General features: G+C 53.5%; 103 protein-coding genes and 1 CRISPR repeat array (1 of these 104 only partly in view). Of the genes, 47 read left to right on the forward strand and 56 right to left on the reverse strand.

Annotated elements, in window-relative coordinates; genetic code table 11:
- On the reverse strand, positions 1–1002 hold the 5' portion of the coding sequence (locus RHK62_RS11525; protein ID WP_310453748.1) for a serine/threonine phosphatase. The gene continues 858 nt to the left of window position 1, outside the view; 1002 of the gene's 1860 nt are visible here — the first part of the coding sequence; the start codon lies at positions 1000–1002; the stop codon falls past the left edge of the window.
- A gap of 119 nt (positions 1003–1121) precedes the next feature.
- Positions 1122–2045: an acetyl-CoA carboxylase, carboxyltransferase subunit beta gene (gene accD / locus RHK62_RS11530; RefSeq protein ID WP_206200021.1), complete on the reverse strand. Its 924-nt coding sequence runs from the start codon at positions 2043–2045 to the stop codon at positions 1122–1124.
- A gap of 235 nt (positions 2046–2280) precedes the next feature.
- Here accD and rseP point away from each other — a divergent pair, with 235 nt between their 5' ends.
- From rseP to RHK62_RS11555, 5 genes are all read left to right on the forward strand, one after another.
- Entirely contained in the window at positions 2281–3387 is a 1107-nt protein-coding gene (rseP, locus tag RHK62_RS11535; protein WP_286627016.1) for an RIP metalloprotease RseP, read from the forward strand.
- Positions 3388–3395: 8 nt separating this feature from the next.
- On the forward strand, positions 3396–4064 hold the full coding sequence (gene nth, locus RHK62_RS11540) for an endonuclease III (protein ID WP_149819035.1): 669 nt from the start codon (positions 3396–3398) through the stop codon (positions 4062–4064).
- Between the two features lie 10 nt (positions 4065–4074).
- On the forward strand, positions 4075–4704 hold the full coding sequence (locus RHK62_RS11545; protein ID WP_310453749.1) for a Uma2 family endonuclease: 630 nt from the start codon (positions 4075–4077) through the stop codon (positions 4702–4704).
- Positions 4701–5459: a hydroxyacylglutathione hydrolase gene (gene gloB / locus RHK62_RS11550; RefSeq protein WP_286627163.1), complete on the forward strand. Its 759-nt coding sequence runs from the start codon at positions 4701–4703 to the stop codon at positions 5457–5459. Before RHK62_RS11545 ends, gloB begins: the two co-directional genes overlap by 4 nt.
- 62 nt (positions 5460–5521) lie before the next feature.
- Complete coding sequence (locus RHK62_RS11555; RefSeq protein WP_310453750.1) at positions 5522–6814, forward strand: hypothetical protein; 1293 nt, start codon at positions 5522–5524, stop codon at positions 6812–6814.
- Here the strand turns inward: RHK62_RS11555 and RHK62_RS11560 are convergent.
- The 4 genes from RHK62_RS11560 to RHK62_RS11575 are packed head-to-tail and all read right to left on the reverse strand — an operon-like array spanning position 6811 to position 10410.
- Positions 6811–8379, reverse strand: a complete 1569-nt coding sequence (locus tag RHK62_RS11560) for a serine protease (protein WP_190278256.1) — start codon at positions 8377–8379, stop codon at positions 6811–6813. The two genes, RHK62_RS11555 and RHK62_RS11560, sit on opposite strands and share 4 nt — an antisense overlap.
- Positions 8380–8432: 53 nt before the next feature.
- Positions 8433–9314 carry a 3'(2'),5'-bisphosphate nucleotidase CysQ gene (locus RHK62_RS11565; protein WP_286627022.1) on the reverse strand — a complete coding sequence of 294 codons (882 nt, stop codon included), beginning with the start codon at positions 9312–9314 and terminating at the stop codon, positions 8433–8435.
- Positions 9311–9844 carry a GIY-YIG nuclease family protein gene (locus tag RHK62_RS11570; protein ID WP_149819042.1) on the reverse strand — a complete coding sequence of 178 codons (534 nt, stop codon included), beginning with the start codon at positions 9842–9844 and terminating at the stop codon, positions 9311–9313. The genes RHK62_RS11565 and RHK62_RS11570 overlap by 4 nt, the downstream gene beginning before the upstream one ends.
- Complete coding sequence (locus RHK62_RS11575; protein WP_149819044.1) at positions 9841–10410, reverse strand: HAMP domain-containing protein; 570 nt, start codon at positions 10408–10410, stop codon at positions 9841–9843. The genes RHK62_RS11570 and RHK62_RS11575 overlap by 4 nt, the downstream gene beginning before the upstream one ends.
- A gap of 78 nt (positions 10411–10488) precedes the next feature.
- Between RHK62_RS11575 and rodA the strand changes: the two genes are divergently transcribed.
- From rodA to RHK62_RS11595, 4 genes are all read left to right on the forward strand, one after another.
- Positions 10489–11763 (forward strand): rod shape-determining protein RodA, encoded by a 1275-nt coding sequence (gene rodA / locus RHK62_RS11580; RefSeq protein WP_310453751.1) that lies wholly within the window; start codon positions 10489–10491, stop codon positions 11761–11763.
- 54 nt (positions 11764–11817) lie between these two features.
- The gene (locus tag RHK62_RS11585; protein ID WP_149819048.1) at positions 11818–11985 is read left to right on the forward strand and encodes a DUF3285 domain-containing protein; all 168 of its coding nucleotides are present in this window, start codon (positions 11818–11820) and stop codon (positions 11983–11985) included.
- Between the two features lie 20 nt (positions 11986–12005).
- Positions 12006–12494, forward strand: coding sequence for an rRNA maturation RNase YbeY (gene ybeY / locus RHK62_RS11590; protein ID WP_286627029.1), 489 nt, complete (start codon positions 12006–12008; stop codon positions 12492–12494).
- Between the two features lie 128 nt (positions 12495–12622).
- Positions 12623–13075 (forward strand): diacylglycerol kinase family protein, encoded by a 453-nt coding sequence (locus RHK62_RS11595; RefSeq protein WP_286627031.1) that lies wholly within the window; start codon positions 12623–12625, stop codon positions 13073–13075.
- A 23-nt stretch (positions 13076–13098) separates the two neighbouring features.
- Here the strand turns inward: RHK62_RS11595 and ychF are convergent, their stop codons facing one another.
- The 5 genes from ychF to RHK62_RS11620 all read right to left on the reverse strand — a co-directional run bounded on the left by ychF (position 13099) and on the right by RHK62_RS11620 (position 19111).
- Complete coding sequence (ychF, locus tag RHK62_RS11600) at positions 13099–14190, reverse strand: redox-regulated ATPase YchF (RefSeq protein WP_302680005.1); 1092 nt, start codon at positions 14188–14190, stop codon at positions 13099–13101.
- 235 nt (positions 14191–14425) lie between these two features.
- On the reverse strand, positions 14426–15841 hold the full coding sequence (gene glnA, locus RHK62_RS11605) for a type I glutamate--ammonia ligase (protein WP_310453752.1): 1416 nt from the start codon (positions 15839–15841) through the stop codon (positions 14426–14428).
- 109 nt (positions 15842–15950) lie between these two features.
- Positions 15951–16448, reverse strand: coding sequence for a DUF2085 domain-containing protein (locus RHK62_RS11610; RefSeq protein ID WP_206200036.1), 498 nt, complete (start codon positions 16446–16448; stop codon positions 15951–15953).
- 168 nt (positions 16449–16616) lie between these two features.
- Positions 16617–17975, reverse strand: coding sequence for a glycosyltransferase family 1 protein (locus RHK62_RS11615; RefSeq protein WP_206200037.1), 1359 nt, complete (start codon positions 17973–17975; stop codon positions 16617–16619).
- Between the two features lie 59 nt (positions 17976–18034).
- Positions 18035–19111, reverse strand: a complete 1077-nt coding sequence (locus RHK62_RS11620; RefSeq protein ID WP_149819063.1) for a glycosyltransferase family 4 protein — start codon at positions 19109–19111, stop codon at positions 18035–18037.
- Between the two features lie 343 nt (positions 19112–19454).
- Between RHK62_RS11620 and RHK62_RS11625 the strand changes: the two genes are divergently transcribed.
- The 7 genes from RHK62_RS11625 to RHK62_RS11655 are packed head-to-tail and all read left to right on the forward strand — an operon-like array spanning position 19455 to position 22687.
- A complete protein-coding gene (locus RHK62_RS11625) occupies positions 19455–20324 on the forward strand; it encodes a branched-chain amino acid ABC transporter permease (protein WP_206200038.1) in 870 nt (289 codons plus the stop codon).
- The gene (gene rfaE2, locus RHK62_RS11630) at positions 20308–20853 is read left to right on the forward strand and encodes a D-glycero-beta-D-manno-heptose 1-phosphate adenylyltransferase (protein ID WP_302678201.1); all 546 of its coding nucleotides are present in this window, start codon (positions 20308–20310) and stop codon (positions 20851–20853) included. Before RHK62_RS11625 ends, rfaE2 begins: the two co-directional genes overlap by 17 nt.
- Entirely contained in the window at positions 20829–21536 is a 708-nt protein-coding gene (locus RHK62_RS11635; RefSeq protein ID WP_206200039.1) for a GUN4 domain-containing protein, read from the forward strand. Before rfaE2 ends, RHK62_RS11635 begins: the two co-directional genes overlap by 25 nt.
- Positions 21537–21581: 45 nt before the next feature.
- The gene (locus tag RHK62_RS11640; protein ID WP_206200040.1) at positions 21582–21977 is read left to right on the forward strand and encodes a Spy/CpxP family protein refolding chaperone; all 396 of its coding nucleotides are present in this window, start codon (positions 21582–21584) and stop codon (positions 21975–21977) included.
- Between the two features lie 4 nt (positions 21978–21981).
- Positions 21982–22140 (forward strand): hypothetical protein, encoded by a 159-nt coding sequence (locus RHK62_RS11645; protein ID WP_310453753.1) that lies wholly within the window; start codon positions 21982–21984, stop codon positions 22138–22140.
- Positions 22133–22261: a hypothetical protein gene (locus RHK62_RS11650; protein WP_255521451.1), complete on the forward strand. Its 129-nt coding sequence runs from the start codon at positions 22133–22135 to the stop codon at positions 22259–22261. Before RHK62_RS11645 ends, RHK62_RS11650 begins: the two co-directional genes overlap by 8 nt.
- Entirely contained in the window at positions 22262–22687 is a 426-nt protein-coding gene (locus RHK62_RS11655; protein ID WP_206200042.1) for a hypothetical protein, read from the forward strand.
- Here RHK62_RS11655 and RHK62_RS11660 read toward each other — a convergent pair.
- A complete protein-coding gene (locus RHK62_RS11660) occupies positions 22605–22907 on the reverse strand; it encodes a carbon dioxide-concentrating mechanism protein CcmK (RefSeq protein ID WP_310453768.1) in 303 nt (100 codons plus the stop codon). The genes RHK62_RS11655 and RHK62_RS11660 overlap by 83 nt on opposite strands.
- 96 nt (positions 22908–23003) lie before the next feature.
- On the opposite strand from RHK62_RS11660, the gene cofH reads away from it, so the two are divergent.
- From cofH to RHK62_RS11685, 5 genes are all read left to right on the forward strand, one after another.
- Positions 23004–24185 (forward strand): 7,8-didemethyl-8-hydroxy-5-deazariboflavin synthase subunit CofH, encoded by a 1182-nt coding sequence (gene cofH / locus RHK62_RS11665; protein ID WP_302677695.1) that lies wholly within the window; start codon positions 23004–23006, stop codon positions 24183–24185.
- Positions 24182–25810: a DUF3352 domain-containing protein gene (locus RHK62_RS11670; RefSeq protein WP_310438119.1), complete on the forward strand. Its 1629-nt coding sequence runs from the start codon at positions 24182–24184 to the stop codon at positions 25808–25810. Before cofH ends, RHK62_RS11670 begins: the two co-directional genes overlap by 4 nt.
- Positions 25811–25868: 58 nt before the next feature.
- Complete coding sequence (locus tag RHK62_RS11675; protein ID WP_302677693.1) at positions 25869–26783, forward strand: pentapeptide repeat-containing protein; 915 nt, start codon at positions 25869–25871, stop codon at positions 26781–26783.
- Between the two features lie 57 nt (positions 26784–26840).
- Entirely contained in the window at positions 26841–27926 is a 1086-nt protein-coding gene (gene leuB, locus RHK62_RS11680; RefSeq protein WP_310453754.1) for a 3-isopropylmalate dehydrogenase, read from the forward strand.
- Between the two features lie 126 nt (positions 27927–28052).
- Positions 28053–28583 carry a YqhA family protein gene (locus tag RHK62_RS11685; protein WP_149819084.1) on the forward strand — a complete coding sequence of 177 codons (531 nt, stop codon included), beginning with the start codon at positions 28053–28055 and terminating at the stop codon, positions 28581–28583.
- Between the two features lie 29 nt (positions 28584–28612).
- Here RHK62_RS11685 and RHK62_RS11690 read toward each other — a convergent pair whose 3' ends face one another.
- The 3 genes from RHK62_RS11690 to RHK62_RS11700 form a co-directional block, all read right to left on the reverse strand.
- Positions 28613–30751: an EAL domain-containing protein gene (locus RHK62_RS11690; RefSeq protein ID WP_310453755.1), complete on the reverse strand. Its 2139-nt coding sequence runs from the start codon at positions 30749–30751 to the stop codon at positions 28613–28615.
- Between the two features lie 145 nt (positions 30752–30896).
- Positions 30897–31211 (reverse strand): hypothetical protein, encoded by a 315-nt coding sequence (locus tag RHK62_RS11695; protein ID WP_310453756.1) that lies wholly within the window; start codon positions 31209–31211, stop codon positions 30897–30899.
- Between the two features lie 307 nt (positions 31212–31518).
- Positions 31519–31650, reverse strand: a complete 132-nt coding sequence (locus RHK62_RS11700; RefSeq protein WP_302677689.1) for a hypothetical protein — start codon at positions 31648–31650, stop codon at positions 31519–31521.
- A 119-nt stretch (positions 31651–31769) separates the two neighbouring features.
- Here RHK62_RS11700 and nrdR point away from each other — a divergent pair, with 119 nt between their 5' ends.
- On the forward strand, positions 31770–32258 hold the full coding sequence (nrdR, locus tag RHK62_RS11705; RefSeq protein WP_206200049.1) for a transcriptional regulator NrdR: 489 nt from the start codon (positions 31770–31772) through the stop codon (positions 32256–32258).
- Here nrdR and RHK62_RS11710 read toward each other — a convergent pair.
- Genes RHK62_RS11710 through RHK62_RS11725 form a run of 4 tightly spaced genes read right to left on the reverse strand, consistent with a single transcriptional unit; the run spans position 32255 to position 35062 of the window.
- On the reverse strand, positions 32255–33451 hold the full coding sequence (locus RHK62_RS11710) for a GNAT family N-acetyltransferase (protein WP_310453757.1): 1197 nt from the start codon (positions 33449–33451) through the stop codon (positions 32255–32257). The genes nrdR and RHK62_RS11710 overlap by 4 nt on opposite strands.
- 44 nt (positions 33452–33495) lie before the next feature.
- Complete coding sequence (locus tag RHK62_RS11715) at positions 33496–34488, reverse strand: pentapeptide repeat-containing protein (protein ID WP_206200051.1); 993 nt, start codon at positions 34486–34488, stop codon at positions 33496–33498.
- A gap of 48 nt (positions 34489–34536) precedes the next feature.
- A complete protein-coding gene (locus RHK62_RS11720; protein ID WP_206200052.1) occupies positions 34537–34788 on the reverse strand; it encodes a hypothetical protein in 252 nt (83 codons plus the stop codon).
- Positions 34781–35062, reverse strand: a complete 282-nt coding sequence (locus RHK62_RS11725) for a helix-turn-helix transcriptional regulator (protein WP_011057702.1) — start codon at positions 35060–35062, stop codon at positions 34781–34783. The genes RHK62_RS11720 and RHK62_RS11725 overlap by 8 nt, the downstream gene beginning before the upstream one ends.
- A 43-nt stretch (positions 35063–35105) precedes the next feature.
- Between RHK62_RS11725 and RHK62_RS11730 the strand changes: the two genes are divergently transcribed.
- Complete coding sequence (locus RHK62_RS11730) at positions 35106–36503, forward strand: aminotransferase class I/II-fold pyridoxal phosphate-dependent enzyme (RefSeq protein WP_310453758.1); 1398 nt, start codon at positions 35106–35108, stop codon at positions 36501–36503.
- Here RHK62_RS11730 and RHK62_RS11735 read toward each other — a convergent pair.
- The 6 genes from RHK62_RS11735 to acpP all read right to left on the reverse strand — a co-directional run bounded on the left by RHK62_RS11735 (position 36500) and on the right by acpP (position 41713).
- On the reverse strand, positions 36500–37045 hold the full coding sequence (locus RHK62_RS11735; protein ID WP_302677684.1) for a DUF3727 domain-containing protein: 546 nt from the start codon (positions 37043–37045) through the stop codon (positions 36500–36502). The genes RHK62_RS11730 and RHK62_RS11735 overlap by 4 nt on opposite strands.
- Positions 37046–37225: 180 nt before the next feature.
- Positions 37226–37636, reverse strand: a complete 411-nt coding sequence (locus RHK62_RS11740; RefSeq protein WP_190278265.1) for a hypothetical protein — start codon at positions 37634–37636, stop codon at positions 37226–37228.
- 4 nt (positions 37637–37640) lie between these two features.
- Entirely contained in the window at positions 37641–38063 is a 423-nt protein-coding gene (locus RHK62_RS11745) for a hypothetical protein (RefSeq protein ID WP_302677682.1), read from the reverse strand.
- 107 nt (positions 38064–38170) lie between these two features.
- Positions 38171–40165: a transketolase gene (tkt, locus tag RHK62_RS11750; RefSeq protein ID WP_206200056.1), complete on the reverse strand. Its 1995-nt coding sequence runs from the start codon at positions 40163–40165 to the stop codon at positions 38171–38173.
- A gap of 35 nt (positions 40166–40200) precedes the next feature.
- Entirely contained in the window at positions 40201–41463 is a 1263-nt protein-coding gene (gene fabF, locus RHK62_RS11755; protein ID WP_206200057.1) for a beta-ketoacyl-ACP synthase II, read from the reverse strand.
- A 4-nt stretch (positions 41464–41467) separates the two neighbouring features.
- The gene (gene acpP / locus RHK62_RS11760; protein ID WP_149819108.1) at positions 41468–41713 is read right to left on the reverse strand and encodes an acyl carrier protein; all 246 of its coding nucleotides are present in this window, start codon (positions 41711–41713) and stop codon (positions 41468–41470) included.
- 221 nt (positions 41714–41934) lie between these two features.
- Between acpP and RHK62_RS11765 the strand changes: the two genes are divergently transcribed.
- The 7 genes from RHK62_RS11765 to RHK62_RS11795 all read left to right on the forward strand — a co-directional run bounded on the left by RHK62_RS11765 (position 41935) and on the right by RHK62_RS11795 (position 49286).
- Complete coding sequence (locus tag RHK62_RS11765; protein ID WP_310438411.1) at positions 41935–44199, forward strand: ribonuclease R; 2265 nt, start codon at positions 41935–41937, stop codon at positions 44197–44199.
- Between the two features lie 36 nt (positions 44200–44235).
- Positions 44236–45231: a methionyl-tRNA formyltransferase gene (gene fmt / locus RHK62_RS11770; protein ID WP_302678209.1), complete on the forward strand. Its 996-nt coding sequence runs from the start codon at positions 44236–44238 to the stop codon at positions 45229–45231.
- A gap of 132 nt (positions 45232–45363) precedes the next feature.
- Positions 45364–45687 carry a ribbon-helix-helix domain-containing protein gene (locus RHK62_RS11775; protein WP_206200060.1) on the forward strand — a complete coding sequence of 108 codons (324 nt, stop codon included), beginning with the start codon at positions 45364–45366 and terminating at the stop codon, positions 45685–45687.
- A gap of 44 nt (positions 45688–45731) precedes the next feature.
- Complete coding sequence (locus RHK62_RS11780) at positions 45732–47261, forward strand: AAA family ATPase (RefSeq protein ID WP_206201683.1); 1530 nt, start codon at positions 45732–45734, stop codon at positions 47259–47261.
- Between the two features lie 120 nt (positions 47262–47381).
- Positions 47382–47735: a DUF1257 domain-containing protein gene (locus tag RHK62_RS11785; RefSeq protein WP_149819118.1), complete on the forward strand. Its 354-nt coding sequence runs from the start codon at positions 47382–47384 to the stop codon at positions 47733–47735.
- A 247-nt stretch (positions 47736–47982) separates the two neighbouring features.
- Complete coding sequence (locus tag RHK62_RS11790) at positions 47983–48807, forward strand: site-specific DNA-methyltransferase (protein ID WP_206201684.1); 825 nt, start codon at positions 47983–47985, stop codon at positions 48805–48807.
- The gene (locus RHK62_RS11795; RefSeq protein ID WP_302678210.1) at positions 48795–49286 is read left to right on the forward strand and encodes a hypothetical protein; all 492 of its coding nucleotides are present in this window, start codon (positions 48795–48797) and stop codon (positions 49284–49286) included. The genes RHK62_RS11790 and RHK62_RS11795 overlap by 13 nt, the downstream gene beginning before the upstream one ends.
- On the opposite strand, the gene RHK62_RS13140 is transcribed toward RHK62_RS11795, so the two are convergent.
- The 4 genes from RHK62_RS13140 to RHK62_RS11810 all read right to left on the reverse strand — a co-directional run bounded on the left by RHK62_RS13140 (position 49178) and on the right by RHK62_RS11810 (position 54040).
- The gene (locus RHK62_RS13140; RefSeq protein ID WP_310743748.1) at positions 49178–49564 is read right to left on the reverse strand and encodes an IS630 transposase-related protein; all 387 of its coding nucleotides are present in this window, start codon (positions 49562–49564) and stop codon (positions 49178–49180) included. The genes RHK62_RS11795 and RHK62_RS13140 overlap by 109 nt on opposite strands.
- Positions 49565–49706: 142 nt before the next feature.
- Positions 49707–51917, reverse strand: a complete 2211-nt coding sequence (locus RHK62_RS11800) for a glycosyltransferase (RefSeq protein WP_310453759.1) — start codon at positions 51915–51917, stop codon at positions 49707–49709.
- A 31-nt stretch (positions 51918–51948) separates the two neighbouring features.
- Positions 51949–53028, reverse strand: coding sequence for a PIN/TRAM domain-containing protein (locus tag RHK62_RS11805; protein WP_149819124.1), 1080 nt, complete (start codon positions 53026–53028; stop codon positions 51949–51951).
- Between the two features lie 49 nt (positions 53029–53077).
- Positions 53078–54040: an HMA2 domain-containing protein gene (locus RHK62_RS11810; RefSeq protein WP_206200065.1), complete on the reverse strand. Its 963-nt coding sequence runs from the start codon at positions 54038–54040 to the stop codon at positions 53078–53080.
- Between the two features lie 105 nt (positions 54041–54145).
- Here RHK62_RS11810 and RHK62_RS11815 point away from each other — a divergent pair, with 105 nt between their 5' ends.
- Genes RHK62_RS11815 through RHK62_RS11825 form a run of 3 tightly spaced genes read left to right on the forward strand, consistent with a single transcriptional unit; the run spans position 54146 to position 56721 of the window.
- A complete protein-coding gene (locus tag RHK62_RS11815; protein WP_310438110.1) occupies positions 54146–55168 on the forward strand; it encodes an ATP-binding cassette domain-containing protein in 1023 nt (340 codons plus the stop codon).
- A complete protein-coding gene (locus tag RHK62_RS11820) occupies positions 55168–55578 on the forward strand; it encodes a hypothetical protein (protein WP_302677676.1) in 411 nt (136 codons plus the stop codon). The genes RHK62_RS11815 and RHK62_RS11820 overlap by 1 nt, the downstream gene beginning before the upstream one ends.
- Before the next feature lie 3 nt (positions 55579–55581).
- Positions 55582–56721, forward strand: coding sequence for an LptF/LptG family permease (locus tag RHK62_RS11825; protein ID WP_302678213.1), 1140 nt, complete (start codon positions 55582–55584; stop codon positions 56719–56721).
- On the opposite strand, the gene RHK62_RS11830 is transcribed toward RHK62_RS11825, so the two are convergent.
- The 5 genes from RHK62_RS11830 to ndhO all read right to left on the reverse strand — a co-directional run bounded on the left by RHK62_RS11830 (position 56718) and on the right by ndhO (position 61562).
- Positions 56718–57899, reverse strand: a complete 1182-nt coding sequence (locus RHK62_RS11830) for a M20 family metallopeptidase (RefSeq protein ID WP_302677674.1) — start codon at positions 57897–57899, stop codon at positions 56718–56720. The two genes, RHK62_RS11825 and RHK62_RS11830, sit on opposite strands and share 4 nt — an antisense overlap.
- 38 nt (positions 57900–57937) lie before the next feature.
- Positions 57938–58420: a CYTH domain-containing protein gene (locus RHK62_RS11835; RefSeq protein ID WP_206200070.1), complete on the reverse strand. Its 483-nt coding sequence runs from the start codon at positions 58418–58420 to the stop codon at positions 57938–57940.
- A gap of 3 nt (positions 58421–58423) precedes the next feature.
- Positions 58424–59887, reverse strand: a complete 1464-nt coding sequence (locus tag RHK62_RS11840; protein ID WP_310438109.1) for a carotenoid oxygenase family protein — start codon at positions 59885–59887, stop codon at positions 58424–58426.
- Positions 59884–61239: a folate/biopterin family MFS transporter gene (locus RHK62_RS11845; protein ID WP_310438108.1), complete on the reverse strand. Its 1356-nt coding sequence runs from the start codon at positions 61237–61239 to the stop codon at positions 59884–59886. Before RHK62_RS11845 ends, RHK62_RS11840 begins: the two co-directional genes overlap by 4 nt.
- Before the next feature lie 110 nt (positions 61240–61349).
- On the reverse strand, positions 61350–61562 hold the full coding sequence (gene ndhO / locus RHK62_RS11850) for a photosynthetic/respiratory NAD(P)H-quinone oxidoreductase subunit O (RefSeq protein WP_181494778.1): 213 nt from the start codon (positions 61560–61562) through the stop codon (positions 61350–61352).
- A gap of 257 nt (positions 61563–61819) precedes the next feature.
- On the opposite strand from ndhO, the gene RHK62_RS11855 reads away from it, so the two are divergent.
- A complete protein-coding gene (locus tag RHK62_RS11855; protein WP_302678215.1) occupies positions 61820–63250 on the forward strand; it encodes a mannose-1-phosphate guanylyltransferase/mannose-6-phosphate isomerase in 1431 nt (476 codons plus the stop codon).
- Positions 63251–63265: 15 nt separating this feature from the next.
- Here the strand turns inward: RHK62_RS11855 and RHK62_RS11860 are convergent, their stop codons facing one another.
- The 8 genes from RHK62_RS11860 to RHK62_RS11895 all read right to left on the reverse strand — a co-directional run bounded on the left by RHK62_RS11860 (position 63266) and on the right by RHK62_RS11895 (position 67956).
- Positions 63266–63715, reverse strand: a complete 450-nt coding sequence (locus tag RHK62_RS11860; protein WP_149819142.1) for a divergent PAP2 family protein — start codon at positions 63713–63715, stop codon at positions 63266–63268.
- Between the two features lie 51 nt (positions 63716–63766).
- Positions 63767–64690, reverse strand: coding sequence for a geranylgeranyl diphosphate synthase CrtE (crtE, locus tag RHK62_RS11865; protein WP_149819144.1), 924 nt, complete (start codon positions 64688–64690; stop codon positions 63767–63769).
- Between the two features lie 10 nt (positions 64691–64700).
- Positions 64701–65621 (reverse strand): bifunctional methylenetetrahydrofolate dehydrogenase/methenyltetrahydrofolate cyclohydrolase FolD, encoded by a 921-nt coding sequence (gene folD / locus RHK62_RS11870; protein ID WP_302678216.1) that lies wholly within the window; start codon positions 65619–65621, stop codon positions 64701–64703.
- A 203-nt stretch (positions 65622–65824) separates the two neighbouring features.
- Positions 65825–66160 (reverse strand): hypothetical protein, encoded by a 336-nt coding sequence (locus tag RHK62_RS11875; RefSeq protein ID WP_149819148.1) that lies wholly within the window; start codon positions 66158–66160, stop codon positions 65825–65827.
- Complete coding sequence (locus tag RHK62_RS11880; protein WP_302678217.1) at positions 66157–66354, reverse strand: DUF454 family protein; 198 nt, start codon at positions 66352–66354, stop codon at positions 66157–66159. The genes RHK62_RS11875 and RHK62_RS11880 overlap by 4 nt, the downstream gene beginning before the upstream one ends.
- Before the next feature lie 77 nt (positions 66355–66431).
- Complete coding sequence (locus RHK62_RS11885) at positions 66432–67076, reverse strand: pentapeptide repeat-containing protein (RefSeq protein WP_302678218.1); 645 nt, start codon at positions 67074–67076, stop codon at positions 66432–66434.
- A gap of 5 nt (positions 67077–67081) precedes the next feature.
- Entirely contained in the window at positions 67082–67543 is a 462-nt protein-coding gene (locus RHK62_RS11890) for a Fur family transcriptional regulator (RefSeq protein WP_302678219.1), read from the reverse strand.
- A 134-nt stretch (positions 67544–67677) separates the two neighbouring features.
- Positions 67678–67956 (reverse strand): TMEM165/GDT1 family protein, encoded by a 279-nt coding sequence (locus tag RHK62_RS11895; protein ID WP_302677666.1) that lies wholly within the window; start codon positions 67954–67956, stop codon positions 67678–67680.
- Positions 67957–68139: 183 nt separating this feature from the next.
- Between RHK62_RS11895 and RHK62_RS11900 the strand changes: the two genes are divergently transcribed.
- From RHK62_RS11900 to RHK62_RS11910, 3 genes are all read left to right on the forward strand, one after another.
- A complete protein-coding gene (locus RHK62_RS11900) occupies positions 68140–69120 on the forward strand; it encodes a hypothetical protein (RefSeq protein ID WP_206201685.1) in 981 nt (326 codons plus the stop codon).
- The gene (locus RHK62_RS11905) at positions 69117–69443 is read left to right on the forward strand and encodes a hypothetical protein (protein WP_149819160.1); all 327 of its coding nucleotides are present in this window, start codon (positions 69117–69119) and stop codon (positions 69441–69443) included. The genes RHK62_RS11900 and RHK62_RS11905 overlap by 4 nt, the downstream gene beginning before the upstream one ends.
- 104 nt (positions 69444–69547) lie before the next feature.
- A complete protein-coding gene (locus tag RHK62_RS11910) occupies positions 69548–70690 on the forward strand; it encodes a histidine kinase (protein ID WP_302677664.1) in 1143 nt (380 codons plus the stop codon).
- Here the strand turns inward: RHK62_RS11910 and RHK62_RS11915 are convergent.
- Both RHK62_RS11915 and lpxD read right to left on the reverse strand, forming a co-directional pair.
- The gene (locus RHK62_RS11915; RefSeq protein WP_302678222.1) at positions 70687–71646 is read right to left on the reverse strand and encodes a hypothetical protein; all 960 of its coding nucleotides are present in this window, start codon (positions 71644–71646) and stop codon (positions 70687–70689) included. The two genes, RHK62_RS11910 and RHK62_RS11915, sit on opposite strands and share 4 nt — an antisense overlap.
- 113 nt (positions 71647–71759) lie before the next feature.
- Positions 71760–72776, reverse strand: coding sequence for a UDP-3-O-(3-hydroxymyristoyl)glucosamine N-acyltransferase (gene lpxD, locus RHK62_RS11920; protein ID WP_310453760.1), 1017 nt, complete (start codon positions 72774–72776; stop codon positions 71760–71762).
- 204 nt (positions 72777–72980) lie between these two features.
- Here lpxD and RHK62_RS11925 point away from each other — a divergent pair, with 204 nt between their 5' ends.
- Positions 72981–73166 carry an NblA/ycf18 family protein gene (locus RHK62_RS11925; protein ID WP_024125509.1) on the forward strand — a complete coding sequence of 62 codons (186 nt, stop codon included), beginning with the start codon at positions 72981–72983 and terminating at the stop codon, positions 73164–73166.
- 71 nt (positions 73167–73237) lie between these two features.
- Here RHK62_RS11925 and RHK62_RS11930 read toward each other — a convergent pair whose 3' ends face one another.
- Complete coding sequence (locus RHK62_RS11930) at positions 73238–73921, reverse strand: hypothetical protein (RefSeq protein WP_302677661.1); 684 nt, start codon at positions 73919–73921, stop codon at positions 73238–73240.
- Positions 73922–74154: 233 nt separating this feature from the next.
- Between RHK62_RS11930 and RHK62_RS11935 the strand changes: the two genes are divergently transcribed.
- On the forward strand, positions 74155–74436 hold the full coding sequence (locus tag RHK62_RS11935; RefSeq protein ID WP_302677660.1) for a hypothetical protein: 282 nt from the start codon (positions 74155–74157) through the stop codon (positions 74434–74436).
- A 46-nt stretch (positions 74437–74482) separates the two neighbouring features.
- The gene (locus RHK62_RS11940) at positions 74483–75205 is read left to right on the forward strand and encodes a superoxide dismutase (RefSeq protein ID WP_206200084.1); all 723 of its coding nucleotides are present in this window, start codon (positions 74483–74485) and stop codon (positions 75203–75205) included.
- On the opposite strand, the gene RHK62_RS11945 is transcribed toward RHK62_RS11940, so the two are convergent.
- The 4 genes from RHK62_RS11945 to rpsP are packed head-to-tail and all read right to left on the reverse strand — an operon-like array spanning position 75150 to position 76967.
- Positions 75150–76172, reverse strand: coding sequence for a PhoH family protein (locus RHK62_RS11945; protein WP_149819174.1), 1023 nt, complete (start codon positions 76170–76172; stop codon positions 75150–75152). The two genes, RHK62_RS11940 and RHK62_RS11945, sit on opposite strands and share 56 nt — an antisense overlap.
- A 9-nt stretch (positions 76173–76181) precedes the next feature.
- Positions 76182–76355, reverse strand: a complete 174-nt coding sequence (gene rpsU / locus RHK62_RS11950; protein WP_015126245.1) for a 30S ribosomal protein S21 — start codon at positions 76353–76355, stop codon at positions 76182–76184.
- Positions 76356–76358: 3 nt separating this feature from the next.
- Entirely contained in the window at positions 76359–76712 is a 354-nt protein-coding gene (locus RHK62_RS11955) for a KH domain-containing protein (protein WP_181494762.1), read from the reverse strand.
- 3 nt (positions 76713–76715) lie between these two features.
- Positions 76716–76967: a 30S ribosomal protein S16 gene (gene rpsP / locus RHK62_RS11960; RefSeq protein WP_149819178.1), complete on the reverse strand. Its 252-nt coding sequence runs from the start codon at positions 76965–76967 to the stop codon at positions 76716–76718.
- Positions 76968–77073: 106 nt separating this feature from the next.
- Here rpsP and fabD point away from each other — a divergent pair, with 106 nt between their 5' ends.
- Positions 77074–77964 carry an ACP S-malonyltransferase gene (gene fabD / locus RHK62_RS11965; RefSeq protein WP_206200085.1) on the forward strand — a complete coding sequence of 297 codons (891 nt, stop codon included), beginning with the start codon at positions 77074–77076 and terminating at the stop codon, positions 77962–77964.
- Positions 77961–78596 carry a 1-acyl-sn-glycerol-3-phosphate acyltransferase gene (locus RHK62_RS11970; protein WP_149819182.1) on the forward strand — a complete coding sequence of 212 codons (636 nt, stop codon included), beginning with the start codon at positions 77961–77963 and terminating at the stop codon, positions 78594–78596. Before fabD ends, RHK62_RS11970 begins: the two co-directional genes overlap by 4 nt.
- Here RHK62_RS11970 and gap read toward each other — a convergent pair.
- From gap to RHK62_RS12005, 7 genes are all read right to left on the reverse strand, one after another.
- Positions 78593–79615 (reverse strand): type I glyceraldehyde-3-phosphate dehydrogenase, encoded by a 1023-nt coding sequence (gene gap / locus RHK62_RS11975; RefSeq protein WP_310453761.1) that lies wholly within the window; start codon positions 79613–79615, stop codon positions 78593–78595. The two genes, RHK62_RS11970 and gap, sit on opposite strands and share 4 nt — an antisense overlap.
- A gap of 23 nt (positions 79616–79638) precedes the next feature.
- Positions 79639–79974, reverse strand: coding sequence for a rhodanese-like domain-containing protein (locus tag RHK62_RS11980; RefSeq protein ID WP_302678226.1), 336 nt, complete (start codon positions 79972–79974; stop codon positions 79639–79641).
- A 52-nt stretch (positions 79975–80026) separates the two neighbouring features.
- Positions 80027–81574, reverse strand: coding sequence for an NAD(P)H-quinone oxidoreductase subunit N (locus tag RHK62_RS11985; protein ID WP_206200089.1), 1548 nt, complete (start codon positions 81572–81574; stop codon positions 80027–80029).
- 145 nt (positions 81575–81719) lie between these two features.
- The gene (locus RHK62_RS11990; protein WP_206200090.1) at positions 81720–82616 is read right to left on the reverse strand and encodes an LD-carboxypeptidase; all 897 of its coding nucleotides are present in this window, start codon (positions 82614–82616) and stop codon (positions 81720–81722) included.
- A 1-nt stretch (position 82617) separates the two neighbouring features.
- Positions 82618–83154 (reverse strand): DUF2808 domain-containing protein, encoded by a 537-nt coding sequence (locus RHK62_RS11995; RefSeq protein ID WP_310453762.1) that lies wholly within the window; start codon positions 83152–83154, stop codon positions 82618–82620.
- A 3-nt stretch (positions 83155–83157) separates the two neighbouring features.
- A complete protein-coding gene (locus tag RHK62_RS12000; protein WP_206200092.1) occupies positions 83158–83679 on the reverse strand; it encodes a transcriptional repressor in 522 nt (173 codons plus the stop codon).
- Positions 83680–83882: 203 nt separating this feature from the next.
- Positions 83883–85814: a transglycosylase domain-containing protein gene (locus RHK62_RS12005; RefSeq protein ID WP_399372871.1), complete on the reverse strand. Its 1932-nt coding sequence runs from the start codon at positions 85812–85814 to the stop codon at positions 83883–83885.
- A gap of 175 nt (positions 85815–85989) precedes the next feature.
- Between RHK62_RS12005 and tyrS the strand changes: the two genes are divergently transcribed.
- From tyrS to RHK62_RS12030, 5 genes are all read left to right on the forward strand, one after another.
- A complete protein-coding gene (tyrS, locus tag RHK62_RS12010) occupies positions 85990–87216 on the forward strand; it encodes a tyrosine--tRNA ligase (RefSeq protein WP_206201686.1) in 1227 nt (408 codons plus the stop codon).
- Positions 87217–87273: 57 nt separating this feature from the next.
- Positions 87274–87603 carry a hypothetical protein gene (locus RHK62_RS12015; RefSeq protein WP_310453763.1) on the forward strand — a complete coding sequence of 110 codons (330 nt, stop codon included), beginning with the start codon at positions 87274–87276 and terminating at the stop codon, positions 87601–87603.
- Positions 87604–87611: 8 nt separating this feature from the next.
- On the forward strand, positions 87612–90350 hold the full coding sequence (locus tag RHK62_RS12020; RefSeq protein WP_310453764.1) for a pitrilysin family protein: 2739 nt from the start codon (positions 87612–87614) through the stop codon (positions 90348–90350).
- Between the two features lie 4 nt (positions 90351–90354).
- Positions 90355–91077 (forward strand): cytochrome c biogenesis protein CcdA, encoded by a 723-nt coding sequence (locus RHK62_RS12025; RefSeq protein WP_310453765.1) that lies wholly within the window; start codon positions 90355–90357, stop codon positions 91075–91077.
- A 295-nt stretch (positions 91078–91372) separates the two neighbouring features.
- Positions 91373–93473: direct repeats of the CRISPR family, unit length 35 nt; unit sequence GTGCTGGGATTCTTTCCCAGCCGAATTAATGGAAA.
- 51 nt (positions 93474–93524) lie between these two features.
- Positions 93525–93731, forward strand: a 207-nt coding sequence (locus RHK62_RS12030) for a hypothetical protein (RefSeq protein WP_310453766.1), incomplete at its 3' end; no start/stop codon positions are given.

The raw sequence follows: 93731 nt of genomic DNA on the forward strand, positions 1-93731 counted from the left end.
CTCAATAGCGGTATGGTCCTCTTCTGGTGATTCTGATGAGAGGGTGATGTCTGGCAGTTCATTAATCAAGTCACCCGTACTTTCACCTGTCTCCTCCTCAAAGTCTGGCAGGGGTTCACTGCGCAGGGTGGAGGCGAGAGAGTCGAGCAACATCTGAATTTCTGAGATTTTCTCCAGAGGAGCCGTGCTCAAGGAGACCAAGAGCGGCATAAAAACGGCTTGACGACGACTAGAGGCATGGCGAAATAACTCTTCCCAAACAGTAACGAGGCTGGGGGGTGGCGTGGGTCGCTCAAAGGTTTTCACTAAGGGAAAGGTGAAGTCCAGTTGATGCAGCCGCAATTGATCGTCAGGGTTGACGGCTAAATTCCTAACTGTGAGCAAGGAATAATGGCAGTGCCACGGTTCTAGAGTCTTCCACAGCTCAATCATGTCCTCTAGGTACTGGAAAATTTGCTCATCGGAAATGTTGTCGTCTTGCCAGACATCTTGCAGAGGGCGCGCTGTGTGATTGTAGTCGAGAATAATGCCGTGGCAGTAGTTGGCCGGTAAGTTGCTTGTGGAAACGGTATCTAGCCACGCATCGTGAATGGCTGGAATGGTTTCGGGATAGACAAGGTGCAAGGCAAGGTAGGCGATCGCCACCGCACTGAGGTCAGGGTATTGAGCTTGCAAATGGGGAATGACCACACTGGGGTCGAGAATGTTTAACCCCTGTGCCCAATCCTGAGCCGTTTCGCGGAGGGCTTCTAAGAGCGTCGGTTTCTCAGGCTGTAGATCCTGCACCAGTTGGGGCAAATCACAGGCGTAACGGTGATCCCAGCGTTGGTAGCGGTGCTGGGGGTCAAAAAAGACAGCGGCATTGGGAGGATTGGTGTCCTGCTCAAACACAGTTCCCTCAGAGTTACGGTTGGGGACAGCCAAAATGGGGTGATCGGTATAGGCAGGATAGAGAACGCCCCACCAAAGTTTGAGGTTTTGATCAGTTTGAGCGGTAGGCATTAGAGCAGGTGAGCCAGCAAAGACAGCACAGTGACGACCACCCCTTGCGGTGTGGGAGCGGTATCCCCTATTGTATAGCGATCGCCCTAGGACAACCCTTGATCTGGGGGTTGCTGCTGTTATTCCTCAGCCATTGCCATCACAGGAAATGATTTGGGCAGCAGGGTCGAGGAAACATGACGCGTCACCGGTTGATGTAAACGAATTAACTGTGCCAAAGTTGACTTCAGGTGAGTCCGCGGCACAATCACATCCACAAAGCCGCATTTCTGGACAAATTCGGCGGTTTGGAAGTCATCGGGAAGTTTTTCCCGCAGCGTTTGCTCAATAACCCGCCGCCCCGCAAAGGCGATCGTTGCTTTTGGCTCGGCAATAATAATATCCCCTAACATGGCAAAGCTAGCCGTCACGCCCCCAGCAGTGGGATGGGTCAAGACGGGGATATAAAGCAGACCTGCACTGCGATGCCGTTCGAGGGCAGCAGCCGTTTTCGCCATTTGCACCAAGCTGAGCATCCCTTCTTGCATGCGGGCACCGCCAGAGGCACAGACAATCACAAGGGGAATCTGCTCCCAAGTGGCCCGTTCAATCAGGCGGGTGATTTTCTCGCCGACCACGCTGCCCATGCTACCGCCCATGAAGGCAAAGTCCATCACCCCTAAGGCAACCGGCAGCCCCTCCAGTTGGCCGAGGCCGGTTTGTACGGCATCCTTGAGACCGGTTTTCTCTTGATACTCCCGCAGGCGATCGCTATAGGGCTTGCGATCCTTAAATTGCAAGGGGTCACAACTGACCAAATTTTCATCGAGGGGGCGCCATGTGTGGGGGTCAATCAGTTGTTGGATACGCTCACTACTGCTGACGCGATGGTGATGGCCGCACTCTGGGCACACCAGTTGATGGCTATGCAGATCTTTGCTGTAGATCATGACGCCACAGGCTTCGCACTTTGTCCAAAGACCATCAGCGATCTCCCGCTCTGGCTGCATGGGGGTCAAGGCGGTTTCTTTACGGCGATTTGCAAACCAATCAAATAAAGACATTGTAGAAAATTCCCTTTAACGTTGAGGTCTCAAATAGCACGTTTGTATGGGTCTCTCTCAGGAGCGTCCACTAAGAATAATTACTTATCATGCCACTTTGTTGCATTTTTGCAATATATCGCACAAGTTTGAGAAATTATGCAAGGGGCTGTGGCGAAATCACCGATCCAAGGGGAAGTTCGGTGTCACAATAAAAGGGAGTTAACAATTCGCAGCGTAGCACTGGGTTGAATCTATGTCCATGGTTGCAGTCGTGGTGGCGATCGCCATCTTGGGAATCTTGATTTTTGTCCATGAGTGGGGGCACTTTATCGCTGCCCGCAGCCAAGGCATTCATGTCAACCGCTTTTCTATTGGGTTTGGCCCGATCCTCTGGAAGTTTCAAGGCAAGGATACCGAGTATGCCCTGCGCCTGATTCCCCTAGGGGGCTATGTGGGGTTCCCAGACGATGACCCCAATAGCAGCGTTCCCGCCAACGATCCCAATCTCCTGAGCAACCGGCCGATTTTGGATCGCGCCATTGTCATCAGCGCGGGGGTGATTGCCAACTTGGTCTTTGCCTATTTGCTATTGCTGGTGCAAGTGGGCGTCATGGGCATTAGTCAGGCCACCTACTATGAGGGTGTCCTCATTCCCGCCCTTGTCCCGGAAAGTAGCCTTGTGGCCACCAGAGCGGGCATTCAGCCGGGGGACTTGGTTTTAGCCGTGGATGGCCAACCCTTGGGTGCCGATGCCAATAGCTTGCCAAATCTGATGCGAGCCATTCAGCAGCATCCGCAGCAACCCCTGACACTGACGATTCAACGTCAAGGGCACATCCAAGAGATTACCGTCACGCCAGAAGTGAGTGAGGATGGTCAAGCCCGGATTGGCGTTCAATTAGCCCCCCATGCCGACATTTACCGCGAACACACCTTAAACCCGATTAAATTAGTCACGGCGGCCGCGGCGGAGTTTCAGCGGGTGGTTGTGCTGACCCTAGAGGGGTTTCGCGAACTTTTCCAGCATTTTGATCAAGCGGCTCAACAGGTCTCAGGACCGGTGGCGATCGTAGCGATGGGCGCGGATATTGCCCGCTCCAATGCTGAACAGCTCTTTACCTTTACCGCCTTGATCAGTATTAACCTTGCAATTATCAATATTCTGCCCTTTCCAGCCCTTGACGGCGGTCAACTGCTCTTCTTACTGGTGGAAGCGCTGCGGGGTCGTCCCTTACCCAATCGCATTCAAGAGGGCGTCATGCAAACGGGGCTGGTGTTGCTCCTTGGACTGGGGATGTTCCTCATCGTGCGGGACACCGTGAACCTCACGGGCTTGGGCTGGGTACAGCAACTCTTTTAAGGGCTTCTATGGCGATTACCCGTCGTCTTGCGGCCAAGCAACAGCGAGCCTTGGAAATTCTCACCCGCCTCAAGCGCCTCTATCCGGATGCCACCTGTAGCCTCAACTTTGCCAATCCGCTGCAACTGCTGGTAGCCACAATTCTCTCTGCCCAATGCACGGATGAGCGGGTGAATCAAGTCACCCCGGCACTGTTTGCTCGCTATCGTGATGCCGAGGACTTTGCCATGGCTGATTTGGCTGAGCTAGAACAGTACATCAAGTCCACTGGTTTTTATCGCAATAAAGCCCGCCATATTCAAGGCGCCTGCCGCCGCATTGTCGAAGTCTATGGGGGTCAGGTGCCCAAGGTGATGGAAGATTTGCTTTCACTGCCGGGGGTAGCTCGCAAAACAGCCAATGTGGTTCTTGCCCATGGCTACGGCATTTTGGGGGGAGTGACGGTGGATACCCATGTCAAGCGGCTGAGTCGGCGGTTGGGGCTGACCCAAGAAACGGATCCCGTGAAAATTGAGCGGGACTTAATGCGCCTGATCCCCCAGCCCGATTGGGAAAACTGGTCAATTCGCTTGATTTACCATGGCCGCGCCGTTTGCCAAGCGCGCCAACCCCAGTGCGAAGGCTGTGAACTCATTGACTTGTGTGCCACAGGTAGGAAGCTGATACCAAAGTCATAGGGGATTTGCCATGAAAACCCTAACCACAACTACGGGCGAACAGCGTGTCACGCTCCACGGCCTCACTTGGCAGCAGTACCAACAGATTCTCAATGCTCTGCCGCAAACCCGTGCTGCCCACTTGATATTTGATTGTGGAACCCTTGAAATTACGATGCCCCTCGAAGAGCATGAGTTTGCCAGTGAGCTGATCGGTCTATTTTTGCGCATTCTGGTGGTGGAAACAGGACTGCGGCTGCGATCGCTGCGCTCAACAACCCTGTGGCGACCGGATCTGAAGCGAGGAGCAGAACCAGATAATGCCTATTACATCTACCATCAACCACAGGTGGCTGGCCGCAGCATTGATCTGAGCATTGATCCACCGCCTGATTTAGTGATTGAGGTGGACATGACCCATACCGATATCGATAAAAACCAGCTGTATGCGGCCTTGGGGGTACCGGAGCTATGGCGGTACAATGGTCGGGAATGGCAAATTTTCCAGTTGTGGGACGGATGCTATCAAGGGTGCGATCGCTCCCCTTTATTTCCATGGGTGCCCAAGGAATGCCTTTATCGCTTCTTGGCAGAGGCCAAAAGGGATGAGGTAGAGGCAGAGAAAAATTGGCGACGCTGGGTACAGGAACAACGGCCATGATGATTTATCGCCTCAATGCCCTTACAGATAACTACATTTTTTTGCTCCATGATCCGCAAACGGGGACAGCGGCAGTGGTGGATCCGGCAGAGCCAGAACCTGTTCTTGCCAAATTAGCGGAATTGAGAGCAACACTGACGGCGATCTTCAATACCCACCACCACTGGGATCATGTGGGTGCCAATCGTGCCCTGCGATCGCGCTTCCCCAATATCGAAGTCTATGGCAGCCGCGAAGATCAAGGCCGCATTCCAGAGCAAACGGTTTTTCTTAGTGCCGGCGATCGCGTGCCCTTTGGCGAACATGCTTTTGAGGTGCTGTTTGTTCCCGGCCATACCCGCGGTCACATTGCCTACTATGAGCCAGCAACGGGCGATCTGTTTTGCGGTGATACCCTCTTTGGCGGTGGCTGTGGTCGTCTTTTTGAGGGGACACCGGCACAGATGTTGGAGTCTTTGAATCGACTGCGGCAATTGCCGGAGCAAACGCGGGTCTGGTGCGCCCACGAATATACCCAAAAGAACCTCAGCTTTGCCCTGACAGTGGATGCCAATAATCCTGCCCTGCAAGAGCGCTATGCTCAAGTCTGTCGCGATCGCGCCCAAGGAAAAAGCACGATTCCCAGTACGATTGGCGTTGAAAAGGCAACGAATCCTTTTTTACGCTGTGAAGTCAGCACCATTCAAGCAGCAGTGGAGGCAACCACCCCCCTCCAAACCTTTACACGGTTGCGGGGTAAACGGGATCAATACTAGGTGCCTATTGAGCACATCAGAACGGTAATCTAGTTTTATATTCCTCTACCCCCAAAGCTGCGATGGCAGTTTCCTATCAGAGTCGCTTCTTGAGCTTTTGGCAACAGCAATGGCACCGTTGGCGGCAACACTGGCAACGCCAACTATGGCAAATTGAAAGCAGCCTCAGTGGCACGCTGCAGGTGATTGGCGCCATTCTGGCACAGGTTTGGCAGCGGGGACTCCCCCAACTCATGGGCAGCGTCTCTCGAATGCGTCAACGCCTCCTAGCGCAACCCACAGCGGCACCCCCTGCCGATGAAGCACTGCTAACTGTGATGTCTGCCCTCTCCCTGACGAAAGGGGAGGATGACTCTTGGGTGGTGGCGATCGCCCCCATTGCCCGTCCATTGACTTGGTGGCAGCGCTGGTTTCAACCCCCGTCCAAGACGTTACCACCACAGGATGCACCTTTGGCACAGCGGCAACCCTTTTACCTTGCCTGCGATCGCGCCGCAAAATCCCTATTGCTTGTGGATGAGGCTGCCCGTCCCTTGAAAATCTTCACCGCCACAGAACAGCGGCAAATTGAGCAACGCATTGCCTATGCCTTGGCAGTGTACTATCAGCACCTTCGGCAGTGGTATCGGCGACGGCATCACTGGCTCTGGGGTTGGCAGCAGCGATCGCTCAAAGCAGGCTCTAACCCACCGTCCTGTTTGGTGGGCAATTTTCTAGGGCAACTTCAGTTAACAGGTGCTAGTGAAGGGGATTTAGTCCTACCCACGGTGTCTCCCCTAACCGCTGCCCTCCGCTGGTTGCGATCGCGCCTTCCCTTCGGCCGCAAAAATATGCTGTCCCAAGGGCGGGTACAGGGGATTGCCACCCTTCTAGAAACCCAGCAGATGGTGCTCATCGGCACCGATAACGAGATTCTTTATACCCTCACCCCTGCCCAACAGGCGCAAGTTCTGGCTTGGATTGAACGCCATCTCAATCCCTTCAAGCTGCCCTTCCCAAACTGGCTGAGTCAACTCTCCTATTGGCTAGGGGGATTCCAACCCCCAGTGGTGGCAGCCGTAAATTCACCGCTATTGGCGGCTACGGATCCTCTGCCCGTCTTTTCTCCCGTGGAGACCCTGCTTAGCCTAGGCAGTCGCTCTGATTCCCTAGCCCATTCGCCACCCTCAGAAACTGCGGCCACCAGTGTCCCTCCAAATCCAGAGCAGTTAATTCTTGATGTGGATGCTGCCCTGATTGGCTATGAACTCCACTGGTTTGAACGGCTGCTGCTGTGGTGCGATCGCCTGTTTCTCTGGATTGAAGAACACCTGATTCGTTTGGGTCGTTGGCTCTTGCAGCAGTGGCAACGCTAGCGGTTCTCAATCTGACGAATTGCGTCCATCATTTCGTTGTAGGACTGCATATTCCCCTGTTGGCGATAGAGTTCAGCGGCTTGGCGCAGATCCGGTAGGCTCGCTTTGGAGTTCTGTTCAAGGAGATACGTTACACCCCGCACCGCAAAGGGGATGGGATCTTTGGGGGTGAGTTGCGTCAAGGCCGTCCAACTGGGGCGACTGAGGGCATAATCTCCCATGAGAAAAGCCGCAATTCCCCGCAGCAAATGATAGTCGGTGCTCTTGGGATTGGCGGCAATGAGACGATCAAACACGGGGATACTGCGGCGAAAATCGCCACTGAGAAACAGCGCCAAGGATTGAATCATCTGTAGATCGCTGTTGTTGGGACTGAGGGCAAGGGCGCGATCGCTATCCGCAACGGCAGTACCAAAGTTGCCGAGGAGCAAATTCAAAAAGCTACGGATGCCATAGGCTTCGGTGTACTGGGGATTGAGGGCGATCGCCTTGGCAATGTCCTGCTGAATCGTGCCGGGGCGTTCAGCCATATTGCGGACAAACGTATCCAGCATCGGGGTGGGCGGGTTGGGGGGAAAGGCATCCTTGAGAATAGGGTTACCTTGGGTCAGACGACTCAGGTACTTGGTTCCCAGTTCTTCACCGAGCTGATTAAAGTCTTGGTGAGGCACAAGGGCAAACATTTGCGCTACGGCCCGTCCCAGATAGGCTTCACTGTAGTTGGGATTGAGGGCGATCGCCTGGGTATAGTTGTCAATGGCGGCGGCAAAATTCTTGCGTTGGAAGTGCTCCTCAGCGGCGAGGAAATAGTCCGCTGCCTTCAGGGGGGTCGGGGCAGGCAGAACCGTGGTTTCCCGCGACGGTGTGGCCAAACTCAAGTAGGTATTGATGGGAATGCCGAGATTAAAGCCGCGTTTCACAAAGACAGTACTGGAGCCACTGCCCTCCTGCACAAGGGTAGAAGCAATATCGGCACTGCCATGAACCCCAATTAAACGGCCATTTTCATCGAGGACAGGGCCGCCACTCATCCCCGGCAAGGTGGGATTGCTATAGACCAAGGCATAGCCATCTTGAATCGGACGCGAGGCATTGGCCGTCAACCGCCCCTCGGTAAATTGATAAATGCCCCCCAGAACCGAGGCCTCCTGAGCAGGAAAACCAGCCACAAAAACGGGCATGCCCTCCACTGCCTCTACGGAGTTTCCCAGTGTGGCAAGGGTGTAATCGCGGTTGCTTTCAATTTCCAGCGTGGCCAGATCAACGCCGGGCAAGCGACGAATGGAATTGGGTCGCATGGCATAGCGCTGACCATCAACCGTTTTCACCGTGTACTGGCCGGCCTTTTCAACCACATGGTAGGCGGTGAGGATAACGTAGGTACTGCCCTTGCGCTGCAGTAGGATACCTGAGCCGTGGCTGTTGGCACCTTCAATGAGCACGGTGATATTTTTGGCAATGCGGGCAACTTCTGTAACGCTCACCCCTTGAGCCGGAAAAGGCTGAGCAATATGGACGGTGGCGATCGCCATTCCTACCAATGACCAACTGTGCCAGCGCCCCATCGGGATGCCTCCAAGCAGACTCTAGCCCCACGATAGCCTATTTCTCAGGGATTCTAGGTAGAGCCAAGGGACAGTTGAACGGCGGTAATCGCCTCCACCAAGGGCGATCGCAAGGCAGCGATATACTCTGGCCAGCCAATGAGAATTGGTTGCTGATGGGCAAGGGTCTGTCCCTGTAACCCCGTAGCATCAAAGCGCAAGGGATTTCCCTGCAAGTCGGTGCACACCAAACCTGCTGCCGTTGCTAAAGCCAAGGGGGCGGTGGTGTCCCAGAGCTTCACCCGCTGATTTAAGTAAAGGTAGAGTCCCGCCCGTCCCAAAATCACTTCAATCACCTTGAGGCCAAAACTGCCCAGAAAGCGAAATTCCACTTGGGGCAACACCTGATGAATTGCATCGCCGTAGGTGCGGTAGTCGCGATAGCCAATCATGATCGGGCAATGGTCTTCATTAGGAGAGGGCGGGCAAACGGGTAAGAGGGGGACAGGGGGGCCACCACTGCTCATCTGAAAGAGTCCCCAATCTTTACCGCCATAGTAGAGGTGATCCAGATTGGGAGCATAGATCCAACCCGCCACTGGACTGTAGTGCGCCAGCAGGCCCACCATGAGGGCGTAACCTTGGCGATGGTGAATCAGATCATCCGTGCCATCGAGGGGATCAATCAGCCAGTAGCGATTTTTCGGTTCTTGAAAGATCGCTTGGGAGTCAGCATTTTCTTCGCTGATGATGCCATCCTCAGGAAACCAAGCGCGAAATTTCTGACTTAGCAGCCGATCCAAGAAGCGATCAATACTGGTGGCAAAGTCTTGGCGTCCCTTTTCAATGACCTCAAAGGGTTGCTGTGCCAGTTGCCGTGCCCGCTGCCCCGCTTGGCGCAGAAGTTGATTGATCTGCCAGATTTGGCTAGAGGTCAGGGGGGGAGAAGTCATCATTTGAGGTCCAGCCGTCCACTTTCCTTCAGTTTGGCGTTAAAGACCAGCGGCTCCTGTAGCGATCGCTGCTTTAGCTGTTCTAGAATTGCTGCTTCAACCCGCCGCGCCACCTGTTTTAGCAGTTTCGGTTGCGTCAATGGATCGGCACTTGCCCATGCAGTGCGTTCGGCCTCGGTCATTTGCTCCCTGACATCAATGGCATTTTCCCACTGGGGGCGATCGCGATCGTTGCCGAGGGGGACGGTTCCCAATTCCGCTAGCCACTGTTGTTTTACAGCTTCTAGCCACGGGCGATCGGGACGTTCGATGGCGATCGCCTTATAGCCACGACACTGCTGGGGACAACGCACAAGGTGTTGCAGCAAACTCAGTCGCATATCCCGCGAATAGCCAATATACTGTACGCTGCCAGTGGCATCAAAAATGGCATAGAGACCGATCGCCCCCTTAAGATCCGGTGCTACCCGGCCTGAATCATCAATGTAGGGATGGAAGGGCAATTCAGCCAAAGTCGGCGCAGGAAAGCTCATGTTGGCAGGGGTGGCTCATCTTTGCGTGCTTCACCCTCAGTATGCCCTATCTGTGGATGTGTGGCAGGAGTGGGAGATTTGGTATGGGCCCGTTGGCGCAATTGTTGTGCCCGTTGGTGCAGTTTTTGAAAGTAGTCGGTGCTGGTAATTTCGGCAACGGATTTCTTTCGCTTTTCTTGGTCAATTTCGATTTTTAGTTCACTCAGTTCCTCCTCCAGTTGATCTTGGCGCTGCTCTACCGCCTGTGCCATGTCCAAAAAGACTTGGGCAAGTTCTGCCATGTCATCACTCCCTTGAGCATAGTGCCTGAGAACTCTGGGATCAAGCTGGTTAAACTGATCATGCTTGAGGGCGTGGGCAGCACTGACAAGGGTACGAATCGGCTTAGTAATCGAAGGAGCCACAATCAGGGAAATGAGAATGACCCCAACACAGACATTGCTTTCAGTTTGGTTGTAGAGCACCACCATCCCCATCGGTAATAGGGAAATCAGCAGCATCACCAGCAGCAGCCGCCCCGAAATTGACCACAAAAGCCTTGACCAACCCTGTTGCCACCGAAGCATAGATCCACTCAGGGTAGAATGGGAATCTTGATCAAACCACCACTGTTCCAGCCTAGTGCGAACGAAGGATATTGGGCGATGTTTTGGACAACTCGGCTATGGCAACGCCGCTGGTCTGCTTGGCTCCACCCTTGGCGGGGGATGGATTGGCTCCTTTTAATTGCCGTATGGCTGATTACGCTGTTGGGGGCAGTGGCGATTCACAGTGCCGAGCTGCACATTGGCGAAAAGGATGGCTTCCAACATCTGGCGATCGCGGGCGTGGGGACGATTTTGCTTTTCCTACTGGCACGGGTGCCGACATCGGTCTTTATCTCAGTCCATTGGTGGGTCTATGGTATCAGTTGTGCCCTTCTACTGGCTGTGAGCTTATTTGGTGTGGAAGCTAACGGTGCCCAAAGTTGGCTGCCCATTGCGGGCTTTAACCTCCAGCCTTCAGAATTTGCCAAAATCTCGATCATCCTCACCCAAGCTGCCCTTCTCCAGCGGGTGCCTGCCAATGGCCTCAGGGGTATTCTACGGGTGTTTGCGGCAACGGTCTTGCCCCTAGGGTTGATTTTATCCGAACCTGATTTGGGGACCTCCCTTGTCTTTGGCGCCATCACCTTGGGCATGCTCTATTGGGCCAATGCCCGTTTGGGCTGGATTGTGCTGATGCTCTCTCCTTTGGTGGCGGCCATTCTCTTTGCCCTACCGCTGCCCTATGCACTCAATCTGGTGCTGTGGTTCCTGTGGACATTAGGGATGGGGGTTGTGGCATGGCAAAACCTGCCCTTGGGGTGGATTGGGGCGATCGGCGGCATTGTTCTGAACCTTTCAGGGGCAGGACTGGGTCAATTGCTGTGGAGTGTTCTCAAGGACTACCAAAAAGACCGCCTCTTAATGTTTTTAGATCCCGATAAGGATCCCTTGGGGGCGGGCTATCACCTGATCCAATCCCGCATTGCCATTGGTGCGGGTGGACTGTGGGGGCGAGGGCTGTTTCACGGCACGCAGACACAATTGGGGTTTATCCCTGAGCAGCACACGGACTTTATTTTCTCCGCCATCGGTGAGGAATTAGGCTTTTTGGGGGGGCTGCTGGTTTTAGGACTGTTTTGGTTGATTGGCCTGCGGCTATTGCAAATTGCCAATAGCGCCCGCAATGATTTTGGCTCGCTCCTAGCCATTGGTCTCTTTGCAATGCTGATGTTCCAAGCGGTGGTCAATATCGGCATGACCATGAACCTATTTCCTGTGACGGGTATTCCCTTGCCCTTCCTCAGCTATGGCCGTTCTGCCCTTTTGGCAACCTATATTGGTTTGGGGCTAGTGCAATCGGTGGCCAATCATTGCCTGCGATCGCGCTACTGAAGTCAAGCACCCTTTGTTAAAATTCATGAAGATTGCCCATAGCAGTGAAATCCCATGAGCGAGTCCCCAGAACCCACGCCCTCCCCTGTCGAGCAGCCCAGTTATGTCAAATTGGCCATGCGGAACATGGTACGCAAGGGGGGCAAATCTCTGACCCATTTTGCCCTCACCAGTATCGGTCTGTTGGCGTTGTTGGTGGGCTTGTCCTACCTCACCCGCTAGTGAGAACACAGCAAAAACAAATGACGGTTACCGTCTATCTAGAACTTCACGATCCTTCCCTGAGCAATGAGGTGGCAGAACTTCCTTGGCAAGTGTGGTTTCGCACGTGGATTGCCATGGTTGAACCAAACCAAGGTAAGGCCTATGAGGTAACACTGCGTTTAACGACGGATGCTGAAATTCAGGTGCTTAATTATCAGTATCGCGATCGCGACACCCCTACGGATGTACTCGCCTTTGCCACCCGTGACTACGGGCTTCCTCTGCCCCCTGCAGAACCAGAGTACCTAGGGGACATTATTATTTCTGGCGACACCGCCCGAAAGCAAGCCAGAGAAGGGGGGTATTCTCTATCCATAGAAGTGACTTGGCTGGCTTGCCATGGCCTCCTCCATCTTTTGGGCTGGGATCATCCCGATGAGACGCAATTGGCGCGCATGCTTGCCCAGCAGGCTGAGTGTCTTAGGGCAGTGGGTCTTGCCCCTCCCTATTCTCCCGATGATCCATAGGAACGAAATCCCAAAGGATGTGCTTAAATGGAAGGCGTTAACAGCCAAATTTTTTGAAAAACTTTTTAAGGTGTATGGAATCCAGCGTCAACACTTAAAGACCAATGTTTGGTGTGATGGGTAACGTTATGACACAAAAAGTTCTTGCCACCTACGCTGAGAAAACATCAGGGATAACCATACTGCGACAGCGCTCCTACCGTGTGGCGCCCTCTTTACTGAATAGTTTCCGTTATGCATGGGCGGGAGTGGTCTATGCCTTTCAAACTCAGCGCAATTTTCGGATTCACACCGCAGTTGGTCTTAGCGCGATCGCCCTCAGTGGTCTGTTAAAACTTCCCCCCGTTGAGGTGGCAGTGATTTTGCTCACGATTGGTGTTGTCATGGGGCTAGAGCTGCTGAATACGGCTCTTGAAGCGGTGGTGGATCTCACCGTTGGTAAGCAATATCATGATCTCGCTCGCATTGCCAAGGATTGTGCCGCTGGTGCGGTTCTGCTCAGCGCGATCGCAGCGGTGGGGGTGGCGATGGCCTTAATTGTGCCGCCCTTGGTTTATCCGATTGTGGGAACGTTGCTATAAACTTGTCATCCAATCAGGAGGGGCTAAACATTAAAGCGGAAGAGCATCACATCCCCCTCCTGCACAACATAATCTTTACCTTCACTGCGGACTAGGCCTTTTTCCTTAGCCACCGTCATGGACTGACAGGCCACTAGGTCTGCGTAGCTCACCGTCTCAGCGCGAATAAAACCCCGCTCAAAGTCACTGTGAATAACGCCTGCGGCTTGGGGGGCTTTGGCACCCGCTGGAATCGTCCAGGCTCGAGTTTCCTTAGGCCCTGTAGTAAAAAAGGTTTGCAGACCCAGCAACTTGTAGGTTGAGCGAATCAGCGATCGCAAGCCCCCTTCAGTGACCCCCAAGCTAGCAAGATATTCAGCGCGATCGCCCTCGGGCAAATCCACAAGTTCAGCCTCCACCTGAGCAGAGACAATCACCACCTCCGCCCCCTCCTGCTGGGCAATCTCCTGAACCGCCGCTGTCCATTCATTGCCAGTGGCCAAATCCTGCTCAGCCACATTAGCGGCATAGATCACGGGCTTACGGGTGAGCAATCCCAGAAAGCGAATGGCGGCTTCTTCGTCCTCCGTCAGTTGACACAGACGAGCAGGCTGTCCCTCATTGAGCACGCCAAGGAGCTTTTCAAGAGCCGTGAGTTCAATCTGTGCCTCTTTTTGCGATCGCGCTGCCTTACGGGTACGTTCAATCCGTTTTTCAATTTGCGCTAAATCCGCAAGGGCAAGTTCTAAGTTAATGACCGCAATATCCTCGACAGGATTGACGCGACCTGCCACGTGGACAATATCCTCATCTTCAAAGCAGCGCACCACGTGCACAATGGCATCCACCTCGCGAATATTGGCCAAGAACTGGTTGCCCAATCCTTCCCCTTTGCTGGCTCCCTTCACCAAACCCGCAATATCCACAAACTCTACCCGTGTCGGCACGATCTGCGCTGATTGGGAAATTTTTGCCAATACCTCCAGCCGTTCATCGGGGACGGCCACCACACCGACATTGGGTTCAATCGTACAAAACGGAAAATTGGCCGCCTCGGCCTTGGCATTGGCCACAAGGGCATTAAACAGCGTTGATTTGCCCACATTCGGTAGGCCGACAATTCCCGCGCGTAACATCAGACCCTACAACCTCATTCTCAAGGGAAGACATTTCCCAGCCATTGCACCCAAAAATGGGAAGGTTAATTTTCAATAACACTCCAACTTATCAGAAATTCCAGCCCTAGGCAACTACGGGCACACTCAAAACCGCTGTCAGAGAAGAATCGGCAACAAAAATAAAAGAGGCAACCCTTGATGAGTGCCTCTAAGTGCTCTGTGCCTAAATGGGAGGCTCTAGGGATTCACTGCCCTAGGCATCAAAGTAGAGGGTGAATTCATAGGGGTGAGGACGCAGGGACATGGGAATCACTTCTGTGTCCAGCTTGTACTGAATCCAGTTGAGGATAAAGTCTTCGCTAAAGACACCGCCCGCTGTGAGGAAGCTATGATCCTTTTGCAGGTTTTCCAGAGCCGCCATGAGTGAACCGGGGGTGGAGGGAATTTTGGCCAGTTCTTCGGGGCTGAGGTCATAGATATCAACATCCAAGGGGCTACCCGGATCAATTTGATTCTTGATGCCATCAATGCCCGCACACAGCATCGCCGCAAAGGCAAGGTAGGGGTTACTGGTGGCATCGGGGCAACGAAACTCTAGGCGCTTCGCTTTGGGATTGGCACCAGTGAGAGGAATCCGCACAGAGGCAGAGCGGTTGCCTTGGGAATAGGCAAGGTTCACGGGGGCTTCAAAGCCGGGAACTAGGCGCTTGTAGGAGTTCGTTGTCGGGTTGGTAAAGGCCAGCAGCGCTGGAGCGTGCTTGAGAAGACCCCCAATGTACCAGAGGGCAATTTGGCTCAAATTGGCGTAGCCCTCGCCCCAGAACAGGGGCTGACCATCTTTCCAAATCGACTGGTGGGTGTGCATCCCCGAACCGTTGTCGTTGAAGACAGGCTTGGGCATAAAGGTTGCCACTTTACCGTGCTTGCGGGCAACGTTCTTGACGCAGTACTTATAGGTCATCAGCCAGTCGGCAGCTTGAATGAGAGTGCCAAAGCGGAAACCCAACTCGCACTGACCTCCTGTGGCCACTTCGTGGTGATGTTTTTCAATGGGCACACCGCACTTGGCCATCGTTAAGAGCATTTCTGTCCGCAGGTCTTGCAGTGTATCCGTCGGCGCAACAGGGAAGTAGCCCTCTTTGCCACGGATTTTGTAGCCAAGGTTGCCCCCTTCTTCTTCGCGGCCAGTGTTCCAAACACCTTCAATACTATCAACGTAGTAGTAGCCAGACTTTTGGTTTTGGTCGTAGCGAACGTCATCGAAAACAAAGAACTCGGCTTCGGGGCCAAAGTAGGCCGTATCACCAATGCCGGTGGCTTTTAGGTACTCAATGGCACGGGTGGCAATGGAGCGCGGGCAGCGATCGTAGAGTTCTCCGGTGCGTGGATCTTTGATGGTGCAAATCATGCTCAGGGTGGGTTCTTTCATGAAGGGGTCTTCCCACGCCGTATCCGGATCCGGCACCATCACCATGTCGGATTCGTTGATCGCTTTCCAACCGCGAATACTGGAGCCGTCGAAGGGCACACCCTCGGTAAATGAACGTTCGTCAATTTGGCTCTTGTGAACCGTCAGGTGTTGCCACGTGCCGGGCATGTCAATAAATTTCAAGTCGATGAGCTCGTACTTGCTGTTGATCAAATTCAAGATTTCTTGGGGCGTTGCCATGTATAGGTTACTCCTTCTGTATTGGGCGCACCACAGCGACAATCTATGGTAGAAAGTTGCCCCAGTTAATTTTTGTATCGGAGGCTACCAAAATTTCGGTGTTTGCTCCCTAGCGGGAGGTAGCAAGGCGCTGTTTGGGATATAACAGGGGCATGATCAGTAATCCCAAGCCCAGTCCCGCGATCGCCCCAAAGGGAAAGACAATCCAATTGGAATAGCCCCAGACGCCATAGTGTTGCAGTGCCCACTCAAGGGGATAAAACAGCATTAACAACACCGCCACTAAAAAGCCCCCCAGACCATACTGCGGCAGCCAGTACCACTCGCGGGCAGTGGTGGAACGCTCAATCCACCAACGGGTGAGGAGAACGCCCAAAAGGGTGCCATAGCAGCGCATGCACACCGCCATTTTCCAAGGGGGAGCGAGCATCAAGCCCATTTCTGGCTGTGGACATACATGATTGCCCATCGTGTAGATAATGTGGGCAATTTTAGGCAAGAAAAGAAAATGACTAGCGGCCAAGAAAGGCGCAAACAAAGGACCTAGAATCAGTGCCGCCAGAATGACATCAGGCCATAGAGGAGAAAGCGATCGCCACCGCACCATTGGATGTTAGAAATGATACAAAATGATAAACAACCCCCTAGAATTTAACAAATTGTTCACAGCAAGGGCAATCAGTAATTGGGCAGAGCGGCGAGATAGAGATGATCCCTCCACACGGGAATGCTGCTTAATCTTGTCCTCAACCACTCTGCCACGTCATTAAGAAGCTTAGGAGGCTAAGGCAGCTTTGGTCACGGTTGTCAGTGGGGCTGTGTTCTTAACCGTCTCTAAGCGCGGTGAATTCCCCATGAGGGAGGCAGCAAAGAGTTGCCGGTACAGTTGCCCCATCTGGAGGGCGATCGCTTCCCAGTTGAAGAGGGCTTGCACCCGCTCGCGGCCATTTTCCCCAAGGGTACGCGCCCAAGCTGGATTAGCCAAGATACGCTGAATGGCCTTGGCCAAGGCAGGAGCATCCTGAGGCGGCACCAGTAGCCCTGTTTTTTCGGGAATCACCGTGAATTGCAGACCCCCAACCGCAGAGGCAATCACCGGCGTGCCACAGGCCATGGCTTCAATGGCCACCAAGCCAAAGGGTTCATAGTAGCTGGGCACAACGCAGACATTGGCAGCACTGTAGTAAACCGCCAAGCGCTCATGGTCAATTTGCCCGACAAAGGTCACGCGATCGCCCAAGTTGTACTCCTGCACTAATCCTTCAATGCGCCGCCGTTCGGCACCATCACTGCGCTGCGGATCACTCCCCCCCACAAGCAGTAACCGCCCTTGGGGTACCTGAGCCATCGCTGCCACCAGCGTTTCAATCCCTTTGCGGCGATCAAAGCGACCCACATAGAGCACAATCGGCTCATCGGCAGGCAAATTCAGTTGGGCACGGGCATCGGCCACGGGGTAAAAGAGATGCAAATTCGTGCCACAGGGAATCAGACGTGTTTGCCCTGCCTTGGAGACCCAACGCCGTAGGTAGGCTTCCTCTTGGGGGCTAGTCACAATCACACAGTCGGCATTTTCAAGGATGGCTTTTTCCACCATGAGGCGGGTTTCATCCCGTTGGGCTTGCTCAGAAGCCACTTGATATTTCACCACCCCCAAGGAATGGTAGGTGTGCAGCCATTGGAAATTCAACTCCTGACGCAACTGCCAACCCACCCAGCCAGAGAGCCAGTAATTGGTGTGGATCAGGGGATAGCCATATTTGGCATGGTAAGCCTTGAAGGCTTCGACAAACTTCGGCAAGGTCTCAAAGAGTTTCTCACGCGGAATATAGGTCAAAGGCCCTGCCTCGAGGCGAATGGTGCGACAGTGGGGACTGTGCTCAATGACATCGGGGTCATCGGGATGGATTTTGCGGGTAAACATATCCACGTGCCACCCGGCTGCCGCGAGGGCTTCCCCCAATTGCCGTACATAGATATTTTGACCACCGGCGGATTCATGGCCGACATCAGCGGCGGGATCCCCATGCACAGAAATCAAGGCAATGGGTTGACGGGCAGGCACCTGCGGTTGGGGCATGGCAAACGCCCGAGGAAGTGTATTTTTTGCTGTACGGGTTGATAATGCTTGCATAAATACACCTTTTGAATAACGGTCAAAAAAACACTTTTGCACAGGGTTCAGGGATACACTTAACTGGCCAGCAGTTCAATCGTCCCCCTACGATGTCCATTATGGACAAAGGTGTCGGCGAGAACGGTATCATAAACTGCTTCATACTCGCTCACCATCCGTTCAACACTGAACCGCTGCCAAACATAGTCTCGACAGGCCATGCGATCCAGTTGCGGCACTTGGGCAACAGCCGCCACACATTCGTCAACGGAGTGACACAGAAAACCGGTTTTGCCGTGCTCAATCACTTCAGGCGCTGCCCCCTTGGCGATCGCCACCACTGGTGTACCGGCTGCCATGGACTCAATCATCACTAGGCCAAAGGGTTCCTGCCACGTAATCGGAAAGAGCATGGCGATCGCTCCACCTAGGAGAGCATTTTTGGTTGGATGATCTGCTTCGCCGATAAATTGGATCAATTCACCATCAATGTGGGGTTCAATCAATTCCTTGAAGTAGTCGCGATCCACCCGATCCACTTTGCCGGCCATCCGCAGGGGGATGCCCACTCGCTTAGCAATTTCAATGGCATGGTGAGGGCCTTTTTCCGGCGAGAGCCGTCCCAAGAAGGCCAAATAGGGTGGATCGCTGGGCTGGGAATAGAAGTGATGGGTTTCCACGGCAATGGCGTTATAGACCGTGGCAATGTAGTTCAAATCCCGTAGTTGCCGCTGGGAATGGGAAATACTGACATAGTTTTGGTTGCGATATTGGCTGAAAATGCGCTCATTATCCGTCGTAAAGCGACCATGGAGCGTGTGAACAACGGGTGTTTTCACCAGGCTGGCGTAGGGTAAAGCCGTATAGCCCACATGGGAATGGATGACATCAAATTCATTGGCGCGACTAAAGACTTCTCCCAGTTGCAGGGCTTCATAGACGGCATATTCCTGCACATTGGGATCGAGGCGAATGGCGTGGGGATAGGTAGAAACCAATTTGGCTTGGGTAATAGAATCGCCACTGGCAAACAGCGTGACCTCGTGCCCTCGTTTGACTAACTCTTCTGTGAGCAGACTCACCACCAACTCCACACCCCCGTAGGCTGGCGGCGGTACCCGTTCCCACAGGGGAGCGATTTGAGCAATGCGCATACAAGCCTCCTCGAACAATACGGTTGGTCACCGCTGCCTTGATGCTAATCGCGCGATTGACTCAGCAGCATGGCTGCCTCAACGGTACGCAATCTCACTGAAAAAGACCAAGGGGGTAAATCCCTACCTGAAACTTCGGGAATCCGTACTATTATTTGTTATTGTCGCTACATTTTGGCAGTATAAATCAAGATATAATCTTGGGTTTGGCTTGAAGCTTTCGAGATAGAACTCACTTTTTCCAGTGAGAGAAAATGCTCTCGTCTAAACACCCCACTGATCGCTATTCTATGAGCAGGTGCTGCCCCTTTCACGTTTTCTCAAATTTTAGTCGCAATCGTTCATGGATATTCAACTGATTCAACTCTTTGTTAACGGATTGGCGGTGGGCAGTATTATTGCCCTCGCAGCAGTGGGTTTGACGCTCACATTTGGGATTTTGCGCCTGCCCAATTTTGCCCACGGCGACTTTATGACGGCGGGAGCCTACCTAACGCTGGTGGCTAATGCAACAGGACTGGATATTTGGCTCTCAATGGCGATCGGTGGCTTGGGAACGGCAGGGTTAATGCTCCTGAGTGAGAAGCTCCTGTGGCAGCCAATGCGCGATCGCCGCGCAACTTCCACAACACTGATTATTATTTCCATTGGTCTGTCGTTTCTGCTGCGCAATGCCGTGATTCTCATCTGGGGCAGTGAAAACCAAACCTATCGGCTGCCAGTGATGCCTGCCCTTGATTTTTGGGGCGTGAAAATTATTTACGCGAAGGTGATTGTCATGATTTTGGCAGTGGTGGCGATCGCTACTGTGCACTTAATCCTGCAACGCACCAAGGTGGGCAAAGCCATGCGAGCGGTGGCAGATGATTTAGATTTAGCGCGGGTTTCGGGGATTGATGTTGAGTGGGTGGTGCTGTGTACTTGGCTGTTGGCGGGGGTGCTCACGGGGGTGGCCGGGGGTCTCTATGGCCTGATTACGGCTGTGCGGCCAACGATGGGCTGGTTTTTGATCTTGCCCCTCTTTGCCAGTGTGATTCTCGGTGGCATTGGCAATCCCTACGGGGCGATCGCTGGCGCCCTGATTATTGGCGTGGCTCAGGAGATGAGTACCCTGATGATTCCTTCTGAATACAAGCTGGCCGTTGCCCTAGTGATCATGATGGCGGTGCTTTTAGTACGTCCCCAAGGGCTATTTCGTGGCACACTCAGTTAGTGTTCTTAGGAGAAGTCCCCTGAACCTTTACACCCTTGAAGCCCTTGTGGCTACGATCAATGCTGCGCCCCAAGACTGGCGCCCCTTGGTGTTTACCAATGGCTGTTTTGACCTGATCCATGCGGGTCATGTGCGCTATCTGGCGGCAGCCCGTGCCCTGGGTAAACGCTTGGTGGTGGGGTTGAATAGCGATCGCTCGGTGGCAACTCTAAAGCCAAAACGGCCAATTATTCCCGAACAGCAGCGGGCAGAGGTGCTTGCTAGTTTACGATCAGTAGATGCGGTGCTGCTATTTAGCGATCGCACTGCCACGACCCTCATCGAGGTTCTCCAACCGGAGATCTACGTCAAGGGGGGCGATTACCAACTGGAGACCCTACCGGAAGCGGCGGCTGTGCAGCGCTATGGTGGTCGCATTGAACTCATTCAAGTAGAGGTTCCCAGTTCGACAACGGCGATCGTCCAACGCATTTTAGAGTTGCATGGGGAGGAGTCACCGGGCGCATGGTTACCACAGAACCAGCCTTAGCCGATTTACGGGAGCAGTTGTACAACGGCAACGAAAAATCCCAACTGGCCGCCATGACCACCCTGAGTACAGCAGGCAGTGACGGCTATCACCTCTTGCAGGAATTCCTCAAAGACAGTGCCACCTTTTCCCCCCCACCCGCCCCTTGGATTCGCGGTCAGGCCTATCGTCTTCTATTCCACAGCCCAGAAGCCTCTGTGCAAGCCTTTTTGCAACAACACTATCCCCAAGGGGTGATCCCGCTGCGCTCCGATCGCGGGGTGGACTATCGAGAACTGGCTGAACTCCTAGTGGCCGAAAAATTTGAAGCCGCCGATCGCCTAACCAGCCAAAAGCTCTGTGAACTGGCAGGCCCGATGGCACAAAAACGCCGCTGGCTGTATTTCACCGAGGTGGAGCAGTTGCCAATTGTGGATTTGCAAACCATTGATCAGCTATGGCTGGCCTTTTCCCTAGGCCGCTTTGGCTATTCGGTGCAACGGCAACTGTGGCTAGGCTGCGGTCAAAACTGGGATCGGCTGTGGGAGAAAATTGGCTGGCGGCAGGGCAAGCGGTGGCCGCGCTATCCGAATGAATTTATCTGGGACTTGAGTGCCCCGCGCGGCCATTTACCCCTGACCAATCAACTGCGGGGTGTACAGGTGATCAACGCTCTTCTCAATCATCCCGCTTGGACAACCTAGAATAGGGGTAGCAACAAGCGTAGCAGCAGTGGTGAGGTGGCAGCGATGAAAAAGAATATTCAGCGATTCATGGTGGCGATCGCCTTGATTATTGGCATCAGTGGCACAGTCATTCCACCTCAGGTGATGGCTCAAACCAGTGGCGGCCTATTGACCGCTGAGCAAATGAAAAAACTCAATCTCAGTGTTGAGCAAAAACAGGCGGTGCTGCGCCTTACCCTGCGCACCAACGATCGCATCCTGAGAATTTTGGATCGTGACCAACAGCGCATCTTTCGCAATGCCATCAAACAGGGGAAATCTACCGGTGAAGCCATGGACGCCGTTTCATTGCGCCCTGATCAAAAGACACAACTCTCGAAGGTGATGCAGGATACCCGCGTCGAAATGCTGACAATTCTCACCCCTGAGCAAGTGAAGCAACTGCAAGGATCCCGCTAGCGTTATGAACGTTTTTGTCCTCTGTACCGGTCGCTGCGGTTCGGTCACGTTTGCCAAAGCTTCCACCTTCATCACCAATTTCAGCAGTGCCCATGAGTCGCGGACATTCCTGCTCGGTGAGGTGCGTTTGGCCTACCCCGATCGCCACATTAGAAGTGGATAATCGCCTTTCTTGGTTTTTGGGACGACTCGATCAAACCTATGGCGATCGCGCCTACGACGTTCACCTGCGGCGGGATGACCTCAGTGTTGCCCGCAGCTACCGCCAGCGCTATGGCATCTAGATGATGAAAGCATACCGCGAGGGCATCTTGCTCAACTTGCCAGCCAATGCTGACCCCTTAGAGGTGTGTTTGGACGATTGCCATACGGTGAATAGCAACATTGAACTCTTTCTGCGGGACAAAACCCACAAAATGACGATTGATTTAGCGGACATTCAAACCGCTTTTCCTCAGTTTTGGGAATGGATTGGTGCTGAAGGGGATCTAGAGGCTGCCCTAGGTTGTTTTCAAACAAAGCATAATGCGGCTTACTTTATTCCAGCTACCGCCATTGATAGCCTAGTACGGTCAGTGCGACGGCTCCTACCTCAGCCGCCCATTCAAAACACCTTAAAAAAACACCTTAAAGTAGAAAATCCTCGGGTGGCTGCTGCGGGACTACAATCGGTAAAACCGGTTCGAGATTGCCATCGGGACGGCCAATAATCTGATGGGAAATGACCTCGTGGCCACTGAGCGATCGCGCTGCTCGAACTGCTGCATTCACGTCCGCCACCTCTCCCCGAATCACCACTGTCCAATAACCCGCACCAATCCCCTCACAACTGACAAGGGTAACCTGAGCCGCTTTGACCAAGGTATCGGCCACAGCAAGGGCTGCCGGGTACCCCAAGACCTGCACCATGCCTACTGCTTTTGCTGCCATTGCCATTCCCCCTTCCACGTCTCCCATATTTTAGAAAAGGGCTGTGCTTAAGCTGAAGAAAGAGTGACCTAATGTCCTAAAGGTGGAGTAGATTCGATGCAGACCATAGGGGCGATCGCTGAGCTAGAGGCGGCTCTTGCTAACAATGGCATTTCTGCCCAACAAGCCCTCACCCTTTTGACAGCCGCTCTTCCCTTAGCCGCAAGCAGTGATCCTCAAGAACCATTGCCCCCCCTCCTCAGGGCACTACAAACCGCGAGCGATCGCCTGCGCCAACAACAGGTAGGCGACACCGTCACCTATGTGATCAACCGCAACATCAACTTCACGAATATCTGCGAGCAACACTGTGGCTTTTGTGCCTTTCGTCGCGATGCCACCGCTGCCGATGCCTACTGGCTCGACATTGACACGATCCTGAGCAAAGTGGCTGATGCAGTTGCCCAAGGGGCGACAGAAATCTGTATGCAGGGGGGACTCAATCCAGCCGCTAAAGAATGTGGCTCCAGTTTGCGCTATTACCAATCCCTCGTGCGGGACATTAAAACGGCCTTTCCTGAAATCCATCTCCACGCCTTTTCGCCCCAAGAAATTCAATTCATTGCCCGCGAGGATGGCCTCTCCTATGCCCAAGTGATTGATGTTCTGCATCAGACTGGGGTGGACTCCATGCCCGGTACCGCTGCGGAGGTGTTGGTGGATCGGGTGCGCTCAAAAATCTGTCCTGAGAAAATGAACACCGCGACATGGCTAGAGATTGTTGAAACCGCCCATCGTTTGGGGGTATGGACAACCAGCACAATGCTCTGCGGTCACATTGAAACGCCAGCGGATCAGGTGGCTCACCTACAACACCTACAGCAACTTCAGCAAAGGGCTTTGGAACACGACTATCCCGCGCGAATTACCGAGTTTATTCTGCTGCCCTATGTGGGGGAACTTGCCCCCAAGGCAATGCGACAATGGGTAGGACACCCGCAACCGCAGTTATTACCCACACTTGTCCTCACGGCAGTGGCACGGTTGTTTTTAGGGCGATGGATTCCGAACCATCAGCCTAGTTGGGTCAAACTGGGTCTTGAGGGGGCAACCATGGCCCTGAATTGGGGCTGTAATGATTTGGGGGGAACACTGATGGAAGAACACATTACCTCAGTGGCTGGAGCGCAGGGGGGCACGGGCGTTAGTCCAGCAGATCTGGTGGCCGCAATTGGCTCCTTAGGGCGAACCCCATGTCAGCGCACCACACTTTACCATCCCGTTGGAGAGTTGCGATGACCACGGAATCTCAGCCTTCGGTTCAGTCTCCCCGTCGGTTCCGCCCTTGGCTGGTGGGGGGTATTGCTGTGGTTATTGTCGGGGCAGCCGCCGCTGCGGGGGTCTTCCTGTGGCAACGGTTTAGTCAACGTCCGATCGCGCCCGGAATGGCGATCGCCCCCAATAGCGCCCTACTGACCCTCACTTTACCCACGGATCCCAAGCCTTGGGAAGCCCTTGCCAAAAGTGGCCTGTTACAAGCCCAACCTTGGTTGAACCCCAGCTATGATCCGCTCTCGCCAGAGGGGGTGAATTTGGCGCAACTGGATTACCTCAAGGATGTGCGCCCGTTTATTGGTGACCAAGCCACAGTGGTCTTGTTGCCCATTACCCCAGAGTCCGTCAGAGAATTGCCGGTACCGCCCCACGTTTGGATTGTGCCGACCCTAAATGTACCGATGGGGGAGCAACTGCTGCAAAGCGTCATTGGCGAGCCGATCACAGAAATCAACGGCGTGAAAATCTTCAAGGCCAAGGGGATTCTCCCTGACCCCGATAGCGGCGCGATCGCCCTTATTACGCATGAGAATCAGGCCTACATCATTTGGAGTCAGCACCAGAGCGCCCTGCAACAAGTCATTGCCACCGCCCAAGCCAACAACGGCATTGGCAGCCAGCCCACCTATCAACAGGCAGTGAAAGGGTTATCGGATCATCGCCCTTTGGTGGAACTTTATTTGAACCTACCCGCCTTTTTAGCCAGTCAGATGGCCGCCCCTGAAGGAAGTCTGCCTGAACCGCCGCGGGAACTGCAAGGGATGGTGCTCACCGCAGACATGACCCCTGAGCAAATTGAACTGGAGGCAGTGACGTGGCGTTCGCAACCGGATCAAGCCCTTGTCAGTGAAGGTGACAGCCGTGAACTGAGCCGTCTGGTGCCAGAGACCACCTTGGCCTTTTACAGTACGGGTTCCTTTCGGAATTTATGGCAGAACACCCCTGTCTTTGTTCAAGAAACAATTGCCAATACGGTTAAAGATCTCACAGGCCTTGATTGGCAACAGGCCTTTGTGCCTTGGATGGATGGTGAATTTGCTGCCGCCTTTGTGCCCGTTCCCGCCCTAGGCAATGCCCCTAGTTTGCTCTTTCTGAGTCAGACCAGCGATCGCCCCCAAGCCAGTCAAACCCTGAGCCAGCTCGATAGCCAAATTCGCGATCGCCTACGGTGGCAAGTACAACAAACCGCCCCTGAACCGCAACCCCTCACCACTTGGCGCATTCCTCCAGGCCTGCCGGTGGGGCAGCATGGCTGGCTAAATGACCAGACCCTCTTTTTGGGACTTGGCCCGTTGACGGATATGCGTACCCCCCCTACGCGCTCCTTGGCTGACTCTCCCCTCTATCGTGCAGTGCTGCCCCATCCCAAGGGCACCCAGTTTTACCTCAATTTGAGTGATTTGGCGCCGTTGCAAAATAACTTGCTGTTGCCACAGTTAGCCCCTGAAATCGCGCGATCGCTCCAACCCTTTGCTGCCCTAGGCATTACCAGTCAGGTGCGAGATAATCAGTTTACCCACTACATGGCTCGAATTCGCCTAAAACCCCTCTCACCACCGGAGGTTCAGCCAACGCCGGGGGAACCCTAAAACTAGACGCAGATTTGCTACTGAAGGACATGACTGAATTACTGTGGAACCAGATGTTTTGCTGAAACGATATAGCGTGGGCGATCGCGACTTTGCCGGGGTACGCTTGCGCCGTGCTAACCTGAGTCGGTGTATTTTGACGGGCATTGATCTTTCCCGTGCCGATCTCACCGATGCTGCCCTACAGAGCACGAACCTGCAAGGGGCTGATTTGCGGGGGGCAATTCTCACTGGCGTGAATCTTAGTCAGGCGGATTTGCGGGGGGCGGATCTGCGGGGCGTGATTTTAATCAGTGCCGATCTCCGCTGGGTGTCGTTGCGCAAGGCCAACCTAACGGGGGCGGATCTCAGCCGTGCCAACCTTGCCAATGCCGATCTCAGTGAAGCCAACCTCACCGGTGCCCAACTGAGTGAAGCGATTTTGCGGGATGCTAATTTGACGCTCACGGATCTTACCCTTGCTGAGCTAGAACGTGCCAACCTCACCCGTGCCAACTTAACGGAAGCCTACCTGCGGGGCGCTGATCTTGCGGATGCCGTCTTGCGGGAAAGTCAACTGGTACAGGCCAATTTGCGCGGTGCCAACCTCAGTGCCACCAATCTGTACCAAGCCAATTTAGAGCGAGCCGTCCTGATTGGGGCGAATCTGCGTCGTGCCCGTCTTGAGGAAGCCCATTTGCGGGAAGTGGCCTTCAAAGAAGCCAACTTACGCCATGCCTGTTTGGACAAAGCCAATCTTGTTGGTGCCGATTTACGGGGAGTGAGCCTTGCCCAAGCACTGTTGCGGGGAGCCGATCTCAGTTCCGCGATTCTCATTGGTGCCAACTTAATGGGGGCGAATCTCAGCGGTGCCGATCTGCGGGGAGCCAATCTCATTGAAGCGATTCTTACCGGTGCCAGCCTCAATGGCGTTGATCTCAGTGCTGTGGATATGAGCGAGGCGATTTTGCCGGATGGCTATCTCTCGGAATAGCCTCAAGGGAAGACCGCTGCTGGTGTAGATTAGAAGATCGGTGATTTTGAGACAGGCATGGCAACCACGTATCGCATTGCTGTTTTGGCCGGGGATGGTATTGGTCCAGAAATTACGGCTGTTGCCCTCGATGTGTTACAGGCGATCGCCCCTCGCTTTGAATTGGCCTTTGACTTTATTCCTGCCCTTGTGGGCGGCTCTGCCATTGATGCTGTGGGGGAACCCTTGCCAGCAGCAACGCTGGAAACCTGTCGGCAAAGTGATGCCGTGCTTTTAGCCGCCATTGGCGGAACGCAGTGGGATAGCTTACCCCGTCATCTGCGCCCGGAAACGGGATTACTTGCCCTTCGCGCTGGTCTGGGTTTATTTGCTAACTTACGCCCCGCCAAGATTTTTCCGCAGCTGCTCCATGCCTCGTCCCTGAAGCCGGAAGTGATTGCCGGCGTGGATCTCATGGTGGTGCGTGAACTGACTGGCGGCATTTACTTTGGTCAACCGCGCGGTATTTTCACCACGGAAACGGGTGAGCAGCGGGGGGTGAATACGATGGCCTACACCGCCACAGAAATTGATCGCATTGGCCGCGTGGCCTTTGAAACGGCTCGCAAACGGCAGGGCAAACTCTGCTCGGTGGATAAAGCCAATGTCCTTGAAGTTTCCCAACTGTGGCGCGATCGCCTGACTGCGCTTAGCGCTGAATATCCCGATGTGGAACTCAGCCACCTCTATGTGGACAATGCCGCAATGCAACTGGTGCGTGCCCCGAAACAGTTTGACACAATTGTCACCAGTAACTTATTTGGTGATATTCTCTCCGATATTGCTGCCATGCTCACGGGCAGTATTGGTATGCTTCCCTCCGCCAGCCTAGGGGAATCCGGGCCGGGTCTGTTTGAACCGGTTCATGGCTCGGCGCCCGACATTGCCGGCCAAGACAAAGCGAATCCCTTGGCAATGGTACTCAGTGCGGCCATGATGCTGCGTTATGGCCTCAACCAACCAGCAGCAGCGCAAGCGATCGAAGAAGCGATTACTGCTGTTTTAGATCAAGGCTACCGCACTGGCGATTTAATGGCTGAGGGCTGTACGCTGGTGGGCTGTCGCGAAATGGGCAACCTCTTGATTAAAGAATTATCCCAATAGGCTCCTACTCCTTTGCTAGTAATCTTCAACTACTAACCCCTAGCTATTACTCCCCCAACATTGCCCACCTTCTTTGATTGGCAGGTGCCTCTGCTAGGATGTTAGGAGCTTTTGGTGCTCTTGGTAATGCGAAGATTATCCCAACTGGAGAGGCTTGTTGAGCCTTTTCTCTGGTATTTCCGTCTTTTTGTCATTATTCCCGTCATTTTTAGCCTACTCAGTACCTTTGCTCTATTTATTCTCGGCAGTCATGAAATTCTTTTAGGGCTGGGCATCCAATTTCGCAATTATGGGGATTCCACAATTTATATCAAAACCCTTGGCTACATCATCACGGGTATTGATTTGTATTTAATTGGCATTATTTTGTTGCTGTTTGCCCTCGGTATCTATGAACTGTTTATTTCTAAAATTGATGCGGGTCTGGCTCGCGATCGCGCCACTGATGTTTCCCTGATGCAGGCTCAGAGCTTAGATCAGCTTAAGGATAAACTGCTAAAAACAATCGTCATGGCTCTAGTGGTGACTTTCTTTAAGCAACTGATTGCCTTCAATGTCAAAACGCCCCTTGACCTACTCTATCTGGCCACCGCAATTCTGATTATTGCCATCAGCACATACTTGATGTACCGCGTCAGTTCAGAAGCCCATCACTAGATGCTTAGGGTTTCCAAGAAATGGTGTTTCTAAGTAGCATGAATCTGTGCCAACAGGGCATCCACCTGCTCAATACTCAGGGGTTGCGAGAAATAATAGCCTTGGGCATAGTCACAGCCCAGTTCCCGCAGTCGCGTCACTTGATAGGGATGCTCCACCCCTTCGGCAATCACTTCGAGTTCTAGCCCCTTGGCAAGGCTGACAATGGCATCAATGACGAGGTGTTTTTGGCTAGTTTCGGTGATCAGCTTCACAAAGCTGCGATCCACTTTGAGGATGTCAATGGGAAGATTGGTCAAGTAGGAAAACGAAGAATAACCCGTGCCAAAGTCATCGAGGCTGAGCTTGATGTCTTGAGCCTTGAGTTTAAGTAATATGTCGCGCACCTGATCGGGCTGATCAATGCCTACACTTTCGGTCATTTCGAGGTGCAGGCAATGGGGGGGAATCTGGGTTTGCGCCAAGGCGGCTGAGATTTGCTCCAAAAGGGCAGGGTACATCAGTTGCCGATTCGATAAATTCACATTCACAGACAACTGACACTGGGGAAATTGCTCGTGCCAGTGCTGAAGATCGCGGCAAGCCCGCCAGATCACCCAATCGCCAATAGGCAAAATCAGTCCCGTTTCCTCAGCAAGGGGAATGAAGCGATCGGGCAGTAATAAACCTTGGGTGGGATGTTGCCAGCGAATCAGGGCTTCAAAACCGTAGAGACGATTATCACTAAGACGATAGATGGGCTGATAAAAGAGGGTAAATTCATCCCGCTCAATGGCTTGGCGCAACCCCACTTCAAGGGAGAGGCGATCGCGCGCCATCAAATGCATTTCTTCACTAAAGACTTGATAGCGATTGCCCCCCGCCAGCTTGGCACGATACATGGCAATATCGGCATTGCGCAAGTAGTTTTCTGCTTTTTCAATGTGGGACGATCGCGTGGCCACGCCGATACTCACCCGCAGCGTAATTGGTTGATCTTTGACCATAAAGGGTTTATCGAGTTCACAGCGAATGCGATCGCACACCCCCAAAGCATCGTTGTTGTCACGAATATCATCCAGCAAAATCACAAACTCATCGCCGCCAATACGAGCCACGGTGTCATCGGGGCGCACAATTCGGGTGAGGCGATTGGCCAATTCAATCAAAATCAAGTCACCGCAACTGTGGCCGAGGCTGTCGTTAATGACCTTGAACCGATCAATGTCAATGAACAAAATGGCAAACTTGTAGTCGGGACGACGCCGACCATGGCGAGCCGCCTGTTCAATGCGGTCAAAGAGGAGCGTGCGATTGGCTAGCCCCGTCAGCGAGTCATGGAGGGGATCATGGAGCAACTGCCTCTCTGCAAAGTAATGCTCAGTCAAGTCGGTTAAAGAACCGGCAAAGCGTATGGCATTGCCATGGGTATCCCGCAGCACCAGCCCCCGTGCCAACGCCCAGCGATAAGAGCCGTTGCGATGTTGAATGCGAAACTCTTGGTGGAAATGGGGGGTTTGGCCGCGCACATGGAGCATTAAATTCAATTTGACCCGCTCAACATCTTGGGGGTGTATCCGCTTGAGCCAATCGTCAATGTGGTTGCCAATTTCGTGATCCTGATAGCCGAGAATATTTTTCCAGCGCGAGGAATAAAACGTCTCATTGGTCGTCAAGTTCCAGTCCCAGATGCCATCATTGATGCCACGGGTGAGCAACGCGTAGCGATCGCTGGTTTCCAGCAACGCTGCTTGGGTTAACTTTATATCCGTGATGTTGTAGCCGCAGATCAGGCCTGCGCCATTGGGAAACCGCACAAAAGCCCAGATCACCTCTCGGACTTGGCCATCTGCACCATGGACAGGTACCTCCTGCCAACCGCTAGGAGCATGAATCATCCAATAGTGAATTTGCCGCTGGGTCTCTGAATCGGGAAAGCATTGACTCAAAAAGTCCTGCGACAGTAAATCTGCTATATCCCATCCCAATTGGGTCGTGACCTCTTGGTTGATGGAGTAAATCTGCCCTTCATTGTCATAGAACAGGATCAGCAGAGGTAAACGGGCACAAACCCCCCGCAGCAACTCGTAGGGGTCTGCACTGGCTGGAAAATCAAATCCATAGCCCGCCTGCCCACCCATGATTGGCCGACCGAATTGAGGAAACAAAAACGAGGCATCATGCTCCATGATGCTATCCTAGCTTGAGTGTTCAGCAAATAACAGAGTGGTTTGACCTAGACCAATAAATAAAAGTGCTAGACACATTGGTACCTCTCCTGAAATTCCTATTATGAAGCGACAAAAATATTGATATCTCTTCAAATTCTTGTGCCTAGGCAGTTACTGACTCTTTGCCCACACCTGATGAGGTATATTTTAATCCCAAAACCCAGAAAATTTGCCGAGTGATTGCCTCATATTGCTCACTAGAGAGGAGGTCTTTTTTCTGATGTAAAAGAAGTAGCCGACTCAACTGTTCGGTGGCGGTTGCCAACTCCTCAGCCTCGGGATAAAGACTCTCCAATACAGCGCCTAGATCCGCTTCTGCCATAGCCACCCCTTCAGCAATCACAGGCTTGAGCATTGGCGCATACTGACGCAGTAGATGCCGTAGGTAATAAATTTGGGAAATGGATAGGTGTAGCATAATTACTTGATGCCTGCTTTGCCAAGGGAACAATAGAAAAATTTTGGCTTCATTCAAAACCTACCACGCACCTCGGGGAAAAGGGGTTGCTTAGGCTACACTATCTTAGGGAATGTTCTAAATTTTTCTTTAATTTCTTGCTGCTTTTTTATTGATTAGACTCGTCCTTTGCTCTTATCTTTATGATTCTTAACATTTTTTTATAGTCAATCCCTAGGGTCTCCTAGGCTTTTTTGCGGCCATTGAGGGGTCGTTGCAACGAAACTCTTTTCAGAACGATAACGGCAAGGCGGTTGGTGTTTTCAGCCTAGTGCGCAAAAAAGCCCACAATCACCAGCGGAATAAAGAGGCTTAGGGCAGCAATGAGGAGTAAATTTTCTGGCTCGACGTTAATGATCGTGGGTTGATTACGTTTCTTTTGGGGGTTTGGATCGGTCATGGCAGGATACCCGATGGATACCCCTAGCCTAACAAACGCTGTCGCAGCCCTTGCGAATGTTAATCGCTCGAAAGAATCGGCTATGATACTCTCAGGTGCCTAAATAAGCGGGGATCCCTATGCAGTGTCCCTATTGCCACCATACGGATAGTCGGGTTCTAGAGTCTCGATCGGCAGAGGGGGGGCAAAGTATTCGGCGGCGTCGAGAGTGCCTCCAATGTAGCCGTCGCTTCACCACCTACGAGCGGATTGAGTACGTTCCTATTACGGTCATTAAACGCAATGGCGATCGCGAGTCCTTTGATCGCTCAAAATTGTTGCGGGGCATCATGACCGCCTGTGGCAAAACCAACATTCCCCAACAAAAAATTGAAGCCCTCGTAGATGATATTGAGGCGGATTTGCAGTTGCGATCGCGCCGCGAAGTCACCAGCGCTGAATTGGGGGAAGCAGCACTCCAACGGCTGCGTCATCTTAGTGAAGTGGCCTATGTTCGTTTTGCTTCGGTCTATCGCCAGTTCCAAGGGATTAGTGATTTTGTTGCCGAATTAGCCCATCTCCAAGAGACCCCTGCTTCACCAGAGTTGGTGACGGCCTCCCAGTCTTAGCGCTGCTTCATCGGTAAGTCGGCATTAATTGTGTCAATGAGCCGCTGCTCCTCGTCATTGATCTGGTCAATGTAGTGATCAAAAATTTGCGCTAACTGCGGTGCATAGAAGCGGTGCAGGCTGTAGTTGGGCGTCGCTGGGAAGCCCCGCCGTTTTTTATGGCGTCCGCCCGCCCCCGGATCAAAGCGCTGAATGCCGTTGGCGATCGCCCATTCAATGGGTTCATAGTAACAGGCATTGAAGTGCAGGCAATCAATCTCCTGGACACTGCCCCAATAGCGACCGTAGAGATTGGCTCCCTTGGTAATACAAAACGACATGGCAATGGGACGCTGACCGCCATTGCTGGGATAGGCAGCAAAGAGCACCACGCGGTGACGATAGCGATCGCTCAGGGCTTCAAAAAACTGCCGTGTTAGATACTTGCTGCCCCACCAGCCAAATTTGTCGCAGGTATCGGCATAGAAATCGTACATCTGTCGCAACAGGCTGCGGCTGACCTCATCCCCCTGATGAACCCGAAACGTGAGATCCGCTTGAGCCACGGCCTTGCGTTCCCGCTTGATGTTGCGGCGTTGGTTGGCATTGAAGTCCGCCAAATAGTCGTCAAAGGTCTGATAGTTGCGATTTTGCCAAATGTAACTGTGGTGGAGCCACGCACGATAACCGTAGGCTTCGGCAGCGGGTTGCCATTGGGGATCGACGTAGAGAAAGTGGCAACTGGAAAAACGGTGACGCTGACAGAGGCGATCAATTTCGTGGAGCATCACCTTGGTCATCAGAGCCACATCCACTCCCTCGGCCATGAGAAAGCGATAGCCCACCGCCGGCGTAAAGGGCGCCATCCCCAGCAGCTTCGGATAATAGCGAATGCCCAACCGCGCCGCCAGCTCTGCCCATTGGTGATCAAAGACAAATTCCCCTTGACTGTGGCCTTTGACATAGAGGGGAGCGGCAGCGACCAGTTCCCGCTGACCTTGGCGATCGCGCCAAACCAAGAGATGATGGGGGAGCCAACCGGTTTGCAGCGTTGCACTGCCAGAGGCTTCAATTTGGTGCAGCCATTCCCATTCAAAGAAGGGGGTTTCTAGGGGCAACGCAAGAGCATCCCACTGCTCCTCGGGAACGCTGGCGATCGCATTCACCCACTGAATCGTTAGCTCCGGTGCCAGTGCCGCTGCAAACTCTGCCATACCCCTCAGGGAAACTGTGTCTCTGTTGTACTATAGCAAGTGCTTTAGATAAAGACACTGCCATCGGGCATTAATGCCTGCTCCAAGCAAGCCTCCAGCAACAGGGCACTACTGAGATCAGCACGTATTAGGTTGGCTTGACGTAAATTGGCACCCTTGAGATTCGTGCGGGCTAGGTAGGCATCAATGAGCCGAGCTTCTTGCAAATCCGCCCTAGTGAGATCCGTACGCCGCAAATCCGCCTTATTCAAAACCGCTTCCCGCAAGTTCACCCCTTGAGCTTGGGCATCATCAAGCCGCGCCTCAGAGAGAATCGCTTGACTTAAATCCGCTTGCGTGAGAATCGCTCCCCGCAGGTCTGCTTGAGCCAGCCGCGACTGCCGTAAGTTGCTTCCCACCAGATTCGCCTCATAGAGAATGGCACGGGTGAGAATCGCCCCCTGAAGATTGGTATTTGCCAAATTGGCTTGGGTCAGGTTGGCGGCATTAAGGTTGGCCTCCTTGAGATTGGCTCCCTTGAGGTTAGCCCGTGATAAATCCGCTCCTGCCAAATTCGTTCCTTGGAGATCGACTTGGCGGAGATCTGCACCCACCAGACTTGCCCCCTCCTGATAGTTCTCTTTGCGAAAGTTAGCACTGCGCAGACAGGAGCCAGCCAAAACCGTATGGCTTAAATTCACCTGTCGCAAGTCACTACTCAGGAAGTTGCAGTCGCGAAAAACCGCCAATGTGAGATCTGCCCCCTGCAAATTGGCGCGATCAAAAACGCAACCATGACATTGGGCATCACGAAAATGGCTATCGTTAAAAACTGCTTGGGTAAAGTTGCATCCTTCCAAGCGTGCTCCCGTCAACAGAGCATAACTAAAATCAGCACGGCCAAAATGACAGAACTGCAAGTGTGCCCCCTGTAAACTAGCACCCCGCAAATCAATGCCGATTAAATCGGCGCCAACCAGATTGAGGCCAGTCAGATTCACAGTTTGAAAATTGGTTTGACCCTTGGCATAGCAGGCGAGCAATTCTGCGGATTCCATCGTTAGTCTCCAGCAGGGAGCAGCATTGGCATTCCAGCAATACCATACCTATAGTGAACCCTGCCAGCCCCCATGCTGCAGTCCATAGTGTTGGAGAATCTCCTCACAGCGTGCTTGCATGTTTGGCGTTGGCGGCCAAGTCACGGCAATGCCTTCAATTTGGCTCAATTCGTAGTCAAAGCGGGAACAGGTTTGGGGCAACAGCCGCACAGAAATCCCATCAAGTAACTGCAAGTGGGCAGCCAGCTCACGATAGACGGCCAGTGGCAGGCGGGGATTGTAGTACACACGTTCACTCATGGGGCTGGGTAGGGGGGGTGGGCAGTGCACAACAATTGACATCATTCAAGCAAACTTTACCCCACGCTAAAGCCCAGCGCACAAGTGCCACACGATTTTCTGATTTTGTTTTCATCAGAATATTACTGATATGGTTATCTACCGTACGCTTGCTGATGTCTAGTTTGGCGGCAATGTCTTGGTTGGTTAGCCCCGCCGCCACAAGCTCCAACACCTGTAGCTCACGCTCCGACAGCAGTGAATACTCCAACCGATCGTCTTGCGGTATAGACATCCCTAAATCCGTATAATTACTTAGACCCTTATACTCATTCTAGTTGACGATTTCTCTCCTTGCTGCTCTTTTAGCCCAAAACCACACGATTCCCTTACACACGCCCGGCCATCAACGGGGTCGAGGCATGGAGCCGCTGTTGCGTGCCCTTTGGGGAACGGCCTTAGCCCAAGATTTAAGTGAGTTGCCCGGCCTTGATAATTTGGCGCAGCCAACAGGAGTCCTAGCAGAGGCACAGGCGGCGGTAGCAGCGACGGTGGGGAGCGATCGCGCTTGGTTTTTGGTGAATGGTGCCACCAGTGGTCTTTTAGCCGCACTTCTAGCCACGGTAGGGCCGGGCGATCGCGTTCTTGTGGGGCGCAATGTCCACCGCTCAGTGATTGCGGGACTGGTGTTAACGGGGGCGAAGCCCGTCTATTTGGGAGTCGCGGTTGATCCCCAGTGGGGGCTGCCGTTGCCCATTACCCGTGATGTGGTTGCCGCCGGCTTGGCTGCCTATCCCGATACCAAGGCGGTTGTGCTTGTCAGTCCCACCTATGAAGGCCTTTGCTCACCCTTGGTCGAGATTGCTCAGTGCGTCCATGACCACGGTTTGCCCCTCATTGTCGATGAAGCCCACGGCAGTCATTTTGCCTATCATCCCGCCTTTCCGGTAGCTGCTTTGGCCGCAGGCGCAGATGTGGTGGTGCAGTCGTGGCACAAAACCCTCGGCACGTTAACCCAAACGGCAGTGCTGCATCTGAAGGGGGAGCGGGTGTCCCCTGAGCGCTTGAGTCAAGCCCTGAACCTCGTGCAAACCACCAGTCCCAGCTATTGGTTTTTGGCAGCCCTTGAGCGGGCGGGGGTGCAGATGGCTGAGCAGGGAGAGCAAATCTATGCCCGACTTCTCCAGTGGGTTAAGACCTCTGAATGGCCTTTGCCGCGCTGGCAGCCCACAGGCATCCCTCAGGATCCGCTGCGCTTGACCCTAGGTACTTGGCCAATTGGACTGACGGGCTTTGAGCTGGATGCGCTGTTGCAACCGCAAATTATGGCCGAGTTGCCCAGTGGGCGATCGCTCACCTTTTGCCTTGGCCTCGGTACCAGCCAAACAATGCTCGAAATCTTGGCCGATCGCCTGAAAAGTGTTTACGCCGAATACGTTCACAATGCGCCTCTGCCGCCACTGGCCATCCCCCCAATCCCTAACCTTGAAGAACCTACGCTCTCACCACGGGACGCCTACTTTTGCCCACAGGTCTCGGTTCCCCTCAAGGCGGCCTGCAATAAGATTAGCGCCGAGACACTCTCCCCCTACCCACCGGGAATTCCCGCTGTTATCGCCGGGGAACGGATCACTGCATCAGTGATTGAAACCTTGCAAACCCTCCAAGAGCTGGGGGCAGAGATCGTGGGGGCTGCCGATCCTACGCTACAAACCCTAAGAATCTGTAGGGTCTAGTCTTCCCAGTCCTCCTCTTCAATGAGATGGCTCACCAAATGCTGTTCCAAGAGGGGTTGCAGGTGTTGAAAATCTTGGGGAGAGAGCAGTTCGGGTTCTTGACCGGGGACAAGACGGGCAACGTACAGGGTCGGACTCAGGGGCGTATAAACGCTGTATTCTCGCGTACCGCAAAAGAAGCTACTGCCGAGGGGTTGATACTCCTCAATGTCATCATCGGCTTCCACCTCAACCGTGAGAATCTCATCTTCATCTAGATCCGGTAGTTCACCCGCTACGGTGAGGGTCAGTGCAGTGCGCTTGAGGGTGAGGTTTTGTTCTTCAAGGATGGCACGGGCTGTATCAAAGACCGCATCAATTTCCTGCTCCTCTAGGGGCACCAAGGTTTCTTCCTCGTCGTTTTCGGCCACGACCGCAAAAATTTCTACGGGATAGTCCACTGGCCGCAGCAGCGCATAGGTTTCCCCTTGCACATTCAGACGAAACTCGATGTAGCAGTCGAGGAAGCGACCGTCATCATCGTAAAGGCGGAGTTGCTCCATCTCCTCCTCGAAGTCTTCCTCCTCCCAGGGCTGCTCATTACTGTTTTGCTGGTTTTGATAGTTTGAACCCATGCTGCTTCGGTAAAAAGATTCCCTATGGCATTGGAGCATACCATGTAGCGGGTCGCCGTGGGGCATTCCCTGTGGCAACCTTGGTTAATTTTCTACAAAAAATTAAAATTAAGGGGGATCTAAGCCGGCAAATAGGGCGGCAACCACCTGTGCTGCCTTCTGATCGAGCTTGTGCCAGTCCACCTCCCCAGCAGGGTCAAAGAGGCTGAGGTCAGCTTGCACCTCCCCCACCTGAAAGTCATGGATGCCGCTGTAGTCGAGTTCTGGGGTGTACTGCTGAAAACAAATTTGGTAGCACAGCTCCCACAGGTTCACCCGCTCTTGGCGATCGCCCTGACGTAAGTGCAGCCAGTAGAGAATTTGTGGTTCGGCTTCACCACAGGGAATCTCAACGGTTTCATAGGTGCCCTGCCAAGGGGAAGTTTCTAGCGATCGCCGCAGATGATCAAGCAGGCGAATCAGTGCCGGTTGAATCAGTTGTGCCGCTGCATACCAAGGATGATCCGTGTTGGCCGTCATGAGACTAAGCGAGGGGTTTTTTGACATTGTAGGCTTCGTGGGAGAGCACACTACGGGGTTCAATGCGATCGCCCGTGTCATAGCAGATGAGGCGATAGTCATAGCTCAGGGGAATACTAATAATTCGGCGATCGTGATTCAGGCGCTTGCCCTTGAACTGGCGATAGTCGGCCCCTGCAAGGAGTTCTGCAATCACTTGGCGGGCTTTGAGGACAATCCACTTGGGCAATCCCTGTAGATCCACCACATCCCTAGCAAAGGAAGCCTCCCATTCCTGCCGTGCCAAGCGTGCTTGTTCCTGTGCCAGTCGTGCCTGTTCCCGTTCTGCTACCTCTAGAGCTTTTGCTTGGATCAACTGAGCGCAGTAGTGGCAAACCTGACCATAGCCTTGGTGGCCGCAGGGAAATTTTTTCCGACGACGTGGCATAGGGCGTTCTCAAAAAAACTCAAAAAAAGCAAAACAGGGCAGAGAGTTATACCCCCCACCCTGAGCATCTATTGATATTTTCCGTCTAAAGGCGTACCACCGGCAACTTAGCCAAGCAGGGCATTGGCCTTGGCCACCACATTGTCCACCGTGAAGCCAAATTTCTCCATGAGGACGTTACCGGGAGCCGAGGCACCAAAGCGCTCGATCGACACCGTTGCATCGGCATAGCGGCACCAACCAAAACTCGAAGCCGCTTCTACAGCAAGGCGTTTTACCCCCGCAGGGAGCACACTGGCTTTGTACTCAGGGGATTGCTCCTCAAACAGTTCCCAAGAGGGCATGGACACGACCCGCACCTTCTTGCCACTGGCCGTCAGGGTTTCAGCAGCCTTGACACAGAGGGAGACTTCTGAACCGGTGCCAATCAGGATCAAATCGGGCGTCCCTGCACAATCTACCAGCGTGTAGGCACCTTTGGCGACATTGGCCGCAGAGGTACCGGCCAAGTTGGGGACATTTTGCCGCGTCAGTGCCAAGAGGGTTGGCTGTTTGCGGCGTTGGACGGCCACTTGGTAGGCACCCGAGGTTTCATTGCCATCGGCAGGACGGATCACCAGTAGGTTGGGAATGGCACGCAATGAGGCCAAGGTTTCCACGGGTTGGTGGGTAGGGCCATCTTCACCAAGAGCAATGGAGTCGTGGGTCATCACATAGATCACCCCCGCTTGGGAGAGGGCTGAGAGGCGCAGGGCAGGCCGCAGGTAATCGGCAAAGACCAAGAAAGTGGCACAGTAGGGAATCAAGCCGGAATTGTGGAGAGCAATGCCGTTGCAGATGGCGGCCATGCCGTGTTCCCGTACGCCAAAGCGAATGTTGCGATTTTGGTACTGGCCTTTTTGGAAGTCACCGGAGCACTTGAGTTCGGTGAGGTTGGAGTGGGTCAAGTCGGCAGAACCGCCAATGAGTTCCGGCAGATTGGGGGCGATCGCGTTCAGGCAAATTTCCGAATGCTTGCGGGTGGCCACAGCCTTATCTTCAGGAGTGTAGCTCGGCAGATTGGCATCCCAGTTGGCGGGCAGCTCACCCCGCAGCAGCCGTTCAAATTCGGCAGCCTCCTCAGGATACTTTTGGCGATAGGTGGCGAGGGTTTGGTTCCACTCCGCTTCATAGCTAGCACCGCGCTCCACGGCTTTGCGGAAGTGGTTGAGGACATCCTCGGGGACAACAAAAGGCTCATAGTTCCAGCCAAGGTTTTCGCGGGTGAGCTTGACTTCCTCAGGCCCAAGAGCAGCGCCGTGCACCCCAGCGGTGTTGGCTTTGTTGGGGGAACCATAGCCAATGGTAGTGGTGACTTTAATGAGTGAAGGTTTATCGGTTACGGCTTTGGCCGCTTCAATGGCTTTGGCAATGCCCGCAAGATCCGTATTGCCATCGGCGACGTGCTGCACGTGCCAACCATAGGCCTCAAAGCGCTTGCAGACATCCTCTGTAAAGGCAATGTCGGTGGAACCGTCAATGGAAATGTGGTTATCGTCGTAGAGGGCAATGAGTTTGCCTAAGCCCCAGTGACCCGCAAGGGAGCAGGCTTCGCCGGAGATGCCCTCCATGTTGCAGCCATCGCCAAGGATAACGTAGGTGTAGTGATCCACTAGTTTGACATCGGGCTTGTTGAAGCGAGCCGCTAAATGGGCTTCCGCCACTGCTAAGCCAACGGCGTTACAAATCCCTTGACCGAGAGGGCCTGTGGTCACCTCCACACCGGGGGTTTCAAAGTTTTCCGGGTGACCGGGTGTGCGCGATCCCCATTGGCGAAACTGTTTAATGTCCTCGATGGTGACGCTGTCGTAGCCCGTGAGGTAGAGCAGGGCATACTGCAACATACAGCCATGACCCGCCGAAAGGACAAAGCGATCGCGATTGAACCACTGCGGATTTTTGGGGTTAAACCGCATGAACTGGTTCCACAGCACATAGGCCATGGGTGCTGCCCCCATGGGTAGGCCGGGGTGCCCGGAGTTGGCCTTTTGCACCGCATCGATCGCTAGGAAACGAATCGCATTAATACAGAGTTCATCAAGGGATTGAGTCACCGCAGGCATTGCTTTCTCTCTCTAATTGGGTTTGCAGCAGACAGTTAACGATCGGGAGTAAATTTGCGGAAGGCCAACGTCACGTTGTGCCCACCAAAGCCAAAGGAGTTGGACAAAGCCACCGTCACCGGACAAGCCCGGCTCTGATGGGGAACATAGTCCAGATCGCAGGCAGGATCCGGTTGCTCCAAGTTAATTGTAGGGGGGATGCGATCGTGGGCAACTGCCATCACCGTTGCGATCGCCTCAATACCCCCTGACCCCCCTAGGAGGTGCCCCGTCATGGATTTTGTCGAACTCACGGGAACGCGACGGGCATTTTCCTCACCAAGGGCACGTTTAATGGCGGCAGTTTCCGTACTGTCGTTGGCGGGGGTGCTTGTACCGTGGGCATTGATATAGCTCACCTGATCCGGGGCAATCTCCCCATCCTTGAGGCAGGCTTCAATGGCACGGGCCGCCCCTTCTCCCCCCGGTGAGGGAGCAGTCATGTGGTAGGCATCACAGGTCAAGCCATAGCCCACCATTTCTGCATAGATGCGTGCCCCCCGGGCAAGGGCAAATTCCAATTCTTCAAGGATCAAGATGCCTGCCCCTTCCCCAAGGACAAAGCCATCGCGGTTGAGGTCAAAGGGACGGCTGGCATGGTGGGGGTCATCATTGCGGGTGGACAGGGCACGGGCTGCCGCAAAACCCGCCACCGATAGGGGAGTAATCGCTGCCTCAGTACCGCCACAGATCATCGCCTTGGCATAACCGTGCTGCACCATGCGGAAGGCATCGCCAATGGCATTGGAACCCGCTGCACAGGCGGTCACGGAACAGGAATTGGGGCCTTTGGCACCGGTGTGAATGGCGGTGAGTCCGGCGGCCATATTGGCAATCATCATCGGGATCATAAAGGGACTACAGCGATCGGGCCCCTTGGTGAGATAGACCTCCTGCTGATCCTCCATCACCTTTAGCCCGCCCACACCCGTACCAATAATGATGCCAATGTCAGTGGCATTGCCCTCGTCAATCGTCAATTGGGCATCTGCAAGGGCTTGCTTACTGGCAGCCACGGCAAATTGAGCAAAGCGATCCATGCGTTTGGCATCTTTGCGATCCATGTAGAGGGTGGGATCAAAGCCACGCACCTCACCCGCAATGCGGCAGTCATGACGACTGGCATCAAAAGCCGTGATGTAATCAATGCCGTTGCGACCGGCCATTAACCCTTCCCAATACTCCGCAAGGGTGTTGCCGAGGGGGGTAATTGCCCCCATCCCCGTGACAACGACCCGTTTTTGGTGCGCCTTTGCCATGGATCTATGCAGCTACCTTATTGTTGATAAAGTCAAGGACATCTTGGACGGTTTTCAGTTTTTCCGCCTCTTCGTCGGGAATTTCCACACCAAACGCTTCCTCAAGTGCCATGATCAACTCCACGGAGTCAAGGGAGTCAGCATTGAGATCCTCGGCAAAACTTGCTTCGGGCACAACTTTTTCTGCATCAACACTGAGTTGATCGGCAACAATGGCTTTTACTTTTTCGAGAATTTCAGACTGATTCATAGATGCCTTAACCGGATGGACAACGATTGAGAACAGTAATTGATGCGGGCGATCGCCATTCCTCAAATCTAGGATGTTTCGTGCCCAGAATCAACGCGCCATAATTATAGGACAGATTGGGGATCCCCTAGGATGCTTCCGCAACTGTGATAAGCTACAGTTTGGATACTTGACACCAACAACGCTACATCCACTATTGCCCTCCCTTCACCGAGTTGCCGATGCATTTTACGATTGCCAGTCTGCTTGCCAACTTTAGCGAAGATAAATTTGTTGCCCCCAAGGTTCTCGAAAAAAAACTCGGCTGTGACGATCCTGAGAGCCAGCGAGAACTGGAAATTGCCCTCGATGCCCTAGAACGCATTGGCCTGCTTATTAAAGAACGGGGCAAGTATCGCCGCGCCAGTGATGATGGCTTGATTGAAGGGCGGCTGCGCTGCTCCAGCAAAGGGTTTTGCTTTGCGATTCAGGATACCGAGGGTGCCGAAGATATTTTTGTGCGCGAGCATCAACTCAGCACTGCTTGGAATGGCGATCGCGTGCTGGTGCGGGTCACCCGTGAAGGCCGCCGCAAGAAATCTCCAGAGGGGGAAGTGAAACTGATCCTTGAGCGGGGAAACCCCTCGGTGATTGCCCGGGTGAAACAGACCGAAGATGGGTTTCGGGCCACACCCCTCGACGATCGCCTGCTCTTTGAAATTGCCCTTGAACCCAATGACCTCGTCCCCGATCTATCCACGGTGGTGGATCAACTGGTGCATGTGAACATTCGCCGCTATCCCTTGGGGGGGTACCTGCCGACGGGGGAAATTGGCCAGATCCTAGGGAGTGATGCCCAATCGGCACCTGCTTTGGACTTGATTTGCTGCAAACATAATCTTGTCCGCCAATTTAGCCCCGCCCTGCGGACAGCAGCCGCCACCTTAAATGCCCAGTTGGAAACCTTGGACTTGAGCGATCGCCAAGACTTGCGGGAACTGGTCACCATTACCTTAGTGGCTCCCGGCCAAGAACCCCAAGTGGCCTTTTCCCTCGATGCCCTCGAGCAAAATCTCTGGCAGTTGGGGATTCACATTAGCGATGTGGGGGGATTGCTCCCCCGCGATGAACTGCTGGATCGCACTGCTCGCCGTCAGGGTATGACCCTCGCCACCCCTGAACTGAGTTTGCCCCTCTTGCCGCAGGAATTGGAGAGGTTGCGCTTGCTGCCGGGGGGCGATCGCGCTGCCATTTCGCTGCTGATGGTGATCAATAATGCCGGTGAAGTTCAGTCCTACAGAATTTACCGCAGTTGTATCCGCGTTGATGCCTGTGTCACCAGTGAGCAGGTGGCGGCCACCCTTGCCCTAGGGGATACTTCCGGTGATTGGTTGCGTGCCCTGATTCACCTTGCCAATGCCGTGAGTCAGCAACGACAGGCACGGGGGAGTATTGAAGTCACCCCAGCGGATGCCCTGAGCCTTGCCTATGCCGATGAGGGTCTCGCCCCCGCCATTCCCCTACCGAGGGTCACCCCTTGGACAAGCTTAGTGATCCTTGCCAATGAACTCCTTGCCCGTCATTTGGCGAAGTTGGGGGTACCGGCTCTCTACCGCACGCAGCCTGTGCCCGAACTCTATGCCGTGCAGGATTTTCTCAAGCTCTGCCAAAATCTCAACTTGCCCTTGAGCCTAGACAATCCCGCGCAGGTCACGCCCCGCGACTGTCAGCGCTTTATGGCACAATTGGCCACCTCGGATCTGGCAGCCGTGTTGCAGGAACTGTTGCTCGATAAACTCAAACCCGCCAGCGATGCCGCCGTGGCGCTGCTCCACTTTAGTTTGGCCACTGGCGAGGGCTATGGCCATTTCTGCTCACCCCTCCAACGCTACACTGACATTGTGAATCAGCGCATTTTGCACATTCTCCTGACGGAAGGGCGCGATCGCCGCGGGCCACGGGCAAAAGAGCGCGTCAATCTTGGCGAATCCAGTTGCTTGGAGCAGGTGAATTGGACCGTCTTCACCACCGATACCCAGCGGGAAGTGGACACCCTGGTTAATGAATTAGCCCCTCACCTCCAAGAGCGGGAGCGGCAAACCTACGCCGCATGGAAAGATTTGGTGGGCTTGCAACGGGTGCGCCAAGTCCAAGCCTGCATCGGCGAAGTGCGTTCGGGCATTATTACCGGTGTGCAGTCCTATGGCTTCTTTGTGGAACTGATTGACTTTAATGTTGAGGGCTTAGTCCACGTCAGCTCCCTCAAGGATGACTGGTATGAATACCGTGCCCATGCCCAAACCTTGACGGGTCGGCGTAATCGCTTGCGCTACCGCTTGGGCGATCGCGTGGAAGTCCTGATTAAAAATGTGGATTCCTACCGCCAGCAGGTGGATTTGGCGGTCATTAGTGGTGGCTCCCAAGCGACGGAAGAAGATCTGAACGGCGCTAGTGATGGTGGGGAAGCCCTCACTCCTTCTGAGGATGACGCTCCTGAGACTCTCTAAACCAGCAGTTGACGTTTTGCAGGGAGTGGGCAGCGATTGAAAATCGTTTATTTTGGCACACCGGAGTTTGCCCTTGCGCCGCTACAACGGCTGCTGGAAACAGAGACCTATCAAGTGTTGGGGGTGGTCACCCAGCCCGATCGCCGACGGGGACGGGGCAACCAATTATCGCCTTCTCCGGTCAAGGCCTTAGCCCTTTGTCACGGGTTACCAGTTTGGCAGCCGGAACGTCTGCGTCGGGATCCAGAGCTGCCTGAGGTCTTGCGATCGCTAGGCGCTGATGTCTTTGTGGTGGTGGCCTACGGTCAAATCCTGCCCCCGTCGATCCTTGAGATTCCCCGTTACGGCTGCATCAACATCCACGGCTCGCTGCTGCCGAAGTATCGCGGTGCCGCTCCCATTCAGTGGGCACTCTACCATGGCGAAGGGGAAACCGGCGTGACGACGATGCGCATGGATGCGGGTATGGACACAGGCCCAATGCTCCTGAAGCGCAAAGTAACGATTCATCTAGGAGATAACGCTGCTACCCTCAGTGCCAAGCTCAGTGACATCGGTGCCGACCTCCTACTAGAAACCTTGCAGCAACTGCCACAGCTTCAACCCGAACCCCAAAACGACGCTGAGGCTACCTACGCACCGCTCATTCAAAAAAGTGACTATGCCATTGATTGGGGGCGATCGGCCCTAGCCCTTCACAACCAAGTGCGCGCCTTTTACCCCTATGCCTATACCCAGTGGCAAGACACCCCCTTGAAACTGCTGCAAACGTGGCCATTGGTGCCCGAAGTGAGGGCCGAATTACCGGAACCTTTACAGTCTTTTGTTTGTGAGCCTGAGGCAGCTTCCGCCCCGGGTACGGTGGTAGAGCTAATTAAGGGATGGGGCCCCGTGGTACAGACGGGCAAGGGTCGCCTGCTGCTGAGTCAAGTGCACTTGAGTGGTCGCAAAGCCCAATCGGGGTGGGATTTTGTCAATGGGGTACGGCTGGCGATCGCCACTCAATTCGATATGATGCCCTCAGCCCTGTAACTGAGTTTTAAGCACGCGGGGCTTAATGTAACTAAATGTTACGATTTTGCCGTTTTGACAGCATTTCACCTTGACACCCCTCGGATCGGCTCACTACACTGGCACACATACCTAGGTACGTCTCTAACCCCTATGGAAGATAAGCAAAAGGTTACGTTGTATCTATCCCCCGATGTGCACCGCCAGCTCAAGATTGCCGCTGTCGTCGAGCAGGAAACGATGTCCACCCTTGCTGAACGTGCCATTGAATTTCTGCTGGCTCACCCAGACGTACTGGCGGAATATGCCGAGCAAAAGCATGGCAATGTGCATCGGGTTTACCACTGCCCAGAGTGTGCTAGTGCCCTTGTCCTGCGGGGGGATGAGCTAACGGCCTTGGTCAATCAGCCCACAGTGATTGATGACGACAGCCTCAGTGTTCCTTCGCTCTCCGTCGAGTTGGTGTCTGCCCGCTAGTGGCGGGGGTGTTGGGTCAGCCTTGAAAGAAGGAGGTGATTGCTGTGCAAGAAGAATTGAGTATCCTCATCCAAGCGCAATATCCGTTGATCTACCTCCTGACCTCTGAAGAAGAGCGGGCTGAGCAGGCGATCGCCACCATTGCCCAAAGTCAAGTCGGGCCTCAAGGGCGGTCTCCCCGCAAGCTCTACATCTGGACAGTGACCCACGGCATGGTCGAGTATGGCCATCCCCGCAACAACAGTCACCACAACACTGTCTCGCCGGAAGCTGCCATTCAATGGGTTGTTCACCAACGGGAACCGGGCATCTACGTCTTCAAGGATTTGCACCCCTTCATTGATTCGCCCCCTGTGACTCGTTCTTTACGGGACGCGATCGCCAGCTTCAAAAGCAGCCACAAAACCATTATTCTCATGTCCCCAGAAGCAGCGCAGCGGATTCCTGTCGAACTGGAAAAAGAAATCGTTGTCGTTGACTACCCCCTACCCAGTATCAACGAACTAGATCAGGTTCTCGGGGAGCAACTGGATCCCCGCAATCGCCGCCTCACCCCTGAAGTACGGGAAAAACTCGTCAAAGCCACCCTTGGCCTGACGCGGGATGAAGCTGAAAAAGTCTTTCGCAAAGCCAAAGTGACCGCTGGGCGCCTTACGGAAGCCGAAGTGGACATCATCCTCTCTGAGAAAAAGCAACTCATCCGCCGCAATGGCATCCTCGAGTATATGGAAGTGGATGAAACCATTGATTCGGTCGGCGGTCTAGAGGAACTGAAAGTCTGGTTACGCCAACGCTCCAACGCCTTCAGTGAAAAGGCGCGTGAATACGGCTTACCGCAACCGAAGGGGATGTTAATTTTGGGGGTCCCCGGCTGTGGGAAGTCCCTGATTGCCAAAACCACCTCCCGCCTTTGGGGCTTGCCGTTGCTGCGCCTTGATATGGGGCGCGTCTATGACGGTTCAATGGTGGGGCGATCGGAAGCGAATTTGCGCAATGCCCTGAAAACCGCTGAATCGATCTCCCCTGCCATTCTCTTCATTGATGAAATGGACAAGGCCTTTGCGGGCGGAGCAGGCTCCTCGGACTCCGATGGCGGTACCTCAAGCCGGATCTTTGGCTCCTTCCTCACTTGGATGCAGGAGAAAAAGTCTCCCGTCTTTGTCTTGGCGACAGCCAACCGCGTTGAACGGCTCCCCGGTGAATTTTTGCGCAAAGGTCGCTTTGACGAAATTTTCTTTGTGGATTTGCCCAATGCCGAGGAGCGCAAGGAAATCTTTCGCATTCACCTCACCAAGCGCCGCCGCGACATTGATCGCTTTGACCTCGAGCAACTCGCCAATATCTGTGATGGCTTTTCAGGTGCCGAGATTGAGCAGGCCATCATTGCTGCCATGTACGAAGCCTTTGCTCAAGGGCGCGAGTTTACCCAGTTAGACATTATTGCCGCTAGCCGTGCCACTCAACCCCTTTCCAAGACGATGCAAGAGCAGGTCACGGCACTGCGTGATTGGGCACGCCAACGGGCGCGTCCGGCGGCTGCTTCAGTGGCTGAATACCAGCGACTGGAGTTTTGACAAGCTTCCTTCTGTCTGCCCTGCGCAGATGGGAGAAAGACCCGACCACAGGGGTTTGGTTCGCCATAAATTGTGGTTCATTCAGTCCAATGTTTCTGTCTCAATCTGGAGGAAATCCACATGTCTCACTTCAGCACCCTGCGTACGAAAATTACCGATGCTGAAATCTTGAAAGCGTCCCTGCGGGATCTGGGCATTACGGTGAAAACCAATGCCGATGTGCGTGGCTACAATGGCCAACGTGTTCGCTCTGACATCGTCGCTGTCCTCGATGGCGAGTATGATCTGGGCTGGTCTCGCAATGCTGATGGCACCTTTGATCTGATTGCTGACCTCTGGGGTGTGGCCAAAAAACACAACCAAACGGAGCTGATCAACTCGATCAACCAAAAATATGCCATCAACAAAACCTTGGCTGAGGTGAAGCGTCCTGGCCTTCAGAACGCCAACGTCAAGCTTGTGGTGCATAGCTAATCCTGTTGCCAATTGCTTTGTACTGTCTAGCGCGCGTTCCCAAGTAATCCGCTGGCTGACTCCCTAGGGGTCGGCCTCTTTTTTTATCTCAGGATTACGAATATGGTATTTTGGCGGTACAGGGAAGGATGGCTTATAGTTATTGAGTTCTGGCCAGCACATTCAAGAGCGTTTTTCTCCAGAGGCTAAGCTAGTCGTTGCCAGTGGAGATGTCTGTGAGGTGATTCGTCAGGTGCCGGATAAGGCCATGACGCTCATCTTTACGTCGCCGCCCTACAACCTCGGCAAGGCCTATGAAACCCCGGTGGCGATTGAGGACTATCTCCAAAGCCAAAGCCAAGTGATTGCCGAGCTATATCGAGTGCTGCGGCCAGAGGGAAGTTTGTGCTGGCAAGTGGGGAATTTTGTTCAAGGGGGAGAGGTGTATCCCTTGGATATTTTGTTTTATCCCCTGTTCAAGCGGTTGGGTTTGAAGCTGCGCAATCGCATCATCTGGAAATTTGGCCATGGTCTCCATGCCACAAAGCGCTTTTCTGGCCGCTATGAAACGATTCTCTGGTTCACGAAGTCCGATCACTACATCTTTAATTTGGATGCCGTGCGTATTCCAGCCAAATATCCGGGGAAACGCCATTTCAAAGGTCCCAATAAGGGCAAACCCTCGGGCAATCCCTTGGGCAAAAATCCATCCGATGTCTGGGAAATCGTTCTTCAGGATTGGCAAGAACTGGTGTGGGATATTCCCAATGTCAAGTCCAATCATCCTGAAAAAACATTGCATCCCTGCCAGTTTCCCATTGAGTTAGTGGAGCGGTGCGTTCTCGCCCTCAGCCATGAAGGGGATTGGGTCTTTGACCCCTATATGGGGGTGGGATCATCCCTCTTGGCTGCCCTAATGCACAATCGGCGGGCGATGGGCTGTGAAAAGGAACCCACTTATGTCAACATTGCTCGCCAGCGGATTCAGGCCTATGAAAATGGCACCCTGCCCTACCGTCCCCTCGGCAGACCGGTGTACGCCCCCACAGGGCATGAGAAAATAGCCCAAGTTCCTGAAGAGTGGCAACAGTGAATTGGCGATCGCTCGATGAACGGGTACGCATTCAATCCAAGTGGGTGACCTTGATTGCCGAGAAGTGGTTGACGGACACAGGTGAAACCCTAGAATACTGGCGGGTAGAAAAGGCGGACTCGGTGATTGTCCTGCCGCTGCAAGGGAAGGATTTAATCTGCCTGCCGCCAACCTTTCGGGTGGGGGTTCAGCGAGCTACGGTGGATTTTCCCGGTGGCAGAGTAGGGTCGGATCAAGATCCGATCGCGATCGTGCCGCAAATTTTGACACAGGAATTGGAAATTACCGCTAATGTCATTCAAGGAATCACCCCGATCAGTGAGCAGCCTTGGCTAGTCAATATACACCACCGTTTCCTCGCCGTGACTCTCTACCCATGTGTCGAGCTGCTGTTGATACGCTTGTCGCTCTGCCTCACACCGTTCTTGGTAACGCATCTGTTTTTTTTTCGGGTGATGCCCATCTGGGCGAGGGCATAACTAATGGTGGAAACTTGAACGCCAAATCGCTGGGCACGGTCGATTAAACGGTCATCAGGATGGGCAGCAACATCGGCTGCTAAGGCCGCCCAATCCAACTTCCAAGGACGACGGGGGACAACTGTGGGGGCTAAGTCGTCTCGCTTCAGCCAGCGATGGATAGTGGCGCGGCTCACCTGAAAAATTTGAGTGGCTTCACTGATTTTGCCACCTTGCTTGATATAGGAGACAACCCGCTCTCGTAAGTCCAAGCTATAGCTCATATTCTTGAGTAACATTCATGACGCTTTGAGTATAGCCTATGCCTCTTGAAAATATCTCACTCCCTTTGGAAACAGCTATAGCTATACGTTGACATCTCCCCTATTGCCAAACTTTTATTTTCCCCTAGGGCAAATTTTTGAGCTATGAGCCTATCGGTCAATTATTGCTATAGAGGCTAAAGAGCGATCGAAAGTCAAAGAGACGAATCAACATTGGCCAAAAGGCATCTAGGCCATTGGGGGCTTTGGGTTTGTGCCACCATGTGAGGCCACCATAGAGCAGTTGTACGAGGTGCCGCTGTGCCTCATCACTGACCTCTAAAAACCGCAGGTAAATGCAGCACCGCTCCTCTTCAGTGCGGGTACGAACCACGGCTGCGGTGACGCTAAAGTCCTGTTCCAAAAAGGTCAGCGTGCCGACGGTATCTCTTTGGGCTTCGATAAAACGCCCTGCGGTCAGCAATAGGGCAGCACCAGTCTCCGACACATCGCGGGTATAGCCCCAGTAGGTTTGATCCCCCAGTTGGAAACGACATACAGTGCAAACGGGAAAGCGATCGCTCTGACGGCGGGTGGGCTGATCAATGGAGGACAGAACCGCAATCAAGGCAATAAAGGCGTTGTAGAGCGTCCAAGCCAGCATCACCTCTAAACCCGCCCGTTCATACTCCATTGGTGGCCAGATATGGAGCCAGTAACCCCCATAGCGGATAAAGACCCCCACTCCGACTGCAATCACAAACGCCGCCAGCGGCCATGTATAGCGCAAATTCAGCCGCTTCCGATTGGAGAGGGTGCCCTTATTAGTGACAATGCTGCCAATTTTACCGAAGGGATTGCGGAGGATTTTAATCAGTTGCACCATCCCCGGAAAGGCAAAGGTCACCTCATAGACTTCACCCCAGACGGAAAAATACCGCCCTTCTGTCGCCCAGCTAAAGGTGGCAATTACTAACAGCGTGTAGGGCAGGGCATAGAAAAGGTACTCACCCAATGTCGCCACCGTTAAGGAGATGCCTGTCATTAGGCTCAAAAACGGACCAACGAGAAAGCACGTGCGGATAAAGGGATTAATGTTGTGCAAGAGCAGCGAGAGGTGGCAACTGCGCTGAAACCACGACAGTTTTGACCAAATGGGGAGATCATCACCACAGAAATAGATTTGCATATTCCCCTGTAGCCAGCGCAGCCGTTGCTCCAGATGATCTTGGAAGTTGCGAGGAGACTCCCCCATGCTGAGGATTTCATTGAGGTAAACGAGGCGATAACCAGCGATCTGCATTTTGGTTCCCGTTTGGAAATCCTCGACCACGCAACGGGTGTAATAGCCGCCTACGGCTTCTAGGTCACGGCGGCGCACCACATAGGAGGTGCCACAGCAAATGATGGCGTTGCCAAAGTCCCGCCCCGGCTGAATAAAGCCAAAAAAGTACTCCATATCGCCGGGCATCATGAACTCAATGCCAAGGTTTTGGGCGTGGTAGTCAGGGTTAAAGAAGTGCTGGGGGGTCTGCACCATGGACACGTGATCATCTTGAAAGAAGCCCACGGTGCGGCTCAGGAAGTTCTGAAAGGGAATAAAGTCGGCATCAAAAACAGCAATCAGTTCACCAGTGGTGTATTTCAGGGCATGGTTGAGGTTCCCTGCTTTGCGGTGCTCATTGGTGGGACGGGTGAGATAGTTGACCCCCAGATGCTCACAGAGATCCGCAATTTCCGATCGCCGACCATCATCGAGGACATAGATGCTTTTATTTCGGTAGTTGATCGCCTGACAGGCCACAATCGTCCGCCGCAAAATATAGGGAGGCTCATTATAGGTGGGAATGAAAATATCCACACTGGGGCAGTATTCACCACTGAGAACCGCCTGCTGATAGTAATTGGCCTGTCGCGATCGCCATGCAGTCGTCAGCCATGCCGTCTGATAGAAGTAAAGCAAATAGGTGAAAAAGTAGAGCACCTCAAGACCATAGAAGCCAATACTGGCAGTAAAGCTCAACCAGTGGGCATCATTGAGCGTCACCCAGCCCCGCCACACCAGATAGCGGCAGCCAAAGAGAATAACAATGAAGCGAATGATCAGGCGGCTAACATTATTGCTGGGAATAAAATTGAGGGCAACTGCCATCACTGCTGCAAGGACAATGGGCCACCACACGCTTAAATCATCGGTGGGCATCTGCAACAGGTCAGGCAGAGGCCGCAACTGATCGGGATTCACTAAATCAATGGGAAAGAGCGTCGGTCGCCACACCGTCGCCAACAGCACACCAAAGAGGAATAGGATGCTGAAAACAAAAAGACCCCAGACCCACGGTGAAACCAGTTGCGGGGGGGAAGTGGGCTTGGGTGGCTCATGGGTCATAAGGAGACCCCCTAGGGGAAAAAGAGGAAATTTAGGCCATCGTCGGCATTTGCAGGCGAGCAAAAATCATGCGGCCTGCCGAGGTTTGCAGGGCACTGGTCACAACCACCGACAACTGATCGCCAATGTGATCCACCCCCTCTTCGACAACCACCATCGTGCCATCCTCAAGGTAGCCCACCCCTTGCGCTGGTTCTTTCCCTTCCTTGAGAATCTTCAACTCCAGCGTATCGCCGGGGAGGTAGATGGGGCGCAGGGCTTGCGCTAACTCGTTGACGTTAAAGACATCCACTTTTTGGAAGCGGGCAACTTTGTTGAGATTCAAATCATTGGTGACAAGGGTGCCGTTGATTTCTTGGCACAGGCGCACCAGCTTGGCATCCACCGTTGTTAATTCTGGATAGTCTGCGGAGTGAATGACAATGCGATCGCCCAAACTGGCTTGGAGACGATTGAGAACATCGAGACCCCGCCGACCGCGAATCCGTTTTTGCTCATTCCCCGCATCGGCAATGAGTTGCAGCTCCTGAAGCACAAACTGGGGCACAATGATTTGCCCTTCGAGTACCCCGAGATTCAACAGTGCCTCAATGCGGCCATCAATAATGCAACTGGTGTCCAGTACCTTTGCTCGGGCAGGTTTGAGCATGCCCTCAGCCAAGAGACTGCTGGCAACGGCATTGGGGTTAATTAACCGCAGCAGGGCAGGCCCGTGACTATCGGCCAAGGTGGTTCCCGAATAGGCAAAGACAATACTGGTGAGAACAGCAATCAGGGGTTTAATAAAGGAAAAATCTTTGGGAATGGGCAACAGGAAAATCGGTGCCAGCATCAAGTTGGCCAAGAGCAACCCTACCACCAGACCCACGGCTCGCGACAAGAGCGTTTCTGGGGGCAATTGGCGGATACTGCGCTCAAGACGATGGTAAAGGGACTGCAACAATAAACCAAGGGCAATGCCAACAATGGCGCCAAAGCCAGCCATGACCCACTGCAATCCCCGCACATTGGCCACTTGAGCAAGAACCGTTTCTGGCAGAAGGTCAATGCTGTTGAAGCCAACGGCAATTCCCATCACGACGATAATGAGGAGTAAGATGGTATCGAGCATTAGTTCGCTCCTGTCGCGCTGGACATCTCCATAGGCCATTACTTTAGGATTATACTTTTTTCTCTTTTGCTGCGGTGTTGGGCTGCTGCATATCGAGATGGCGACTAATGCGGGTACCGGCTCGGATGCCCTCAGCTTCCGCTTGAGGCCCCAGAATGGCTCGTGCTACCATGCCACCGAGGGTCGCCCATAGCGTTTCCTTAGTGAAGGTTTGACTGGTTTTCACCCACCACTCTAGAAAAAGATGCAGGGATGGGGGAGGAGGTTCCTCAGGGGATGGCGCCGCCAACTGTCGCCCGAGATCTTCCCCCAGTTGCGAACCAACCATATTGCCCACTACGCGCCCGACGGTTTCGCCCACAGGCCCCAAGACCACTTGCCCTGCCAAACCGCCAGCAATTTCACCGGCGGTACCCCCGATTTTGTCACCGCTGTGAATCTCCAAGGCTTTCGCGACCCGTTCCGGCGTTGCCTCAAGGGCAGTAAATTGCAGTTGGGTGATTTGCTCCGTGGCTTCCATCCCTAATCGCGCACCAATCACACCGCCAACAAAGGTGCCCACTTGCACCCCCATGACCGCACCCGCAGGCCCCATAAACAGGCCACCCGCCGTTCCCCCCACCATGCCACCAAGAATATCGCCCACGTAGCCGCCCATGAGAAATCCGCCCATGGAGGTGAGTTTGTTGCCCACCTCTTCAGGTTCGAGATCAAAGGCGCGGGTGAGGTTTTGCAAGCCCTTATTGCCTTGGCCAATGATCTGGACATCCCCCCAAAATTGAATGGCCGCCAACAGTTGTAGGGGCGTGATTTGCTCGAGGTGATACTCAATGGTAATTGAGGCGGCAAGGGGGTTAACGTGAACAGATTTGATCCCTTGGAGGGTTTTCAGATAGGCACTCAGGGAATCGCGAAAGGCAGCATCCGTTTTCAGTTCTTGAATCCGCAATCGCAGGCGATCGCCCGTGAGGTGCATGACTTCGGCAATCGGCGCAGTTTCGGCAGTGGCCATGGGAAACCCACCCAATAGGCTCTAGCTGCCGTTGTAGCACGCGCACCAAAGTAAGGAGGAAGATCTGTCAAAATGTTAAGGGAATCACACACAGAGTGAATGACCATGACAGCCACGGTAAAGGTCGAACATCTCAAGAAGTCCTACGGTACCATTACAGCGGTGGCCGATGTCTCCTTTAGCGCCCATCAAGGGGAAATTTTTGGGGTGCTGGGGCCAAATGGCTCAGGGAAAACGACAACACTGCGCTGTCTGTGTACCCTCTCGCGACCGGATGCTGGGGTATTGGAAGTCTGTGGTCTTTCGGTTCTCCACCAACCTCATTTAGTGCGCCAAAAATTAGGCTATGTGGCTCAGGAGGTGGCGCTTGATAAAATCCTCACGGGTCAGGAATTTCTAGAATTACAGGCGGCGCTGTACCACATTCCCCGTGCCCTGATTCCAGAGCGCATTGAAGCAGTGCTGGCACGGTTGGATTTATTGGAATGGCGCGATCGCCAATGTGGTACCTACTCGGGTGGCATTCGCAAACGCTTTGATCTCGCAGCAGGACTACTGCATCAACCCCAAGTGCTTGTCTTGGATGAACCCACCGTAGGCCTCGACATTGAAAGTCGCCAAGTGATTTGGGATGTGCTGCGGGATCTCAAGGCTCAAGGACTGACGATTATCTTGACCAGCCACTACCTTGAGGAAGTGGATCTCCTTAGCGATCGCTTGGCGATTCTGGATAAAGGGCGCGTCATTGCCAGCGGTTCGCCTGAGGAACTCAAGGCCAATATTGGGGGCGATCGCGTCACGTTGCGGGTACGAGAATTTACACCGCGTCAAGAGGCACAAATGGCCCAGACCCTTCTCAGTCAATTGGACTGCGTGAAATCGGCGCTGATTAATGCCAACCAAGGCAACTCCTTGAATCTGGTGGTCACAGATGCGGCTGTGGCGATCGCAGCCATTAGAAGGGCGCTAGAGGAAGCAGGACTCCCCCTCTTTAGCGTGGCGCAGTCACGACCCAGTTTAGATGATGTCTATTTGGCCGCCACGGGTCAAACCCTCTTGGATGCCGACTTGGCAGCAGCGGCGCAGCGGGACAGCAAACAGTTGAAAAAAGAGGCCATGCAACGCTAATGGGGCAGCCAATTCTTTGGGTTCATGGAGACTGCCTCGACCCCACGGCGCCCATCTTTGACCGCTATCCCCACGCGCCGGCCATTTTTGTTTGGGATGTAGCGCTCCTCAAGGAGTGGCAAATTCGCCTGAAGCGGCTGGTCTTTCTCTATGAGTGCCTGCTGGATCTCCCCGTGGCAATGTACCGGGGTGAGGTCGCTCCCTTGGTGAATGCCTTTGTTGAGGTGCACGGGGGCGATCGCGTGGTGACAATGGCCAGTCCTAGCCCGCGCTTTCGCGCCATTTGTCAGCAATTGGCCTATCCAGTGGAGATCCTAGAGCCAGAACCCTTTGTCACGTTACCTGCCAATGCCGATTTGAAGCGATTCTTTCGTTATTGGAAGTTGGCAAAACCCCGCTTGGGACTATAAAAGATGCTGGCGATCGCCCGATCCTTTGAGAAGATGCCTTGGCAGCCGCGATTCTCCCTGTTGGATCGCTATATTCTGCGGGAGATGATTCGCCCCTTTGTCTTTGGTTTTGGCATTTTTACGGCGATCGCTGCCGTTATTGGTACAGTGTTCTACCTCATTCGCAATATGGTGGAGCACAACCTTGGCATCCTCAGTGCCCTTCAAGTCTTTTTTCTGCGTTTGCCCACCTTTGCGGTGCTGGGCATTCCCATGGCGATGCTCTTTGGTTCGCTCCTTGCCTATAGTCAACTCTCCCGTCGCAGTGAACTGATTGCTTGCAAAAGCTGTGGGGTGAGTCCGCTGCGTTTAGTGCGACCGGCGCTCCTAGCGGGGTTCTGTGCCTTGCTCTTTACCTTTGCCCTCAATGAACTGGTGGCTCCCCCCATGGCCTACCGCGCCATCAAGACCTTGGAAGTGGCGATTCAACGCCCCCAACCTACCTTTCAAACCCGCAATATCTTCTACCGTCGTTTTGCTGGGGGGCAGCTTCAGCAACTCTTTTTTGCCCATCGTTTTGATGGCGAGGTCATGGGTCAAGTGACGGTGTTGAACTTTGAGCAGGGGCAATTGCGAGAAATTATTACGGCGCAGGAAGCCCAGTGGCAGGGTTCGGCGTGGCTGTTTCGGCAGGGCACCTACCACCACCTGACCCGCGATCGCGACTATGACGTGGCCGAGACCTTCTCAGAACGAACATTTGCCTACCCCCGCACTCCCCTTGATTTGGCCATGGAAACGCGGGCACCAGAGTTTATGACCAGCCGCGAAATCTATCAGTACTTGCAAGTTTTGGCGGAAAGTGGCGATGCCAAACGTCTGCGGCAGTGGCGGGTGCAGTTGCAGGAAAAGCTCTCCCTTCCCGTTTTGTGCCTGAGTTTTGCCGTTGTCGGTGCCGTTTTGGGCATCAGTTCTCCTCGCCAAGGACAGGGGCGTGCCTTTGGTCTCAGTGTGGCGATTATTTTTGGCTATTACGTTGCTGCCTTTATTTTCACCGCCTTTGGCGAGGGGGGAGCAGTGTCGCCCATCGTGGCCAGTTGGTTACCGAAGGTTGTCGTCAGCGCGATCGCCCTCGGCATGCTCTACCACGCCAATCGGCACTAGTAGGGAATCTGCCAATAGCGACAGGCCGCATGGGCAAGGGTCATCACGCCCACAGGGATAGCTTGTTCATCGACATCAAACTCCGGGTGATGCAGGGGATAGTTGGGGCGATCGCGAAACCCCACCCCAAGGCGAAACATCGCACCGGGGGCATGCTCTAGGTACAGGGCAAAATCCTCTGCCCCAAGGGACGGTTCCGGCAAAATATGCACATGGGGGGCACCCACCACATCAGTCGCCGCCTCCGCCAGCAGTTGCGATAGGTAGGGCGTATTTTCCACCCCCGGTACGCCCCGCCGATAGTGGAGTTGGTAACGGGCACCGTAGGCATGGCAGACATTGGCCACAATTTGCTCAATCCAGGTCGGGAGGGTGGCACGGGTTTCTGGATGGAGCGATCGCACCGTTCCCTGAAGCGTCACCTGATCGGCAATGACATTGGCAGCCCGTCCCCCTTGAATTTTGCCAAAGGTGACCACCACGGGTCGCAGGGGATTCTGCGTGCGGCTAATGGCCTGTTGCAAAGCACTGATCACTTGAGCGGCAATCCAAATCGCATCTACCGCTTCATGGGGGCGGGCACCGTGGCCCGATTCTCCCAAAATCGTTAACTCAATGTCATCGGCAGCCGCCGTCAACGCCCCATAGCGTACCGCTACTTCCCCCGCTGGAATGGTGGGAAACACATGGAGCGACAAAATGGCACTCACCTCTTTCATAGCGCCATCGGCAATCATCCAACTCGCCCCTTGGGCAATTTCTTCCGCTGGTTGAAAAATAAACCGCACCCGGCCGGGGAACTCCTCCTTGAGGGCTGCTAACACCATTGCCGTGCCCAGACCCACCGTGGTGTGGACATCGTGACCACAGGCGTGCATTACCCCGCTATGTTTTGAGCTAAACTCGAGTCCAGTGCGCTCTTGAATCGGCAGGGCATCCATATCGGCGCGAATGGCCAAGAGCCGCTGTTCTTTAGGATTCCCCGCCAGTTCCGCAATCACCCCCACTTTGCCCACATCCTGCTGTACGGTTAAGCCGGCGGAGGAAAGTACCCCCGCCACATAGGCGGCGGTTTGATGTTCTTGGCCACTCAATTCGGGGTAGCGGTGCAGATGGCGACGAATTTCAATGAGACGGGGGGTGAGGGTTTGGGTAATCTGGCGAATCCGAGCAAGCATAGCGCAGCCGTGGCGATATTTTTGTATCCTATCGAATCTCAGGAATTGCCGGTTGCCCACTCCTGATAGGGGTGCTCCGCTAAGTAGGCATTGGTATAGCGGGGGTCGTCGGTCACCTCAAGGCCAATCCAAGGGGGTAGAGTCAGGGGATAGTGAGCACGGGGCAATTCAATTTCTGCCAAAATCAGGCCAGTACAGGCGCCAGTAAATTCATCCACTTCCCAACACAGATCACCCGCTGGAATACGATAGCGGTTTTTCTGGATGATGGGTTGTAGGCACAATTCCGCGAGGAGTTCCCTTGCATCAGCAACGGGGATAGCATACTCATACTCACGGCGTTGGCCACCGCTGGCTTTGCCCTTGATCGTGATCCATGCCTCCTCCCCCGCAAGACGCACCCGCACCGTGCGCTCAGGAACTGTGGACAGGTAGCCTTGGGCAAATTGGGACACACTTGTGACCAGCGATCGCCATTCTTCGCCTATGACAAGGAACTTGCGCTCAATTTCGATGCCCATTGCCTAGACCGCTGTGGTAAATGAACCGTGGAGACCATAGGGAATGTGGTGTTTCAAGCGCAATCGTGCCACTGGCCCGGCGCTAATGGCTGCCGCATCAAAGATGAGTAACTGCGATTTGTGGCAACTGGCATCATACACCACCTGCAAAAGCCAGCCATCTTCTTCCCCTTGGGCACCCTGCCAGAGAAAGTCACCCTTTTGCAGACCCCGCGGGACAAAAATGGGTTCACTGGCAAAGCCACGCGGCGCCGCCGACCAAAATTGTTCCTCGCCCGTCTGGCGATCGCACCGCCACAGAGCCTGGAGAGGCGCATTGGTTTTCGGATCATGCCCTGCCGCCAAATAGGTGTAGCGATAGGGTTGCCCCACCTTGGCCGGATGCACTACGGGAAATTCACAGGGGCGATCGCTCACCACTTGCCAATCCACCGCCTTGGTTTTGGGGTTCAATTGAATCCGCCACAGCAGGCTTGAGGGCAGCGCCGCAAAATTCACCTCCCGAAAATCCATGCCCGGTTCGAGATTGGGAAAGTGGCTGTAGGCAATGGACTCCACATGAATTTCATCCCCAGCTTCGTAGGCATTGGCATGGTGAAAGACAAAACAGGCGGGCATCGTCAACATCTGGGGAGTCCCACCCCGACGAGGCAGCAGCCAAACCCGTGTCGGTTCCTGCGCATGGAATTGAATGCACTGGGCAGCGCCCCGCAGTCCCAGCAGATAGGGCAGCGGATTTAACCGCACTGGATTTTGAAAGACAATGGCGTAGTTGGGGGTCAGGGCAAAGTCATGGATAAAAGCAAACCTCGGAATCTGAAATACGGGTTGCGAGACACACTGACCACTGGCATCAAATTCATAGAGTGTAATGCGGGTGCTGAGGCCGGGCTTGACACCAAAATTCACGAGCCGCTGCGTCTGAGGATCAAAGCGGGGATGCGCTGCAAAGGCATCCCTCTCCTTGAGGAGACCCCCTAGGTTGTCGAGGCCAATGGTTTCTAGGGTCACAGGGTCAAGGCAGTAGGGCAGACCGGCTTCCCAGAGCGCCAGTAATTTGCCCCCCCAATAGATCACATGGGTATTGGCAATGTTTTTGACCCGAATATCGAGGAAATTGGCCAGCCAGCCCCCCGGTTTTTGGGTGCCAAAGACACCGCGATAGAGAAGGCGATTGGCCTTTTCCTCCGCCAAAAATCCGGCGGTACGCACGTAGCGATTGCGAAAATGCACCCGTCCCTTCTCAAAGCGAAAAGCACAGATCATGCCGTCGCCATCAAAGGGATGGGCTAAGGGCACTCCCCCGCGCTCCAACCGTCCAGGGCCATTGCGGTAGAGCGTTCCCACCAAATCCGTGGGCACCGTACCTTCGACATCCTCAATCCAATAGTCATATTCTTGGGTGAGAGATTCGGTCCCCCCCCGCCAATCCGCCATCGTGTAGGGGCGATCTAAAACTCCAGTCATGAGACACTTGGCTCCAACTCAACAGTGACAGAGGATTGAGAGGCGGGCGCCGGCACCTGCTGCGGCAACCAGTTCAACAGGGGTAGGGGCAATAGCGTACTCAGGTTGGTAATGAGCACCAGCAACCAGAGGCGATCGAAGTTATGCTCGGTAATCCCCAGCCAGTGGGTCAGCAGTGCCCCCAACTCATGGGAGACCAGATTGGCAAGGTTGCTAATGGACATCAGCAGCGCAAAGAGGGTGGCCTCAATCCCCGGCGGACACAGCCGCGCCGCCAACACGAGTACCGGCATAAAGGCAATCTGCCCCATAACTGCCAAAATGAGGCTATCCCCCAAGCTAAACCACTGGTCACTAATGCCCCATTGGCGATTGAGGTGGGTGACCAAAATCAAGCTAGAGAGTCCCAAAAGGGCTGAGAGAATCGTGCTCCAGAAAAAAATGGTACGAATGGGCAGCGTTTTCAAGTAGCGCTGGAAAATCCACACCCCCAAGAGGGAGGCGATGCTAGTGACAAGGCGCACCCGCCCCAAAAACTCCGCCTCAAAGCCCAATTCATTCGTTGTGAAGAAAAAGAAGGCTGATTCCGAGCCGGGGGTGGCTTGCCAGAGGAAGAGAAACGCCACCGGCAACCAAATCCGTTTTTGCATCATTGCTTGGCGCACACGGTTGATGTGCTCCCAAGTCTGACGCAGTTGAGGCCGAGCCGTAACCCGTGCTTCCGCGATCACCCACGCAACCCCCGACATCAAGAGCGGAAATATTGCTGTAATTTGAAATACTGTACGCGGACTAAACCACTGCAACAGTTGGCCACTAAAGTAAGCGGTGAGGATGCCTCCCACGGCAGTCGCTGCCCAGCTTAGGGATTGCAGCGTTCCCATTTCAGTCGCCGATTCTTGGCGTGCCCGTTCCACCACCAGTGAATCGACAATCACATCACTGAGGGCGATCGCGATCGAGGCTGCGAGAATCGCTGCCGTTGCCTGCCAAGGGGTAGCTACCCACGTCCCCAAGCTCAACCACGCCCCACAGCCCAGCAAGCCCGACAGAACCAGATAGGAACGGCGACGAAATCCCAAAAGCGGCACACTATCAGAAATGAGGCCAAACACCGGCTTAATGACCCAAGGCAGCGCAGCCACACCCATTAATGCTGCCACTTCCGCCGGCGACAGCCCCAACTCATCCTTAAAGAAAAAGCTAATGGCCAGCCGTGCTAAGCCCAACACCCCTTGGACAAAATACACCAGCAAAATGGCTAAGAGTTCGCCACTGGGTTCTTGCCCAAAAAGGAGCGTCTCCTTGAGCCACTGAAACCAGCGTTGAGGTTGCGAAGGTTGAACTAACATTACCAAATGTTAAGCAACAGCATTGCCTCCATCATATCCAGACAAGCTGAAAATTGCTAACACGGGTACTCTTCATTGGCTCCTAGACTCGCAAGAGACGCTAATGGCGGTTATTTGGCAACCTCCAGTTGATCGAGGCGCAGCCAAACTGTAGGGGTGGGCACTGGAAATTTAATCTGCGCATAGTCACCGCGAATCTCCACCACCTCGCCCCGTCCCTCAAAGAGATAGGGGGGATAGCGATGATCACTGGCTAGGGCCTCAACACTGTTGGCCAATTTTTCAGCAACGACCTTTACCAAATCTCCCTTTTTAATCGCCATAGGAAACCCTAACGCTGCTCAGCCCACATTCTATCCTAAGGAGAATCGCCAAGGGCTTTAAGTCTGTTGATGAATCCAATTGCCAAACCTTAACCAAGGGGAAACGCCACCTCAGTCCTTCACTGCCATTCATCGGGCACTGCCAAAACAGTAGCCCCTAGAAAATGAGCAACAAAAAGAACAGGGGTCTGAACCAAGACGAAGTTCTTTGGCGATAGACTACGCTTAAGCACCACACTACCTAAGGAAAGCCTTGCATGGACTGTATTCCAGTGATTCTATCCGGGGGATCAGGCAGTCGCCTTTGGCCCTTATCGCGCCAAGCCCACCCCAAACAGTTTATGCGTTTAACAGCCGAAGGGCAGAGTCTGCTACAACAAACGTGGCAACGGTTACAGGGGTTGCCCCATCTTCATCCCCCGGTGATCGTGGCCAATGACGCCCATCGCTTTCTTGTGGCAGAACAATTTCAAGAGCTAGGGGTGACACCAACGCGGATTTTGCTTGAACCCTTGGGGCGCAATACGGCTCCTGCGATTACCCTTGCTGCGCTCTACGTCACAGAAGTCCTCGCCACCGATGCCATTCTTTTGGTGCTACCAGCGGATCATTTAATTCAGGATGTTGCCGCCTTTCAGCAGGGGCTACAACGGGCACTGGCACCCGCCACCAAGGACTGGTTAGTGACCTTTGGCATTACCCCCACCTCTCCCCATACAGGCTACGGCTACATTCGGCGGGGGGAAGCCCTCAGTGAGGCCCACACCTATCGGGTGGCAGAGTTTGTCGAAAAACCCGATTTGGCAACGGCAGAGGCTTATCTAGCGGATGGCCATTACCTTTGGAATAGCGGTATGTTTCTCTTCCGCGCCCAGAGCTTCTTAGCAGAATTGGCACAGCAGCAGCCAGACATTTTGCACCATTGCCGCTTGGCACTGCGGGAGGGACAGGAGGATTTGGACTTTATCCGCTTGGCCAAAGCACCCTTGAGTCAGTGTCCCAGTTTATCGGTGGACTATGGGGTGATGGAAAAGACGCAAAAAGCAGCGGTGGTGCCCCTAGAGTGCGGCTGGAGTGATGTGGGGTCTTGGTCGAGTCTCTGGGAGGTGACACCCAAGGATGAATTTGGCAACAGTTGCCGTGGCAATGTCCTTCTCTATAGCAGCAAAGAGTGCTTTGTTCACAGTCAGCATCGCTTGGTGACCCTACTGGGGGTGGACGATCTGATCGTTGTGGAAACAGCCGATGCCGTTCTCATTGCCCATCAGAAGGCAGCACAACAAGTCAAACAAGTGGTGGAGCAACTGCAAGCGCAAGGGCGCCCGGAGGCGGACAACCATCCCGTCGTCTATCGTCCTTGGGGGCACTACACTGCGATTGATGCTGGTCATCGCTTTCAAGTGAAGCGGATTACGGTCAAGCCGGGGGCGAGTCTTTCGCTGCAACAGCACCATCACCGCGCAGAACATTGGATTGTTGTCAGTGGTACAGCGGAAGTTACCTGCAATGGCAAAACGTTTCTGCTGACGGAGAATGAGTCCACCTATATCCCTGTGGGCGCTGTGCACCGCTTGGCCAATCCGGGGAAAATTCCCCTTGAAATGATTGAAGTGCAGTCGGGAGCCTATCTTGGCGAAGATGATATTGTCCGCTTTGAGGATCGCTATGGTCGCGAGACAGGGCGATAACCGCTGGGCAAACCCTTAGACCGCTAGCCAAGCGATCGCCACCCCAAGGGCGGAACCAACGATGACTTGAATGGGGGTGTGCCCCAATAACTCCTTGAGGCGGGCTTCTGCCAATTCGTGCCCATCTTGGAAAAATTCATCAACAATTTGATTGAGAATGCGGGCTTGTTTACCAGCGGCTTGGCGCACCCCGGCCGCATCGTACATGACAATGCAGGCAAAGACAACGGCGATCGCAAACTCAATGCTATCCCAGCCCCGCTGCAGCCCCACCCCAGTCGCCAAAGCAGTAACAAGGGCGGAATGGGAACTGGGCATGCCCCCCGTTTCCACCAGAACGCGGAAATTGAGCTTGCGGTGTTTGGCAATGTCAATCAGTAACTTGAGCATTTGGGCGATCGCGCTGGCGGCGAAAGCGACCCAGAGGACATGGTTAGCCAGTAGCTCACGAAGACCGTCCATCATGGTTACGGACAAGGACAAACTCTGCGCCCATCCTAACCCACTTCGGGATCGTTAATGACTGCGGCTGGTAATGTAGTCGGCGATCGCCTGCAAAGGAACGGCGGCTGCCCCATACACAGCCAACTCTGCCTTCGCCTCTGCCACCAAGCGTTCAGCCTCTTGGCGAGATTTTTCCAGACCCCACAGGCGCGGGTACGTCATTTTTTGGGCGGCCACATCTTTACCAACGGTTTTACCGAGGACATCGCGGGTCGAAGTAATATCCAAAATGTCATCCACAATCTGGAACGCCAAGCCAATATTTGCCGCATAGCGCGACAGGCGAGCCACATCAGATTCATTCGCCCCCGTCAGTAATGCCCCAGAAACCACAGAGGCCTCCAGTAATGCCCCCGTTTTGTGGGAGTGGATAAAGTGCAGCGTTTCTAGACCAATGTTCGGCTGCCCTTCACACTCCAAGTCCACCACTTGACCGCCCACCAATCCCGTTGCTGCCACCGCATGCCCCAACCGCGCCACAATTTTCAGCAGATATTCTGCGGGCACGTTTTTCGTTTGTTCCACCACATATTCAAAGGCATAGGCCAGTAAGCCATCCCCCGCCAGAATGGCAATATCTTCGCCATAGACTTTGTGATTTGTGGGCTTGCCGCGACGGTAGTCATCATTGTCCATAGCCGGCAGATCATCGTGGATCAGCGACATCGTGTGGATCATCTCTAGGGCACAGGCGGTGGGCATGGCCATTTCCACGGTGCCCCCCATCAGTTCACAGGTGGCCAAGCAGAGAATTGGGCGCAGCCGTTTGCCCCCTGCCATCAGTGAATAGCGCATCGCATCGTAAATTTTCTCTGGGTAGGCAACGGGGATCGATGCTTCGAGGGCCGCTTCCACAAGGGCTTGGCGTTCTTTGAGGTAGGCCTTGAGATCAAATGTGCCGGCGGGATGGACTTGGGGGGGATCAGCGGAAATCATGAACAACTCCTCAGGGTGCGGGCGGCATAGAGGTCAACGAGAGCAGGGGCTTGTGCCAGTTGTGACGGCGACAATAGCTCCATACAGTATTGTGCAACAACATGGCAACGGTCATCGGACCGACGCCCCCCGGAACAGGGGTAATATAACTGGCCACAGCACAGGCAGCCTCATAGTCCACATCGCCCCAGAGACTCGATTTGCCGTCGGGGCGTTGAATGCGATTAATCCCGACATCAATGACCACTGCCCCCGGCCGAATCATGTCGGCAGTAATCCGCCGCGGCTGTCCCATCGCTGTGACTAAAATCTCAGCACTACGGGTGACACTGGCAAGATCACGGGTGCGCGAGTGGGCGATCGTCACCGTTGCATTGGCAGTGAGTAACATCAAGGCCAAGGGCTTGCCGACCAAAATACTGCGACCCACGACCACTGCCGAGCGACCTGCAACATCAATGCCATAGGCGACCAAAAGCTGCATCACTCCAGCAGGCGTACAACTGCGCAGTCCCGGTTCATCGCGCACGAGCCGACCGAGATTTTCGGGATGCAGGCCATCCACATCTTTATCCGGATGAATCGCGTATAGCAGGGGACGGGGATCAAGGTGGGGTGGTAGGGGTAATTGCAGCAGAATGCCATCCACCCGTTCGTCCTGATTTAGCTCAGTAATTCTGGCCAATAAATCCGCTTCTGTAATGGTGGCCGGTAAATGGGCACCAAAGGATTGAATCCCGACGCGGCCACAGGCTTGTTCTTTGGCACGGACATACACGGCACTGGCGGGATCATCACCAACCCGCAACACGGCCAACCCAGGCGATCGCCCCCACTGGGCTTGAAACGTCCGCACATGATCAGCCAACTGGCGTTCAATGGACTGGGCTAAGGATTTGCCATCAAGGCAGGCAGCGGAGTTTGCAACCAAAGGACACCTTAAAATTGATCAATCACGAAAGTCTAGGGTTGAGTTGCCGAATGCGTTTCCATCGGTTGGCAACAACATCGAACTAGTTTACCTCAAACAGGGAACACCAAGGCTAGCATTGATCAAGTTCTCTCTGCTAAGCCACCGCAGATAGGGAATTGCGCCAGAAGAGTTAACGAATTGTGCCAAAGGCTTAAGAATCGCTAGGGGCGATCGCCCGAAGGGGAGGTTCGCTCCACTTGAATTTTGGCAATGGCAGGGGTAGTACACAGGTAGGTCAGCACATCCTCCGCACTCATCAGGCGCTTGAGCACCACTTGGCCAATGGTTGAGGCCGGGTCAGGATGGCTGGGCTTCACTTCTACCATGAGAACCATCTCCTCCACTTGGTACAGCCAGAGCTTTTCCTCCCCCTCTAGAATGTAGAGGCAGGTACGGGTGATCACGGGCGATCGCCGCCACGCTTGCTCATTCCAGAGGCCTTGGGGTTCCCACACGCGGCCAATCTGCCACCCCTCAGTGAGGAAAAAGTATTTCATGCCACAGGCGGCGATTCATTCCCTTGGGCACTGGCGGTCTCCTCGGGTTCCATGGAATTAAAACAAGCTGCCGCTATCAGCAAAAATGGCGTTCCTGGCAGGAGGGGTAAAATAAAGCCGATAACCCCAATAATTCCAAAAATCACACCAAGAACCATACGTGCTGTATTACGGATGCTTTTAGTCACAGGCATTCCCTTCGAGTTGCAATCGGCGAGGATGATTCACCTCTAACGTAGCCTGAACCTTGCCTTTTCACAAGTTGCTGGTGCTAAGCTTTATCGAGAATCGCATCCCGCAGATCCATGCCGTCCATTTCTGCTTTGTAGAGGTTTGCCCCCTTAAAGTTGGCACGGCGGGCATTGGCCTTCGACATCTTGGCCGCAATGAGAACCGCATATTCAAAGTTCGCCTCAATGAGACTGGCACTTTCAAGAATCGCTTCTTGCAAAATTGCGCTCTTGAGATCGGCCAAGTGCAGGTTGGCCTGAAAGAGATTGGCACGGGTGAGGTTGGCATAGGCAAGGGTCGCTTCCACTAGGCTCACTCGCCGCAGTAGCGTGCCCACCAAGTTGGCTTGGCGCAGATCGGCCATGGCAATATTTGACTTGTAGAGATCAGCACCCGCTAAGGTAGCCCGTTGTAAACAGGCCCCCTGCAAATCCGCCTCAATCAGGTCACTCATGTAGAGGTTTGCTCCCGCCATGTAGGCATCCTTGAGGAGGGCATGGCGCAGATCCGCACCTGCCAAATTGGCCTGATCAAGATTGGCATTGGTGAGGTTGTACAACTCCAAATTGGCGCCCGTTAAATCTGCCTGTCCCAGATCAGGGCGAATATCACTGTTTTGCTCCCGCCATTGATTCCAAGCGGTAACCCCCTGCTTGAGAAGCTGAAGATGTTGGGGATTGGCCACGGCAGTTATCCTTGGGCACTCGGATCAGTGTTTTGATAACCGTAAAAATCAATGCGATAGTCAACAATTTTCACGCCAGTTTTTGCTTCAATCTCAGCAATGAGAGAGGGGGGTAGCTCAACATGAACGTCAATAATTTTGTGGCTATCGAGACAATTGACATGGCTGTGACTATCACTGATATTGCCGTAAAGGCGCCCATCGGCACGCTCAACGCACTCAATAATGCCATGCTCGGAAAGGGCTTCGAGATTCTGATATACAGAGGTATGGCCGATGTCTTTGCCGGCTTGATTCAGGCGATCGTAGATCTGCCGCGCTGAGAGGTGATCCTTGGCATCCCAGAGCAGTTCAAGAATGGCACGCCGCTGCCGACTCAGCCGCAATCCAAGCCGCTGACAGCGATCGATCGCATCCTCAAGGGAACGAATGGGGGGTAGGGGACTGGGAGCAGGAGACGTGAACACGGCGCTATCCTAAAAAATAAAATTCAAACAGCAGATTTTGCTTAGCTAAGTAGCCTATTGCAGTTAAATCGCAGTTTTAGGGTTATCCATTTGCTAACCTGTAGTCACTATGATAATCAATCCTTTGGTTATAATCAAATTCGCTCCTTGTCAAGGCTGTCAGCCGCTGTTTGAGACAGCAAATAAAACCCCAGAAAGGCAAACATCATGGCAGCGATCGCCTTGACCACTTTCACGGGGATCAATGTGGCAATCCCACTGCCCAAAAGCACACCGAAAAACGTTGTACACACCAAGCCAGAGGCCACGCCTAGAAAGACAGCGGTAGCGGAGCGGGCATTACTCCCTAAAGTAATCGCCACCAGTTGACTCTTGTCCCCCAGTTCTGACAAGAACACAATCGCAAAACTCACGGCGAAGGATTGCCAGTCCATCCAATTTCTCCAAAGATGTTGCTGCTATAGGGCAGATTAACGGTATGGGCAGTTGCGGTCAACGATCGCTAGTGGCGCAGGGTGGCAGGATCAGCTTAAAACAAGTTACGATTCTTAATATCAATTCTGCTTATAGCCCTGTTCTAAATGGCGGAGGTGCTCATGTTGAATACCACTACTGACGGATCGAGCGCGATCGCACCGGACACCACCTCCTTGAGCAGTCTGGCACAGGCTTGGGCAAAGCGCTATATTACCAACCTCAACACCACCGCCCTTGCGGAGGATGATCCAGCGGTGGTTGCCCCTCGGCTCTTGGCCGAATTGCGGAATGCCAGTGTCAAGGCTTGGCAGCGCACTGAAGGCTTTTTGGCCGCAGAGATGATTCGCCATGGCATCCCAGCGGAACTGGTGGATCCTTGGAGCATCTCCAAAGACATCCATGACATTTATCAGCGCACCCTCAAACTCTACGAAGCCGGCAAGGGCACCCAGCAAATGACCGCCAAGCTGGCTAGTGCCATCAGTGAGATTCGCCGCCGCTATACTGCCGTCGATCCGCGGGTGATTGGCTTTGTCAGTATGCAGTTTCACCACACGGGGGTATTACTGCTAGAAGTGGCACCAACGAGCCAACGTCCGATCCTCAGTAGCTTCTTCAAAGTTATTGATGATCACCTCTACATGCCCTTGCACCGTGCCTATAACGCAGCAGCCAACTACGACTACAATGATCCGGCCTTGGCTTTAGTGCGCCATCTGTTGCCCCAGAGCACGGCGATCGCCACCGCTATTTGTGATCGTGTTGCCGAACTCAACCCCCAGCACCGCTGTTTTAGTGGCCCTTTGACCCAAGCCAGTGTGCGTGTTTCCAGTATTCGCGATGTCGAGATGTTCCAGATCTACCTCTGGGTATGTCTTTTGGAGCAAAGCCTTGAGGCGCTGCAACGAGAACTCTTTCCCCTGTGTTTGATGCTTTATCCTTCGCTGAATGTGATATGGGAGCTAGTGTTTCAAATGGTGCACCTTTTGGGTAAGGAAATACAAACCCGTGCCGCTGGCTATGATACAAGTGTTTTTACCCCCTACTATCTATCTCTCCGAGAAATGTTTGATCCCAAGATTTTTCAAGGACTCCTATGATTCCCAATTTGCAGCAGGTTTCTCTCTCCCCCATTGCCATTGCGGGGTCTGGTCTGTGGGCGATCGCCCTGTACTGGGGCTTTTATCCCACGGGGCAAGCCTTAATACAGCGTTTAGTGACGTGGCTAGGGGGTGAAGCAAACCAAAGTGCCGAATTCTGGGCAGGGATGGTGGGGCTAGTTCCCTTTATTCTGGTGGGGACGGGTTGCTTTATCCTCTGTAGTTTGGGCTTGGGGCAAAGTTGGGCCTTGAGTTTAGGCCTGATGGCAACCATCGGTGGGGCAATCTACGAACTTGGCCGGCGGGATGGCCAACAATCCTAGGTTGGGTTGCGGGGGAGAATCCGCTAACATTTAGTTAATCTTTATGGTGTTTCCTAGAGAGGAAGCGCACTTCGTTGCCCCTGAGAATACTCGCCGGTGATTCAATGAAAGCGTCTGCGGATGCCAGTTCTACCCAAGAAACGACACCGCCGCTCAGTTTGCTCCTGTTTGTTGCCAATCGTCCGGGCGATGAAGAGGAAACCGCTGCTATTCAAGCCCACATTCAGCAACTACCCTCGAACTTTGGCTTTGAGTTAAAAGTGGTGCCCATAGGTGAGCAGCCCTATCTCCTAGAGGAGTACAAGCTGGTTGCCACGCCTGCCTTGATTAAAGTCCGTCCTGAACCGCGTCAAACCCTCGCTGGTCGTAAGCTGCTGCAAAAAGTAGACTATTGGTGGCCGCGCTGGCAGCGGGAAGTGGCTCTCGGCCTACAGGCAGATATGCAAAAGTCGGCAGCGGAGCAGTCCGATTGCTCGATGGAACTCAGCCGCCTGAAGGATGAGCTGTTTCAACTGCGCCAAGAGCGCGATCGCCTTGCGGAACAACTGCAATTCAAAGATCGGATTATTGGCTTGCTGGCCCATGAGTTGCGTAACCCCCTCACTGCTGTTGGCATTGCCCTTGAAACCCTCGAAGCCAACCTTCAGGAAGAGAGCACTCAGCAACTCCATATTGAGGACATCCAACGCCTGTTTCACCATGCCCGCAGTCAAACCCAGATGATGGGACAACTGATTACGGATTTACTCTTAGCGGCGCGCGGACCCCAAGATAAGCTGCAAATTATGGCACGGCAACTGGATCTGCGACAACTGTGCCAAGAAACGGTTGAGGATGTGCGCCTCAATTTTGAACGTAAAAAGCAGCACTTTACCACCGACATTCCTTTGGATTTACCCTTGGTTTATGGCGATGGCGATCGCATTCGTCAGGTACTGGTCAACCTGCTGGACAATGCCTGTAAATACACTCCTGAAGGGGGCAAAATCCACCTGAGCGCCTTTCACCGCATGACTCAAAAAGTACAAGTTACCGTCTGTGACACTGGCCCCGGTATTCCCATTGAGCAGCAGGAAAAAATTTTTGGCGAGACGGTTCGCCTCGATCGCGATCGCACCATTGAAGGCTATGGCATTGGCCTTGCCCTTTGCCGCCAAATTATTCGTATGCACTACGGCCAGATTTGGGTGGACTCCCAACCGGGAAAAGGCAGTTGCTTTCACTTCACACTGCCCGTTTATAGCTAGCGCTGCCCTTCCTTGACCATGCGGGCGATCGTTTCAGCGCGCAGATAGGGATCAGGCCCAAGGGGCAAAATTTCGTAGAACTCATTATCCGGCAAGCGCATCAGTTGGAGCGACTCCTGCTCGCGATAGATCACATAGACTCCCGGTGGCCATGTTTTGGCACTGCGCACTGGCACAGGAATGTCACGGCGCTCTTCGCCAACGCCGGCAAGGCGTACCACCTGTGTATTGGGACGATAGACCACCTTATCTTCACGGGTGCGCCGAAATAAAAAGCGATCCAAAACCTTGGGTAGAATCTCTGTTTCTGTGCCCCCCAATTGCAAATTCAAATCCAGCAATTTGTCTTCAAGGGTAAGTTCAATGATGTGGGGTTCAGGGACGAGGGGTTGGGAGTGAATCTCAGTGGTCTCTTGGGGCGGTTCGGCGTTAGGTTTCACCTTCTGGACAATTTGGCTGATGTATTCCAGATCCACTGTCGTGATTTTCTTAAAGGTGACAAACCAAGAGAGGAAACTGATCGCCACTGCCGGTTCCAGTGTCGTAATCAAGGCTGCTAAATCCAACTCATCGAGACGAATCGCCTTGAGGGCAGCCTCAGTTTGACCCAAGACAACGGCTTGATCCCCTGCACTTAAGTGCTTGAGACTGCCGTAGAGCAATCCCAAATCAATGGTTTCTTGACAGCCTTGGGTGGAAATGCGATAGGTGATGTCGTAGAGCCAATCCAGTGTCACCAAGTCATGGTTGAGCATCCAGAGGGCAAAGTTAAAGGCCGTTTGGGGAAAGGCAGCTTGGGCAATGCTTTTGACAATGACTTGGGCGCGATCGCGCTGGAGCAAGGTAAGTAAGGCTGCTTGCTTGTCTGCCTTGGTTGTCAGTTCATGGTAGCCAAGGAGCGCTTGGAACAATTCCTGATCACTGGGCAGTAATCGAATGGCTGCTGGAGGAGTCATAAGCTTTAGTGTCGCAGATTCGTGTGACCCATTGCCCCTCACCCTATGATGAACGATCCAAAAGGCAACCCTAGCCCTTAATTCCACTATAGAGGGTGGTTAGAATATCTATGCTATCCCCCTACCTTTGCTTCCAATTGGCGCACTCGCTTGAGGAGATCCGGCAGCTGCTTCACTGCGGCTGAAACCTTGAGGTAGAGGGTTTGATCCATGGCCGGAATCCCCCCCATGCGGCTATCTGGGGGGACAGAGCTACTGATGCCGGATTTAGCAGAGACAATGGTGCGATCGCCAATGGTCAAATGACCCGCTGCCCCCACCTGTCCCGCCAGAACGACATGATTACCAATGTGGGTCGAACCCGCTAAGCCCACTTGAGCACAGAGAATCGCGTTTTCACCAATGGTACAGTTGTGAGCCACCATCGTCAGGTTGTCAATCTTCGTGCCATTCGCCACAGTGGTCTCCCCTAGGGTGGCGCGATCAATGGTTGTGCCGGCACCAATTTCGACATCATTGCCAATCACCACGGTGCCCACTTGCGGAATTTTATAGTGGCGACCATCGGGCAGAGGCACATAGCCAAAGCCATCACCGCCGAGGACAACACTATTTTGCAGAATGACGCGATCGCCCAATTGCACCCGCTCCCGCAGGGCACAGTGGCTATAGATACGGCAATCGGCGCCAACCACCACATCATCGTAGAGTGTGCAATGACTATCAATTACTGTGCGATCGCCAATGCGCACGCGATCGCCAATCACGGTATAGGCACCAATCGTCACATCCGCTCCCAACACCACATCGGCGCCCAGAATTGCCGTCGGGTGAATTTTGGCGGAGGGTTTGGGTTGCGGATAAAACCATTCAATACATTTGGCAAAGGCAAGGTAGGGATGGGGCACCCGCAGCAGGGGACAGGCTGCCTCCCCTTGAAAATCGGGACGGACAAACACAGCAGCCGCTGCCGTGGTCTGCAATAGAGCGGTGTACTTCGGATTGGCCAGAAAAGAGATATCCGTGGCTGTTGCTGTTTCTAAGGGGGCTACCCCCAACACGGGGCGATCGCCCTGCTCTGGACAATCAAGGGTTGCCCCAAACCGTTCGGCCACCTCTGCCAACCGCATCTTGCCGTCCTCATCATCAAACTTGAGTTTTAGCTCAGTCTATCAGGTCTCGTTTGTGAAACCGATCAAGAATTTAGCGAAATCGTTCATACTGAACATTTTATCCTTTGCACGGGTGATATTCATTGAGTGGCAACTTTGTCAATGTGTTTGTTATATTTTTTAACACGTATGCCCGATAACATGGAGTAAGGAGTACATTCTATGGAGCAACGCTTCCCCGAACTGAATGTTGACCTCAGCTTTGAACAGGAGTTTCAAATGCGGGTGATGGAGGAGCAAGTGAGTGCCATGAGCCTTCAGGAAGCGCGTGAGCTACTGTTGCAAGCCTCTCGCCTATTGATGATGAAAGACAACGTCATTCGCTCCTTGGTCAAACGCGCTGCCTAGGTCACACAGGTGTGGGACGGACCTCTTTCTCCACCTTGCTTCCGCCGTCGAATCAAGTAGGGGATAGTGGCCTACCACGCACGGGGCTGAAACTGCGGGTCGTTGAGAATCGTCACCCCATCCCCCGACTGCGCCAACACAAACAAACCTTGCCGATAAGCGTAGCGAGCCACCTCGGGCGGCACAATCATCCCTGCCACGGCACCCAAGAGTTTGGTGCCACGATACTGGTGAGCTAGACGGCGAAATTTCGCAATCCGCTCTAAATGTTCATCAACATCCCCTTGGCTAAGTTTTGTTTTCACTTCGATGAGAACGGCTTCATCGGTGTTAACGACCAACAGATCAATTTCTAAACTCTCGTTGCCGTCTTGAAGAATCACATCACTGTAGAGTTGAGAAACAGCAATTCCCCGACTCTGAAATAAGCGCAACACGGCTGGGCGGACTTGCCACTCCACAAACTCCCCAAGGCGATTGCCCAGTTTGCCAATTTGTTGGTTGAGCTGCCGTGCTTCTTCTCGGAGCAACCGTTCGGTTTCTTGAAAACGCCGGTCAGTCTCTTGGAACCGCCGATCTGTTTCTTGAAACCGTTGAGCCGTTTCCTGAAATCGCTGTTCAAGATCCTGAAAACGCCGATCTGTTTCTTGAAATTGTCGCTCGGTTTCCTGAAATCGGCGTTCTGTTTCCTTTTGAGCCGCCAGTAGCTCTGCCAATAATCGCCAAACATCTTCAGGGGTGTATACCTGTGTCATTCTGGATTGATAATTGCCAAAAAACTGGTGCGTACGCCTTACCATCATAACTTAGGAAACAATACAGAAGCTTGGTAGCTTCAACGCTTCAGTACGAGGGAAAAAACCCAAAAAGGACTTTAGTTCCAGAGGATATAATAAGAATGAGGGCTGACCTTGGTGAAAAAAAATAAGCGGTTAGAAGAAGCCTACTGTAAAAATTATTTGCGATCGCTCCTAAGAGGTATTGATATATGACTCGTCCACTGCTGCTGAGCGTGGTGTTGCTGGGGATATGTTATCCCTTGGCCACGTTGGCGACTCCCCTGCCCCCGATCTTGAATCCCATTTCCCCGACCACCGGCTTTGAATCCTCGGAAATGAACCGCCTTTGGCAAAATCACTGGCGTTCTAAAGACCGCCGTGAGGCCAGTACGATGCTGCAACCATCCGCTGACAAGGTGCTACAAATTGAAGTGGATGGCCAACTGCTGACGCCCAGCCAAGCTCAACAACTGCTACTGCGCCAAGAATAATCCTGCGGGACTTAAACTATTAGCGGGAACATTTCACGTACTCGCTATGCCCCTAACCCGTCGTCAAACCCTCGGCCTCCTCGTCGGCAGTGCCGCTACACTCTGGTTGCGATCGCGCCCAGCCGTGGCTGAAGGTGAGCCGTCAGAAATTTATACGCTGCCGCCTTTGCCCTACGGCTACGATGCCCTAGAGCCAGTGATTGATGCGGAGACGATGCAGCTACACCATGACAAACACCATGCGGCCTATGTGAAGACGCTGAACAAGGCACTGACGCCCTACCGGCAATGGCAGGGGCTACCCATTGAGGATTTACTGTGCCACATTCGCCAACTACCCACCGCTATCCAACAAACCGTGCGCAACCACGGCGGCGGCCATGCCAACCATTCCCTCTTTTGGCAAAGTATGGCACCGAATGGGGGCGGTGAACCCACGGGGGAGTTGGCCACAGCAATTGCAACCACCTTTGGCTCGTTCTCAGCGTTTCAAACCCAGTTTCAGCAGGCAGGTCTGAAGCACTTTGGCAGTGGCTGGGTCTGGCTTGTGCTGACGCCCCAAGGAAATCTGGCCATTACCACCACACTGAACCAAGATTCGCCGCTGATGCAAGGGCAAGTGCCGATCTTGGGCAATGATTTGTGGGAGCATGCCTACTACCTGACCTATCGCAACCGTCGCGATCAGTACCTAGAGGCTTGGTGGCAGGTGGTTAATTGGCCTTGGCTGAGCGATCGCTACGCCCAGATGCGCGCTCTTTTGACTTAGTAAGCAAGGCCTGCTCATGGCGATCGTAGGCATCAATAATTCGCTCGACAAGGGGATGGCGAATCACATCCCCCTTGGTTAAATAACAAAACGCGATCCCTTCGACATCTTTGAGAATTTTCGTGGCCACACTGAGGCCAGAGGTTTGATGTTCTGGTAGATCGGTTTGTGTCAAGTCCCCCGTCACCACCAAGCAGGAGTTAAAACCAATGCGGGTCAACACCATTTTCATTTGGGCAGGGGTAGTGTTCTGGGCCTCATCGAGGATGACAAAGGCATTATTGAGGGTACGCCCTCGCATATAGGCCAAGGGAGCCACTTCAATCACCCCCCGCTCCATCAGGTTACTAATTTTCTCCGGCTCCACTAGTTCGTAAAGAGCATCGTAGAGGGGACGCAAATAGGGATCAATTTTTTGCTGTAAATCTCCCGGCAAAAAGCCGAGCCGCTCCCCTGCTTCCACCGCAGGCCGTGTCAAAATCAACCGCTCATAAGTACCCGACAGTAGCGCTTGGACGGCTAGAACGGTGGCCAAGAAGGTTTTGCCGGTGCCCGCTGGCCCAATGCCAAAGGTGAGTGTGTGGCTGCGAATGGCTTGAATGTACTGGCGCTGGCGAAAGGTTTTGGCACGAATAATGTCGCCACGACGGGTGCGAGCCAGAATATCCTGTTGCAGCTCTTGGAGGGCTTCCCGCTGCTGGGTGTCGTAGGCATGGCGGACGGTGAGAATATCTACCCCAGACACAGGACGCCCCTCGCGCCAGAGGGTACCGAGGTCTTGAATCAGTTGTTGGCAGAGTTGGATTTGAGCAGGGGTACCAGTGATGTAGAGATCCCGCCCCCTTAAAACAAGGGTCGCCCCTGTTTGGGCGGCAAAGATGCGCAGGTTGGCTTCTTGCTCACCGACAAGGGCGATCGCACTCTCAGTGCTGTGGAGGTCAATCGTGAGGCTTTCCCTCGTGGTCATACCCAAGGCTTAGCGATTGCGCTTGCGGGCGGCCTCCTGTTTGCGTTTGCGGCGCAGGCTGGGTTTCTCATAACGTTCACGCCGTTTGACTTCCGAAAGAATGCCCGCTTTTTGGATTTTTTTCTTGAATCGCCGTAGAGCGGACTCAATGGATTCGTTTTCACCTAAACGCACTTCAGACACGCGCTAACTTTGCCTCCTTGATGATGGATAAGAACGACGACGGGATCGTCGGGGGCGATCGCTCCCTTGATGATCTATTTTAGGTGTACTTTTGGCATCGTCATAGACATCTAAGTAAACCTGCTGACCGGCGGCTTGGGCAGCAGCCTGTAAAACCGCTCGAATGGCATGGAGATTGCGACCGCCACGGCCATAGACCCGTCCCTTATCCTCGCCAGCAAAGGCAAGGCGTACCCAGATGCGAGAATTGGCAGGGGAAAATTCCGCATGCAGCCGTAGGGTTTCTGGTGCTTCCATAAAGGGTTCCAGCAGGAAGCGAATCAAGGCAGCGTAATTGGGGGCAGCCGACTCAGTCATTGCCTATTTTTTGGCAGTTTCAGGGAGAAGATTCGCTTTGACAAACAGCCGCCGCACGGTATCTGTGGGTTGTGCGCCCTGCGCCAAACGCCGCTTGATAGCCTCTTCCTTAAGGCGCACTTCATCACGGATCGGATCGTAGAAGCCCAATTCTTCGAGGGCACGCCCATCGCGGCGATCCGTATTATTCATGGCCACAATCCGATAGGTGGCGTTCCGTTTTTTGCCGTAGCGTTTGAGACGCAGTTTAATCATGTCAGCCTATGGAGATAAAAGGGGCAGATTTTTATCGACAATTTTCTAGTATAACGGACATCCCAAATCGGGTAAAGTAGATTGCGGTTCGAGTTGAGCACTGCCGATGACAAAGACAGCATGGTTATTTCCCGGCCAAGGGTCGCAACATCCAGAAATGATGGCGGATTTGCTAACGGCCTATCCCCCAGCCGAGGAGCGGTGCGCACAGGCAGCGGCTATTTTGGGGTGGTCGGTCATTGAGTGCTGTGCAGGTCGTATCGGTAACTTAGATCAAACCCTCTATACCCAGCCGAGTTTGTTTCTGGTGGAGAGCTTGCTGGTGGATGCCCTCAAGGAACGGGGGGCAAAAGCGGACTTTGTTGCGGGGCATAGTCTCGGCGAATATGTTGCCCTCTATGCGGCGGAGGTTTTTGACTTTACAACAGGACTGAAGTTAGTGCAGCGGCGAGCCGAACTGATGAATGCCGCCGGGGGGGGCAAGATGGTGGCCTTGATTGGCTTTGACCGCGAGCAGTTGCAAGAGGCGATCGCCAGCACAGCCAATGTGGTTCTGGCCAATGATAACCATCCGGGGCAGGTGGTGATTTCGGGGCTGCCGGCAGCGGTGGACGCGGTGCTAGGCAAAATTAAGGTGAAGCGAGCGGTTCCCTTGAATGTGAGTGGGGCTTTTCATTCCCCGTTTATGGCGGAGGCCGCAGCCACGTTTGCCACGCTGCTGGAGGAGTACACCTTCCACGAGGCGATCTTTCCCGTTTTGAACAATGTCGAACCTGAACCGACAACAGATGCAGCGGTGATCAAGGCACGCTTGCGATCGCAGATGACCGGCTCTGTGCGGTGGGTGGACACCTGTCATGCCCTTGCGGCAGCGGGGGTGACCCAAGCCTTTGAAATTGGTCCCGGCAACGTATTGGCAGGCTTGGTTAAACGCACGACCCCAGAGATCACCGTTACCAGCATTGCCACGATCGCTAGTTTGGAGAGCCTTGGGTGAGTCGCGATCGCGAGCCGCTGATCAGTTTGCTCCTCTACCATCTTTTCAAATGGTCAGTGGTGAGTCCACTCCTGCACACCTACTTTCGCGGGCGCATCTATGGTGCCCATCAGGTACCGCTGCGAGGGCCACTGGTGGTGGTAGCCAATCATGCCAGCTACTTTGATCCACCCCTGATTTCTAACTGTGTGCGCCGACCGGTGGCTTGGATGGCCAAGGAGGAATTATTCCAGATTCCCATTTTTCGGACATTGATTCGGTGGTATGGTGCCTATCCTGTGAAGCGGGGAGCCGGCGATCGCCGCGCATTGCAGGCCGCCCTCAAAGCTCTAGAACAGGGTTGGGCAGTGGGGGTCTTTTTGGAGGGCACGCGCACGAAAGATGGGCGCATCTATGATCCGAAATTGGGGGCAGCACTCATTGCCGCCAAAGCTCAGGCGCCTCTATTGCCCGTCTGCCTTTGGGGAACCCAAGAGATTCTCAAAAAAGGTGGATTTCCCCGACCGGTTCCGATTACGGTGCGCATTGGTGCCCCCATTCCCCCCCCGGCTTCGGGCGATCGCCCTGCCCTAGAAGCAGTCACACAGCACTGCTGCGAAGTGATCCACCGTCTCCATGACTTGGGTCGCTAGAGCAGACCATCCTTAGCGGCCATCAATTTGAGGAGATCCATCACACGGCAGGAATAGCCCCACTCATTGTCGTACCAAGCCACCACCTTAAAGAAATTGGCATTGAGTTGGATCCCGGCTGTGGCATCAAAGATACTGGAGCGACCATCGCCAATAAAATCACTGGAGACAACGGCCTCTTCGGTATAGCCGAGAATTCCCTTGAGATCCCCCTCAGCCGCTGCCTTCATTGCCGCACAAATCTCGTCATAGCTCGTGGCCTTCTCGGTTTTGAAAGTTAAATCCACCACCGACACATCGGGCGTAGGAACGCGAAAGGCCATCCCCGTCAACTTGCCCTTGAGTTCGGGCAACACCAGTGTCACCGCTTTAGCAGCGCCGGTAGAGGCGGGAATAATATTTTGGCCAGCCCCGCGGCCGCCGCGCCAATCCTTCTTACTAGGACCATCCACCGTCGGTTGGGTTGCGGTGACAGAGTGCACCGTGGTCATCAAGCCCTCAGCTAGCCCAAAGGTTTGATGTAGGACCTTCGCCACCGGTGCCAAGCAATTTGTCGTGCAACTGGCATTAGAGACAATCACATCCACCGCTGGATCAAAGGCCGCATCATTAACACCAACGACAATTGTTTTCACCTTGTCGGCATCCTTGGTGGGGGCTGAAATCACCACTCGTTTCGCACCGGCCTGAAGATGCTGCGAGGCGCCATCATAGCCGGTAAATAGACCGGTGGATTCAACAATGTAGTCGGCGCCAACCGATCCCCAAGGCAGTTCTGCGGGATTGCGAATGGCCGTACAGGGAATGAACTTACCATCAATTTCAATGCCCTCTGCCGTGGCCTTGACGATCCCCGGATAGATGCCGTGGGTGGAATCGTACTTAAAGAGGTAGGCAAGGTTATCCGCAGGCACGAGATCGTTAATGCCGACAAACTGAATATTGTCGCAGGCGAGACCCGCCCGTAGCACCAAGCGGCCAATGCGGCCAAAGCCATTAATACCGACTTTCAAGGTCATGAAAACTCTCCCAAGGCAATCAACTAATAACGGGGTAGGGTTGGATCCACTGCCGCAGCATAGGCATCAATACCACCGACAATGTTTTTCACATTACGGAATCCCTGCTGAATCAACCAGTGACCCATTTGCGCCGATCGCACACCGTGGTGGCAGAGTACCAAGGTTTCCCGATCTGGATCAAGGAGCTGGCAAATTTGGGGCGACCATTGGGGAAACGCACTCAGGGGCAAAAGGGTGAAATGGGGGAGGTGAACAATCGCCCACTCCTCTGGTTCCCGCACATCAATGAGTTGCAAGGTATCCGCCTCTGTGGCTAGGCGTTGCGCCAATTCCACCACTGTGATTTGTCCTAGCATGGCTTCCCCTTGATTCTAGGGGGATAGATCGGGGATCGTACTAAAGTCATCCTTAAGATTTACCTGCCGGCGGTAGGCTTTGGTAGGCCACCTCGATCGCTGTCGGTTGATGAGCCACTTGGGGCACATCTAGTACTGCCGTATTCACCAAGTTAAAGAGGGGATTGGCCAAGATACCCGCCAAGGAGGTGGCAATCACCGTCATCACTAGACCCACCTGCAACGGACGCATGCCAAAGGTTGACCAAGAAACCTCGGGATAATTTTGCACAGCTAGGGACATTTCTTGGGGTTCCTTGACCACCATCATCTTGACAACACGAATGTAGTAGTAAATCGAGATCACACTCGTTAATAGACCCAGCAGCACCAGACCATAGGCACCGGCTTGCCAACCCGCCCAGAAGAGGTAAATTTTGCCAAAAAAGCCGGCCAAGGGAGGAATCCCGCCTAAGGAAAGCAGGCAGAGGCTCAGGCCGAGGGTCAGCAACGGGTCTTTTTGATAGAGGCCGGCATACTCACTAATTTGATCGGTACCCGTGCGCAGGGAGAAGAGAATCACACAGGTAAAAGCGCCAAGGTTCATGAAGAGGTACACCAGCAGGTAAAAGAGCATACTGGCATAACCTGCCTCAGTGCCAACGACAAAACCAATCATCACAAACCCCGCCTGGCCAATGGAGGAGTAGGCCAGCATCCGCTTCATGCTGGTTTGGGCAAGGGCAACCACATTGCCAAGAATCATGCTCAGGATCGCCAACACCGTAAAGATGAGTTGCCACTGATCGGTGACACTGGGGAAGGCCAAGGTCAAAAAGCGAATGGCAAGGGCAAACCCAGCCGCTTTGGAGCCAACGGAGAGAAAGGCAACCACAGGCGTAGGGGCACCCTCATAAACATCGGGCGTCCATTGGTGAAAGGGCACTGCCGAAATTTTGAAACTAATGCCAGCAATAACAAACACTAAGGCCACCACCAGACCCAAGGATTCCCCAGAGAGAGCTTGGGCAATTTCTGGTAACTGGGTGTGCCCACCGGAGAGGCCATACAACAGTGACGATCCATAGAGGAAAATGGCAGAACTGGCCGCACCAATCAGGAGATATTTCAAGGCGGCTTCGTTGGAGCGGCTATCGCGCTTGGTGTAGCCGGTGAGCAAATAGGAGGCAATACTCAGGGTCTCTAGCGCCACAAAGATAAACACCAGTTCTTGGGCACCGGCAATGAACATGCCACCCACCGTGGCCGTCAACAGAATCGTCATAAATTCGCCGAGGGAACTGCCGGTTTGCTCAACATAGCGAATGGACATGAGAATCGTGCCCAAGGCTGAAAGGGCAATCAGTCCCCGGAAGAAGAGGCTGAGGTGATCAGAAATAAAGCTGCCAAAGAAACTGACGGTGTCGGGCTGAGTCCACAGGGGAATCATCGTGGCGATCGCTCCCCCTAAACCGACAATGGCAAAGTAGGGGGTCCAGCGATCGGCTTGGCGTCCCTGAATCAAATCTGCTAGGAGGACAACAAGCAGCGTCACAATCACGATGGTTTCCGGCAGAATGGTGCCTGCATTCAGCTGTCCGGCCAGTGTCACCAAATCCATAACTCTTTACGCGCCTTGATGGAATCCCCCATATCTTATCACCCAGATTTTCATTTCATTGTTTGCCCGCGATCGCCTTCTGCTTATGAGTGGGATTAGTTTTTACCAATCTCGGCACTGGCAGAGGTGGTATTTTGATTTTGGGTCAGAGCAATAGCCGCAAAGAGCCGCGATCGCCATCTAGCTCAGCTGCCACCCCCACCGGTAATGCAGCATTGACCCCCTCATGGCCAAAGGGCAAGTCACTGACAATGGGAAGCCCCAAATCCGCCAAGCGATCGCCCAAAACCTCAATCACGCGAAAATTGGGTTGGGTGGTGGGATCCTCACAGCGACTAAAACGACCGAGGGCAATCCCCTGAATCTGATGCAACACACCACTGCGGCGCCACTGCGTCAACATGCGGTCAATGCGATAGGGGGCTTCACCCACATCCTCTAGGGCTAAGATCACATTCTCAAAAGAAGGACAATCAGGCGTCCCCAGTAAATGAGTCGCGACTGTTAAATTCCCCACCAAAAGACGACCCTGCACCACACCGCCCCCCCAACCCGTTCCCAAGAGCGGCTCTAGGGGTTTGCCCCGCACCAGATCAAAAAGCCGCTGCTGACTCCAAAGGGGTTCTGCCGCCAGCGTGGTGAGTACTGGGCCATGGACACCGGCCACCCCTTGGTTAGCATAGCTCCACAGCAAAGCCGTAATATCCGAAAAACCAATCAGCCATTTCGGCGATACCGCTGGCCACTGCCACTGCTCCAACAGACGAGTCGCTCCAAATCCGCCCCGCCCGCAGAGAATACCCTTAATAGAATCATCTTGCAATAAGTGCCGCAGGCGATCGCGCCGCTGTTGATCGGCACCCGCAAGGTAGCCCCAGCCGGCAAAGGCCGCCTCATCGACAATCACCTCATAGCCCTGAGCTTGCCAACAGGCCACTCCCTGCCAAAAAGGTTCCCTTTGGCGGAGGACACCACTAGGAAAGGCGACGGCAAGGCGATCGCCCGGCTGAAGCGGCGGCGGTAATGTTGCAAAGACGGTCACGTTAGAAAAAATTAGAATTGCGGTAAAACTGCAAGCGCCCCGTGCCGATATTTTGACCTATGGCGCGATCTCCCCCCCGAGGAAAGGCTGTCACAGCAAAAAGATACGTCCCATCCCATTGGGGATTGCGCACAGGAGCAACCTCAACCCGCAGGTACCACCCCGATGGCACAGGGGGATCAAAGGTCACTGTGAGCAGCGCTGAATGGCCATCAAAGGTCACCTTGCCCAAGGGAATCGGCTGGCGGGAGCGATCGCCGATAAAAGCACGGGTACGTTGGGGCAAAAAGTAAATCGTCTCAATGCCGGGCAGTTGTTGAATGTCGAGCCGGGCAAGGGGTTCGCCTGCGGTGGTCGGTATCTGCACAATGAAGTTGTAGGTGGTATTCGTTAGCCACACTTGAGGATAGCGGGTATTGGCTTCAACAAAAATGGGTGGCTGATCAAAGGCCACCCGACCATCGGGAAACTCAACCCCTAGGCTCTGAGGGGGCAAAGCAGCTATGCCAACAAGGGCGATCGCGAAGGGTCGTCGCATCCCTTATTTACCCCGCGAGGGGGGTTCTGTGCCGTGGGCGATCGCGCTACTACAGACCCAGTTTTCCGGCAGGCCGGGGTAACCGCGCCGCAACGCCTCTGGACAAATGGTATAGATCGTCAGTTGGCAATCAATCAATTGCACACCATACTTCTCCGTCTGCTTCAGAGCCTGCTTGAGAATCGTATCATTGTCGAACTCCATTGTGCGGTTGCATTGCACGCACACCATGTGGTGATGGTGGTGCGGAGACATTGTATTGAGTTCGTAGTGCTTGTGTCCCTCGGCCAGTTCCAACTCCCGCAGAATACCCATCCGTGACATCAACTTCACAGTGCGATAAACGGTGGATAAACTAATGGAGTGTCCCTGTTTACGCAACTCATGGTGCAGGTCTTCAGCACTCAGGTGGTTGCCCTTAGGCAGATTCTGGAAAATATTGAGAATGGTTTCTCGCTGTGGCGTCAACCGCCAGCCCTTCTCGTTCAGTTCTGCCTTTAAGGCTGCTGCTGTATAAAGTGGCATAGGAGATTCGCCTGATCTGCCGATATTTGGTTTGCATGATAGCCGACAACAAGTGTCATTTGCAACAACCACAGCTTATTGAGAATAATTACAATAGTTTTACTGAACTTTCTGCAAATGAGTTGCAACGCCCAAGCACAACCCAAGCAATCATCAATGGGTTCAATGGCGCAGAACCCAGTTCAAAAACCAATCCTTAATTCTTAATTTGTTTGCCGCTGCGGCTTGGGTCGCTGGAACTTCGACATCGGGGTAAAGTCTTCGACGGGCACATCCTTGAGTGCCTGACTCATGAAATCCCGCCAAATGGGTGCCATAAAGCCACCCCCCGTTGCCCCCTGCCCGAGGGGCGCATAGTTGTCATTCCCTGCCCAAACCGCGGCTGAGAGTTGCGGCACATAACCGACAAACCAAATATCCCGCTCAGAAGAGGTGGTGCCTGTTTTCCCTGCGGCGGGTCGGCCAATGTTGGCACCTGTGCCTGTCCCACTGGTGATCACACTTTTCATCGTGTCATTGATGGCTGCGGCCGCCCAAGGATCCAGCACCAGTTTGGGGCGAGGGGTGTGATCCAAGAGCAAATTGCCATTATTATCCGTAACTTGAATAATCGTCGTGGTGGGGGATTGCCAGCCATTGTTGGCGAATGTGGCATAGGCAGCGGCCATTTCCAAGGGCGTCAGATCCACCGCCCCCAGAGGTAGAGAAACCACAGGAAGCATGGGACTGGTAATGCCAAGGGTACGGCAAATTTCAATAACGCGCTCAATACCCACCTCTTGGCCAAGAACAATCGCAGGAATATTGCGGGACATGGCCAAAGCCATACGCATAGACATCCCACCCATAAAGGAGCCATCGTAATTTCGCGGCACATACCACCCACTGCCATCGCGATACCTAACGGGTGAGTCGTTAATTCCAGAATCGGGCGTATATTTGCCACTGGCATAGGCAGCATAAAAGACAAAGGGCTTAAAGGCAGACCCCGGCTGACGCATCGCTTGGGTGGCGCGATTAAACTGACTGCGGTTGTAGTCCACACCGCCGACAAGGGCTTTGACATAGTGCGTTCGTGGATCTACCGCCGCCAAAGCCAACTGATCGGCGCGCACACCACTGCCCCGTAGGGTTTGATAGCCGCGTTGGATGGCCTCTTCGGCCATTTTTTGCACCTTGACATCAAGGCTACTTTGTACCCGCATTCCGCCACGGATGACCGCTTCACGACCAAATTGGCGGGTCAACTCCTGCAACACAGCATCCGTAATCCAAGGACTGCGACTGCGCTGGAAGGAGGTAATTTCCCCCAGCTTGATCGGTTCTTGGGCAGCAGCAGCCGCCTCCTGGGGGGTGATCCAATCCAATTCCACCATCCGATCCAGCACCAATTGCTGCCGTTCTTTGGCGAGGTCAAAATCCACAAAGGGGCTATAGGCCTCGGGCGCTTGGATAATGCCAGCCATCATGGCGGCTTCGGCAAGCGTGAGATCAGCGGCATTTTTTTTGAAGTAGCTTTGGGCGGCGGTTTGTACGCCGTAAGTGTTATGTCCCCAATAGACTTGATTGAGGTACATCTCCAAAATTTCATCTTTGCTGAAGATCTGCTCGAGGCGCATGGCCAGGACAGCCTCAGCCACTTTACGACTAATGGAGCGATCTTGAGACAAAAAGAGATTTTTCACCAATTGCATCGTCAGGGTAGAGCCACCCTGTACGGTACGCCCCGAGGTGAGGTTGACCATTAAGGCACGGGAAATACCAATGGGATTAATACCGCGATGCTGATAGAAGCTACTGTCTTCGATCGCCATCACAGCCAGCTTCAAACTGGGCGAAATTTCGCTGAGGGGAACGACTTCGCGGTTTTCTTCATCGTGAAGGCTGACAAGGAGGGTGCCCTTAGCATCGTAAATGTGCGTCGTTTCACTGGGAATGTAGCCCCGCAGCGATCGCACATCCGGCAAATTCCGAAAGCTAATCGCCAAGCCCAGCAGCCCCCCGCCGATTGCCGCACAACCAAAGGTCATCCCGACAAGGAAGGTACGGTTAGCAATTCGCAGGACCCCACGCCAGAAGTTTTCATCTTGGGGGCGGGTTTGGGAGGGGTGTTTGCCAAGGGTAGTGGTGGACACGACAGTCGCTTCCTGACGCCAATTATTTTTTGCTTCGTATATGATTTTTTTATTGGGATAAAAGTAAGGGATAGCAAGATTGCCGCGCGATCGCAATTGATTGCTATCATAGCCATCCTAGACCAGAAAATGTCCTCGCCCAAATCGAATGCCCAATCCAATGCCCAATCAAGTGATGTCTTCAGACCTTGAGGCCACAATTGCACGGCTGCAGCGCGGCGTTGTCGAAACCTTTCCCCATGTCCCTGATTCCACCAAACCCGAAGAAAATCTCTGGGTCTATTTGCGGCAAATGGAGCGCCCGCTGCGAATTAAGCTTGGCATTGATCCCACGGGCAGCGAAATTCACCTCGGTCATAGCATTGTCCTGCGCAAGTTACGCCAGTTTCAGGATGCGGGGCACTGTGCCGTGCTGATTATTGGTGACTTTACGGCTCAAATTGGCGATCCCACAGGGAAGTCGGAGGTGCGCAAACAACTCACCCCTGAGGAGGTGGCAACCAATGTGCAAACCTACCTTGAGCAAGTGAAGCCCATTTTGGATTTTGAGACCCCCGGCCGCTTAGAAATTCGCTACAACTCGGAGTGGCTCGCCAAGCTGGACTTGCGGAAAATTCTCGAGCTACTGGGAACGATGACTGTTGGCCAAATGCTGGCCAAGGAGGGGTTTGCCGAACGCTACGCCAAGGAAACGCCCATTTTTCTCCATGAGTTTCTCTATCCATTGATGCAGGGCTATGATTCAGTGGCGGTGGCGGCAGATGTGGAACTGGGGGGTACCGATCAAAAATTTAACATTGCTGTGGGTCGCGATTTACAGCGCCATTTTCGCTTGCCCACCGTGCAATTTGGTCTGCTGATGCCGATTTTGGTGGGGACGGACGGAGTACAGAAAATGTCGAAGTCCCTTGGCAACTATGTGGCGCTTACGGAGTCGGCAGCCAGTATGTACTCCAAGCTGGAGAAAATTCCCGATGCCTTGGTGAACCAATACATTGAGTTGCTCACGGATTTGCCCTTGGACAGTTTACCCACCAATCCCCGCGATCGCCAGAAGGCCTTGGCCCTAGAAGTCGTGAGTCAGTACCATGGGCGCGATCTCGCCCTGCAAACCCAAGCGGAACTAGCCGCGATCGTCACCCAAGGACAAACGGCACAGGCGGGATCGATTCCAGAGTATTCCCTTGGGGAGTTTCAGTTCCCTGTGAAGCTGACTTATGTGCTCAGTCACACCAAACTCTGCCCCAGTAGCAGCGAAGCGCGGCGACAGATCCAAGGGGGTGGGGTGCGTCTCAACGGCGAAAAAATTACGGATGTGGACTTTACCCTCACGGCACCGGAACCCTATGTGAACCAAGTGCTGCAAGTGGGTAAGAAAAAATTCCTGCGCTTTGTACCTTAGGTGGCCGTTGGCATTCTCTGCCAGAATGAAGATGAGGTGGTGCAGAGAATGTGTAGGATGAGCGAGCAGGAATTTCAAGCCAAGGTACTCAGCGAGTTGCAGGCGCTGCGTGTAGATGTGGAGAAACTCGGCACCGATGTTGAAAAACTACAAACGGATGTCGAAAAGCTCCAAACTGATGTGCACAAACTGCAAGGGGATGTGAGTGAGTTAGCAACACAGGTCAAAAATCAAGAGTACAAGTTTGAAGTTTATCAACGGGGAACCGATGCCATGGTGCGGATGGCAACAACGATCATTATTGCGGCGGCATCCGTTGTTGTTCTGGCGAGTCTTTCCCCGGCAATTACTACCCTTGTGAGCGCGATCGCCCACCAAGGGAATTAACTACAACGATGACCCTAGGGCTGGTTCCACAATTCGTTAAGATCTTCTTATTTATTGGCTTGATGCTCTTGAGTACCAGTTTGGCTGTGATTTTTCCCCTGAACCCCGTCGCAGGACTCAGTAGTGGTGTGACCAAAACCGTTTTAGACAATGGCCTCACGGTTCTGATTAAAGAGATTCCCACCGCCCCTGTGGTGAGTTTGCAGGTGTGGTATCGCGTGGGTTCGCGCCATGAGCCCAAGGGGGAAAATGGGATTGCCCACCAACTGGAGCATTTGATGTTTAAGGGCACCAAGAGCCGTCCCGTCCAGTTTGGTCAGTTGTTTTATGCCCTTGGCAGTTCTTCCAATGCCTTTACCAGCTACGACATGACCGCCTACCACCATACGGTGCGCGCTGACCAACTAGAACCACTGCTGATTCTCGAGGCGGATCGCCTGCGCAATACCCTGATGACCCCCGATGCCCTTGAGAGTGAAAAACGGGTGGTGATCTCGGAGCTGCAAGGCTATGAAAATAGTCCTGAATATCGCCTCAGTCGAGCCGTGATGGCCGCCCTCTATCCCCATCATCCCTACGGCTTGCCAGTGGGGGGAACGGCCAGTGATGTGGAGCAGTTTACGCTGCCAGCGGTGAAGAGTTTTTATCACCAGTACTATCGTCCTGATAATGCGGTTGTGGTGATTGCTGGCGATGTCCGTCCCCCAAGGGCACTGGAACTGGTCAAGAAAACCTTTGGGCAGATTCCTCGGCCAACCGACCCTCTAAAGTCTCCTTCATTACCGCCGCCAACGGCAGGTCAAGCCCAGCGAATTCGCCTCACAGAACCGGGAAGTGCGCCGCTATTACAGATTTTGGTACCCATTCCAGCGATGACCCATCCAGATCAGGCGGCCTTGGATGTGCTGGATATGCTCCTCAGTGGCGGACGCAGTTCGTACTTGTATCAGGAATTGATGGAAACGGGTCAAGCCAGTTCGGCCTACTCCTATGTGGCCGCGTTACAGGCGGGGGGCTGGTTTGAAATTGGCGCGATCGCGGCCCCGGAGCAATCCCTTGAGACCATTGAGCAGACCATTGGCCAGATTCTCAACCAGCTGGCAGAGCGTCCCTTGAGTGCCGCTGAACTGCAACGCGCCAAACAACAGCTCAAGGCCAACTTTATCCTGCGCAATCGCGACATTGATGCCCAAGCCAGTCAACTAGCCAACGATGAAACCCTGACGGGAGATTACCGCTTTAGCGATCGCCACCTTGCGGCCATTGAAAAAGTCACGGCTGCGGATGTTCAACGAGTGGTGCAAACCTACTTTGGGCGCGATCGCTGGATTGTGGGGGAATTTATTCCCAGTGAATTTGCCGATGTTGAGCTTTCAGGTCGGCCGGGTGCCCAAACCACCGCCCATAATCTTGTCGGTGAGCCTGTAGATCCGCAAACCATTGCCGCCTATTTACCCCAAGGGAGTGGGCAGGCTGCCCCTGAGGTCAAAAGCAACGGGGTGGAAACCTTTACCCTGAAAAATGGCCTGCGGGTGCTCTTACTCGTGGATCGCAGTACACCAACGATTACGCTGGCGGGGCGCATTGACGCTGGAACGGCCTACGATCTCTTGACCCAACCGGGGGTGGCTCACCTGACGGCTGCGAACCTGCTCAATGGCACGCGGCGCAAAAATGCCCTGACGCTGGCACAAACCCTTGAGGATCGTGGCATTAGCCTAGAATTCAATGCTTTCCGCGATGGAGTGGATATTGAGGCCTATGCCTTGGCCAGTGAGCTACCCATCCTCTTGCAAACCCTTGGTGAAGTGCTTCAAGAAGCCACCTTCCCAGAGTCGGAGTTTCAGCTCAGCCGACAACGCTATCTCACGGCTCTGAGTCTTGAGGCGGATGATCCTGTGCGCTGGGGGCGCCGCGTCCTGCAAGAAACCCTCTATCCCGCCAATCATCCCCTGCATCCCTTTGCCACTCCTGAATCTGTACAAGCAATTCAACGCCCAGACCTGTTGAACTTTTATCGTGCCGCCTATACCCCCGATCACACGATTTTGACCCTCGTGGGAGATTTTGACCCTGTGGAGGTGCGATCGCGCCTCAATGAAATTTTTGGCTCGTGGCAACCCCAAACGGATCCCCTGTCCCTAACCTTTCCTGCAGTTTCACCGCCCGAGCAAACCCTCTTTAAGAATGCGGTGATTGCCGGTAAGAGCCAAGCGATTACCTATCTGGGGACGCCGGGGATCGATCGCCGCGATCCTCGCTTCTACGCAGCGATGCTGATGAATCACATCCTAGGGGGAGACACGCTGGCCAGTCGCTTGGGCACAGAGATTCGCGATCGCCAAGGGTTGACCTATGGCATCTACAGCTTCTTTAGTGCCAGTCGTCAAGCAGGGCCTTTTATCATTCAATTGCAAACCGCCCCTGAGGATACCGCCAAGGCCATTCAGGCCACCTTGCAACTTCTCAGGGAGGCGCGCCGCCAAGGATTTACCGCCGCCGAACTCGGAGCCGCCAAGCGCAGCCTCAGTAATACTTACCTTGTCGAATTGGCCAATGTGGATGTGGTGGCGCGGACGCTTGTAGGGAATGCCAGTGTGGATTTACCCCCAGAAGAACTCCAGCAGTTTAGCGATCGCCTGCAGCAGGTGACCTTGGATGAAGTTAATCACACTCTGCGGGATCTGATTGATCCAGAGCGACTGGTGATTGTCACTGCCGGTCCTAGTGTTTCCTTTAGCCCCTAGAACGATGGCCAGCTTAACCTTAGGACTTTACCACCTAGAACAGTGGGCCAACCAATGGGTGACGGCTCAACTGAGTGATCTCACCGTGATCAGTGTCGGTATTGTGTTTCTGGCGGGACTGCTCACAAGTCTGACTCCCTGCACCCTTTCGATGCTGCCAATTACTGTCGGGTACATCGCCGGCTACGCTACAAAGCAAAATAGCTCCGTCTTGCGCCAGTCTCTTGGCTTTGCCCTTGGCCTCGCAACCACCTTAACCCTGTTGGGGATGATTGCTGCTGTTGCTGGTCGCATCTATGGTCAGGTGGGCTGGGGGTTAACGATCGTGGTGAGCTTGGTGGCGATCGCCATGGGCTTAAATTTGCTCAATGCCTTGCCCCTGAGCTTTCCCCGCAGTCGCTTCCTAGAGGAACTGCCGGCTCGGGTTCCTGCGGGGTTGCAAGCTTATACCCTAGGGGCAACATTTGGCCTTGTGGCAGCACCCTGTAGTACGCCGGTCTTGGCAACGCTGCTGGCATGGGTGGCCACAACCCAAAAGCTAGTGGTGGGGGCTGGTCTGCTGTTGGCCTATACAACAGGGTATGTCGCGCCGCTGATTTTAGTCGGAGTATTTAGCGGTGCCTTGCAAAGGCTCTTGGCACTGCGGCAGTGGTCGAGTTGGATTACCCCTGTGAGCGGTGTGCTCCTCATTGCTTTTGGCGTCATTGCTTTAGCCATTCGTCTTTAGTGCTCAAGCCAAAGGGGCAGTGGTTGGCCGATGGCGGTAGCCATGCAAGCACCTCTGGACAAAAATATCCTCTCAGCTCGGCAATTTTCTCAAACCCAGTCTCCACAACGCTTTGAGCAATTTCTAACAGATTTGGAGGTGCTTGAATTTTCCCGAAATTCAGTTCCAGAGTGACTTTCACGTCCTGTGACCCTACGGATCTAAAAATTTTACAAAAACAAAAAAATGATCCCGTCTAGGTGCTTGAAAATGACCTGTGCTATAGTAGTCGTAGAGCACCTTCTAGGAGGGTGCCGTGCTGGGATTCTTTCCCAGCCGAATTAATGGAAACATTTCGGCAAACCTAGCTCTTTTAGCTCTTCGATGTGCTGGGATTCTTTCCCAGCCGAATTAATGGAAACTTGACTTTTGTAGATTATTAATTGTGCCGCCCCAGTGCTGGGATTCTTTCCCAGCCGAATTAATGGAAACAGCTACCGCAGGTGGTTGAGCTACCGCAGGTGGTTGAGCGTGCTGGGATTCTTTCCCAGCCGAATTAATGGAAACATCACGGCAAACATAATCAAACCTCCAGTCAAATGTGCTGGGATTCTTTCCCAGCCGAATTAATGGAAACTCAAGGTGGCATACCCCAATATTTGGTTATGCCGTGCTGGGATTCTTTCCCAGCCGAATTAATGGAAACACGCCAAGGGAGGGGGGACTTTTTTTTGTGCCTATACGTGCTGGGATTCTTTCCCAGCCGAATTAATGGAAACAGATTGATTAACTTTAGCCATAATCAGCCTCCTTGGTGCTGGGATTCTTTCCCAGCCGAATTAATGGAAACTTATTATTACCTTGGTTATTATTTTGGTTATTACCTGTGCTGGGATTCTTTCCCAGCCGAATTAATGGAAACGCGTAACGTTTTTAGGCAATGAATCTGCATTATCAGTGCTGGGATTCTTTCCCAGCCGAATTAATGGAAACGCTAAACGTGTTATTAACCCAGTTATCTGATCAAATGTGCTGGGATTCTTTCCCAGCCGAATTAATGGAAACAGCACGGTTTTAGCACTTTTGCCGCTACCGCTAGTAAGTGCTGGGATTCTTTCCCAGCCGAATTAATGGAAACAAGTACCCACTTGTTTTCTTTTTTGCAGAAACAATGTGCTGGGATTCTTTCCCAGCCGAATTAATGGAAACGTTTTTGCAACCCTGCGTTTATTTTGTTTATTTTGTGCTGGGATTCTTTCCCAGCCGAATTAATGGAAACACATTTCTGCATGGAAAAGACTGCAGAAAATATGTTGGTGCTGGGATTCTTTCCCAGCCGAATTAATGGAAACTTGCTCTTTTTGAAAATCTTTAGACTCTTCAAAAGGTGCTGGGATTCTTTCCCAGCCGAATTAATGGAAACCCCCTGATTTTGAGAGTTTGGATTGTTATTATTACCGTGCTGGGATTCTTTCCCAGCCGAATTAATGGAAACGCATTGTGTTTGGTTTTGTTTTGGAGGTTAATCGTGCTGGGATTCTTTCCCAGCTGAATTAATGGAAACGCAGCCTCCTTGAAATTAATATATCCATCCCCTTTGTGCTGGGATTCTTTCCCAGCCGAATTAATGGAAATCAAAATTACCGCTTTCTTATTCTCGATGTCGGGGATGTGCTGGGATTCTTTCCCAGCCGAATTAATGGAAATAGATACTTGAGATACTTATTTTCTTCTTCTTCAGTGTGCTGGGATTCTTTCCCAGCCGAATTAATGGAAATTCAAGTATTTCGATACTTGAGATACTTGAGATGCTGTGCTGGGATTCTTTCCCAGCCGAATTAATGGAAATTTTTAGCATTTTTGCTCCCTCCAAATAAGAACAGTGCTGGGATTCTTTCCCAGCCGAATTAATGGAAATGTTTCTGCGGTTGCAGAAACTACCACTTGCGCGCTTGTGCTGGGATTCTTTCCCAGCCGAATTAATGGAAATTGGCCGATCTTTCTAGATTTTTGTAATTTGATCGATGTGCTGGGATTCTTTCCCAGCCGAATTAATGGAAACCCGTTCTCATCACGCTTAGAAATCACGGTCTCGCGTGCTGGGATTCTTTCCCAGCCGAATTAATGGAAACTCCTTAGTTTCCATAGTTTCCTCCTCAGCCCAAGATTGTGCTGGGATTCTTTCCCAGCCGAATTAATGGAAACCAACAGATTAATGATTTGTATAACAGTAGTGCAGGTGCTGGGATTCTTTCCCAGCCGAATTAATGGAAACGTAATAACGAAAACTATTTTTATTTTCGAACTAATGTGCTGGGATTCTTTCCCAGCCGAATTAATGGAAACTTTCCTCTTTGAACAATCCCATGGTCTAAACTCCAGTGCTGGGATTCTTTCCCAGCCGAATTAATGGAAACTTGGCTAGGAGAAAAGCCTAGCTATCTGTTATTTGGAGTTTGGAGTTTGTTATGGGCGTTTATTATGACCGGGTCAAAACCGCATCAATTCAAGCTGCTACTACTAGCAGCCGCTCTCGTACCGTTTACCACGTCGATTTAGAACCCTTGGCGTTGTGCGTATTTACGCAATCTAAGACTGCTCACTCCAAAGTTTCTAAGCTGCGTGAGCGCTTAATTGCCAAGCGGATTTTTATTCCACTTGGATGGCTTTCGACA

The organism is Thermosynechococcus sp. HY213, from assembly GCF_031460975.1.
GTDB lineage: Bacteria > Cyanobacteriota > Cyanobacteriia > Thermosynechococcales > Thermosynechococcaceae > Thermosynechococcus.

Coding starts and splice junctions, on each gene's coding strand:
- accD (WP_206200021.1), bottom strand. CDS start 2,045: ATGTCTTTATTTGATTGGTTTGCAAATCGCCGTAAAGAAACCGCCTTG.
- rseP (WP_286627016.1), top strand. CDS start 2,281: ATGTCCATGGTTGCAGTCGTGGTGGCGATCGCCATCTTGGGAATCTTG.
- nth (WP_149819035.1), top strand. CDS start 3,396: ATGGCGATTACCCGTCGTCTTGCGGCCAAGCAACAGCGAGCCTTGGAA.
- RHK62_RS11545 (WP_310453749.1), top strand. CDS start 4,075: ATGAAAACCCTAACCACAACTACGGGCGAACAGCGTGTCACGCTCCAC.
- gloB (WP_286627163.1), top strand. CDS start 4,701: ATGATGATTTATCGCCTCAATGCCCTTACAGATAACTACATTTTTTTG.
- RHK62_RS11555 (WP_310453750.1), top strand. CDS start 5,522: ATGGCAGTTTCCTATCAGAGTCGCTTCTTGAGCTTTTGGCAACAGCAA.
- RHK62_RS11560 (WP_190278256.1), bottom strand. CDS start 8,379: ATGGGGCGCTGGCACAGTTGGTCATTGGTAGGAATGGCGATCGCCACC.
- RHK62_RS11565 (WP_286627022.1), bottom strand. CDS start 9,314: ATGATGACTTCTCCCCCCCTGACCTCTAGCCAAATCTGGCAGATCAAT.
- RHK62_RS11570 (WP_149819042.1), bottom strand. CDS start 9,844: ATGAGCTTTCCTGCGCCGACTTTGGCTGAATTGCCCTTCCATCCCTAC.
- RHK62_RS11575 (WP_149819044.1), bottom strand. CDS start 10,410: ATGCTTCGGTGGCAACAGGGTTGGTCAAGGCTTTTGTGGTCAATTTCG.
- rodA (WP_310453751.1), top strand. CDS start 10,489: ATGTTTTGGACAACTCGGCTATGGCAACGCCGCTGGTCTGCTTGGCTC.
- RHK62_RS11585 (WP_149819048.1), top strand. CDS start 11,818: ATGAGCGAGTCCCCAGAACCCACGCCCTCCCCTGTCGAGCAGCCCAGT.
- ybeY (WP_286627029.1), top strand. CDS start 12,006: ATGACGGTTACCGTCTATCTAGAACTTCACGATCCTTCCCTGAGCAAT.
- RHK62_RS11595 (WP_286627031.1), top strand. CDS start 12,623: ATGACACAAAAAGTTCTTGCCACCTACGCTGAGAAAACATCAGGGATA.
- ychF (WP_302680005.1), bottom strand. CDS start 14,190: ATGTTACGCGCGGGAATTGTCGGCCTACCGAATGTGGGCAAATCAACG.
- glnA (WP_310453752.1), bottom strand. CDS start 15,841: ATGGCAACGCCCCAAGAAATCTTGAATTTGATCAACAGCAAGTACGAG.
- RHK62_RS11610 (WP_206200036.1), bottom strand. CDS start 16,448: ATGGTGCGGTGGCGATCGCTTTCTCCTCTATGGCCTGATGTCATTCTG.
- RHK62_RS11615 (WP_206200037.1), bottom strand. CDS start 17,975: ATGCAAGCATTATCAACCCGTACAGCAAAAAATACACTTCCTCGGGCG.
- RHK62_RS11620 (WP_149819063.1), bottom strand. CDS start 19,111: ATGCGCATTGCTCAAATCGCTCCCCTGTGGGAACGGGTACCGCCGCCA.
- RHK62_RS11625 (WP_206200038.1), top strand. CDS start 19,455: ATGGATATTCAACTGATTCAACTCTTTGTTAACGGATTGGCGGTGGGC.
- RHK62_RS11635 (WP_206200039.1), top strand. CDS start 20,829: ATGGTTACCACAGAACCAGCCTTAGCCGATTTACGGGAGCAGTTGTAC.
- RHK62_RS11640 (WP_206200040.1), top strand. CDS start 21,582: ATGAAAAAGAATATTCAGCGATTCATGGTGGCGATCGCCTTGATTATT.
- RHK62_RS11645 (WP_310453753.1), top strand. CDS start 21,982: ATGAACGTTTTTGTCCTCTGTACCGGTCGCTGCGGTTCGGTCACGTTT.
- RHK62_RS11655 (WP_206200042.1), top strand. CDS start 22,262: ATGATGAAAGCATACCGCGAGGGCATCTTGCTCAACTTGCCAGCCAAT.
- RHK62_RS11660 (WP_310453768.1), bottom strand. CDS start 22,907: ATGGCAGCAAAAGCAGTAGGCATGGTGCAGGTCTTGGGGTACCCGGCA.
- cofH (WP_302677695.1), top strand. CDS start 23,004: ATGCAGACCATAGGGGCGATCGCTGAGCTAGAGGCGGCTCTTGCTAAC.
- RHK62_RS11670 (WP_310438119.1), top strand. CDS start 24,182: ATGACCACGGAATCTCAGCCTTCGGTTCAGTCTCCCCGTCGGTTCCGC.
- leuB (WP_310453754.1), top strand. CDS start 26,841: ATGGCAACCACGTATCGCATTGCTGTTTTGGCCGGGGATGGTATTGGT.
- RHK62_RS11685 (WP_149819084.1), top strand. CDS start 28,053: ATGCGAAGATTATCCCAACTGGAGAGGCTTGTTGAGCCTTTTCTCTGG.
- RHK62_RS11690 (WP_310453755.1), bottom strand. CDS start 30,751: ATGGAGCATGATGCCTCGTTTTTGTTTCCTCAATTCGGTCGGCCAATC.
- RHK62_RS11695 (WP_310453756.1), bottom strand. CDS start 31,211: ATGCTACACCTATCCATTTCCCAAATTTATTACCTACGGCATCTACTG.
- RHK62_RS11700 (WP_302677689.1), bottom strand. CDS start 31,650: ATGACCGATCCAAACCCCCAAAAGAAACGTAATCAACCCACGATCATT.
- nrdR (WP_206200049.1), top strand. CDS start 31,770: ATGCAGTGTCCCTATTGCCACCATACGGATAGTCGGGTTCTAGAGTCT.
- RHK62_RS11710 (WP_310453757.1), bottom strand. CDS start 33,451: ATGGCAGAGTTTGCAGCGGCACTGGCACCGGAGCTAACGATTCAGTGG.
- RHK62_RS11715 (WP_206200051.1), bottom strand. CDS start 34,488: ATGGAATCCGCAGAATTGCTCGCCTGCTATGCCAAGGGTCAAACCAAT.
- RHK62_RS11720 (WP_206200052.1), bottom strand. CDS start 34,788: ATGAGTGAACGTGTGTACTACAATCCCCGCCTGCCACTGGCCGTCTAT.
- RHK62_RS11725 (WP_011057702.1), bottom strand. CDS start 35,062: ATGTCTATACCGCAAGACGATCGGTTGGAGTATTCACTGCTGTCGGAG.
- RHK62_RS11735 (WP_302677684.1), bottom strand. CDS start 37,045: ATGGAGCAACTCCGCCTTTACGATGATGACGGTCGCTTCCTCGACTGC.
- RHK62_RS11740 (WP_190278265.1), bottom strand. CDS start 37,636: ATGACGGCCAACACGGATCATCCTTGGTATGCAGCGGCACAACTGATT.
- RHK62_RS11745 (WP_302677682.1), bottom strand. CDS start 38,063: ATGCCACGTCGTCGGAAAAAATTTCCCTGCGGCCACCAAGGCTATGGT.
- tkt (WP_206200056.1), bottom strand. CDS start 40,165: ATGCCTGCGGTGACTCAATCCCTTGATGAACTCTGTATTAATGCGATT.
- fabF (WP_206200057.1), bottom strand. CDS start 41,463: ATGGCAAAGGCGCACCAAAAACGGGTCGTTGTCACGGGGATGGGGGCA.
- acpP (WP_149819108.1), bottom strand. CDS start 41,713: ATGAATCAGTCTGAAATTCTCGAAAAAGTAAAAGCCATTGTTGCCGAT.
- RHK62_RS11765 (WP_310438411.1), top strand. CDS start 41,935: ATGCATTTTACGATTGCCAGTCTGCTTGCCAACTTTAGCGAAGATAAA.
- RHK62_RS11775 (WP_206200060.1), top strand. CDS start 45,364: ATGGAAGATAAGCAAAAGGTTACGTTGTATCTATCCCCCGATGTGCAC.
- RHK62_RS11785 (WP_149819118.1), top strand. CDS start 47,382: ATGTCTCACTTCAGCACCCTGCGTACGAAAATTACCGATGCTGAAATC.
- RHK62_RS11790 (WP_206201684.1), top strand. CDS start 47,983: ATGACGCTCATCTTTACGTCGCCGCCCTACAACCTCGGCAAGGCCTAT.
- RHK62_RS13140 (WP_310743748.1), bottom strand. CDS start 49,564: ATGTTACTCAAGAATATGAGCTATAGCTTGGACTTACGAGAGCGGGTT.
- RHK62_RS11800 (WP_310453759.1), bottom strand. CDS start 51,917: ATGACCCATGAGCCACCCAAGCCCACTTCCCCCCCGCAACTGGTTTCA.
- RHK62_RS11805 (WP_149819124.1), bottom strand. CDS start 53,028: ATGCTCGATACCATCTTACTCCTCATTATCGTCGTGATGGGAATTGCC.
- RHK62_RS11810 (WP_206200065.1), bottom strand. CDS start 54,040: ATGGCCACTGCCGAAACTGCGCCGATTGCCGAAGTCATGCACCTCACG.
- RHK62_RS11815 (WP_310438110.1), top strand. CDS start 54,146: ATGACAGCCACGGTAAAGGTCGAACATCTCAAGAAGTCCTACGGTACC.
- RHK62_RS11820 (WP_302677676.1), top strand. CDS start 55,168: ATGGGGCAGCCAATTCTTTGGGTTCATGGAGACTGCCTCGACCCCACG.
- RHK62_RS11825 (WP_302678213.1), top strand. CDS start 55,582: ATGCTGGCGATCGCCCGATCCTTTGAGAAGATGCCTTGGCAGCCGCGA.
- RHK62_RS11830 (WP_302677674.1), bottom strand. CDS start 57,899: ATGCTTGCTCGGATTCGCCAGATTACCCAAACCCTCACCCCCCGTCTC.
- RHK62_RS11835 (WP_206200070.1), bottom strand. CDS start 58,420: ATGGGCATCGAAATTGAGCGCAAGTTCCTTGTCATAGGCGAAGAATGG.
- RHK62_RS11840 (WP_310438109.1), bottom strand. CDS start 59,887: ATGACTGGAGTTTTAGATCGCCCCTACACGATGGCGGATTGGCGGGGG.
- RHK62_RS11845 (WP_310438108.1), bottom strand. CDS start 61,239: ATGTTAGTTCAACCTTCGCAACCTCAACGCTGGTTTCAGTGGCTCAAG.
- ndhO (WP_181494778.1), bottom strand. CDS start 61,562: ATGGCGATTAAAAAGGGAGATTTGGTAAAGGTCGTTGCTGAAAAATTG.
- RHK62_RS11855 (WP_302678215.1), top strand. CDS start 61,820: ATGGACTGTATTCCAGTGATTCTATCCGGGGGATCAGGCAGTCGCCTT.
- RHK62_RS11860 (WP_149819142.1), bottom strand. CDS start 63,715: ATGATGGACGGTCTTCGTGAGCTACTGGCTAACCATGTCCTCTGGGTC.
- crtE (WP_149819144.1), bottom strand. CDS start 64,690: ATGATTTCCGCTGATCCCCCCCAAGTCCATCCCGCCGGCACATTTGAT.
- RHK62_RS11875 (WP_149819148.1), bottom strand. CDS start 66,160: ATGAAATACTTTTTCCTCACTGAGGGGTGGCAGATTGGCCGCGTGTGG.
- RHK62_RS11880 (WP_302678217.1), bottom strand. CDS start 66,354: ATGCCTGTGACTAAAAGCATCCGTAATACAGCACGTATGGTTCTTGGT.
- RHK62_RS11900 (WP_206201685.1), top strand. CDS start 68,140: ATGTTGAATACCACTACTGACGGATCGAGCGCGATCGCACCGGACACC.
- RHK62_RS11905 (WP_149819160.1), top strand. CDS start 69,117: ATGATTCCCAATTTGCAGCAGGTTTCTCTCTCCCCCATTGCCATTGCG.
- RHK62_RS11910 (WP_302677664.1), top strand. CDS start 69,548: ATGAAAGCGTCTGCGGATGCCAGTTCTACCCAAGAAACGACACCGCCG.
- RHK62_RS11915 (WP_302678222.1), bottom strand. CDS start 71,646: ATGACTCCTCCAGCAGCCATTCGATTACTGCCCAGTGATCAGGAATTG.
- lpxD (WP_310453760.1), bottom strand. CDS start 72,776: ATGCGGTTGGCAGAGGTGGCCGAACGGTTTGGGGCAACCCTTGATTGT.
- RHK62_RS11925 (WP_024125509.1), top strand. CDS start 72,981: ATGGAGCAACGCTTCCCCGAACTGAATGTTGACCTCAGCTTTGAACAG.
- RHK62_RS11930 (WP_302677661.1), bottom strand. CDS start 73,921: ATGACACAGGTATACACCCCTGAAGATGTTTGGCGATTATTGGCAGAG.
- RHK62_RS11935 (WP_302677660.1), top strand. CDS start 74,155: ATGACTCGTCCACTGCTGCTGAGCGTGGTGTTGCTGGGGATATGTTAT.
- RHK62_RS11940 (WP_206200084.1), top strand. CDS start 74,483: ATGCCCCTAACCCGTCGTCAAACCCTCGGCCTCCTCGTCGGCAGTGCC.
- RHK62_RS11945 (WP_149819174.1), bottom strand. CDS start 76,172: ATGACCACGAGGGAAAGCCTCACGATTGACCTCCACAGCACTGAGAGT.
- RHK62_RS11955 (WP_181494762.1), bottom strand. CDS start 76,712: ATGACTGAGTCGGCTGCCCCCAATTACGCTGCCTTGATTCGCTTCCTG.
- rpsP (WP_149819178.1), bottom strand. CDS start 76,967: ATGATTAAACTGCGTCTCAAACGCTACGGCAAAAAACGGAACGCCACC.
- fabD (WP_206200085.1), top strand. CDS start 77,074: ATGACAAAGACAGCATGGTTATTTCCCGGCCAAGGGTCGCAACATCCA.
- gap (WP_310453761.1), bottom strand. CDS start 79,615: ATGACCTTGAAAGTCGGTATTAATGGCTTTGGCCGCATTGGCCGCTTG.
- RHK62_RS11980 (WP_302678226.1), bottom strand. CDS start 79,974: ATGCTAGGACAAATCACAGTGGTGGAATTGGCGCAACGCCTAGCCACA.
- RHK62_RS11985 (WP_206200089.1), bottom strand. CDS start 81,574: ATGGATTTGGTGACACTGGCCGGACAGCTGAATGCAGGCACCATTCTG.
- RHK62_RS11995 (WP_310453762.1), bottom strand. CDS start 83,154: ATGCGACGACCCTTCGCGATCGCCCTTGTTGGCATAGCTGCTTTGCCC.
- RHK62_RS12000 (WP_206200092.1), bottom strand. CDS start 83,679: ATGCCACTTTATACAGCAGCAGCCTTAAAGGCAGAACTGAACGAGAAG.
- tyrS (WP_206201686.1), top strand. CDS start 85,990: ATGTCTTCAGACCTTGAGGCCACAATTGCACGGCTGCAGCGCGGCGTT.
- RHK62_RS12015 (WP_310453763.1), top strand. CDS start 87,274: ATGAGCGAGCAGGAATTTCAAGCCAAGGTACTCAGCGAGTTGCAGGCG.
- RHK62_RS12020 (WP_310453764.1), top strand. CDS start 87,612: ATGACCCTAGGGCTGGTTCCACAATTCGTTAAGATCTTCTTATTTATT.
- RHK62_RS12025 (WP_310453765.1), top strand. CDS start 90,355: ATGGCCAGCTTAACCTTAGGACTTTACCACCTAGAACAGTGGGCCAAC.